The organism is Apibacter sp. ESL0432 (genome assembly GCF_019469225.1).
GTDB lineage: Bacteria > Bacteroidota > Bacteroidia > Flavobacteriales > Weeksellaceae > Apibacter.
The window spans coordinates 2,076,173-2,191,515 of record NZ_CP048266.1 but is presented as its reverse complement, the minus strand read 5'-3'; the positions used below and the strand labels follow the sequence as shown (position 1 = coordinate 2,191,515).

Annotated in this window: 100 protein-coding genes, 6 tRNA genes, 3 rRNA genes and 1 riboswitch (2 of these 110 running past the window's edge); of the genes, 55 read left to right on the top strand and 54 right to left on the bottom strand. The window is 30.8% G+C overall.

Annotated features, from left to right (window positions below; genetic code table 11):
* The 12 genes from rnr to GYM73_RS09385 form a co-directional block, all read right to left on the bottom strand.
* Positions 1-1,911: the 5' portion of a ribonuclease R gene (gene rnr / locus GYM73_RS09440; RefSeq protein WP_220233675.1), read on the bottom strand. Its footprint begins 243 nt before the window's first position; the window shows 1,911 of its 2,154 coding nt (coding positions 1-1,911); it begins with the start codon at positions 1,909-1,911; its stop codon lies off the left edge, out of view.
* A gap of 112 nt (positions 1,912-2,023) precedes the next feature.
* Complete coding sequence (locus GYM73_RS09435; RefSeq protein WP_160542906.1) at positions 2,024-2,737, bottom strand: LrgB family protein; 714 nt, start codon at positions 2,735-2,737, stop codon at positions 2,024-2,026.
* The gene (locus tag GYM73_RS09430; RefSeq protein ID WP_220233674.1) at positions 2,734-3,072 is read right to left on the bottom strand and encodes a CidA/LrgA family protein; all 339 of its coding nucleotides are present in this window, start codon (positions 3,070-3,072) and stop codon (positions 2,734-2,736) included. The genes GYM73_RS09435 and GYM73_RS09430 overlap by 4 nt, the downstream gene beginning before the upstream one ends.
* 180 nt (positions 3,073-3,252) lie before the next feature.
* Positions 3,253-4,224 carry a Gfo/Idh/MocA family protein gene (locus GYM73_RS09425; RefSeq protein ID WP_220233673.1) on the bottom strand — a complete coding sequence of 324 codons (972 nt, stop codon included), beginning with the start codon at positions 4,222-4,224 and terminating at the stop codon, positions 3,253-3,255.
* Positions 4,205-5,215 (bottom strand): hypothetical protein, encoded by a 1,011-nt coding sequence (locus tag GYM73_RS09420; protein ID WP_160542903.1) that lies wholly within the window; start codon positions 5,213-5,215, stop codon positions 4,205-4,207. The genes GYM73_RS09425 and GYM73_RS09420 overlap by 20 nt, the downstream gene beginning before the upstream one ends.
* 14 nt (positions 5,216-5,229) lie before the next feature.
* The gene (locus GYM73_RS09415) at positions 5,230-6,897 is read right to left on the bottom strand and encodes a hypothetical protein (RefSeq protein WP_160542902.1); all 1,668 of its coding nucleotides are present in this window, start codon (positions 6,895-6,897) and stop codon (positions 5,230-5,232) included.
* Between the two features lie 568 nt (positions 6,898-7,465).
* Positions 7,466-9,601 carry a S9 family peptidase gene (locus GYM73_RS09410; RefSeq protein WP_220233672.1) on the bottom strand — a complete coding sequence of 712 codons (2,136 nt, stop codon included), beginning with the start codon at positions 9,599-9,601 and terminating at the stop codon, positions 7,466-7,468.
* A gap of 86 nt (positions 9,602-9,687) precedes the next feature.
* On the bottom strand, positions 9,688-10,170 hold the full coding sequence (locus tag GYM73_RS09405; protein ID WP_220233671.1) for a thioredoxin family protein: 483 nt from the start codon (positions 10,168-10,170) through the stop codon (positions 9,688-9,690).
* A gap of 5 nt (positions 10,171-10,175) precedes the next feature.
* The gene (locus tag GYM73_RS09400) at positions 10,176-10,544 is read right to left on the bottom strand and encodes a DUF4296 domain-containing protein (protein WP_220233670.1); all 369 of its coding nucleotides are present in this window, start codon (positions 10,542-10,544) and stop codon (positions 10,176-10,178) included.
* Positions 10,541-11,266: a polyprenol monophosphomannose synthase gene (locus tag GYM73_RS09395; RefSeq protein ID WP_220233669.1), complete on the bottom strand. Its 726-nt coding sequence runs from the start codon at positions 11,264-11,266 to the stop codon at positions 10,541-10,543. The genes GYM73_RS09400 and GYM73_RS09395 overlap by 4 nt, the downstream gene beginning before the upstream one ends.
* A 73-nt stretch (positions 11,267-11,339) precedes the next feature.
* Entirely contained in the window at positions 11,340-11,615 is a 276-nt protein-coding gene (locus GYM73_RS09390; protein WP_220233668.1) for a barstar family protein, read from the bottom strand.
* Positions 11,612-12,058, bottom strand: coding sequence for a ribonuclease domain-containing protein (locus GYM73_RS09385; RefSeq protein ID WP_220233667.1), 447 nt, complete (start codon positions 12,056-12,058; stop codon positions 11,612-11,614). The genes GYM73_RS09390 and GYM73_RS09385 overlap by 4 nt, the downstream gene beginning before the upstream one ends.
* Before the next feature lie 80 nt (positions 12,059-12,138).
* Between GYM73_RS09385 and GYM73_RS09380 the strand changes: the two genes are divergently transcribed.
* Both GYM73_RS09380 and GYM73_RS09375 read left to right on the top strand, forming a co-directional pair.
* Entirely contained in the window at positions 12,139-12,933 is a 795-nt protein-coding gene (locus GYM73_RS09380) for an RNA methyltransferase (RefSeq protein WP_160567870.1), read from the top strand.
* Between the two features lie 211 nt (positions 12,934-13,144).
* On the top strand, positions 13,145-13,471 hold the full coding sequence (locus GYM73_RS09375; protein WP_160542894.1) for a YegP family protein: 327 nt from the start codon (positions 13,145-13,147) through the stop codon (positions 13,469-13,471).
* A gap of 103 nt (positions 13,472-13,574) precedes the next feature.
* Here GYM73_RS09375 and GYM73_RS09370 read toward each other — a convergent pair whose 3' ends face one another.
* Complete coding sequence (locus tag GYM73_RS09370) at positions 13,575-14,759, bottom strand: pyridoxal phosphate-dependent aminotransferase (RefSeq protein WP_220233666.1); 1,185 nt, start codon at positions 14,757-14,759, stop codon at positions 13,575-13,577.
* A 179-nt stretch (positions 14,760-14,938) separates the two neighbouring features.
* Between GYM73_RS09370 and rlmD the strand changes: the two genes are divergently transcribed.
* The 16 genes from rlmD to GYM73_RS09290 all read left to right on the top strand — a co-directional run bounded on the left by rlmD (position 14,939) and on the right by GYM73_RS09290 (position 29,566).
* A complete protein-coding gene (gene rlmD / locus GYM73_RS09365) occupies positions 14,939-16,345 on the top strand; it encodes a 23S rRNA (uracil(1939)-C(5))-methyltransferase RlmD (protein ID WP_220233665.1) in 1,407 nt (468 codons plus the stop codon).
* A 2-nt stretch (positions 16,346-16,347) separates the two neighbouring features.
* A complete protein-coding gene (locus GYM73_RS09360) occupies positions 16,348-16,830 on the top strand; it encodes a DUF6452 family protein (protein ID WP_220233664.1) in 483 nt (160 codons plus the stop codon).
* Positions 16,796-17,476, top strand: coding sequence for a DUF6048 family protein (locus GYM73_RS09355; RefSeq protein WP_160542890.1), 681 nt, complete (start codon positions 16,796-16,798; stop codon positions 17,474-17,476). Before GYM73_RS09360 ends, GYM73_RS09355 begins: the two co-directional genes overlap by 35 nt.
* Positions 17,477-17,558: 82 nt before the next feature.
* Complete coding sequence (locus GYM73_RS09350; RefSeq protein ID WP_220233663.1) at positions 17,559-18,869, top strand: UDP-glucose/GDP-mannose dehydrogenase family protein; 1,311 nt, start codon at positions 17,559-17,561, stop codon at positions 18,867-18,869.
* 15 nt (positions 18,870-18,884) lie between these two features.
* Positions 18,885-19,937 (top strand): dTDP-glucose 4,6-dehydratase, encoded by a 1,053-nt coding sequence (gene rfbB, locus GYM73_RS09345; RefSeq protein ID WP_220233662.1) that lies wholly within the window; start codon positions 18,885-18,887, stop codon positions 19,935-19,937.
* A gap of 8 nt (positions 19,938-19,945) precedes the next feature.
* Positions 19,946-20,470, top strand: a complete 525-nt coding sequence (locus GYM73_RS09340; protein ID WP_220233661.1) for a hypothetical protein — start codon at positions 19,946-19,948, stop codon at positions 20,468-20,470.
* Between the two features lie 4 nt (positions 20,471-20,474).
* Entirely contained in the window at positions 20,475-21,344 is an 870-nt protein-coding gene (rfbA, locus tag GYM73_RS09335; RefSeq protein WP_220233660.1) for a glucose-1-phosphate thymidylyltransferase RfbA, read from the top strand.
* Positions 21,345-21,357: 13 nt separating this feature from the next.
* Positions 21,358-22,218: an ABC transporter permease gene (locus GYM73_RS09330; protein WP_220233659.1), complete on the top strand. Its 861-nt coding sequence runs from the start codon at positions 21,358-21,360 to the stop codon at positions 22,216-22,218.
* A 58-nt stretch (positions 22,219-22,276) separates the two neighbouring features.
* On the top strand, positions 22,277-23,542 hold the full coding sequence (locus tag GYM73_RS09325) for an ABC transporter ATP-binding protein (RefSeq protein ID WP_220233658.1): 1,266 nt from the start codon (positions 22,277-22,279) through the stop codon (positions 23,540-23,542).
* Entirely contained in the window at positions 23,535-23,945 is a 411-nt protein-coding gene (locus GYM73_RS09320) for an FdtA/QdtA family cupin domain-containing protein (protein ID WP_220233657.1), read from the top strand. Before GYM73_RS09325 ends, GYM73_RS09320 begins: the two co-directional genes overlap by 8 nt.
* Entirely contained in the window at positions 23,942-24,427 is a 486-nt protein-coding gene (locus tag GYM73_RS09315) for an acyltransferase (protein WP_220233656.1), read from the top strand. The genes GYM73_RS09320 and GYM73_RS09315 overlap by 4 nt, the downstream gene beginning before the upstream one ends.
* Positions 24,424-25,530, top strand: coding sequence for a DegT/DnrJ/EryC1/StrS aminotransferase family protein (locus tag GYM73_RS09310; RefSeq protein WP_220233655.1), 1,107 nt, complete (start codon positions 24,424-24,426; stop codon positions 25,528-25,530). The genes GYM73_RS09315 and GYM73_RS09310 overlap by 4 nt, the downstream gene beginning before the upstream one ends.
* Before the next feature lie 14 nt (positions 25,531-25,544).
* Positions 25,545-26,519 (top strand): glycosyltransferase, encoded by a 975-nt coding sequence (locus GYM73_RS09305; RefSeq protein ID WP_220233654.1) that lies wholly within the window; start codon positions 25,545-25,547, stop codon positions 26,517-26,519.
* The gene (locus GYM73_RS09300; protein WP_220233653.1) at positions 26,512-27,321 is read left to right on the top strand and encodes a DUF5672 family protein; all 810 of its coding nucleotides are present in this window, start codon (positions 26,512-26,514) and stop codon (positions 27,319-27,321) included. Before GYM73_RS09305 ends, GYM73_RS09300 begins: the two co-directional genes overlap by 8 nt.
* 20 nt (positions 27,322-27,341) lie before the next feature.
* Positions 27,342-28,640, top strand: coding sequence for a glycosyltransferase (locus GYM73_RS09295; protein ID WP_220233652.1), 1,299 nt, complete (start codon positions 27,342-27,344; stop codon positions 28,638-28,640).
* Positions 28,637-29,566, top strand: a complete 930-nt coding sequence (locus GYM73_RS09290; protein ID WP_160542877.1) for a glycosyltransferase — start codon at positions 28,637-28,639, stop codon at positions 29,564-29,566. The genes GYM73_RS09295 and GYM73_RS09290 overlap by 4 nt, the downstream gene beginning before the upstream one ends.
* 70 nt (positions 29,567-29,636) lie before the next feature.
* On the opposite strand, the gene GYM73_RS09285 is transcribed toward GYM73_RS09290, so the two are convergent.
* The gene (locus GYM73_RS09285; protein WP_220233651.1) at positions 29,637-31,742 is read right to left on the bottom strand and encodes a leucine-rich repeat protein; all 2,106 of its coding nucleotides are present in this window, start codon (positions 31,740-31,742) and stop codon (positions 29,637-29,639) included.
* A 706-nt stretch (positions 31,743-32,448) separates the two neighbouring features.
* On the opposite strand from GYM73_RS09285, the gene GYM73_RS09280 reads away from it, so the two are divergent.
* Entirely contained in the window at positions 32,449-33,495 is a 1,047-nt protein-coding gene (locus GYM73_RS09280; RefSeq protein WP_220233650.1) for a glycosyltransferase, read from the top strand.
* 6 nt (positions 33,496-33,501) lie between these two features.
* Here the strand turns inward: GYM73_RS09280 and GYM73_RS09275 are convergent, their stop codons facing one another.
* From GYM73_RS09275 to GYM73_RS09265, 3 genes are read right to left on the bottom strand one after another with little or no spacing between them, the layout of a single operon-like run.
* Complete coding sequence (locus tag GYM73_RS09275; RefSeq protein WP_220233649.1) at positions 33,502-34,500, bottom strand: glycosyltransferase family 2 protein; 999 nt, start codon at positions 34,498-34,500, stop codon at positions 33,502-33,504.
* A gap of 9 nt (positions 34,501-34,509) precedes the next feature.
* Entirely contained in the window at positions 34,510-35,817 is a 1,308-nt protein-coding gene (locus tag GYM73_RS09270; RefSeq protein ID WP_220233648.1) for a nucleotide sugar dehydrogenase, read from the bottom strand.
* Between the two features lie 16 nt (positions 35,818-35,833).
* Positions 35,834-36,886, bottom strand: coding sequence for an NAD-dependent epimerase (locus GYM73_RS09265; RefSeq protein WP_220233647.1), 1,053 nt, complete (start codon positions 36,884-36,886; stop codon positions 35,834-35,836).
* Between the two features lie 623 nt (positions 36,887-37,509).
* Here GYM73_RS09265 and GYM73_RS09260 point away from each other — a divergent pair.
* Both GYM73_RS09260 and GYM73_RS09255 read left to right on the top strand, forming a co-directional pair.
* Positions 37,510-38,082, top strand: coding sequence for a 5'-nucleotidase (locus GYM73_RS09260; RefSeq protein ID WP_220233646.1), 573 nt, complete (start codon positions 37,510-37,512; stop codon positions 38,080-38,082).
* Positions 38,083-38,093: 11 nt separating this feature from the next.
* On the top strand, positions 38,094-39,026 hold the full coding sequence (locus GYM73_RS09255; protein WP_220233645.1) for a metallophosphoesterase: 933 nt from the start codon (positions 38,094-38,096) through the stop codon (positions 39,024-39,026).
* Here the strand turns inward: GYM73_RS09255 and GYM73_RS09250 are convergent.
* Positions 39,014-39,673 (bottom strand): YggS family pyridoxal phosphate-dependent enzyme, encoded by a 660-nt coding sequence (locus GYM73_RS09250; RefSeq protein WP_220233644.1) that lies wholly within the window; start codon positions 39,671-39,673, stop codon positions 39,014-39,016. The two genes, GYM73_RS09255 and GYM73_RS09250, sit on opposite strands and share 13 nt — an antisense overlap.
* Positions 39,674-39,823: 150 nt before the next feature.
* Positions 39,824-42,289 carry a glycoside hydrolase family 3 protein gene (locus GYM73_RS09245; RefSeq protein ID WP_255570964.1) on the bottom strand — a complete coding sequence of 822 codons (2,466 nt, stop codon included), beginning with the start codon at positions 42,287-42,289 and terminating at the stop codon, positions 39,824-39,826.
* 282 nt (positions 42,290-42,571) lie between these two features.
* Here GYM73_RS09245 and GYM73_RS09240 point away from each other — a divergent pair, with 282 nt between their 5' ends.
* Positions 42,572-42,871, top strand: coding sequence for a DUF3817 domain-containing protein (locus GYM73_RS09240; protein WP_160542867.1), 300 nt, complete (start codon positions 42,572-42,574; stop codon positions 42,869-42,871).
* Positions 42,872-43,030: 159 nt separating this feature from the next.
* Here the strand turns inward: GYM73_RS09240 and GYM73_RS09235 are convergent, their stop codons facing one another.
* Both GYM73_RS09235 and nadE read right to left on the bottom strand, forming a co-directional pair.
* A complete protein-coding gene (locus tag GYM73_RS09235) occupies positions 43,031-43,774 on the bottom strand; it encodes a YebC/PmpR family DNA-binding transcriptional regulator (RefSeq protein ID WP_105296552.1) in 744 nt (247 codons plus the stop codon).
* A 192-nt stretch (positions 43,775-43,966) separates the two neighbouring features.
* Positions 43,967-44,755: an NAD(+) synthase gene (nadE, locus tag GYM73_RS09230; RefSeq protein WP_220233642.1), complete on the bottom strand. Its 789-nt coding sequence runs from the start codon at positions 44,753-44,755 to the stop codon at positions 43,967-43,969.
* Between the two features lie 54 nt (positions 44,756-44,809).
* Between nadE and GYM73_RS09225 the strand changes: the two genes are divergently transcribed.
* The 3 genes from GYM73_RS09225 (at position 44,810) to hemB (ending at position 47,277) form a co-directional block, all read left to right on the top strand.
* On the top strand, positions 44,810-45,826 hold the full coding sequence (locus tag GYM73_RS09225; RefSeq protein ID WP_220233641.1) for a gliding motility protein GldB: 1,017 nt from the start codon (positions 44,810-44,812) through the stop codon (positions 45,824-45,826).
* A gap of 42 nt (positions 45,827-45,868) precedes the next feature.
* A complete protein-coding gene (gene gldC, locus GYM73_RS09220; protein ID WP_160542863.1) occupies positions 45,869-46,195 on the top strand; it encodes a gliding motility protein GldC in 327 nt (108 codons plus the stop codon).
* Between the two features lie 104 nt (positions 46,196-46,299).
* A complete protein-coding gene (gene hemB / locus GYM73_RS09215; RefSeq protein ID WP_160542862.1) occupies positions 46,300-47,277 on the top strand; it encodes a porphobilinogen synthase in 978 nt (325 codons plus the stop codon).
* A 168-nt stretch (positions 47,278-47,445) separates the two neighbouring features.
* Here hemB and GYM73_RS09210 read toward each other — a convergent pair whose 3' ends face one another.
* The 7 genes from GYM73_RS09210 to recJ all read right to left on the bottom strand — a co-directional run bounded on the left by GYM73_RS09210 (position 47,446) and on the right by recJ (position 54,339).
* Positions 47,446-49,620, bottom strand: a complete 2,175-nt coding sequence (locus tag GYM73_RS09210) for a SurA N-terminal domain-containing protein (protein ID WP_220233640.1) — start codon at positions 49,618-49,620, stop codon at positions 47,446-47,448.
* Positions 49,621-49,775: 155 nt separating this feature from the next.
* Positions 49,776-50,033 (bottom strand): hypothetical protein, encoded by a 258-nt coding sequence (locus tag GYM73_RS09205; RefSeq protein ID WP_160542860.1) that lies wholly within the window; start codon positions 50,031-50,033, stop codon positions 49,776-49,778.
* Complete coding sequence (locus GYM73_RS09200) at positions 50,014-50,328, bottom strand: co-chaperone YbbN (protein WP_105296559.1); 315 nt, start codon at positions 50,326-50,328, stop codon at positions 50,014-50,016. Before GYM73_RS09200 ends, GYM73_RS09205 begins: the two co-directional genes overlap by 20 nt.
* Before the next feature lie 21 nt (positions 50,329-50,349).
* Positions 50,350-50,988: a peroxiredoxin gene (locus GYM73_RS09195; protein WP_220233639.1), complete on the bottom strand. Its 639-nt coding sequence runs from the start codon at positions 50,986-50,988 to the stop codon at positions 50,350-50,352.
* A gap of 373 nt (positions 50,989-51,361) precedes the next feature.
* Positions 51,362-51,991 (bottom strand): 7-carboxy-7-deazaguanine synthase QueE, encoded by a 630-nt coding sequence (locus tag GYM73_RS09190; RefSeq protein ID WP_220233638.1) that lies wholly within the window; start codon positions 51,989-51,991, stop codon positions 51,362-51,364.
* Positions 51,992-52,041: 50 nt separating this feature from the next.
* A complete protein-coding gene (gene nadD / locus GYM73_RS09185) occupies positions 52,042-52,617 on the bottom strand; it encodes a nicotinate (nicotinamide) nucleotide adenylyltransferase (RefSeq protein WP_220233637.1) in 576 nt (191 codons plus the stop codon).
* Positions 52,618-52,626: 9 nt separating this feature from the next.
* Entirely contained in the window at positions 52,627-54,339 is a 1,713-nt protein-coding gene (recJ, locus tag GYM73_RS09180; RefSeq protein WP_160557695.1) for a single-stranded-DNA-specific exonuclease RecJ, read from the bottom strand.
* A 121-nt stretch (positions 54,340-54,460) separates the two neighbouring features.
* On the opposite strand from recJ, the gene GYM73_RS09175 reads away from it, so the two are divergent.
* The 4 genes from GYM73_RS09175 to GYM73_RS09160 all read left to right on the top strand — a co-directional run bounded on the left by GYM73_RS09175 (position 54,461) and on the right by GYM73_RS09160 (position 57,862).
* Positions 54,461-54,952, top strand: a complete 492-nt coding sequence (locus GYM73_RS09175) for a hypothetical protein (RefSeq protein ID WP_160542855.1) — start codon at positions 54,461-54,463, stop codon at positions 54,950-54,952.
* A gap of 121 nt (positions 54,953-55,073) precedes the next feature.
* Positions 55,074-56,432 carry an orotidine-5'-phosphate decarboxylase gene (pyrF, locus tag GYM73_RS09170; RefSeq protein ID WP_220233636.1) on the top strand — a complete coding sequence of 453 codons (1,359 nt, stop codon included), beginning with the start codon at positions 55,074-55,076 and terminating at the stop codon, positions 56,430-56,432.
* 17 nt (positions 56,433-56,449) lie between these two features.
* Positions 56,450-57,016, top strand: a complete 567-nt coding sequence (ruvC, locus tag GYM73_RS09165; protein ID WP_220234380.1) for a crossover junction endodeoxyribonuclease RuvC — start codon at positions 56,450-56,452, stop codon at positions 57,014-57,016.
* A 12-nt stretch (positions 57,017-57,028) separates the two neighbouring features.
* Positions 57,029-57,862, top strand: coding sequence for a hypothetical protein (locus GYM73_RS09160; protein WP_220233635.1), 834 nt, complete (start codon positions 57,029-57,031; stop codon positions 57,860-57,862).
* On the opposite strand, the gene GYM73_RS09155 is transcribed toward GYM73_RS09160, so the two are convergent.
* Positions 57,859-58,347, bottom strand: a complete 489-nt coding sequence (locus tag GYM73_RS09155; protein WP_105296568.1) for a DUF4293 family protein — start codon at positions 58,345-58,347, stop codon at positions 57,859-57,861. The genes GYM73_RS09160 and GYM73_RS09155 overlap by 4 nt on opposite strands.
* Positions 58,348-58,437: 90 nt before the next feature.
* On the opposite strand from GYM73_RS09155, the gene rho reads away from it, so the two are divergent.
* Positions 58,438-60,111: a transcription termination factor Rho gene (gene rho / locus GYM73_RS09150; protein ID WP_220233634.1), complete on the top strand. Its 1,674-nt coding sequence runs from the start codon at positions 58,438-58,440 to the stop codon at positions 60,109-60,111.
* Positions 60,112-60,263: 152 nt separating this feature from the next.
* Here rho and GYM73_RS09145 read toward each other — a convergent pair whose 3' ends face one another.
* The 3 genes from GYM73_RS09145 to GYM73_RS09135 all read right to left on the bottom strand — a co-directional run bounded on the left by GYM73_RS09145 (position 60,264) and on the right by GYM73_RS09135 (position 62,811).
* Entirely contained in the window at positions 60,264-60,836 is a 573-nt protein-coding gene (locus GYM73_RS09145) for a DUF2892 domain-containing protein (RefSeq protein WP_220233633.1), read from the bottom strand.
* 131 nt (positions 60,837-60,967) lie between these two features.
* Complete coding sequence (era, locus tag GYM73_RS09140; RefSeq protein ID WP_220233632.1) at positions 60,968-61,858, bottom strand: GTPase Era; 891 nt, start codon at positions 61,856-61,858, stop codon at positions 60,968-60,970.
* Positions 61,859-61,887: 29 nt separating this feature from the next.
* Positions 61,888-62,811: an N-acetylmuramoyl-L-alanine amidase gene (locus tag GYM73_RS09135; RefSeq protein WP_160567807.1), complete on the bottom strand. Its 924-nt coding sequence runs from the start codon at positions 62,809-62,811 to the stop codon at positions 61,888-61,890.
* A 135-nt stretch (positions 62,812-62,946) separates the two neighbouring features.
* On the opposite strand from GYM73_RS09135, the gene GYM73_RS09130 reads away from it, so the two are divergent.
* The 3 genes from GYM73_RS09130 to GYM73_RS09120 all read left to right on the top strand — a co-directional run bounded on the left by GYM73_RS09130 (position 62,947) and on the right by GYM73_RS09120 (position 63,220).
* Positions 62,947-63,031 (top strand) — tRNA-Ser (locus tag GYM73_RS09130).
* 21 nt (positions 63,032-63,052) lie between these two features.
* Positions 63,053-63,125: transfer RNA gene (locus GYM73_RS09125), tRNA-Pro, on the top strand.
* A gap of 21 nt (positions 63,126-63,146) precedes the next feature.
* Positions 63,147-63,220, top strand: a tRNA-Arg gene (locus GYM73_RS09120).
* Positions 63,221-63,574: 354 nt separating this feature from the next.
* Here the strand turns inward: GYM73_RS09120 and GYM73_RS09115 are convergent.
* Positions 63,575-64,480, bottom strand: coding sequence for a DUF5655 domain-containing protein (locus tag GYM73_RS09115; RefSeq protein WP_220233631.1), 906 nt, complete (start codon positions 64,478-64,480; stop codon positions 63,575-63,577).
* Positions 64,481-64,866: 386 nt separating this feature from the next.
* Entirely contained in the window at positions 64,867-65,967 is a 1,101-nt protein-coding gene (locus GYM73_RS09110; RefSeq protein ID WP_220233630.1) for a hypothetical protein, read from the bottom strand.
* A 381-nt stretch (positions 65,968-66,348) separates the two neighbouring features.
* On the opposite strand from GYM73_RS09110, the gene GYM73_RS09105 reads away from it, so the two are divergent.
* On the top strand, positions 66,349-67,047 hold the full coding sequence (locus tag GYM73_RS09105) for an OmpA family protein (RefSeq protein ID WP_220233629.1): 699 nt from the start codon (positions 66,349-66,351) through the stop codon (positions 67,045-67,047).
* 26 nt (positions 67,048-67,073) lie between these two features.
* Here the strand turns inward: GYM73_RS09105 and GYM73_RS09100 are convergent, their stop codons facing one another.
* Entirely contained in the window at positions 67,074-69,245 is a 2,172-nt protein-coding gene (locus GYM73_RS09100) for a helix-turn-helix domain-containing protein (protein WP_220233628.1), read from the bottom strand.
* Between the two features lie 302 nt (positions 69,246-69,547).
* Here GYM73_RS09100 and GYM73_RS09095 point away from each other — a divergent pair, with 302 nt between their 5' ends.
* From GYM73_RS09095 to hemL, 11 genes are all read left to right on the top strand, one after another.
* Complete coding sequence (locus tag GYM73_RS09095) at positions 69,548-70,879, top strand: hydroxymethylglutaryl-CoA reductase (RefSeq protein ID WP_220233627.1); 1,332 nt, start codon at positions 69,548-69,550, stop codon at positions 70,877-70,879.
* A gap of 548 nt (positions 70,880-71,427) precedes the next feature.
* Positions 71,428-72,948: ribosomal RNA gene (locus GYM73_RS09090) — 16S ribosomal RNA — on the top strand.
* Positions 72,949-73,187: 239 nt separating this feature from the next.
* Positions 73,188-73,261 (top strand) — tRNA-Ile (locus GYM73_RS09085).
* 13 nt (positions 73,262-73,274) lie between these two features.
* Positions 73,275-73,348 (top strand) — tRNA-Ala (locus GYM73_RS09080).
* Positions 73,349-73,469: 121 nt separating this feature from the next.
* Positions 73,470-76,292: ribosomal RNA gene (locus GYM73_RS09075) — 23S ribosomal RNA — on the top strand.
* A gap of 73 nt (positions 76,293-76,365) precedes the next feature.
* Positions 76,366-76,473: ribosomal RNA gene (gene rrf, locus GYM73_RS09070) — 5S ribosomal RNA — on the top strand.
* Together the 16S, 23S and 5S rRNA genes with 2 tRNA genes alongside form the textbook arrangement of a ribosomal RNA operon.
* 751 nt (positions 76,474-77,224) lie before the next feature.
* On the top strand, positions 77,225-78,727 hold the full coding sequence (locus GYM73_RS09065) for a peptide MFS transporter (protein WP_105296882.1): 1,503 nt from the start codon (positions 77,225-77,227) through the stop codon (positions 78,725-78,727).
* Positions 78,728-78,760: 33 nt separating this feature from the next.
* Positions 78,761-80,149, top strand: coding sequence for a peptide MFS transporter (locus GYM73_RS09060; RefSeq protein ID WP_220233626.1), 1,389 nt, complete (start codon positions 78,761-78,763; stop codon positions 80,147-80,149).
* A 140-nt stretch (positions 80,150-80,289) separates the two neighbouring features.
* Positions 80,290-81,195, top strand: a complete 906-nt coding sequence (locus tag GYM73_RS09055; protein ID WP_220233625.1) for a 1-aminocyclopropane-1-carboxylate deaminase/D-cysteine desulfhydrase — start codon at positions 80,290-80,292, stop codon at positions 81,193-81,195.
* Complete coding sequence (locus GYM73_RS09050; RefSeq protein ID WP_220233624.1) at positions 81,192-82,277, top strand: glucosaminidase domain-containing protein; 1,086 nt, start codon at positions 81,192-81,194, stop codon at positions 82,275-82,277. Before GYM73_RS09055 ends, GYM73_RS09050 begins: the two co-directional genes overlap by 4 nt.
* A gap of 14 nt (positions 82,278-82,291) precedes the next feature.
* Complete coding sequence (gene hemL / locus GYM73_RS09045) at positions 82,292-83,578, top strand: glutamate-1-semialdehyde 2,1-aminomutase (RefSeq protein WP_220233623.1); 1,287 nt, start codon at positions 82,292-82,294, stop codon at positions 83,576-83,578.
* A 61-nt stretch (positions 83,579-83,639) separates the two neighbouring features.
* Here hemL and GYM73_RS09040 read toward each other — a convergent pair whose 3' ends face one another.
* Together GYM73_RS09040 and GYM73_RS09035 are read right to left on the bottom strand one after the other, a co-directional pair.
* Positions 83,640-83,957, bottom strand: a complete 318-nt coding sequence (locus GYM73_RS09040) for a DUF4286 family protein (RefSeq protein WP_160556856.1) — start codon at positions 83,955-83,957, stop codon at positions 83,640-83,642.
* 12 nt (positions 83,958-83,969) lie between these two features.
* Positions 83,970-85,397 carry a TonB-dependent receptor gene (locus tag GYM73_RS09035; RefSeq protein ID WP_166004843.1) on the bottom strand — a complete coding sequence of 476 codons (1,428 nt, stop codon included), beginning with the start codon at positions 85,395-85,397 and terminating at the stop codon, positions 83,970-83,972.
* 34 nt (positions 85,398-85,431) lie between these two features.
* Here GYM73_RS09035 and GYM73_RS09030 point away from each other — a divergent pair, with 34 nt between their 5' ends.
* Together GYM73_RS09030 and pta are read left to right on the top strand one after the other, a co-directional pair.
* Complete coding sequence (locus GYM73_RS09030) at positions 85,432-86,205, top strand: MBL fold metallo-hydrolase (protein ID WP_160564756.1); 774 nt, start codon at positions 85,432-85,434, stop codon at positions 86,203-86,205.
* Between the two features lie 141 nt (positions 86,206-86,346).
* Positions 86,347-88,440 carry a phosphate acetyltransferase gene (gene pta, locus GYM73_RS09025; protein ID WP_160564754.1) on the top strand — a complete coding sequence of 698 codons (2,094 nt, stop codon included), beginning with the start codon at positions 86,347-86,349 and terminating at the stop codon, positions 88,438-88,440.
* 59 nt (positions 88,441-88,499) lie between these two features.
* Here pta and GYM73_RS09020 read toward each other — a convergent pair whose 3' ends face one another.
* Entirely contained in the window at positions 88,500-89,363 is an 864-nt protein-coding gene (locus GYM73_RS09020) for an MBL fold metallo-hydrolase (protein WP_220233622.1), read from the bottom strand.
* Positions 89,364-89,403: 40 nt separating this feature from the next.
* Positions 89,404-89,904 carry a DUF456 domain-containing protein gene (locus GYM73_RS09015; protein WP_105296872.1) on the bottom strand — a complete coding sequence of 167 codons (501 nt, stop codon included), beginning with the start codon at positions 89,902-89,904 and terminating at the stop codon, positions 89,404-89,406.
* 95 nt (positions 89,905-89,999) lie between these two features.
* Here GYM73_RS09015 and GYM73_RS09010 point away from each other — a divergent pair, with 95 nt between their 5' ends.
* Complete coding sequence (locus GYM73_RS09010; RefSeq protein ID WP_220233621.1) at positions 90,000-91,211, top strand: mechanosensitive ion channel family protein; 1,212 nt, start codon at positions 90,000-90,002, stop codon at positions 91,209-91,211.
* Here the strand turns inward: GYM73_RS09010 and GYM73_RS09005 are convergent.
* Positions 91,208-91,816: a TetR/AcrR family transcriptional regulator gene (locus GYM73_RS09005; protein WP_220233620.1), complete on the bottom strand. Its 609-nt coding sequence runs from the start codon at positions 91,814-91,816 to the stop codon at positions 91,208-91,210. The genes GYM73_RS09010 and GYM73_RS09005 overlap by 4 nt on opposite strands.
* Before the next feature lie 188 nt (positions 91,817-92,004).
* A complete protein-coding gene (locus tag GYM73_RS09000; protein ID WP_220233619.1) occupies positions 92,005-94,467 on the bottom strand; it encodes a TonB-dependent receptor in 2,463 nt (820 codons plus the stop codon).
* A gap of 161 nt (positions 94,468-94,628) precedes the next feature.
* Here GYM73_RS09000 and GYM73_RS08995 point away from each other — a divergent pair, with 161 nt between their 5' ends.
* Positions 94,629-96,623: a ComEC/Rec2 family competence protein gene (locus tag GYM73_RS08995; protein WP_220233618.1), complete on the top strand. Its 1,995-nt coding sequence runs from the start codon at positions 94,629-94,631 to the stop codon at positions 96,621-96,623.
* On the opposite strand, the gene GYM73_RS08990 is transcribed toward GYM73_RS08995, so the two are convergent.
* The 12 genes from GYM73_RS08990 to metN form a co-directional block, all read right to left on the bottom strand.
* Positions 96,610-97,107, bottom strand: coding sequence for a DUF255 domain-containing protein (locus tag GYM73_RS08990; protein ID WP_220233617.1), 498 nt, complete (start codon positions 97,105-97,107; stop codon positions 96,610-96,612). The genes GYM73_RS08995 and GYM73_RS08990 overlap by 14 nt on opposite strands.
* A gap of 89 nt (positions 97,108-97,196) precedes the next feature.
* Entirely contained in the window at positions 97,197-99,335 is a 2,139-nt protein-coding gene (locus tag GYM73_RS08985) for a TonB-dependent receptor (protein ID WP_220233616.1), read from the bottom strand.
* Positions 99,336-99,393: 58 nt separating this feature from the next.
* A riboswitch (TPP riboswitch) is annotated at positions 99,394-99,488 on the bottom strand.
* Between the two features lie 11 nt (positions 99,489-99,499).
* Positions 99,500-100,210 carry a C40 family peptidase gene (locus GYM73_RS08980; protein ID WP_160568781.1) on the bottom strand — a complete coding sequence of 237 codons (711 nt, stop codon included), beginning with the start codon at positions 100,208-100,210 and terminating at the stop codon, positions 99,500-99,502.
* A 216-nt stretch (positions 100,211-100,426) separates the two neighbouring features.
* On the bottom strand, positions 100,427-100,810 hold the full coding sequence (locus tag GYM73_RS08975; protein WP_105296864.1) for a DUF3276 family protein: 384 nt from the start codon (positions 100,808-100,810) through the stop codon (positions 100,427-100,429).
* A gap of 120 nt (positions 100,811-100,930) precedes the next feature.
* Positions 100,931-102,688, bottom strand: coding sequence for an ABC transporter ATP-binding protein (locus GYM73_RS08970; protein ID WP_220233615.1), 1,758 nt, complete (start codon positions 102,686-102,688; stop codon positions 100,931-100,933).
* A 107-nt stretch (positions 102,689-102,795) separates the two neighbouring features.
* Positions 102,796-103,803 carry an aspartate-semialdehyde dehydrogenase gene (locus GYM73_RS08965; protein ID WP_160541634.1) on the bottom strand — a complete coding sequence of 336 codons (1,008 nt, stop codon included), beginning with the start codon at positions 103,801-103,803 and terminating at the stop codon, positions 102,796-102,798.
* Positions 103,804-103,839: 36 nt separating this feature from the next.
* A complete protein-coding gene (locus GYM73_RS08960) occupies positions 103,840-104,271 on the bottom strand; it encodes a hypothetical protein (protein WP_160541635.1) in 432 nt (143 codons plus the stop codon).
* Positions 104,272-104,384: 113 nt separating this feature from the next.
* Positions 104,385-105,629, bottom strand: a complete 1,245-nt coding sequence (locus GYM73_RS08955; protein WP_220233614.1) for a type IX secretion system plug protein domain-containing protein — start codon at positions 105,627-105,629, stop codon at positions 104,385-104,387.
* A 26-nt stretch (positions 105,630-105,655) separates the two neighbouring features.
* Entirely contained in the window at positions 105,656-106,315 is a 660-nt protein-coding gene (mtgA, locus tag GYM73_RS08950; RefSeq protein ID WP_220233613.1) for a monofunctional biosynthetic peptidoglycan transglycosylase, read from the bottom strand.
* 29 nt (positions 106,316-106,344) lie between these two features.
* Positions 106,345-107,148, bottom strand: coding sequence for a methionine ABC transporter substrate-binding lipoprotein MetQ (gene metQ / locus GYM73_RS08945; protein WP_220233612.1), 804 nt, complete (start codon positions 107,146-107,148; stop codon positions 106,345-106,347).
* Between the two features lie 30 nt (positions 107,149-107,178).
* Positions 107,179-107,832, bottom strand: coding sequence for a methionine ABC transporter permease MetI (metI, locus tag GYM73_RS08940; protein WP_105296857.1), 654 nt, complete (start codon positions 107,830-107,832; stop codon positions 107,179-107,181).
* Positions 107,825-108,856, bottom strand: coding sequence for a methionine ABC transporter ATP-binding protein MetN (metN, locus tag GYM73_RS08935; protein WP_105296856.1), 1,032 nt, complete (start codon positions 108,854-108,856; stop codon positions 107,825-107,827). Before metN ends, metI begins: the two co-directional genes overlap by 8 nt.
* 263 nt (positions 108,857-109,119) lie before the next feature.
* Between metN and GYM73_RS08930 the strand changes: the two genes are divergently transcribed.
* The 4 genes from GYM73_RS08930 (at position 109,120) to GYM73_RS08915 (ending at position 113,728) form a co-directional block, all read left to right on the top strand.
* Positions 109,120-109,617, top strand: a complete 498-nt coding sequence (locus GYM73_RS08930; protein WP_220233611.1) for a MarR family winged helix-turn-helix transcriptional regulator — start codon at positions 109,120-109,122, stop codon at positions 109,615-109,617.
* A gap of 20 nt (positions 109,618-109,637) precedes the next feature.
* Positions 109,638-110,273, top strand: coding sequence for an NAD(P)H-dependent oxidoreductase (locus GYM73_RS08925; RefSeq protein ID WP_220233610.1), 636 nt, complete (start codon positions 109,638-109,640; stop codon positions 110,271-110,273).
* A 442-nt stretch (positions 110,274-110,715) separates the two neighbouring features.
* The gene (locus GYM73_RS08920) at positions 110,716-112,572 is read left to right on the top strand and encodes a hypothetical protein (protein ID WP_220233609.1); all 1,857 of its coding nucleotides are present in this window, start codon (positions 110,716-110,718) and stop codon (positions 112,570-112,572) included.
* Positions 112,565-113,728, top strand: a complete 1,164-nt coding sequence (locus GYM73_RS08915) for an HNH endonuclease (RefSeq protein WP_220233608.1) — start codon at positions 112,565-112,567, stop codon at positions 113,726-113,728. Before GYM73_RS08920 ends, GYM73_RS08915 begins: the two co-directional genes overlap by 8 nt.
* Before the next feature lie 162 nt (positions 113,729-113,890).
* On the opposite strand, the gene GYM73_RS08910 is transcribed toward GYM73_RS08915, so the two are convergent.
* Positions 113,891-113,974 (bottom strand) — tRNA-Leu (locus GYM73_RS08910).
* A 97-nt stretch (positions 113,975-114,071) separates the two neighbouring features.
* On the opposite strand from GYM73_RS08910, the gene aroQ reads away from it, so the two are divergent.
* Both aroQ and GYM73_RS08900 read left to right on the top strand, forming a co-directional pair.
* Entirely contained in the window at positions 114,072-114,500 is a 429-nt protein-coding gene (gene aroQ / locus GYM73_RS08905; protein ID WP_105296851.1) for a type II 3-dehydroquinate dehydratase, read from the top strand.
* Between the two features lie 36 nt (positions 114,501-114,536).
* Positions 114,537-115,343, top strand: partial view of an AI-2E family transporter gene (locus GYM73_RS08900; protein ID WP_160564724.1) — the 5' portion only. The gene runs 210 nt beyond the window's last position; the window shows 807 of its 1,017 coding nt (coding positions 1-807); the start codon lies at positions 114,537-114,539; its stop codon lies off the right edge, out of view.

Sequence of the window (115,343 nt, the reverse complement as noted above, 5' to 3'; positions counted from 1 at the left end):
AAAAGATTCACCTAAGTGCTTTTCCATAAATTTAACCTGCATGTATTTAATACTGTCTCTTTCAGCATCGGCGGCTAATTTTTCCATATTGCTGCAATGTTTTGCCATATTCTCGATGATTTCTTTGTTTGCAGACGGTTTTTTATCTAGAAAATCTTGTAAGAGACGATGGGCAATTACATCAGGATATCGGCGTATGGGAGAGGTAAAATGACTGTAATATTCGAAAGCTAAACCATAGTGACCTACATTTTCGGTTGAATATTTTGCTTTTGACATAGTACGGATGGTTAGCGTTTCAATCATATTTTCTTCGCCTTTCCCTTTTACGTCGGCAAGTAATTTATTGATGGATTGATAGGTTTTATTTTTATTGGTTATATTTATATCATATCCCAAAGTATTTACAAATTGTTTAAGAGAAAGTAATTTTATCGGATCCGGGTCGTCATGAATTCTATAAATAAAAGTTCGATCGGTTGGATTTCCTTTTTTAATGGTACTAACATATTCGGAAACTTTTTTATTGGCCAGAAGCATAAATTCTTCAATTAAATGATTGCTGTCTTTTCCAATTTTAAAATAAACTCCTACGGGATTTTTATTTTCATCTAAATTAAATTTTACCTCTATTTTGTCAAAAGAGATTGCTCCTTTGTTCATTCGATCTTCTCTTAGTAGCTTTGCTAAATTATTAAGGGTGTGTATTTCTTCTTCAAAATCGCCCTTTTTTCCCTCGATAATCTCTTGAGCTTCTTCATAAGTGAATCTTCTGTCTGAATGGATAACCGTTCGTCCAAACCACTGTTTTTTTACTTGTGCTTTCTCATCCAATTCAAATACGGCGGAAAAAGTATATTTATCTTCTTTAGGACGTAAGGAACAAACATTATTGCTTAAGACTTCAGGAAGCATTGGAACGACTCTATCGACTAAATACACGGAAGTTCCTCTTAAATAGGCTTCTTTATCTAATAGGGTTCCCGGTTTTACATAATGGGAAACATCTGCGATATGAATTCCAATTTCCCAGTTGCCGTTGTCTAACTTTTCGATAGAGAGTGCATCATCAAAATCCTTAGCATCAACAGGGTCAATGGTAAATGTAGTGACAGTACGCATATCTCTTCTTTTAGATATTTCATCCTCTGATATGCGTATATCAAGTTTTTCCGCTTCTTTTTCAACTTCATAAGGAAATGTATAAGGTAACCCATATTCACTTAAAATAGCATGAATTTCGGTTTCATTTTCTCCGGGATCTCCTAATACTTCAACAATAGATCCCGTAGGACTGTCTTCTTTATCTTGCCAATCGAGGAGTTGAACCACTACCAGTTGACCGTTTTTTGCACCGTTGAATTTATCTTTTGGTATAAAAAAATCAGTGTGAACGGAAGGTTTATTAACTACTGCAAATCCAAAGTTTTTGTTCGGAGAATATTCAAATTTTGCAACAAATTTTGTTTTGTAACGTTCCAGGATTTCAATAACTTCTCCTTCCGGTTTTCTGTTTTTAAATTGATGGACTATAGCTTTTACAATGTCATTTTGTAAAGCTTTTCCTGTTTTTCCTTTCGGTATAAAAATATCTTTTTCAAGACCGTCAACAATTAAATAGGCATTACCATTCTGACTGAAATCAATTTTTCCGGTAACGGATTCTTTTATGGAATTGATTTGATATTTTCCGGTTTTTATTTCTGTTAGTTGTTTTTCAGAAACCAAACTTAAAAGTCCTTGTATTACAAATTCCCTTTGTCTGGGATTTTTGTAATCCAGTATTGTGGATATTTGTTTATAATTGTATTGTTTATTCGGGTTTTTTATAAAGATGTTAAGTATATTTCTTTTTAAATTTCGTAGTTTCTCTTTATGTTTAGTAGAAATTATTCTCTTTTTCTTAGTCATAATATATTTTAAAATTTATTTAAATATTCGCCTATTTCATAAAAACTTATCAGATAAATTTATAGTAATAAGTAATTATTTATTGTTACAAAAAGTTAACCACAACGAATATTTATCCAATCGAATTTAATAGTTGGATTAAATACGGAGTTAGTATAGGAGCAAATATAGCAGTTAATACACCATTTAAAGCCATTCCAAGTGCTCCGTAAGCGCCAAATTTTTCGCCATTTTTAACAATTTCCGCCGTACCTATAGCATGAGAAGCAGAACCCACAGCTATTCCGATTGCTTTGTGATCTTTAATTCCTAATTTAGTTAGGAATCCCCATCCGAAAAGGGCACCGACAAATCCGGTAATAAAAACTATCGCAATAGTAAGAGACGGAATACCTCCCAAACCTTTAGATACCTCCATTGCAATAGGCGTTGTTACAGATTTTGGAGATAAAGAATAAGCTATAATGTCTGAAGCACCTAGAATTTTTGCTATAACAACCACGGAAATAATTCCCGCAAGACTTCCCGCTATCATAGCGATAAAAACTCGTATATAACTGCCTTTTAAATGTTTTATATACAAATAAAGCGGTAGACCCAAAGTTACCACGGATGGTCCCAGCCAAAAAGAAATTAAAGAGGTATTATTGTTATAATCTTCATACGAAGTATGTGTCACTTTTAAATAGACAATCAATAAGATTATAGAGGTTATACCCGGATGAAGTATTTTATATTTGAATTTAGTAAACAACAGATTACATAACCAAAAAACCAGTAAGGTTAACGTTATATGAAAAAGAGGAGTATCTAAAAATTCCTTCATTCTTTTTTCTTTCTAATAAGTAAACTTACAGTTAATAACACGATAAAGGTACTAAGTATAATGGATATTATAATTGCTAACCATTCCTTAGAGATTAAGTCCCATTGGGAAGCTAATCCAACCCCTAAAGGTATAAATAAAATCAGCATATTATTTAAAAAGAAAGTAGCCACTTCTTTTATATCTTCCACTTTTATGATATTCAATTGTAAAGATACAAGTAATAACAGCATGCCTATTATGCTTCCCGGTATCTTTATTTGCAGGATGAAAACTATTAATTCACCAATAAAATACAACAGTAATATAATTCCTAATTGTGAAATTAATTTCATATAGCAAAATTACTATATTAAATACAAATCAAATATTATTTTTCCTAAGATATTTAATGAAAAAAATAATTTTTAAGTAAAAATTTAGATTTTGATTTGTATTTTGATAAAATTACAATTAAATATTTTATATATTGGAAATAATTCTTCCATCACTAATTTATAAATAAGCCTATTTGTTTAGGCTAAATAGCTAGACGCTTTATCAATAAAATCAATAGTTTCAATCGAATTTTCAGCATCTAAACAAGATGAGGTTGAATTTTTTAACGAATGTACTATTTCTTTATATAACAATTTATGAAGCGGTTCTTTAGGCAAATCAATACCTTCAAAAAAGCTCTCTTTTACATTATAATGTACTAGTTGATCCAAATATTGGCCACCAATTTTTATTGTTCCTTTTTCTGCAATGATAGTAATTGATGATTCAAAATTTTTATCATAGGTAGAGATCGTGTAACACATGCTTCCCAGGGTTTTTCCCGATTTAAATTGTAAAATTCCACTATCGGGGAATTCAATTACGTTTTGAAGCGTATAATTGGCAGTTAAATTGCTTAGTAATTCAATTTTTCCCAATAAATAATGTATTATGTCTATGAAATGAGAGAATTGAGTAAACAGTATTCCTCCATCTAACTGCTTTGTTCCACGCCATGAATTTTTTTTATAATAGCGGTCATTTCTGTTCCAAAAACATTCAATATTTATAAGAAAAATTTCACCTAAATAATCATTGTCAATTAAATTTTTGACGTGGTTTATTATATGTGAAAAACGTAGTTGCAGAGAGGTAAATAATCGAACATTATTATTCTTTGCGATAGTAATTAATTCTTCAATTTGGAATTTATGAAATGTAATGGGTTTTTCCACCAACACATTTTTAGATAATTCCAGGATTTCTTTCGTTTGTTTATAATGGTAACCGTTGGGTGTTGCAACTATATACAAATCAATATCAGGGAAAATAAAATGGCATTCTGATATACTTTGAAAAATAGGGATATTTTTATTTTCCAAAACGGAATTATCCGTATCAATCAAAGCAACTACATTTAAATTTTCATTTTGTGTGATATTTTCATAGTGTATTTTTCCTATATGGCCGAATCCTATAATAGCTATTTTAAGAGTGTTTTTTTTCAAATTTATTTAAATATTTTACAAATTGGATAAGCAAAATTATAAATATTGAAAATAAAAAACCATATAAAATAAAAGAATACGTACTTCTATTTGTAATTAAAGAATTGTTATCAACTAATTGAGGTTCTGAAATTAGTGTTATTACTTGAGATTTTTGAACTTTTTCTACTTCAGTATCAGCTAATAATTGTGTTATCTTTAATGCTTTATTAAGTAAATCCTGTTCAACATTCGTTTTAGAATCTTTATTAATAGATAGAGAAGATGCGGAAATTTTGGATTTATCCCCTTTAGCTATAGATAGTAAGAGGGTATCAATTATCTTTAATTCATTTTTATATATTTTAGATTTAGTATCTATTGAATTTAAATAAGCTTCTTTAAAACGGGAAAAAAACGGATCATTTTCAAACGGACTTAAAATTTCGTTTTTAATTTCTTCAGAAGAAAGTTTATTTGTTGATGTTATATGTATAGAGTGTTTAAGATAATCAGTGTCTACAAGATATTGTCTAAACTTATTAATTAATTCAAAGTTTTTCGAAAAAATAGAATCATTTTTTACAATATTATCATTATTTTTTATGGTAGTATAAAATATATTAAGCTCTTCAGTTAGTGATTTAATAGGTTGTATTGATATATTTTTTAAACCTTTAAGTTTGCTTTCTTTATTTGCAGCTAATTTATTGTATGAGTCAATGAGTTGATATAGTGTTTTAGAACTATTAAAATTAGGTTCAACAATCATATCATAATTATAATAAATGGGTATAATGCCCTTATTTAAGTAACCTAACACACCGGAAATAATTACGACAATTAAAATAAAAAGAAAGTATTTTTTTAATAAAATAATAAACCATAAGATAGTTTTAAAAATTTTTTCGAAAATGTTAATAATTTTAGTTCCAATTTTTTTAACAATGTTTATAAGATAATTAAAAAAATCTATAATATTTACTTCGTGGTTTTGGTTTTGTTTAGTCATTTATTTTAGATAAATTAATTTTTAATATTTAATATTTGCTCAAGTATCTTTTGAGTGATCAAATACGTAGGTTTTACACCGGTTAAACCCAATCCTCCGGAGGCTAATGTACTTCCGGTTTCTAAAGGGTTATCTGAGGCATAATAAGCATATCTTAATTTTACGTTTTCACCTATATGATGACGTATTTTAGATGCCACTTGAATAGCTTTTTGATAATGTGCTCCCTCCATTTCTAAACCGATGGCTTTCCAAGATGTTTGCATAAAATAAGTCAAAACATTTTTATTTTGTAAGGAAGTACCTAATACGGTAATCATGGCTCCTTTATAAGCGTTAATATTATATCCCTCAAAATCTTTTAAGGAAAGTTGGTTATGAAAAGGGTAGTTATCTGCTGTCCCTTCAAATATATGGGCAGTTGGAATCATAATATCGCCTTTATTTCCAACTAAAATTCCGGCTTTACCTAAGATAGATATTGAGTCAACATTTAGCTTTAATTTTTCTTTCGCATTATTTATTGGCCTTAATAATTCGTCCATTATCTCAAAAGCTTGTTCTCCGAATGCATAATCAAAAACAATTAAAATGTCTTCTTTGTTTATATTTTTAATATTTTTAAAAGGGGTGTTTTTAAAATTAATCTTAGATAGATCGAAGATTTGAACGTCAATATTTGATCCGCTGGTATCTTTACTGTATATCATGCCATTTTTTTGAGCATAACTTTTTACAGAATCAACTAAATCTAAATTTTTACTTAAATCTTCATACATTTTTAATTCTTCATCAGCATGAAAAGTCTTATTTAAAGAATCAAAAGCATACAACATATTTTTCACACTATGCATATTGGAGCTTATAATGTGAATTTTTTTATTTATTAACTTATTTTTAATTAATGTTTTTTTAACATTTTCCGCCCATTTTTCACCAAATAAATGATGACCCACTCTTTCCTTCAAAATGGAGCTGAAAAATATTTCTCTTCTTCGAATTCCTAATTCGTCTTCTTTGCTTACTCTTCCTAAATTGTAAATAATCTTTATAAAACGGTCAGGATCATTTGCTTCTTGAAAGTTTTTATAAGCGGTAATTACTTCATCAAAGCTTCTGCCCAGCATGGTAGCTATATGGGCTAAAATTACCTCTCTTTCTTTTCTTTTTAAAGGTTCAGAGCTTAAGGCTGCATTTTCAACAGATATCCAAATTCTTCCCACTTTTCCGTTAAAATCATGAGTTCTTTTTCTGATTTTGTCTGCTTCATTATATAAAAACGTAAGGTGGGTTAATATATCATAAATTTCAGATCTTCCTAATAATACTTCAATGTTCATTTGGTGCTCATCCACCCGATAACAAGTTCTCCTTCTTTTTTTAGGATAAATAGGGGTAAATGATGATTTGTCTAACCCTTCATTGGAGGTTAAAAATATAAATGAACATTCTTCAATCCCTTGTGGGAGCCTGTCTAATACATAGTTGAGCCCATTAAGTTCCACTTTATCCGGATCTGCTATTGATCCATATATTTCCGGATTTAGTTTTAACAAATAGTTTCTTAATTCAAGTCCTGAAGTACCCGTTGGTTTGAAGCCGCCTCGGTTAAAAAGGTGACGCATGGTTATATACAATCTTTCAATTACGTCTGTCGATTCTCTGGCTTTATATATTGTCATATGGATAATTTTTTAAATAAAGATAATACATTCTTTTATTTAGAATATGAAATTATAGTTGTACATATCCTTTTAAGGAAATGGGCTTGTCTTAATTAGAATATAAATTAGAATAAAGTTTTTAATTAAGATGTGTTTATTGTTATAATTATATAAAAATAATTAATGTGGTAGAAAATAAAATTGAATCATATTACTTTTTTTTGATTTAAAAATTTAACAAAAACAATATATAATTAGTATAAAAGAAAAATTATTTAGAAGTATAAAATATAAATTATATAGAGTGTTAACAAAAATTAAGCCAAAGTTTATCCTAGGTGTTCTTTTTGTATATTTTTGTTTAAATTTAATATTAAATCATCCCATTATAAAAAGCCAACGATACAGTATTATGATTGATTTTTTTGTAATTAAATTTTAAAATAACTAAATAAGAATATAAAAAAAATCTTTTTAAATGAAATAAAAATATTTTATTAGCTGCTAAGAATTTTATTTGATACAATTCAAAGAAACACTAAAAATATATATATATCTACAGAAAATGTTAATATTTAAAGAATTCTTACAGATTTGATTTAATGTAATCAGTCATTTTATGATATAAATGATATCGAGTATTTCCGCCATAAATTCCATGATCTTTATCAGGATAAATAGCTGTATCAAATGGTTTTCCATTTTCAATAAGAGCATTGATCATAGCTGCAGAATTTTGAAAATGTACATTGTCATCTGCCGTTCCATGAATAATTAAAAATTTACCTTGTAAATCTTTTGCAAAGTTTATAGGTGAATTTTCGTCATATCCTGTTGGATTTTCTTGAGGAGTTTGTAAAAATCGTTCGGTATAAATAGTATCATAGAATCTCCAATTGGTTACCGGCGCAACAGCTATTCCCATTTTAAATAATCCATTAGACTTTGTCATACATAGAGAAGTTAAATAACCACCAAAGCTCCAGCCCCATATTCCAATTCTGTTAGAATCGATAAAGGATTGGGTTTGCAACCACTTTGCAGCAGCAATTTGATCTTCAAGTTCAAGTTTTCCTAGCTGTTTATATGTTGATTTTTTAAAGTTTTCCCCTCTTCCTCCGGTTCCTCTTCCATCAACGGAAACAATTATATATCCTTCTTGCGCAAGCATTTGGTGCCACCAATAATTGAATGAATCCCAAGAATTGGTTACCGTTTGAGATCCGGGGCCTCCGTATACATACATTAAAACAGGATATTTTTTATCAGGATTGAAATTTATAGGTTTAATCATGTAGGATTTTAACTTGATACCATTTTTAGTTGGAATTTCAATAAATTCTAATTTTTGAATTTCTTTCTTATTGGCATAAGATACTAAGGACGAATTATCTTCCAGAGTTTTTAATATAGATCCGTTATTGTTCCTCAATGTAAATACAGGAGGTGTATTTGCTGTACTAAATTGATCGATGAAATAAGAAAAATCAGTACTAAATGAAGCATTATGGGTTCCTATTTCATCTGTTAAAATTTTCTGTTTACCGGTTTTGATGTTAACGGAGGCAACTATCCTATTGTTAGATCCTTTTTCATTGGATTGAAAGTATAAGAGGGAATTTTTATTATCTATTCCATAAATTCGAATTACGTCCCAATTCCCTTTAGTAATAGGTTTTATTAATTGTCCTTTAGCATTATAAAGATATAAGTGATTGTAGCCGTTTTTTTCGGAGTTTAAAACAAAACTTCCATCGGCTAATAAACCTATATAAAATTTGTCAGTATCAATCCAAGTAGTGGATGTTTCCGTTACTAATAATTGAGTGTTAAGATTTGCCGGGTTTATTTTTAAAACAGTAATTTTATTTTGAAAACGATTGGAAGTTATCGCGAATAAATCTCCATTGGGTGAGAATTTACTATTTATAATATAATAATTTTCGTAATTAGATAAAGAAACCGTATTAATTTCTTTTTTATCTAAATTATATAACTTTAAGCTAACAATAGAATTGTCTTCTCCAGCTTTTGGATATTTATAAATGAAATGATCGGGATACAAAAAGTTTTCATACAATGGAATATCAACTTCTTTAACATGAGATTCATCAAAATGTATAAAGGCAATATTCTTTCCGTCGGGCGACCATTCAAAATTTCTGACATGAGCAAACTCTTCTTCATAAACCCAATCTGAAATTCCATTTATGATTTTATTCTTTTTTCCATCGTGCGTAACTTGCGTTATTTGTAATGAGGGAAATTCTTGATAATAGATATTATTTTCATAAATAAATGCTATTTTAGTACCATCAGGAGAAAAAATAGGTTCTTGTATGGGCTTTTTATTGAAAACCTCTAAAAATGTTTGGTTTTTTATGTTATATAAAGTATAAATTCCCGATTTTGAGCGTCGATATATTGGAAACGATTCATTTTCTAAAAGCAAATAATTTTCATCGTTATTAAATAAATAATCGGAATAAGTACCCGAAATGATCGTATTTATTTTATCAAAGGTTTCATAGGAATATTTTTCAATACCATTTTTAGTTAGAATAGTATATTCTTTACCATTTTTTAAAGATTTTATTCCTGAAATGGTTTTTGGATAAAATTTACCGCTCCATATTTCTTCTAATGTTATTTTTTGAGCATTAATATTTACTACGAATATGCATAATATTATAGATAATAATATACTTTTATCAAATCTCATAAAGATCATTTTTAAAATTTAGAATAATAAATAATAGCTTTTATTAGCTAACATACGCTTTTAATAACAAACGAAAGTACCTTCAATTAATTATTGAAATTGGGATCAAGGGCTTTTGGAGACCAATCATTTAAAAATTTTTCAACTTTTTTAACGTCATATCCTGAATTGTTATCTTCTAAAAAATCAGATTGCTGCGTATGAATTCTTTCACCTTTTTCATTTAAGATTACGAATGCTGGAAAACCAAAACGTTGAGGATATCCTAACTTGGCTAAAATAGGCTCATTTTTATTTTCTTTTGAATAATTTAAATGATATACAATATAATTTTCCGTTAAAATATTCTTTATAGCCTCGTTATTTTGAGTTAGAGTATTGAATCGAATACACCAGATACACCAATTTCCACCGATTTGAAGCAAAATAAATTTTTTTTCTTTTTTAGCTTCACTAATACAAGAATCAATTTTTTGTTGAGCATGATCATCAGGATTATATATTTTTTTATCTTGTGAAAATACCATTGAGACAAAAAATATACATAGAACTAAAAATTTAATTTTCATTTTTATCAAGGGTTTTCGGGTGATTCTTCTTCTTTTAATTGTTGTTGTTGCTCTTTAGTTAATTTACTTTTAAGATTATCAATAACTTTATCATATATATGCTGTAAAGCATTTACATCTGTATAGTAATATATGTAACTGTTTTGAAAAATTTCTTTAGTGGTATGATGAGCCTTAAATATAGAAACGTATGTATCAAAAGCAGTTTCTTGATTCAATGGAAGATTGGTTGGAGTTTGTTTATATAAATATATGTCACTTAAAATAGCAATCATATCCTTTTTAGAGAGGAGATGATCAGGTTTTTCAAGAGGATGTTGACAAGAAAAAAGCAATAAAGACAGACTAATAAATATATATAAATAAAGCCTCATAATTTTCCTAATAAAGACATAAATTTCATTTTAATTACTCCGAAAACAGCTTCACTGATGATGGCTCCACTCATCTTCGATTTTCCTTTAGTTCGGTCTGTAAATATAATAGGAATTTCTACAATTTTAAATTTTTTGCAATACGCTCTAAATTTCATTTCAATTTGAAAGCCATATCCTACTAATTCCACTTGATCTAGAGGTAATTCCTCTAATACTTTTCGAGTGAAACATACAAAACCGGCAGTAGAATCGTTAATGGGCAATCCGGTAATCAAACGCACATATTTAGAGGCAAAAAAAGAAAGTAGCACACGATTCATCGGCCAATTAACTACATTAACTCCCTGGCAATAACGAGAACCAACAGCTAAATCTGCTCCATTTTTACAAGCCTGGTACAGTTTAATTAAATCATTCGGATTATGTGAAAAATCAGCATCCATTTCAAAAATATAGTCATATCCCTTTTGCAATGACCATTTAAAACCATGGATATAGGCTCTTCCCAATCCATTTTTAGTACTTCGAACTTCTAAAAAAAGACGATTGGAATATGTTGGAATTAAGTCGGCAACCTTCTCTCCAGTGCCATCAGGAGAAGAATCATCTACAATCAATATATCGAAATCCTCTTCCAGGCTAAACACACATGAAATGATATCTTCAATGTTTTCAATTTCATTGTATGTAGGAATTATGACTAGTTTTTTATCGGACACAGTATATTGTTTTTAATAAAGTAAATTTATGTTTCTAGCAACACTATCAACAAAGGTAATCCAAAATTATAAGTTAGTTGGATAAAAAATAAGAAAACACGAGTTCTCTATTAGTTTCTTTTTCAGCTTCTTCAAATAAGGCAATTAATTGTTTAAACTTTTGAATTTTATCTAAATCTAAATTTTGGAAATTAATTTTAACAGGTAATTCAATAATACCGGTAAGCGTATCCCAAAGTCCGTCCAAATTATTGGCCGTATGAGAATCAAGGCCGAATTTTTTTTGAAAAACTCGGTAAAATTTTGGTAAAGAAGAAATAGAGTGGAAATCAAAAGAAACTGTTTTCATCTTTGTTGAAAAGTCTTATAATGGTCATAAGTTACAAAAATTAGTCCATCATTCGAAAAAATAACACGATCGGTACCTCTCATTCCACATTTATAATTCAAATCGGCTTCCGTCCATTTTCTTCCCTTTTTCGATGGAATCTTATTTTCTCTATTTTTAAATATATCCCCTCCAATTATTTTTCCCGGTAGTATTTGACATAAATTACCTTTTTCGGGTTTCCAACCGGCTTTACGCGCATCTAATCTTTTAATATAATAATTTGGTAAGGAATGATGTATTTTTATATAATTTATAACAATATCTTCTGAACTTAGCTGTTCTATATTAAATTGCCCAAGATTTAATTTTTTGGTTGAAAGGTTATAACTAAGGATTAAGGAAATTATTACTAAAACACTAAAGAAAAGACTATAAAAAAAGGATTGTTTTTTAATTTTCATGCTAATAAATCAAATATAAGTAATAAAATTATCTAAATAATGAATAAGTTTTTTTACTTTTGCCAAATTTCTTTTATATCATGTATATAGAAAGTAATAAAAATCCAAAAATAAAGAATTTAGTAAAATTATTAGAAAAAAGTAAAGAAAGGAAAAGTCAAAGAAAATTCATTGTTGAAGGCAAAAATGAAAATTTTTTCGCCTTAAAAAATGGTTTTGTTCCTATTGAATTTTACATACAACCACATATTTTTCAAGATTCTATAACACTGCCTTCTTCCGCTATAAAATATGAAGTATCACAATCTGTTTATGATAAGATCGCTTATAGGAAACTATCTGAAGGCATACTGGGGGTTTATGAATATAAGACCTATGAATTAGATCAAATAAAATTACCGGATCGCCCATTTATCCTGGTTATTGAATCAATTGAAAAACCGGGTAATCTTGGGGCAATATGCAGGTCAGCAGATGCGTTTGGTGTAGATATGGTTGTAGTATGTGAAGAAAAAGCAGATCTGTATAATCCCAATGTACTACGGTCATCGGTAGGAAGTTTTTTTAATATTCCTATTATATCAACAAATAATGCAAATATATATGATTTTCTTATAAAAATGGATGTGCCAATTTATGCTACTTATATGACTGAAACTTCAAAAATTATACAAAATGTTGATTTTACCCAATCAGCTGCAGTCATATTTGGAACAGAGCATTCCGGTATTTCTGATTTTTGGAAAGATAAAATAAAAGAAAATATACTAATTCCTATGAAAGGACAAATAGATTCATTAAATGTAAGCAATGCAGTTGCAATTGTTTGTTATGAAGTGGAAAGACAAAAAATCATGTTAAACAAGCACTTATGAAAATAATATTTGCAAACTTTATGTGTATTATGTCATAAAAATATATTATTCTTGTTCTTTATTAATTAGAACTTATATCTTTGTATGAAATTGTTTAGAAAAAGAGAACATTGTTACTCTATTATTTGTTGAAAAAAACAAGAATATTGTAATATAGTTGGATAAATAACACTAAAAAGCTTAATAAAGTAAGACTAAAATTTGTACAACTATGTTTGAAATTTTTAAAGACAAATCAGGTGCTTTTCGATTTAGACTGAAAGCAAAAAACGGGCAAATTATCCTGGCAAGTGAAGGATATACCCAAAAAACAAATTGTCAAAAAGGTGTTAGTTCTGTAAAAAGAAATTCCAAAAACGAAGATCGTTTTGAATTGAAACAGTCCTCTAACAAAAAATGGTTTTTTAACTTAAAAGCCGGTAACGGACAAATAGTAGGAACCAGCGAGCTTTATGACAATGAAACTAATGCTAAGAATGGTGTAAAATCAGTAATGAACAATGCCCCGACAGCAGAAACGGTTGATTTATCTAAATAGAAAAATTGACCGGAGCCTATATAAATTAGGTTTGAATATTTACTAAAAATAAAAGCTGTGAATTTTCACAGCTTTTATTTTTTATAACTAAGAAATGATTTTTTTACGATAGGGTATTTTTGATTCTTTTTAAAGCTTCAATAAGATCTTCTTCAGAAGCCGCATACGATAATCGTATGCAATTACTGTCTCCAAAACATACACCACCTACTGTAGCTACATGTGCTTTTTCTAATAATAATAAAGCAAAATCATCGGAATTTGTAATCTTACGTCCTTGAATAGTTTTTCCAAAATAAAAAGATACATCAGGAAAGAAATAAAATGCTCCGGCCGGTTTATTAACTTTAAATCCAGGAATTTCATTTAGTAAATTGTATACAAGCTCCCTTCTCTTTTTAAAACCGTCAATCATATAATTAATAACCGAAGGATCAGCTTCAATAGCTGTTATAGATGCCATTTGAGCAATACAATTTGCCCCTGAGGTCATTTGTCCTTGAATTTTATCACAAGCATCAGTAAGCCATTTTGGGCCTCCTAAATATCCAATTCTCCAACCTGTCATGGCATACGATTTGGAAACGCCGTTAATTGTTACAGTCTGATTAAAAACTTCAGGAAATTGAGCTATACTTTCGTGTTTTCCTTCATAATTTATATATTCATATATTTCATCAGAAATAATAATTATGTTAGGGTGCTTTTCCAATACCTTAGCTAAGGCATATAATTCCTCTTTAGTATAAACAGTTCCCGAAGGATTACATGGAGAGCTGAATAAAAACGCTTTGGTTTTTGGAGTTATAGCATTCTCAAGCTGTTCGGGTGTGATTTTAAAATCAGTGTCAATGGTAGTAGTTACCACAATATTTTCCCCCCCGGCAAGTTTAACCATTTCATAATAGCTTACCCAATAAGGAGCAGGAACGATTACTTCATCTCCATCATTAATGATTGAAAGCAATACATTAATAATAGACTGTTTTCCTCCGTTCGAAACAACTATTTGATCAGGTTTATATTCTAAATTATTGTCTCTTTTAAATTTATTAGCAATAGCTTTTCTTAATTCAAGATATCCGGGAACGGGGGTGTAGGATTTAACACCATCATTAATCGCTTTGATGGCAGATTCCCTTACAAATTCAGGAATTTCAAAATCAGGCTCTCCCAAAGTTAAGCTAATAACATTGATTCCTTGAGCTTTTAATTCTCGAGCTTTGTTAGACATAACAAAGGTTTGAGAATAGCTAAGACGATTAACGCGATCGGATAATAAATTCATTTTGGACTAATTAATTTTTATTGTTTTTCAAAACTCAAAAATACAGTATTTTTTTAGATTAAAATAGTTTTATAAGATAAAAATATGAAGAGTATTCAGTTCAAAATCAGTAAATATAAACTCTTTTTATAGAATACATTTTTTGTGTATTTTTGTAATCTTATTTTATATTCTGTAATTTGAGAAGAAAAAAAAATATACAAATCCCCAATTTAGAGCTTACTACTGCCGGAGCTAAAGGGGTTGCGATAGGAAAAACTGAAGAAGGAAAAACAGTATTAGTAGGATATGCCGTACCGGGGGATGTAGTTAATGCCCAGGTAATTAAGTCTAAAAAAAATTATTACGAAGCTAAAGTTTTAGATTTTATTAAATATTCTTCTGATCGATTGGATCCCGAATGTATGCATTTTGGAATATGCGGAGGTTGTAAATGGCAAAATCTTTCTTATGAAAAACAATTAGAATATAAAGAGAAAGAGGTTTACAATAATATAAAAAGAATTGGAAAAATTGATAATTTTCAAGAATTAACCATTGTCCCTTCAACGGATAAGTATTTCTACAGAAATAAAATGGAATTTTCCTTTTCTAATGCTCGATGGTTGACATCTGAGGAAATACAATCCGATATAGATATTGAAGATAAAAATGCGTTGGGTTTTCACATACCTCAACAATGGAATAAAGTATTAGACATTAAAGAATGTTTTTTACAACAAGAACCTTCAAATAAAATCAGAAATTCAATTAAAGAGTTTGCTTTAAAGCATAAGATGGAATTTTATGATTTTAAAGAACAAAGTGGATTTCTTAGAACATTAATGATTCGTTCTAACTCTAAAAATGATCTAATGGTTTTGTTACAGTTTTTTAGAGAGGATGAGCAAAATATTGGCAAAATATTGAACTATATTCGCGAAGAATTTCCTGAAGTAAAAACGATTCTTTATGCAATAAATTCTAAAGGAAATGACAGCTTATATGATTTGGATGTTAAAATATTCCATGGAAATGGTTTTTTAACGGAGGAGATAGAAGGACTAAAATTTAAAATTGGACCCAAATCATTTTTTCAAACTAATTATAAACAAGCCGTAAAATTATACGAAATAGCAAGAGATTTTGCAGATTTAAAAGGCGATGAAGTAGTGTATGATCTTTATACAGGAACAGGAACCATAGCGCAATTTATTTCTCGTAAAGCAAAAACGGTGGTCGGAGTAGAAGCGGTACCCGAGGCAATAAATGCTGCGAAAGAAAATGCTGAATATAATAATATTAAAAATTGTCGTTTTTATTGTGGTGATATGAAAGATATATTCACGGAAGAATTTATTCATGAAAACGGTCATCCGGATATTATTGTTACCGATCCGCCGAGAGAAGGAATGCATAAAAATGTAGTAGAAACTATATTACGCATAGCCCCCCAAAAAATAGTTTATGTAAGTTGTAATTCTGCAACACAAGCTAGGGATCTGGAGTTGATGAAAGAAAAATATGAGGTTGTAAAAGTTCAAGCTGTAGACATGTTTCCACAGACTTATCATGTTGAAAGCGTTGCGCTTCTTAAACTAAAATAAAAATGATTCAAAAAAAAATAAATATACTATTCGTCCTATTCTTTATAGGTTTACTTGTTTTTTCTTGTGTAGATGATGATGTTTGCGACAAAGTTACTACACCGAGATTGACTATAGAATTGGATAGTTTAGGTAGTAAATATAAGAAAACTCGATTATATGTTGACAGGAAAATGCCGGATGGTTCTGTACATTCGGAAGGTGTCTTTCTTGGAAAAGACAGTATTCAATTACCTTTAAATTCTTTATCCGACGAAACTGTTTTTTATTTATACGATACACTGCATACTCCGGATTCAAGTAAAAATATTATTACAATAAAATACCTGACTGATCAACAGTTTGTTTCAAAGGCATGTGGATTCAAGGTAATATTTAATGAGGTAACTTATGATGCAACTGCGCTTACAACTATAAAATCCATAACAGGTCAAACTAATCAAATTTATAATGAATCCTCTACGAATTTACGTATTGCTTATTAGTGTATTTCTGGGTATATATGCTCATTCCCAAACAAAAAGCAACGATTCTATTCCGGTAAAAAATCCAAAGCATCAACTATTTATAGGAGTGGATTTATTAAATCCGGTTGCTGGTTTTTTTGCAGATAAAAAAAATTATAGTAGTTTTATCGCTTATAAAATTAAAAATAGGTGGTTGGCTGTTGCCGAAGTAGGGTATGAAAAAAATATTTATAATAAAAATAACTGGAATATTGATGCAAAAGGAGTTTTTGGAGAAATAGGAATAAATTATATTTTAACTAACAACTATGAAAAATCAGGCGAAGGGTTTTATATAGGAGGAAGATTTGGTTATTCCCCCTTCAAGCAAAATGTAAAAAAATATCCTCTTAAGGGAATGAATCCCGAAGGACAAATACAAATAATTGGAGAAGGTTCTTTACCGGAAGCAAATGTAAGTTCCGGCTGGTTAGAAGCAGTTGCAGGAGCTAAAGTTCAAATTGGAAACTCACCGTTTTATATTGATTTCATGGTTCGTCCTAAATTTCTATTGTTTTCCAGCAAACAGAAAAATGTAGACAATTTAGTTATTCCCGGGTATGGAAAAGATAAGGGATCGGCAAATATATCTCTTTTCTGGGGGATATCTTATAAATTATTTTAATCCTATTGAAAACCTATAGTATTACTAATAGATAAAATAATTAATAAAATATAAATTATATTTTTGTAAAATATTTAAATATATGAATATTACAATTGTTGGTACAGGATATGTAGGACTGGTTTCAGGAACCTGCCTTGCAGATTTGGGACATAGTGTACATTGTGTTGATATAAATGAAGAAAAAGTTACCTTGATGAAAAATGGGCAAGTACCCATTTATGAGCCACAATTAGAAGAAGTATTTCTGAGAAATATAAAAGGAGGTCGTTTGTTTTTCACCACAGATTTGAGTGAAGCAATGCGAGTTTCAAATGTAATATTTTTAGCCTTGCCAACTCCTCCGGGAGAAGATGGCTCAGCGGATCTGTCTTACGTACTGGAAGTTGCCGGTCAAATAGGAAATTTAATGACTGAATATACCTTAATTGTAAATAAAAGTACGGTTCCGGTAGGTACAGCAGAAAAAGTCAAAAACCTGATAAAATCAAAAACACAAGTACCTTTTGATGTTGTTTCAAATCCGGAATTTTTACGAGAAGGATATGCTGTGGAAGATTTTATGAACCCTGAAAGAGTAATTGTGGGAGCCGGTTCACAGAAAGCATTTGAAATAATGGATAAAATTTATTTGTCTTTAACTAATGCCGGTGCTAAAATGATAAAGATGGATGAAAAATCTTCTGAGTTAACAAAATATGCTTCCAATTCTTTCTTAGCCACCAAAATCACCTTTATGAATGAAGTAGCTAATTACTGCGAAAAAGTAGGAGCAGATGTTGATAAAGTAAGATTAGGTATGGGGTCGGATGAAAGAATCGGTAATCGATTTTTATTTCCGGGTGTAGGATATGGAGGAAGTTGTTTTCCCAAAGATGTAAAAGCTTTAATTAAAAGCGGAAAAGAAGTTGGATATACTTTTGAAATTTTGGAATCTGTAGAAGAGGTAAACCAAAAACAAAAAACCATATTAGTACCCGAAGTCGAAAAATATTTAGGAGATTTAAAAAATAAACAAATAGCAATTTGGGGGTTAGCTTTCAAAGAAAATACGGATGATATTCGGGAAGCTTCCTCACTTGAAATAATTGATATGCTTCTGGAAAAAGGAGCAAAAGTTAAAGCATACGATTCGATTGCCGTCAATAATGTAAAAAAAATATTAGGCAATAAAATAGAATATGCCAACAATATGTATGATTGTGTAGAAGGTGCAGATGCATTAATTATTGTAACAGAATGGGGCGAATTTAGAAATCCTCATTTTGATATTTTAGAAAAAAAGATGAATAAAAAAGCTATTTTTGATGGAAGAAACCTTTATAATCTAGATGAATTACAAATTCATGGCTTTTATTATAAAAGTATTGGTAGGAAATTAATAAATGGATAGATAATTTTTAAATAAATGAAAAAATTAATAATTACAGGAGGTGCCGGATTTATCGGATCTCATGTAGTCAGAAGGTTTGTAAATCAGTATCCGGAATATAAAATTTTAAATTTAGATGCATTAACTTATGCCGGTAATTTAGAAAATTTAAAAGATATTGAAAATAAGCCTAATTACCAATTTTTAAAAGCCGATATAACTAACGAAGAACAAATAAAAGAAATATTTTCTGAATTTCAACCGGATGGAGTAATACACTTAGCCGCTGAATCTCATGTAGACAGATCCATAACCACACCTTTAGAATTTGTAAAATCTAATGTTATAGGAACGGTTATTCTTTTAGATGCTGCAAAAAAAGTATGGAATAAAAATTATGAGGGTAAAAGATTTCATCATGTATCCACCGATGAAGTATATGGTACATTAGGTGAAACCGGTTTTTTTACTGAAGAAACAAAATACAATCCTCATTCCCCTTATTCGGCTTCAAAAGCCTCATCTGATCATTTTGTAAGAGCATATACAGATACCTATGATTTACCGGTGGTAATTACCAATTGTTCTAATAATTATGGTCCCAATCATTTTCCTGAAAAGTTTATCCCGTTGTTAATTCATAATATCTTAAATAATAACCCTTTACCTGTATATGGTGATGGAAATTATACCCGTGACTGGTTGTATGTAATTGACCATGCCGTAGCTATTGATCTGGTTTTTCATAAGGGAAAAAACAAAGAAAATTATAATATAGGAGGATTTAATGAATGGAAAAACATTGATTTAGTTCACTTATTATGTAAATTGATGGATAAGAAATTAGGAAGAAAAGAAGGAGAAAGTGCCAAATTAATAACTTTTGTTAAAGATCGTCCCGGACATGATTTACGCTATGCTATTGATGCTACTAAAATAAACAAAGAGCTAGGATGGAAACCTTCCGTAAATTTTGAGGAAGGATTAACTAAGACTATTGATTGGTATATGGATAATCAAGATTGGTTAAGCCACGTAACCAGCGGCTCATACCGAAAATATTATGATGAACAGTATGATTTAACGTAATACCTATCATGAGTAAAATAAGTGTATTTATTTTTTCGTTGTTACTTATAATAACTTCTTGTACACAAAGTAAGGAAAGTAAAAAACAAACAACGAATACCTATCAAAAAGAAGGATTATCTATTAATTTACCTTTACATTGGAAAGTTAAAAACGATTATTTCAAAGAAGGTGTTAGATATCTTGAATTAGACAAATACACAAATTACAAAGTAGAAAGTACCATAGCGATTAGCATTTTTAATAAAAAATTATCTGCCGACTCTATAATAAGTGATCAAATCAATCAACTTCAATTTTTTTATCAAAAAGTAAATTTTAAAGTTACAAGCAAAAATAAATCAATCCATCATGGTAAGTTCAATTGGATAACTACCTATTACGAAGCCGATGATACCAGAGACAAAGTATACGGTGAAGTAGGGGTTATGCACTATGAAGATAAAACAATTACTTTACAAATAGTTGAAGATAAAAATAATAAAGATAGGTCGGATTATAATGTTATGTTTAATACATTTATAATAAAATAATTATATGAAAGGAATTATATTAGCTGGAGGATCCGGAACACGGTTATACCCACTTACCATTGCAGTAAGTAAACAACTTATGCCTGTTTATGATAAGCCTATGATCTATTATCCATTATCGGTTTTAATGGATGCAGAAATTAAAGATATATTAATTATTACCACACCTCATGATCAAGAGGCATTCAAAAAATTGTTAGGAGACGGTTCAGATTTCGGATGTAACCTAACTTACGAAATCCAAGATACGCCGAATGGGTTAGCTCAAGCTTTTGTTATAGGTGAAAAATTTATAGGAGATGATTCGGTGGCATTAATATTAGGAGATAATATTTTTTATGGATCAGGCTTAAGCCAATTATTGAGATCCAAGACCAATCCAAAAGGAGCTATAGTTTTTGCTTACCATGTAAATGATCCTGAAAGATATGGGGTAGTTGAATTTAATGAAGATATGAAAGCTATTTCCATTGAAGAAAAGCCATTAAATCCAAAATCAAACTATGCAGTACCGGGATTATATTTTTACGATAATAAAGTAGTAGAAATAGCAAAACAATTAACGCCGTCAGCTAGAGGAGAGTATGAAATTACAGATGTAAACAAAGTATATTTAGAAAACGAAGAGTTGGAAGTTGGAGTAATGGACAGAGGTACAGCTTGGCTGGATACCGGAACTTTTGATTCTCTTCATGATGCTACAGAATATATACGTGTAATTGAAAAAAGACAAGGTATAAAAATTGGATGTATTGAAGAAACTGCTTATAAGAGAGGATTTATTACTATTGAAAAATTATATGAGATTGCTAATAAATATGGAAAAAGCGGATATGGAGAATATCTTAAAAATATTACCTATTATAAACGTTAGTACTTATTATTAAATGGAAGAAACTCAAAAATGGACTGAAAATATAAGTGCAAAGCATTCTTTATTAGATTTTAAGCTTAAAGAAATTTGGGATTATAGAGACTTATTAGTCCTTATGGTAAGGAGAAATTTTGTTGCTAACTATAAGCAAACCATTCTAGGCCCCCTATGGTTTTTTATAAATCCAATTATAACTTCTTTAATGTTTACTGTTGTTTTTGGAGGGATTGCCGGTATAAAAACAGATGGAATACCTGGAATTTTATTTTATTTATCGGGTTTAACTCTTTGGAATTATTTTCAAGATTGCTTATCGGGAACTTCATCAGTATTTAGAGATAATGCAAGTATATTTGGAAAAGTATATTTTCCTCGCTTAATCATGCCTTTGTCAATAGTTATCGGTAATTTATTGAAATTTTTAATTCAGTTTATTTTATTTCTGATATTTTTGTTTTATTACATACTTAAAGGAGTTCATCTTCAAATAAATATATATGTAATTTTACTTCCTATTTTACTTGTTCTTATGGCAGGTATAGGACTAGGAATAGGTATGATTATTAGTTCCATGACAACTAAATACAGAGATTTATCTTATTTGTTGTCATTTGGAGTGTCATTACTTATGTATGCTACTCCAATCATTTATCCTATATCCATGATTTATAACAAACTTCCCGAAAATTTTCATTGGTTAGCTATGATTAACCCTATTTCACCGATCATAGAAGCCTTTAAATACGGCTTTTTAGGAGAAGGAGTTTTGAGTTGGGGAGGCTTATTATATAGTACTCTATTTGCTTTTTTTAGCATATTTTTTGGTATCATAATTTTTAACAAAGTGGAAAGAAGCTTTATGGATACTGTATGATATGTAAATTATTATATTATCAAAAAATTTATAAAAAATATATTCATTACTTTTCAATATGAATTTAGCAATAAAAATAGAAAATATTTCAAAACTATATAGATTAGGTCAGGTAGGTACCGGAACTTTACAGCAAGATTTAAAAAGATGGTGGTGGAAAACGATGGGAAAGGGAGATCCCTTTGCTAAAATAGGGGAAACGAATGATAGAACGACAAAAGGTTCTTCAGATTATGTATGGGCATTGAAAGAGGTTAGTTTCGATGTTAAACAGGGTGAGGTCTTAGGTATTATAGGGAGAAATGGTGCAGGAAAATCAACCTTGTTAAAAATACTATCTAAAACTACATCTCCTACATCAGGATGTATTAAAATTAATGGTAGAATAGCATCTTTATTGGAAGTGGGAACCGGTTTCCATCCGGAATTAACAGGCAGAGAAAATATTTTTTTAAATGGGGCTATTTTAGGAATGACTAAAAGAGAAATACGATCCAAATTTGATGAAATCGTAAATTTTTCAGGTGTTGAAAGGTATATAGATACTCCCGTGAAAAGGTACTCTTCAGGAATGTATGTTCGTTTAGCATTTGCAGTCGCAGCACATTTAGAACCTGATATTCTTATAGTTGATGAAGTATTAGCTGTAGGAGATGCAGAGTTTCAGAAAAAATGTTTGGGTAAAATGAAAGATGTTAGTATTAATGATGGAAGAACCGTTTTATTTGTAAGTCATAATATGGCTGCCATCAGAACTCTCTGTAATCAAGGGGTTGTAATGCAACATGGGGGTGTGTCTTATATCGGGGGAGCATTAGAATCTGTAGAATACTATCAAAAATTAACTAATATTTCATCCTTTCTAGAACATAAAGGAGATATTGAAACAGCTCCGGGTAATGAAAATATTAAAATACTTAAATTTAATACTCAACCGATAAATGGAAGTTATCTAACAATTTCTTCAGGAGTACAATTTGAATTAGTATTTTATAATAATAAAGTTGGAATAAATTTAGATGCTACATTTGAATTACGTAATTCAGATGAAATAACTATTTTTCATACAGGAGAATTAATAACAAAAAATAAAGATTCAAAAAGAGGTATTTATAAGGTTACAGGTCAAATAGAACCTAATTTTTTAAATGCAGGAGTTTATAAATTTAATTTGATTTTTGGAGAAGATCAGAGATATCCATTATACATACAAAACGAAGTAATTCAATTTGAAATAATAAACGAATCTTTAGGATTTAACAGTAATTTACTTCCAGGTGTATTACGACCGGATCTTAATTTTTCAAATAAATTTTATGGATAGAACGAATAAACCAAAGATTATTGAATTACCAAAAATAGGGTCTTCTATATTAGGATATATTACGGTTGCTGAAGAAAATCGTAATATTCCATTTGATATAAAAAGGGTTTATTGGACTTATTTTACTCCACAGGATGTACATAGAGGAGGTCATGCTCACAAAGATCTTGAACAGGTGATATTTGCGCTTTCCGGGACTATTGAGTTTAACATAGAAGATATATATGGCAATAAATCAACGTTTATCTTAGATTCTCCCGAAAAAGGATTATATATACCCAGTAAAATTTGGAGAGATATAAAATTTTCACATAACGCAGTCTTACTATGTCTAGCTTCTGAATTGTATATTGAACAAGATTACATAAGAGATTATGACGAATTTAAAAAATTAACGAAATGATTAAAATTCATCCAACATCGGATGTACAAACTCACAATATCGGGGATAATACTTTCATTTGGCAGTTTTGTGTAATTTTAAAAAACGCAATCATCGGTAATAATTGTAATATCAACTTTAATGTTTTTATAGAAAACGATGTTACAATTGGAAATAATGTAACCATAAAATCCGGTGTTCAGATTTGGGACGGTGTCACTATAGAAGATGATGTTTTTATTGGTCCCAATGTTACCTTTACTAATGATTTAATACCCCGTTCAAAGCAATATCCTAGTGAATTCCAAAAAACAATTATAAAAAAAGGAGCATCTATAGGAGCAAATTCAACTATAATTGCAGGACATAGTATTGGAGAATATAGCTTAATTGGAGCAGGAAGTGTAATAACGAAAGATATTCCCCCCTATACGGTTTGGTATGGCAATCCCGCAGTTCAACAAGGCACAATATCAAAAGAAGGTAAGATTCAAAAATTATGATAAAATTTTTAGACTTGAAAAAAATCAATCTTCAATTTCAAAAAGAAATCGAAGATGAAATTATAAAAGTATATAGGTCAGGATGGTATCTTTTAGGAGAAAAAGCTAAAGAATTTGAAATTAATTTGGCAAAATATATTGGTGTAAAAGAAGCGATTGGAGTAGCCAATGGATTGGATTCTTTACGATTAATAATTAAAGGATATAAAGAATTAGGAGTAATAAATGAAGGGGATGAAGTAATCGTTCCTGCCAATACATACATAGCTTCGGTTTTAGCTGTTTCAGAAAATGGATTGATCCCAATTTTTGTAGAACCTGATGAACGAACCTTTAACATAGATATATCAAAAATTGAAGAAAAGATAACCTCTAAGACTAAAGCAATCATGATTGTCCACTTATATGGACAAGCCGTGTTTTCCAATGAATTAAAATTATTGGCACAAAATTATAATTTAAAAATTATTGAAGATAATGCTCAAGCAATTGGAGCCGAATGGAAAGGAATTAAAACCGGAAACTTAGGAGATGCTTCGGGTTTTAGTTTTTATCCGGGGAAAAATTTGGGAGCTTTAGGAGATGCGGGAGCAGTATGTACCAATGATACTGAATTAGCGCAAACTGTAAGAACTTTGGCTAATTACGGGTCACAGAAAAAATATGTAAATAAGTATCAAGGATTAAATAGTAGGTTAGATGAAATACAAGCCACAGTTCTTAACCTAAAATTGAAATATAATGATCAAGAAAATCAGAAAAGGAGAGAGGTTGCTAATTATTATTTAAACCATATTAAAAATCCTAAGATTGAATTACCTAAAATTGAAAATTGTCTTCAAAACCATGAGCATGTTTGGCATATATTTGTAATTAAATGCAAACAAAGAGATGAATTACAAGAATATTTATCAAAAAATAATATTCAAACTTTAATTCATTATCCTATACCACCTCATAAACAGGAAGCATATTCAAACTATAATCATTTACAATTACCAATAACAGAAAAATTAAGTAATGAAATTTTAAGCATTCCCATTTCACCTGTTTTAATTCAAGATGAAATAAAAAAAGTAGTTGATCAAATAAATCAATTTTAAATTATAAACTTGTTGTGGATAAAGAATTACCATTAGTTAGTATAGTAGCTATCAATTATAATAATAGCAAGCATCTAGTAGAAACATTAGATAGTATTGATCAGCAAACGTATAAGAACATTGAATTAATAATTGTTGATGATTGTTCCACAGATGATAGTGTAAAAAAAATAGATCAGTGGTTGCTCACTTATAATAAACCATTTCAATTTATAAAGCATACCGAAAATAAGGGAATTTGTAAAACTATAAATGACGGATATAAAGTGGCCAAAGGGAAATATATTTCATCGATAGCAACGGATGATCTCATGTTACCTAAAAAAACTGAAATCCAAGTACAATTATTAGAGAATACAGATGATCGTGTAGGAATGGTATTTTCTGATGCTTTTCTTATAGATGAAAATTCAAGTCCTATAGAGAGCAAATTTATTGAAAAATATAAATCTAATGTATTTCATATAAATTCCGAAAATATTTATGAAGATTTATTAAAAGGGAATTTTATACCGGCTATGTCCATAATGATAAAAAGTAAAATTTTTTCGGAAATTGGATATTTTGATGAAAGCTTGAATTATGAAGACTATGATATGTGGTTGAGAATAGCTGAAATATATAAAGTACATTATTCGGATTACATTTCCGCTAAGTATAGGATACATAACAGTAGTTTTACACAAGTTTTATCAAGAGATAAATGGGTGGTTGATGATATTAAAATATATAATAAACATAAAAATAAGTCGCCAATAGCCCAACGTGCTTTTAATTATTTAATAAAGGATTCTTTTATAAAGGATAATAAAAACCTATATAAATATTTAAAAAGTATGAAAATAAATAAAAGGATCACAATTATGTGCAAAATATGGGGTATAAATGCTTTATCACATAAAAATAAAATAAAACTATATGAAAAATCTCTTAATTTGATTTCCTTTTATTATAAATTACAAGCAATTTTAAGCAATAAAAATGGATAAATTAGCAACTATAATTATTCCAGTTTACAAAAAAGAGTTATCTAATCTTGAAAAAATATCTTTTAAACAAGTTTTAAAAATTTTAGGGAAAAGATATTCTATCTGTCTTATTTGTCCTGAAAATTTGTCATTAAATTCGTATTATACAATAGCACAAAACTACGAGACTATTAACCTACAACATAAAAGATTTCCTTTATTTTTTTTTGAAAATATAAAATCATACAATAAATTAATGCTCAGTGTAGATTTTTATGAAAAATTTTTAAATTATAAATACTTGCTAATATACCAATTAGATTGTTATGTATTTAAAGACAAGTTGGAATATTGGTGTAATCAAAACTATGATTATATTGGAGCACCTTGGTTTACCTATTCAATATATAATTTAACAAAATTTAAAAAATTAAAATTTTTTGCCAAACAGTATTTTAATTCTATTTTAAAGAAGAAGGTTACTGAAAATTCATTATATTATAAAGTTGGAAATGGTGGGCTTTCATTGCGTAAAACAGAAAAGTTTTACCAAATTTTATTGAATTACGATCAAAATATTATAGATCAATATACAAGTAATGACTCAACTTCTCTTTTTAATGAAGATGTATTTTGGAGTTATGAAGTAAATAAAGGATTTATAAAAAAGTTGAAAATACCAAATTATAAAAAAGCAGTACAATTTTCTATAGATCCATGCCCCAATATTGCAATGAAATTTATTTATCCCGGACTGCCTTTTGGCTGTCACGCGTGGCAGAAAAATAGTATATTCTGGAAAAATTATATTAAAGATAAATAGCCTTATTTCATAATTGAATAATGAAAAAAATTCTAATTCTTACCCCTATTATTCCTTATCCGCTATCTGAAGGTGGAATAGTAGCTCAATATGCAATTGCAGATTATTTAAGAAAAAAAATGAAGCTCATTTTTATATTTATCTTAAAAAAGCAAAATCATATAATAGCGGTTGAAGAATTAAAAAAACAATGGCCGGAAGTAGATATCTACACTATTAATTGTATTCCTAAAAAAATTAAAAAACCGTTAATTAAAAATTTTTTTAATAAAATTATAACTTTCTTATATAAATTATCAAACCTTCTTTCAACTAAAGATAATATACTTATTACGAAGAATATTTTTCAAGAAGATTTACAAAATTGTGTAAATTTTATCAGACCCTTAAATAAAGATTATATTGAAAAAATAAGTGAAATTTCTAAAAAAGAAAAATTAGATATCATACAAGTTGAACATTTTGGATTCATGAATTTAATTTTTACGCTGCCAAAAGGCATTCCAACGGTTTTTGTACATCATGAGCTTCAGTTTGCTAGATTAAATACTTCAAGACAAATCATTAATTCAGAAAAACTCAATGATTACAACTACAACAACTACGTTTATAATCTTTTAAAATGTATGGAAAAAGCAATATTGGAGAAGTATTCAGCAGTTATAACATTTAGCGATATTGATAAGAAAAAGTTGGAACAATTATTATCATTGGATAATATATATAATTCTCCATTTCCTATTTTAGAGAGTGCTTTTTGTAAATATGCTAAAGAAGAATTTACTATTGAAAAATTGATTTTTGTTGGTTCAGATGTACATTCTCCTAATTTTGATGGACTAAGGTGGTTTATTAATGAATTATATGAAGAAGTATATCGTGAAACTCATTTAAAATTAGAAGTTATTGGAAATTGGTCAATTGAAAATCAAAAATTATTTGAATCTTATGAAAATATTAAATTTTTGGGTTTTGTAGAGAACTTGCAATCATATTCTCGTAATAGTATTCAAATAGTTCCTATAAGAACAGGTAGCGGTATAAGAACTAAAATACTATATTCAATGGCGCAATTTACTCCTGTTGTCACAACTATAATAGGAATAGAAGGAATTGATGCAAAAGATACGGAAGAGGTTATGATTGCAAAAAATGGAAAAGAATTTATTGAGAAAATTAAATATTTATTTGACCATAAAGAAAAAGCCTATCAAATAGCTGAAAAAGCACAAAATTTTGTTAAAGCTAATTATACACAAGAAGTATTAGGAAATCGTCGTTTGGAAATTTATCAAAATTTAATTGATAAAAAAATATGAAAAATGTTTATGCTATAATCGTTATTTATAATGGAATGAAAAAGAATTGGATACAAAAATGTTTTGATTCCATTTTCAATTCTTCTATAAAAATAAATATAATAGCAATTGATAATGTTTCTACAGATGAAAGTGTTCAGTTTATTAAGAAAAATTATCCATCCGTTGAGCTTATCGAAAATCAATCAAATGATGGTTTTGGGAAAGCTAATAATATAGGAATTAAAAGAGCATTTGAAAAGGGGGCAGACTATTTTTTTTTATTAAATCAAGATGCATGGATACAGGAAAGAACTGTTGAAGTGTTATTAAAAAATAGTATAGATCATCCGGACTATGGAATTTTAAGTCCTATACATATGAATGGGGAAGGAAATTTAATTGATCAAGGGTTCTACAATTGTGTAAATCCTTACAAAAGTAGGTATCTTTATTCTGTATTAAGTACACATAAAGTAAGTGAAGAATTAATTTGTGATTTTGATTTTGTTCCAGCTGCCTGTTGGCTTCTTTCCAAAAAAATTATAGAAAAAATTGGGGGGTTTAATCCAACTTTTTATCATTATGGAGAAGATGATAATTATGTCCACAGAATACATTATTTTTCATTGAAAGTGGGGGTAGTTCCTTCTGTTAAAGTTTATCATGATAGGGAAGAAAGACCTCCTCATGTATATTTTGATGCATTACTAACAAAATATAAAAGAAAAGTTTTATTAGATATTTCAAATCCACTTTTAAAAGGAAATAGAAAATTAGTTGAATACAGATTACTTTTAGCAGACTTATTTAAAGCCCTTCTTTTCTTTGATAAGAAATCAATCAAACTAATATTTGATAAGTTTAAAGTTGTATTAAAAATAAAAAAGAAAGAGATATTAAAAAATAAAAAAGTTTCAGAAAAAGAAGGAATGAATTTTTTGTAGTAATTTTACATTTCTATAGTATAAAGCTAAAAAAAATCGGGTTATTAACCCGATTTTTTTGTCCTAATAATTAATTTTTTATAATTTTTTTAGTTATTACTGTTTGATTTGAAATAACGTTAACAATATAAATACCGGAAGGCTGAGTTTGTATGTCCACATAAATTTCGTTTATTCCATTGAATTTTTTAGAATAAATAATACCTCCGTTTATATTAGAAATTTCAATAGACCCTTCGGATATATTTCCTAAATTAATACTAAATAAGCCATTGTTTGGATTGGGATATACATTAATCTGAGGTTCTGTAGTTAAATAATTATTAAAAGCAAAGTTTGCTTTTTTACCACAAGCAACCAAATCTGCATTCTTAATAAAATCTTTCCACTGATCAGCTTCTGCATAGGCACAAGTATTAGCAATTAATTGAGTAGCTATTGTGTTGACACCTTTAAATACATTTTTTCCTAATGCAGGAGGGGTTGGATTATTGCTAAATATTTTTTCTAAAGTAGAATTTTCTATAAAAGCAGAATTGCCTATATAATTAACAGTTGAAGGAATTACAATCTCTTTCATTTTAGCATAAATAAATGCATTATCTTCTATGATTTCCAATAATGGGGGTAAAGTTACATTACCTCTAAATTGTGAAAACGTCAAGCTGGATATTTTTTTTAGGTGTTGAGGTAAAACAACATTACCTGTAAAAAAAGTAAACGATCCGGTGTTGGAACCTGGATTAGAAGAAAAAGTATTTAATTGACAATTTTTAGAAAAATCTAAAGTTTTATTCTCAGTTAAATTTAAATTTTCAAAAGCTCTATCTTTAATTTCTGTTAATATAATTGATTTACAAAAATCAAGTTTATCTATATTAGCGTATAAGAAAGCTCTATGATCGATAACCCTTAAAGCTACAGGTAAGCAAACACTTCCGTTAAATTTAGAAAACATATAGCTATAAATTCTAGTTAAATTTATAGGTAAAATAACATGTCCTGTATAATTTGAAAATGTGCCTGAGGCAGAATTTACATGCGGTGGGAATGACTTTAATTTAATATTCTTAAGAAAATTTATGGTTTTATCCGTTGTAATTTGTAGACCTTCAAAAGCTCGGTCTTTAATAGTACTTAAATTAGGAGTACTGGAAAAATCAAGTTTATCAATTTTAGCAAATAAGAAAGCCCTTTGCTCAATAGTTTCTAAGGCAGAAGGTAAAATAACGCTACCCGTAAATTGAGAAAACATAAGATTTGAAATTTCTTTAAGATTATTCGGTAAAATTACGTTTCCAACAAACCCTGTAAATGGTCCTGAAGCAGCACTACCATAAGGAAGAAAAGAATTTAATTTTAAATTTTTAGAAAAATCTAAAGTATTGTTGGTTTTAGTTAAAGTAAGTCTTTCGAATGCAGAGTAATTAATAGTATTTAAATTAGGAGTACTGGAAAAATCAAGTTTATCAATTTTAGAGTATATAAAAGCTTTGTGCTCTATAGTTTCCAGAGCTGCAGGTAAAGTAATGCTACCGGAAAATTGAGCAAACATTAGATTTGATATTTTTTTAAGATTATTTGGTAAAATTACGTTTCCTACAAATCCAGTAAAAGGACCTGCAACAGAACTACCATATGGCAAAAAAGAATTTAATTTTAAATTTTTAGAAAAATCTAAAGTATTATTGGTTGTTGTTAAGGTTAGCCCTTCAAATGCAGAATAATCAATCGTATGTAAATTAGGAGTATTAGAAAAATCTAGTTTATCGATTTTAGCAGCTAAAAAAGCCTTATGTTCAATAGTTTCTAATGCAGAAGGTAAAGTAATACTTCCTGAATATGAAATGAAAGTGTTGGAAGGTATTACTTTAAGAGTTGCAGGTAATGATATATGGCCTTTGAAATTAGAAAAAGCCCTTTTTGGTAGATTGTTGTCTGATAATTTTACTTTAGTTAAATCCAAATTATTAAGAGCAGACATTTCCCGTATCGTTTTAATGTCTTCATTACTTATTGAACCTGTTAACTTAAGGTGAGTTATTTTACTTTTATCAGAAGTAACTAATTGGGATAAGGTTCCGGGTGATTTAATATCTAACTCTTTATAAACTTGTGCATGGCAAACTGCTCCTATTAAGAAAATAGAAAGCATAAAAAAAATAAATTTTTTCATAATAATTAATTTTATTAAAATGTATTTGAATACTTTTTTATTTGATTATGATATTATAATCATAAGAGGATATCCATTATTAAATTGTTAATGGGTGTAAAAAGATATTGATTTGTATATAGCATAATATTTCATTTGTGTTAGTTTTAGTTAAATAAATCAGTAAATTATTAATGTGCACATATAATAATTACATTAGTATATGAAACAAAGTTAATAAAAATATTTATACTTTAATCGAAAAAATAAATATAAATTTATATTTAAAACGTAAACAAATTGTTTATAGGTGTACACTTATAATAATTAAAATACTTGTAATCAATAATTTAAAAGTTTGGATAAAAATATTAGCAATGAAAATATTAATTAATAAATATAAAATAAAATGAAGCATAAGAAGCTAATAATAATTAGTTGTATTTAAATTTAGAGTTTTTATTTATTAGCTAAAGAAGATAAAACTTAACTTAAAAAAATTAAAAATGCAATAAATACAATTCATATTTTGAACTAAATGAACTTTGAGAAGAGATAGTTACTAAAACGATTATTTATACTAAGATAATAAAAACAGAAACTTGAATTTTTTCTAATTTTGTATGATTAAATACTAATAATTTTTTATAATCCTTTAAATAATTATAACAAAGAATTTAGAATATTTGTTTCAATATTCATCGAAATAAATTAATTTTAATTACTCATGTGCCAACCTTTAGTATCTATAATAATTCCCACTTACAATGTTGAAAAATATATTGAGCAAGCAATAGATAGTATATTAAATCAAACCTATTCAAATTTGGAAATACTTGTTATTGATGATTGTTCTACAGACAATACAGTACAAATGGTGAAGAGTAAATATTCTAAAAATCAAAAAATTAGATTATATGAAAAGTCACAAAATTTAGGTCCAGCAAATTCTCGAAATATTGGAATTAAACAAGCAAAAGGAAAATATATAGCTTTGTTAGATGGAGATGATTATTACTTGCAAGATAAAATAGAAAAGCAGGTTCGGGTACTGGAAAGAAATCAAGATTTAGCTCTTTGTTCTACTTTTTTGAAATGCATTGGATTAAAAAACAATGTGATAAAATTTAAAATTAATCACTCAGATATAAAAGATCAACAATTGCTAGGCTGTCCCATTGCTCATGCAGCTGTTATGTTCAGGGCAACTTTTTTAAAAGAAAATAATTTATTTTATAATGAAAATTTAAGATTTTCAGAAGATTATGAATTATTTATAAGGATGATTGAAAAGGGAGGCAAATTTTTAACAATTCCTGAAGCCCTCTATGTATATAGAATTACAGGAAACCAAGCATCCTTTATAAAATCAGATAATAAGATTTTAAAAAATGAAAAGCAATGGGAAATATCTAAAAACTTACATTATCAAGTCTTAAGCAAATTAATTGATGAAAGTTCAGAATTGTATGATAAAAAATTTGTAGACGCTTTATTAATCCATCAAGTGATAAGAAATTATGATGATCTGAAGCTATTTATAGATTGGGCAAAAAAATTAATTGAATATAATGAAAGTATAGAATGTCCATTTAGTTCAAAATTTTTAGAAAACACATATAAAAAAAGTGTACTAGGATATTTTCTTGCTCAAAAGAGATTATCCTGGAATATTTTATACCAATATATATCAGTTTATCCGTATTGTGCTAAATTGGATCTAACCTATCAAATTAAATATATTATAAAATGTCTTTTATTTCTAAAACATTAAAAAAAATTATTTTCGTTCAAATCTCCATTTAAATAATTTATATCCAATATTGACCGGTAAGTTTTGAAAAAGATTTTTCTTTTTTTGATTTAATGAATAAAAAGAAGAAAAGTAATCAAAAAAAGATAATGAAGGAGCTTTTTTTAATCTTTTATAATTCAGTTTCCAATAAGCAATATCCTTTTTCATACATTTCCATTGCATGGTAAGGGTAATTTCTTTAAATGAGATAATATGCTTTAGCATATATTTTTTCCTTATTGGACTAGCTTCTTTAAAAGCTCTTGTAAAATATTCAACTATAGTTTGATGATTTTCAAAATTTCTTTTAGTTTTATTAAAAATAATAGATTCATTGTGAAGATAATAAAAATAGGTTGATTTATGTAAAAAACATATACTGTCTAGCTTCAATGCCGTATGAAAAGACCATAACTCGTCCTGAGAAAATAAATCTTTTACAAAATAAATTTTATGTTTTCTAAAAAAGTCAACTTCAATAAGTTTATTACAAGCACTTACTGGCCAAGAACCATTACAAAAATATTCAAAGATACTATCGTTTCCTTTAAGGGCAGTAAGGGAGTGATTAAAAGGAAATATTTTATATTGTGTTTTTTTGAATGTATTAATTGCGGATATTTCACCCACAGCAACAGTAGACTGCGTTTTATTAATCAATGTTACTAATTCTTCAATACACTCGGGAACAATTTCATCATCACCATCCAAAAAAAATAAATATTTACCCCTTGCATGATCTATACCTGTATTTCTAACTATGGAAAGACCTTGATTGGTTTCGTGTTCTATAATTCTTATTTTTTCAGGGTGTTGAGACTGAATCTTTTTAATAACATTTAAACTATTATCTTTTCCTTTATCATCCACCAATAGTATTTCTATATTAGGATAGGTTTGATTCAATACAGAATTAATGCTGCGACCAATATATTTTTCACAATTGTAAACGGGAATAGAGACAGTAACTAATGGATATGGCATATAAATTAATTATAATCGAGCATCAACAATTTTTTTGTCTAGAAAAGATTTGCAATCGTAAATTACAGCATTATCTTTACAATATTTCTTAATATTCATTTCTTTAAATTCTTGATGTGGTACGGCAAGAATTACTGTGTCGAATTTCATGGAATTCGGAATTTCATTAAATATATCTAAACCATATTCATGCTTAACCTCTTTAGTGTTTGCTAAAGGATCGCAAATAGTTATATTTAAATCATATTCATCCAAACATTTAACTATATTAACCACTTTAGTATTTCTAACATCCGGACAATTTTCTTTAAATGTAATGCCTAAAATTAAAATGTCTGAATTGTTTATAATAATATCCTTTTTAATCATTAACTTAATTACTTCGGAAGCGATATAATAAGGCATCGAATCATTTAATCTTCTTCCGGCGAGAATAATCTCGGAATGATATCCTAATTCCATGGCTTTTTGGGCCAAATAATAAGGGTCAACGCCAATGCAATGCCCACCTACCAGGCCGGGTTTAAACGGTAAAAAATTCCATTTAGTTCCGGCAGCCTCTAGAACTTCCGTCGTATCAACACCTAATAAATTAAAAATTTTTGCTAATTCATTAACAAAAGCAATATTAATATCCCGTTGTGAATTTTCAATTACTTTTGCTGATTCGGCAACTTTAATACAGCTTGTCTGATAGGTACCTGCGGTTATAATGGAAGAATATAAATTATTTACGAATTCTGCAACCTGAGGAGTAGACCCGGAGGTCACTTTTTTTATATTTGTGAGGGTATTAATTTTATCACCGGGATTGATTCTTTCAGGAGAATATCCTGCAAAAAAATCACGATTATATGTTAGTCCTGAAATTTTTTCAATAATAGGTACACATTCTTCTTCCGTGCATCCCGGATAAGTCGTAGATTCATAAATAACAACATCACCTTTTTTAATTACTTTCCCTACAGTGGTACTAGCAGAATGTAAAGGGGTTAAATCAGGTCTGTTGGATGAATCTACAGGAGTAGGTACGGTCACGATGTAAATCGTTGAATTTTTTATGTCATCCAAATTCGAAGTAGGATAAAATCCGTTTTGGTTTTCTAAATCTTTTGCGGATTTAACTATAACATTTGAAATTTGTTCAGAAGATACCTCTCGAGTAATATCTTTAGATTCAATTAATTGTTTTATTCTTTCGGTTGAAATGTCAAATCCTGTTACCTTATATTTTTTTGCAAATTCCAAAGCTAAAGGAAGTCCGACATATCCGAGACCTATTATACTTATTTTAATATTTTGAGGGGAAAAAAGCATTGTGTCGATTTTTAATTTAAATTGAATAAAAATTTCTATACCATTCAATGAAATTTTTAATTCCCTCGTTTACGGATACTTGAGGTTTATAATTAAAATTTTCAATTAAATCAGTAACATCAGCATAGGTAGCAGGAACATCTCCGGGCTGAATAGGCAGTAAATTTATTATTGCTTTTTTACCCAATTCTTCTTCTATAGTTTTAACAAAAGACATAAGTTCCACAGGCTTACTATTTCCTATATTATAGATTTTATAAGGAGCAGATGAAGACGAAGGGTCCGGATTAAGAGGGTCCCAGTTAGAGTTGCCTATTGGCGGATTGTCATTAACCTTTATAATTCCTTGCACAATATCTGAAATATAGGTAAAATCACGTTGCATTTTTCCATAATTATAGACATCAATAGGTTTATTTTCTAAAATGGATTTAGTAAAGATAAATAAGGCCATATCGGGTCTACCCCACGGACCGTAAACGGTAAAAAAACGCAATCCGGTGGTTGGGATTTTAAATAAATGACTATAGGTATGTGCCATCAGTTCATTGCATTTTTTACTTGAGGCATATAAACTTACCGGATGATCAACATTATCTTTAGTTGAAAAAGGCTGTTTTTCATTCAGACCATATACGCTGGAACTACTGGCATAAGTTAAATGCTTGATAGAAAAATTCCTGCAACATTCTAATATAGTAAGGAATCCGGTTATATTTGAATCAATATAGGCTTGAGGATTGACTAAAGAATATCTAACCCCGGCTTGAGCAGCAAGATTAATTACTTTATCGAATTTTTCTTCTTTAAATAAATTTTCTAAATTATTTTTATCTTCAAGACCTAGTTTGATGAATGAAAGATTGGAATATTTGGAACTCTTAATCAGTTTATTATATTCAATATTGGATTTATCAAATCCACAATTTTTTAATCTTCCATATTTAATAGAGACGTCATAATAATCATTGATAATATCGAGACCAATTATCTCATCATCTCTGTTTATTAAAGACATTACTAAGTGATAACCGATAAATCCGGCAATTCCTGTAACAAGGATTTTCATTCAGATTTTTTTTATAACAAAATACAAATTTAAAAATTTTTATTTTGATAGTTTGAGTGACTCATTAACTTTGAGTGGATAGTATTGAAAAAATGAATAAGATATACCTTACAACAGATCATGCTCTCAAGTAATTCAGTACTAAAAAAAATTTTTAAACTCATGGAATTCTTAAAATAAAGGGATATACATATTTGGTATATAGTAGTTTAATGCTTAAGATTGTTTGTCACTGATGATAAGTTTATAGTAATGCATATGCAGTTGACGAAATAAATGCAAAAGATTAAAGTTTAAGATCCTTTTTACAACGAAGAAAATTTGATAGAAAAGATGCAAAAAAAGATAGCTTGGAAGTGGAATTAGAAATAAAATTTTACTGAATTCATTGCAGGTTAAATAAAATTTATCTAACTTTCAATTAGTTCGATGAAAAGGTTATGAAAGCAATAAGACATATATTCTTATTAAGTTTTATATTACTAATACTGATACATTGTAAAACAAATAAGGTAAAAGAGGTGTACCAAATACATCTTAATAAAAAAATTACTGATTCAATTAAATCGGATTCACAAATTATCAATTTCATTTATCCATATAAAAAACAATTAGATTCAATAATGAATCAACCCATTAGTTATGCCAATGTAGACTTCACCAAAGCAGGATACTCCAGCAACGAAGGAAATCTATTAGCAGACTTAGTATTGGAATATGCTAAAAAGTATGCTAAAACAAACAATAAACCTGAACCCGATTTTTGTTTGTTAAATAGCGGAGGAATCAGAACTATAATCCCTAAAGGAGTTGTTACTGTTGAAAACATATTTGAAGTATCGCCCTTTGAAAATGAGATGGTCCTTTTACAATTGGATGGATCTCGAATGAAAGAAATGTTTGATTATTTAAGAATTGAAAAAAAAGGGCATCCGTTGGCAGGAATAAAATTAGTATATAAGAAAGATAAATTGATTTCTGCACAAATTGAAGGTAAAAATTTTGATCCAACAAAAAAATATTGGGTTGTTACCATAGATTATCTAATGAATGGCGGAGATAGAATGAATTTTTTCATGAAATCGGATGCCCAAGAAATCACTCATTTAAAATTACGAGATATTCTATTAGAACAGGTAAAAAATTACAAAATATTGCCGGACATTAAAGATCAAAGATTAGTCTTTGAAGATTAAAAAAAATTCAAATGAAAAGAAGAGATTTTATCAAAACAGCTGCTTTAGCAGGAGGAGCTTTAAGTTTTCCCTCCCTATCATTTGCTTCCCGTGTTTTACATTCAGACAAAAAAATAACCATAGTACATACCAATGATCAACATAGTAGAATAGACCCTTTTCCGTCGACTTATACCAAAAATCCCAATCAAGGAGGTTTTGCCAGAAGAGCTACTTTAATAGATGCTATACGAAAACAAGAATCACAGGTATTATTATTAGATTCGGGTGATGTTTTTCAAGGAACTCCTTATTTCAATTTTTTCGGAGGTGAACTGGAGTTTAAATTAATGTCAACCATGGGATATGAAGCTTCAACTATGGGAAATCATGAATTTGATAATGGATTGGAGGGATTTAAAAAACAACTGCCACATGCTAAATTTGACTTTCTTTGTTCCAACTATGATTTTAGCAATACGCTGTTGGAAGGATTAACCAAAGATTATAAAATCATAAAAAAGGGAGGCATTAAAATAGGATTATTTGGGTTAGGCGTTGAATTAGCCGGATTGGTAGAAAAAAAGAATTATTTAGAAACTAAATATCTGGATCCTATAGAAATTGCACAAGATCGAGCAAGAATGTTAAAAAAAGAAAAAAAGTGCGATCTAGTAATTTGCCTTTCCCACATAGGATATAAATATCCTAATTTTCCCGATAAAATTTGCGATGTAAAATTGTGTCAGCAAACGTCGAATATAGACTTAATACTTGGAGGCCATACTCATACCTTTTTTAAAGAACCGGAAAAATATCTAAACAAAGAAGGCAAAGTAGTATTGCTCAATCAAGTGGGATGGGCCGGTTTATTATTAGGCAGAATTGATTTTCTCTTTACCCAAGACAATACGTTAAAAGAAATAGCTTATCAAACAATTCCCGTAAAAAATTACACCGTATAATTTCGTTTTCCAAATAATTTAGATCCAATTCTAACCATATTACTTCCGCACTTTATGGCAATTAGATAATCATCTGACATGCCCATGGATAAAATCGATAGACCATATTCATTTTGATGGGTTATATAAAAATCGTGAAGGGAAGAAAATTCATTTTCAATTTGAGAAGTATTATCAGTAAATGAAGCCATACCCATAAGACCAAGAATAGTAACATGTGGAAACATTCCATCCTTTTTAAGCTTAAGTATTTCAAGAGCCGAATCGAAAGTTAATCCATATTTAGATTCTTCTTGAGCTATTTTTATTTGTAATAAAACAGAAATCGGACGATTATTTTTTACCGCCTCTTTTTCAATAGTATCAAGCAATTCCAAACGATCAACAGAATGTATCAAATAAACAAAAGGAGCAATATATTTTACTTTATTCTTTTGTAAATGCCCAATTTGATGCCAGCGAATATTTTTAGGCAATTGATTATATTTTTCAACTAATTCTTGAACTTTATTCTCACCGAAATCGATCTGTCCACATTGATACATTTCTTCAATTTCCTTTGCAGGATGAGTTTTTGAAACGGCTATTAATTGAACATTAGAAGGTAGAGTTTCTAAAGTTATTTGTAATGAATCTGCTATAGACATGGATTGAAAATATATTTTTACGAAGGTTAAAAGTACTAATAAATTTTTTGATAAAATAATGGGAGAAACATAGTATATAAAAAAGAGCGGAAAATATTTTATTTTCCGCTCTGTTAAATTAATATGACTTTAAAAATGATGGATTATGATTTATCTATTAGATTTTAAATCTTGAAAATTAAGATCATTATTTAACACATTGTTTACTTTTTCAACAATTAACTTATTTGGTAATGAAAAATTAGATACTTGCTTAGTGTTGGTAAGAGATGAGTTAAACTCAATTTTATAGATTCCAGCATCGGCAATCCATGCGGAAGCCAAAGGATTAAAAGAAGCTAAGTCTTTGGGTTGAAGTTCGAAAAATACCACTTGAGTTTCTCCCGGTTTCAATACTCTGGTCTTAACAAATCCCTTTAATTCTTTTGATGGTTTATCTATATTCCCTTTAGGAGTTGAAAGATATAATTGAACAACTTCTTTACCTGCAACACTTCCTGTATTTTTAACTTTAAGAGAGATCAAAAGTTTTTGATTAAATTCAGCGGAACTCAATACAGGTTCAGAATAGTCGAACTTTGTATAAGAAAGGCCGTACCCAAATTCATAAGATGGAATAACATTAAAAGTGTTAAAATATCTGTATCCCACATATATGCCTTCCTTATAAGATACGTCAGTTGGTTTTTCTGCCGGAACTCCGTCAAAATTAGAAGAAGAAGAAACATCTGTATATTTAACAGGTAGGGTTTGAGTTAATTTTCCGGATGGATTCACAGCTCCTGAAAGTACATCGGTTATAGCATAACCACCTTCCTGTCCGGGAAGACTTGCCCAAACTATAGCATCTACTTTATCTTTCCAACTGGAAGTTTCAATAGCGCTTCCTGAATTTATAATCACAACCACTTTTTTATTTTGTTGATGAAATGCTTTTGATACTTCAGAAATTAAATTTTGTTCTTTTTCGGAAAGATCAAAATCATCAGGAATTTTTCTGTCTCCGGATTCACCCGCTTCCCTTCCAATAGTAATGATTGCAATATCATTTTCTTTAGCACTGTTTTGGATCGCTTTTTCCTTAATGGTCGGCTGAGTTAAAGTTGGTAAGATAGCGAGTAATTTTTTCTTTAATTCCTCAGTTTTAGCTAATTCCTCCTTAACAAATTGAGAATAGGTTTGATTTAAATTTTTATCAATCACATAACCGTTATCTTCCAATCCTTTAGGTAAAGAAATTACATAGGCTTTATTTACATTTCCACTTCCTGTTCCTCCTGCTATAATATTATATGAACCACTTCCAAATAAGGCTATTTTACTTCCTTTATTTAAAGGTAAAGCCCCTTGTTCATTTTTTAATAAAACCATACCTTCTGAAGCTGCTTTTCTGCTTAAAAGTGCATGGGATTTCAAATCCGGATTATTAGTTGGTACATAACCGGCTACCCGTGGAGATTTATAGATCATTTCCAATACATTTCTCAAGCAATTATTTACATCTTCTATAGAAAGACGTTTAGTTTCAATGTATTTTTTAAGGGTTTCAAATTGTACTTGTGTACCCGGCATTAATAAATCATTTCCTGCATGTAATTGCTTTGCAAATATATCTTCCTCATAAGAATCTTTACTTATTCCATCATGGCTGGTATCACTTATAGCTGATACATCGGCATATCCGCCAAACCAGTCTGTAATTACTGCTCCTTTGAAGCCCCATTCATGACGTAAAATGGTAGTTAATAAGTCATAACTTGCCGAAGTGTAAGTCCCGTTAATTTTATTGTAAGAAGACATAATGGTTGCCGGATTAGATTCTTTAACAGCAATTTCAAATCCGCGTAGGTAAATTTCTCGTAATGCTCTTTGAGATAGATGAACATCTAAGTCCATTCGATTATTTTCACTATTGTTTGCGGCAAAATGTTTTAAAGAAACACCCACACCGTTTTTTTGAATTCCTTGTGTGATCGCTGAAGCGAATTTACCGGCTATTAAAGGATCTTCTGAGAAATACTCGAAATTACGCCCACACAAAGGGTTGCGAATGATGTTTAATGCCGGAGCCAATTGAATATCCGAGCCATATTTTAAGGCTTCATCTCCAATAGCATTTCCAACTTCTTTTGCTAATTCTGTATCCCAAGTGGTCGAAATAAGGGCCCCTACAGGAAACCCTGTGGCATAATAAGTTCTTGTTTCTCCTTTTCTTTTATAAGAAATGCGGACACCTGCAGGACCATCGGTAAATATTACTGCAGGAACGCCCCATTTGTCAATGGGTGTAGTTGAACCTGCTGATCCGGGAATAAGATAGCTTGGTATTGTGACTCCTTTAGGGTCTATAGCTTCAAACCCTTTCAACATTTCAAATCCAACCATTCCTGTACCCAAGAGTAAATGTATTTTATCATCAACAGATAAACGAGAAATTAAATCATTAATTCTTTCATAATCCGACAGTCGAGTATCTTCATAAGGTTGTAGTTTTCCATCTTTGTTCCAATCAGAAAATCTTTGATTATTTACAACGATTTGAGGATAGGTTTGCGCCTTACTGAGGTTAAATGTGCAAAAACCGGCTAATGCATATAATACAAATCTTTTTTTCATCATATTATTTTTTTTTCTCATAAGGTACAAATTATTTATTATATATTAACATAGACATGATATAAATTAGGTGTTAAGTGTCTTGCTATTGCTATATAATATTCAATAATTGATATACAATAAGATATATATTCTGATTTTATATAATAAAAAAAGATGAAATTGAACTAAAGATGTATTCACATACAGTGGTATCTAAATAAAAAGATAATACGAACCATTTATGTAAATGCGAAAATTATCTTGATAATTGATTATTTTTGTACAAGTAAAGGTAAGCAAATGAATAAAAAAAAGGTAGAAAAATATTTTAATTTAGCTTGTTATGCTGAATGCATAAGTTGTTTCTTACTTTTTTTAGTAGCCATGCCCTTAAAATATTTTTTTCATTATACCTTATTTATGATTCCGACGGGTATGATACACGGTTTATTTTTTACCGCATATATTATATTGGCAATTTTAGTTAGAAAGCATTATAAATGGGATGATGAAGATTTTGTATTTGTATTAATGTCAGCCTTTTTCCCGTTCGCAACGCTATGGGTCGAAAAAAAATTAGCTAAGATCAATCGAACATAAATTAACCAATTTTAGATTTTCGGTTGTAGAAATCAACTAATAATTTAAAACTGTTTAAATTATTATCAATGATTTAAAAGGAATACGATAGATATAAAAAAAATAAAAAGCTTCTTATAAGCATAAGAAACTTTCTATTTTTTATATATGTAAAAAATTCTAATTTACAGCGTTTTGCAATTCTTCAGTAATTTCCATATTATGAAATACTTGTTGAACATCATCATCGTCTTCAAATTTTTCAAGCATTTTCAAAATAGTTTGTGCCTGTTCTAACGGAAGAGCTTTTGTATTGTTTGGCAACCTTTGTAATTCCGCACTCTTAGGCTCTATACCCAATTCTTCAAATTTATGATTTATAGAACCAAAATCTTCAAAAGAAGAGGTAATAATCACTTCATTTTCATCTTCTTCAATTTCTTCGGCTCCTGCGTCAATCATTTCCAATTCAAAACTGTCCCAATCCATAGTCAGATTTGACTTATCTAAAGTAAAAATCCCCTTTCGATCAAAAATAAATGTAAGTTCTCCATTTTTGCCCAGATTTCCTTCAAATTTGTTAAATATAGCACGAACATTGGCTACAGTTCGGGTAGGATTATTAGTAGTACATTCTAAAAAAATGGCAATTCCTCCCGGTCCATATCCTTCATAGGTTATTTCATCGTATTGTTCTGCATCTGCCCCTGAAGCCTTTTTAATCGCTCTTTCTACATTGTCTTTAGGCATGTTTACACCTTTCGCATTAAGTAAACAACGACGAAGTGCAGGGTTAGATTCAGGGTTAGGACCACCGGCTTTTACAGCAATTGCAATTTCTTTACCAATACGGCTGAACTGTTTTGCCATTTTGTCCCATCTGGCTAATTTTGAAGCTTTTCTATATTCAAATGCGCGTCCCATAATCAAGTTTAATTTCTAAAACAAAAATAATAATTGAATGAGTTATAGAAAAATAAATTATTAATTTTTAAATCTTTTTTACATGTTTAACTATTTGATGGTTTGTTCTTTTTTTACAACTAATATATAGATGAACTAAGAACAATTAATAATTATAGTAACCGTGAAGTTAAACAGTATTCTTAACAAAGGTTAATCAAGTAATTCTTTAGGAATTTTACAAACCGGAATAGGATTAATTTTATGTTGAGCAAGTCTGTTTAATCGATCATAAATTTCGAAAACTTCACGTTCTCTTCCTGTAAAATCAGAAGCCTTATGATTTTCATGAACATTCATTGCCCATTCAAGTTCCGGATAGGAAGCTCCAATTTGGTCTTCATCAGATCGGTCATCAGTCCAAAGACCATCGGTAGGTTTCGCTTTCTGAATAGATTCGGAAACATGTAATTCTTTGGCTATTTCAAAAACCTGGCTTTTTAAAAGGTTGGCAATAGGGCTGATATCAACTCCTCCATCTCCATATTTAGTAAAAAAGCCGATACCAAAATCCTCTATTTTATTACCTGTTCCACAAACCAAGAAATTGTTGAGTCCTGCATAATAATATAAGGCAGTCATACGAAGACGAGACCGAGTATTAGCTAAAGATAAATTGTTTTTTTCATGAGATTCATCCGCTTCTAAATCAGATTTTAAAGCCTCAAAAGTGTTGGTTAAATTTATAGTTTTTCCGGTAACATTTGTATAGTGTTCAGTAAGATATTTTATATGTTCTCTGGCTCGAGTAACTTGGTCTTCCGGTTGATGAATAGGCATCTCTAAAACTAAAACGGGTTTACCTGTTTCAGCAGCTAATGTAGAAACTACAGCGGAATCTATTCCTCCGGATACTCCTACAACAAATCCTTTTGCTCTACTATTTTTGAGATAATCGTTTAACCAATTAACAATATAGGAAATTACTCTGGTTGTTTTCATAATATTGTATCTTTGCGCGTAATATTATATATTTAAAAATCAAGTGTAAAGATAATGAAGATTATTAAATATCTTACAGTATTGTTATTAGTAATAAGCTGCACTCATAAAAACAATAAAGAAGATTTGAATAAGAGGTGGAAAGTAGAGATTAGCGAGATACAAGAACCTATTGAAATTCATGATTTAGCAAAAGATTTTTACAATTTAGATATTTCAATTCCGGATTTCAGAAAAAAATATCCTTTTTATTTAAGTCAGAATACCCCGGATTCCCGATTTGAAAAAGATCGAAGGGATAGTACAGAACTCAATATTTATTCTGAAATAAAGAAAAAAGTTTCTAACGATAGAATTAAAGCTGAATTAGAGAATCTTTTTCAGCATATCAAGTATTATTATCCGGAATTTAAATCTCCCGCAGTATATTTATATTCATCATTTACCTCAGATTATTTGAATCCGATTACATATATTCCACAAAATAATTATTTACTTATTGCTACAGATTGCTTTTTAGGTTTTGATAATAAATACTATAATATGATGAATATAGATAAATATATCCAGAGAACAATGAGCATGGAATATTTTTCATCAAAAACGGCAAAAGAAATAATTAAAGGAATGGCAATAGTTCCGCGAGAGACGAACAGCCAATCTTTTGTTTCACAAATGATTTATCAAGGCAAAATTTTAGTTTTGGAAGATGCCTTTTTGCCGGAAGTAAAAGATTGTTATAAAATAGGATATACCCAAGACCAGATAAATTGGGCGAAAACTAACGAATATGAAATATGGAATTTCTTTATTGAAAGTAATTATGTGTTTAGTGACGATATTTCTTTATCTGATCGGTTTTTATCGTTAGCGCCTTTTTCTAAATTTTATACGGAGGTAGACTCTCAAAGTCCGGGGAGAATAGGTTGTTGGACCGGATGGCAAATTTGTAGAAAGTACTTACTTGAAAATTCTCAAGTAAGCCTACAAGACTTTATTAAAAATCCTAACCACGAGCAAATATTTGCCAAGTCCAAATATAAGCCCCATCCTGAGGTAGATACACACTAATATTTAAAGATACAAAACAAAGTAATATTTTAATAGGAGCTAATGAAAGAAACTGAAATAAATTTTAATGTACAATTAGATGAAAACCATATACCCGAAAAAATTGTATGGGCAGCCCCGGACGGAGGAGTAATTGGAGCAGAAAGTAAAGCTATTTTATTATCCGTTTGGGATGATAAAGTTAAAGAAGCTTTAAGGATTGATTTATGGACCAAAGAAATGCCTGTTGATGATATGAAGCGGTTTTTTCATCAAGTATTGCATTCTTTAGGAGATTCTTATCAGAGAGCCACAGATGAGGAAGAAATAGCAGAAGAAATAAGAAAATTTGCAGAATATTTTGCAGATAGGAGTGGTATAAAAATGTAATATTATTTTTAAACTGAATAAGATTTTATTTATCTTATTGGTTTTTACCAAATTCTTTTAAATTATACCTTTTAAGGTCAACTATTAACACGAAATAACAAAAAATGATACTATATAATAGAAATAGAAGATTAAGATCAACTCAAGCCGTAAGAGATTTAGTAAGAGAAACGATTTTAACTACCGATGATTTTATCATGCCGATATTTATTGCAGAAGGAGAAAATATAAAAGAAGAAATTTCTTCTATGCCGGGGATATATCGACAATCATTGGATTTAACAATTAAAGAGGTTAAAGAATTATGGTCTTTAGGAGTTAAAGCGGTGAATATTTATGTAAAAATCAATGAAAATTTAAAAGATAATACAGGCAAAGAAGCATGGAATAAAAACGGCTTAATGCAAAAATCAATCAAAGCTATTAAAGATGCTGTACCCGAAATGGTAATTATGCCGGACGTCGCTCTTGATCCTTATTCAATTTACGGACATGACGGAATTGTTGAAAACGGTAAAATTGTAAATGATGCAACCGTGGATGCTTTGGTAAAAATGAGTTTAAGCCATGCAGAAGCAGGAGCAGATTTTATTGCTCCAAGCGATATGATGGATGGAAGAGTTGCAGCAATTAGAGAAGCATTAGAAGAAAATGGATTTGATGAAGTAGGTATTATGAGTTATGCAGCGAAATATGCCAGTTCGTATTACGGTCCTTTTAGAGATGCTCTGGACAGTGCTCCCGGATTTGGAGATAAAAAAACCTACCAAATGGATTACGGTAACAGTAAAGAAGCCATCAATGAAGCATTGAAAGATATTGAAGAAGGCGCAGATATTGTTATGGTAAAGCCGGGTCTTCCTTATTTAGATATAGTCTCTAAATTAAATGAAATAGTAGATGTGCCTATTTCGGTATTTCAGGTTAGTGGTGAATATGCCATGATTAAAGCGGCTGCAAAAAATGGATGGTTAGATAATGATAAAATTATTATTGAAAGCTTAACATGTATAAAAAGAGCAGGTGCCGGTCTTATTTCTACCTATTTTGCTAAAGAAGCTGCTAAACTATTGAATCGATAAATTGTAAGTAATAAATATTTTATAAGAAGCCTCTTTTATTTCGATAAGAGAGGTTTTTTATTTACAATAATAAAATAATTAATTCGAAAATTGTTTGAGGAAGTATCACTAAAAACAAAAAAGCATACTTAGTTATAAGTATGCTTTTTTTAATATTTATTGTCTAAATTATTTTTGTTGTTGATTTAACAAGATACCTCTATAATCGGTAATATCTGACTCTTGAACTAATGATCTTAAAAGTAAAGAAGGCATTTGTTGAGCATATTGACTCATTAAAGAGGTTTTAAGCTGTTTTTTGTCTCCAACTTGTCCTTTAGTAATCGATTTAGTTACAATTACATAAACTCCGCTTTTTCCTTCAATAGCTTTTGAGGTAACTCCTTGTTTTAACCCAAATGCAGCACCCCCCACCTTAGGCTCAAATTCTCCGTTCACTGATGGATTATCAAAACTTATTGAAGCATTGCTTTTTGTAGTTTTAAATTCAGTTGCTAAGTTGTCAAGTGATTTGTTTCCTGAATTTACTTTTTCAGCAATTATCTTACCCAGCTTTTCATTCCTTACCTCAGTTTCAATTTCATCTCTAACTAAAGAAGGATCTGCCAACCCTTTACTAAATAAAGATGAAACTCTGGCTACAATATAACTTTGGTCACCGGTAGTGAATACTTCAGTATCACCAAGTTTTCTTTTAGAATCAAAAGCCCAAGCAATAATATCAGAATCTTTATCTGTGTGTAATCCGTTCAACATAGAACCAAAACGTACTATGCCTCGTTGTTGTTGAGGTTTATAGTTAGATTTTTTAGCGAAATCAATAAATTCTCTAGATGACTTTCCTTGAATGGATTGTATGAAATTGGTTGATTGTTTACGGGCAGTCTCGATAGTTTCCTCAGAAGGTTTAATTTCTTTCGCAAGATCTGCTAATTTATAAACAATTTCATCCGGTTTCCTTTGAGATATCATTAATACCAAATATCCTTGAGGAGTTTCAATAACTTCTGCTTTATTTGTAGGAGAATTTTCTAAAAAACGTTGTAATTTTTTATAAGGAGCAGGAAAATCTTGAGCTGTTGTTAACTTCATTTCACCATTATTTGAGGAAGCCGTCGGATCGTCTGAATATTGAGAAGCTAATTTTGTAAAATCATTAGGATTTGCATTTAATTTTGCAGCTAGTTCATCCGCTTGTTTTTTTGCCTGGTCCTTGTTTCTGGCAGTTTTAGGCTGTATTTGCTGAGCTCCGGTGTAACTTATTAATATATTTTTAGCAGTTACAGAATCCGTATTTTTTTTAGCTATTAATTTAGATAATACATAGTAACCATTATCTTTATAAGCATTAGAAATTTGTCCGATAGAAGCATTTTTTACCCAATTTTGAATATTTTGAGGCAATTGCTTTTCGCTTCTGTATTGAGAGATAAAAGGTTTATCTGCAATTTGCGCGGTATTTAATTCGCTGATATATAGTGAATCATTTTTAACCGAACCAAATGCTTGAATAGTATCCCCTTCAATAATGGATTGAGATAATAAAGCATTTAAAGAATGTAATGTGTGATTTTCATCGGAAGGAGTAGGTTTTGCAGAGAAATATACAAAATCTAGCGTTCTGTTTTCATCAATTTTAAATAAAGATTTATGTTTTTCAATATAAGCTTTTAAATCTTCATCTGTGACCTTAACAGGGTTTGATTTCTGATATGTATTATAATCGATTTTAACGTATTCAATATCTGCAATATTGGATTGATTTTGTGCTAAAAGTTCAATTTCCTTGTTATTGGTTAACATTCCGGAACCGTAAGTCCCTAAATATTGTTTACCCATTGCTTGATAACCAAAATTCTTTTTTAAAGTCATCATAGTTTGGAAATATTCTCTGTATTGCGGAGAGGCATTTTGGCTTTCTTCCATTTTTTGAAATTCATCCTGAATCAATTTGGTATTAATATTTCCGCTTTTATCTTTGAATTGAGGATTGTTAAACAAAGGAGAGGATTTGGCCATATTCCAAATCATTTTATCAGTTAAAATTAATCCTGAGGCATTAAATTTTTGCTCAATTAATTTTTGTTCAATTAACGAATTCCAAACTTGTCCTTCAAGTAAATTTTCCGGATATTGCCCTTGGTACTGAGAAGAAAGAAGACTAAGTTGACTATAATATTCCTGGCGTGAGATCGCTTCTTTGTTTACTTTTCCCAAAACATTGGGATCTTTCTTGCCAATTCTGCTCCAATCAATTCCACCTAATAAAAATAATAATAATGCTACAGCAACAAAACCTATTAATAACCCGTTTCTTTTTCTTATTTGTCCAAGAATAGCCATTTATTCGTAATTTAATTTATTTTAATTTACGAAATTACGGTTTCGACATGAAATATGAAAATAATATTTACCTTAATAGTCATTTTTAAAAATAAAAAAAAACCTTACAAGATTTTTCTTGCAAGGCTTTTAAAAATTAAATTTAAAAGTATAGACTATTTATCTATTGATCCGAGGACACGTTTCATAAATGCATTTAAAGCATTTTTTTCATCCATACCCTCTCTCATTAGCTTATTAACTTCAATAGCTCCGTACATATTAGAGAGCACTTCTCCTAAAACATCTAATTCTTCATCTTTCAAACCCGGAGCTTCCGTTAAGTTCTCTAAGGTTTCAATCGTTTCATTGATATAATCTTCATCATTATTTTCAATGAATTGAGTTAAATGTTTAATTATGGGTAACTTCATTTACTAATTCTTGTAAAGGTTCTATTTTATTTGTTTGTATTTGATTAACCAGCTTTCCGTCTTTAAAAGAAGCAAAAGTCGGCAAGTTGGTCACATTTGCTAATTTTCTAGATTCAGGAAATTTTTCCGCATCAACAATTAAAAAAGGAATGGTGCTGTTTTCTTCGCCAATTTTTTTAAATTTCGGCTTCATAATTTTACAGTTTCCACACCATGAAGCGGCATACTGAACGAGAACGATCGGAGATTCTTTGATAATTTCACTTAAATTATCTTCTTGTAATTCTTGTACCATTTTTTGTATTTTAAATTATAATTAATGAGAAGATAAATAATCCGATACTCCTTTACGATTGGCATTCATCGCATCTTTTCCTTCTTCCCAGTTAGCAGGGCATACTTCACCGAATTTTTGAACATGAGTATAGGCATCTATAAGACGTAAATATTCTTGAACATTTCTTCCTAATGGCATGTCATTAATACTTTCATGGAAAACTTTTCCCTCTTCATCGATTAAAAAGGTTGCTCTGTATACAACATTGGATCCTTTCAATATCACAGTTTCATAATCTTCATCATATTCGGAAGATTCAATATCTAAAATTCCTAAAATATTAGAAAGATTACGTGTTGTATCTGCTAAGATTGGATAAGTAACCCCTTCTATACCGCCATTGTCTTTAGGTGTATTTAACCAGGCAAAATGTACTTCGTTAGTATCACATGAAGCCCCTATAACTATAGTATTTCTTTTTTCAAATTCAGGTAGTGCTTGTTGAAAAGCATGAAGTTCCGTAGGACAAACGAAAGTAAAATCTTTAGGATACCAAAATAATAAAACTTTTTTATTTTTTTTAGTTGCCTCCTCAAAAATATTGATCTTTAAATCATCCCCCATGTGATCCATGGCATCTATTGAAATGTTTGGAAATTTTTTACCTACTATTGACATAATTTTATTGTTTTGTTTATCAAAATATTATTTCATTTTTTACATTTCAAAATTAGTCAATAAAACAAAGTCCCTAAGTTGTGTAAGCATAATTCTTTTTTATTGAAGAATAAAAAAAAACTATATACGTAAAAAAAATTCACGATAACTTCCCGAATTTTTTATTAAGATAGTAAAAAAAAATAATTTATCCTATTAAATGATATAAACACAAAAGGATGAATTAATTAAAAGATATTGAAATCTGATAGTAATCGGTTATAAAGACATGATTCTGCTAATTCTAATAAAGATTAAAGGCATTAAAAACTAAAAAATGTGGTGCAGAAGGGTTTTTTAATGATATAGGATTAGACTTTATCTACAGCTGTTATTAAGGAATGTTTAAATATTTATGAGTTTGTAAAGAAACATGCCATTTAGGGTTTTTCATCACATAATCAATGATTTTTGGAGTAACTTTATTCCTATTACTCCATTCAGGTTGTAAATATAAAATGGCATTATCATTTACTTTAGAAGCCTGTTCTTCAGCAAAAATAAAGTCATGATTATTATAAACAATTACTTTTAATTCATTTGCTTTTGCATACACACTTTCGAGAGGAAGGGCTGTTTTTTTAGGAGACAGACAGATCCAATCAATATGTCCCGATAGAGGATAAGCTCCCGAAGTTTCGATATGTATTCGGCAACCCAAATTTTTTAATCTGGATGTTAAGGGCTCTAAATTCCACATTAAAGGTTCCCCTCCGGTTAAAACAATGGTTTTCGATTGGGAAGCAGCCGTTTCGGCAATTTTATCTACCGAACTAACCGGATGAATAGAAGGATTCCAACTTTCTTTTACATCGCACCAATGACATCCTACATCACAACCGCCTATTCTTATAAAATATGCAGCCGTACCGGTATATCTACCTTCTCCTTGAATGGTGTAAAAATGCTCCATAATAGGTAATGATAGACCGGATTCTAAATCCATAGTTATACTATCTTCCATTTACTTATAATTTTTTAGCAAAAACAACTTGCAAAATTACAAAAAAGTAATTATTTATAAAGATTGCTTCCATCAATATAATTGAAGACTTCCGGAGGAAGCATGGGACGAACATTTTTATGTTCTTTAATCATGGAGCGTATTAAGGTAGAAGAAATTTCAATGATAGGAGCGGAAATTTTATGAATATTAGGATGAACTAAAGTTTGTTCCTTCTGAATACTGTTAATTCGAGGATAAACAAATAATGAATGATATTTTAAAATTTGTTCATAATTTTTCCATTTATGAAATGAATTCAAATTATCTTCTCCCATTAGTAAAACAAAATCATAGGATGGATATTTTTCTTTAAGTACAACCAACGTATCAATGGTATAGGAAGGTTTGGGTAAAGCAAATTCAACTGAAGAAGATCTGAAATGAGGGTATTTTTCAATGGCAAGGTTTACCATTTCCAATCTGTGATGATCTTTTAACAGAGTAGATTTATTTTTGAAAGGGTTTTGCGGAGTTACAACAAACCAGATTTGTGTAAGGTCTGAATTTTCAATGATATAATTTGCAATGATTAAATGTCCTATGTGAATAGGATTAAATGATCCGAAAAATAAACCAACTTTCATTCAACAAAGTTACAAATCCTCATAAAATTTAACATCTTTAATTTGCAGTTGATAAAAAGTTTTGCCTTGCCAATAATTTTCATATAAAGTGAAAACCATATCAAAAGGGTATTTTTCAAATTTAGGCAAAAGATGCCCCATTTTAAAGGCGATAGCTTCAAATGAATTTTTAATGGAATCTTGGAAAACAATAATTTTTAAATGGGAACGATCTTTACCCATAAGCGTATAATCGCCTCCAAAATAAACATTTCTGGCTAAAAATACCGGGCGCAAATTAGACGGGCCAAATGGAGCAAAATAACTGATAAGTTTGAAAAAACGTTTATTTATTACGGATAGAGATATTTCTTCGTCTATTTCAATAGTAGGCGTTCTTTGGCTTTCCTTAATCGTTTCTTTAACAACAGATTCAAATTTTTCTTTAAAGGGTAAAAAATTCTCTTTTTTTATTGAGAGCCCTGCAGCATACATATGACCTCCAAATTGTTCCAAATACTCAGAGGTTTTTTCCAAAGTTTTATAAATATCAAAACCGGTAACACTTCGAGCAGAAGCAACCAGGTCTTTATTTTTTCCTTCTGTAAAGACTAAAGTAGGCCTGTAATATTCTTCAATTAATCGGGAAGCTACAATTCCAATGACCCCTTTGTGCCATTTGCGATTAAAAACAATGGTGGAATAAGTACTGGTTTGACCTGTTTTTATAATTTCTTGAATGGCTTCGGAAGTGATATTGGCATCAAGCTCTCGACGTTCGTTATTAAGCTCATTAATTTGAGTATAGATCTTTCGAGCTTCAATATCATTAGTTGTAATAAGTAGCTTTACAGCATTGCTTGCATGACTGATTCTTCCTGCAGCATTTATTTTAGGAGCTATTCCAAATACAATATTATTAATTGAAAAAGCTTCACGAGTTTCTTTGGGTAAAAAAACCTTTAAACCTACTCTGGGTTTTTCCAACAATTGTTTCAAACCAAATGCAGCTAAAATTCGATTTTCACCGGTTATCGGTACAATATCGGCAGCGATACTGATAGCTACTAAGTCTAAGTAGGGAAATATATCTTCCTGTGGAATTTGTTTTTGGGAGGACAAAGCTTGAATAAGCTTAAAGCCAACCCCACATCCGCTTAAAAATTTATAGGGATACTTGCAATCTGATCTTTGCGGGTCTAAAATAGCAACCGCTTCCGGAAGAACTTCATCCGGCAAATGATGATCGCATACGATAAAATCAATGTTTTTATCTTTTGCATAAGAAATCTTATCTTTTTCTTTAATTCCGCAATCTAATGCAATTATTAAGGAAAAACCATTAGCAGCGGCAAAATCGATGCCCTGGTAAGAGATTCCATACCCTTCCTCATATCTATCCGGTATATAATAATCGATATGCTTATAAAAAGAATTTAGAAAAAGATACATCATTGCCACAGAAGTAGTACCATCCACATCGTAATCTCCATAAATAAGTATTTTTTCATTAGTATTTATGGCTTTTTCGATTCTTTCTACAGCAATGTTCATGTCCTTTAGAAGAAAAGGGTCATGAAGTTGATCAAGCGAAGGTTTAAAAAAAGTTTTAGTTTCATCAAATGTAGAAACACCTCGTTTTAAAAGAAGGCTGGTAATTTCCACAGGGAATCCCAGTTCTTCAGCTAGTTTTTGGGCTTTATTTGGATCAGGTTGAGGTAAAATTAACCAACGATTTCGCATAGTTTACAAATGTATATAATTTTAGTAAATATGAGTACTTTGATTTTATCTTTTATAATTATAGAAGATTGGCTAAAAAAAGATTGAATGTTTTTATATATTTGATTAAAAATAAAATATAATGGAAAAATTAAGAATTTTATTCTTTTATGTATGGCTGTTTAGCTTATACTCTTGTAATCCGGGACCCGGAAAATTTAATGACAATTTAATGGAAAATTTGAATAGAGCAGACAGGGAATATACCACCTTTTATGCTATGGTTGAACAGCACCCTGATACCGGTGACTTTGTTTCCGTCACCAAAAAAGGAAAAGTTGCTTCTGAAGAATTAGAAAAATTGATTAACAAAATTAACGGTTATGAAGTACCCAAAGATGGGGAAGATTTAAAAAACTTATGTGAAGAGTATATCCATAATATGATTACGTCGATAAAAGGATTTACTTCAAAAGAAAAATTAACAAAAGATCAATTTGAAAAAGCTCTGGAAGACATGGATGTAAATGAAGTTAAATTAAATGAAATTGACGGTAAAATTGTAGAAGCCCAAAAATCATTTGCCAACAAAAGGGGGTTTGAGTTAAAAGATTCATCATCAAATAAAAGATAAATATGGATAAATTTTATTATTGTTACCAAAGTGTTAAATAGTTAAGGAATTTAATTTCTCTTAGTTTTTTACAAACACTTAAATTTATTAATTTATTACCTTTGCTTAAATCAAAAGAAAGATGATTAACAAAGAAAAATTTTTACTCAAATCTTATGAACTGGGAATAATAAAATTTGGTGAATTCACTTTAAAAAGTGGGATTCTTTCTCCTTTTTACGTTGATTTACGACCATTAGCCTCCAGTCCGGAATTACTAAGCGAATTGTCACAACTTTTATTGGCTATGCTAAAAGATTGTAGGCACGAACTTATTTGCGGTGTTCCCTATGCAGCTTTACCTATGGCTACGGCGATGTCTTTAGAATCTAAAGTGCCATTAATTATAAAAAGAAAAGAGAGTAAAAATTACGGGACGAAAAAAATGTTGGAAGGGATCTTTAAAGAAGGACAACGTTGCGTACTCGTGGAAGATGTAATAACAAGTGGGAAAAGTTTGCTTGAAACGATAGAAGAGGTAGAAAAAGAAGGACTAAAAGTAAAAGATATTGTTGTAGTGTTAGATAGGCAACAAGGGGGTAAAGAATTATTGGAAAGCAAAGGATATCATGTTCACACTTTATTCAGTATTGAAAATGTAATTGATATTCTGTACAATCATGAATTTTTAAATCAATCACAAGTTGTTAAAATTAAAGACTTTCTTAAAGAAAAACCAACGGTACAATTAAGTGCTCCTCGATTAACCTTTGAGGAAAAATTAAAATTACAGAATCATTCGGTTTCTAAGAAGCTGATCGAAATTGCATTATCAAAAAAAACCAATTTAATAGCTTCCTTAGATACCCATAAATCTGCAGAAATTTTAAAATTAGCCCATCAAATAGGGGATTCCATTGTGGCTGTTAAATTGCATTCAGACATAATTTCAGACTTTACTGAAAATTTTATACACGAATTGAAAGAGATTGCTGCAGCTAAAAACTTTTTATTATTCGAGGATAGAAAATTTGGAGATATAGGTAATACACAACATATGCAGTTTACCGGAGGAATTTATAAAATTTCAGAATGGGCAGATTTAATAACCTCTCATGTTATAGCCGGAGAAGAAAGTTTACAAGTATTTGGTGAAAAAACCGGAGTAGTGACTATTGCAGAAATGTCGTCAAAAGGAACTTTAACAGATGAAAACTATAAGTCGAAAGCTATCGAAATTTCAAGTAAAGTATTTAATGTAATAGGATGTGTTGCCCAATCCAAACTACCTTCTGCTTTATTGTTATTCACTCCGGGGGTGAATTTAACTGAATCAGGAGATTCCAAAGGTCAGCAATTCAATACCCCTGAAAAAGTATTCTCCGACTATCATACAGATTTTATTATTGTCGGCAGAGGCATTTACGGAGCTAAGAATCCGAAAGAAGCTGCCAAGAAATATAAAGAAGAAGGCTGGAAAGCATATTTAAAGAATTGTTAAGATTACATTATTAAAACATTTTGACGGAAAGAATTATAATAGGAATCGATCCCGGAACGAATGTTATGGGATTTGGGATTATTAGTGTAGTGGGTAATAAAATGAAGCTTTTGTGCATTGATGAGCTAATTCTTAAAAAGGTTGAATCCCATGCATTAAAGCTTAAAAAAATATTTGAAAAAACCTTGTCGCTGATTGATACCTATCATCCGGATGAATTGGCAATCGAAGAACCCTTTTACGCTAAAAATGTTCAGTCTATGTTAAAATTAGGCAGAGCGCAAGGTGTGGCTATGGCTGCCGGCTTACTTAGAGAAATTCCTATTACAGAATATTTTCCGAAAAAAGTTAAAATGTCAATAACAGGAAACGGTAATGCATCCAAAGAACAAGTTGCAGGAATGTTAAAAACTTTATTGAATTTAAAAGATTTTCCTACTCAATATTTGGATGCTTCCGATGGACTGGCTCTGGCAGTATGCCACTTTTTAAACAGTAGAGTTCCCTCATCGGCAAATACTTCAAAATCATATTCGGGGTGGGATTCCTTTGTGAAAAATAATCCAAAAAGAGTGGGCAGTTGATAAGGCCATGAAATGAAAAAATCGATTGAAAGATTTTTAATTAAAACTCAATTGTGGGTTTCTTTCATGATTTCATTATTATGTCTATTTTTTGGAAGTTTAAATCACACCGTAAATTACAACAGAATTGCAATAATTTTTTTTTCTGCCTTAGCTGCTTATAATTTTATTTGCTTTCAAAATACTTGGTCGCGAAATATCTTAAAAAAACTTTCTTTTCATATTTCATTCATCAGTTTAATACTTGTGGCTTTTATAGTATGTAAGGAAAAAGATTTACTACAATTTTTTCATATTGCATTTATTGGAAGTATTGTAATCATGTATAATTCGGATTTTATAAAGATTCCATTTAGAAACATTCCTTTATTAAAAATTTTTATTATATCATTTGCATGGGCCTATGCGATTCTATATATAGGAAATACGGGTAATCGTAATACTCTCTCAGAATTTTTAATTCTGTATTTTTTTATCATAGGTATAACCCTGCCTTTTGATATTTGCGACATGAAAAAAGATGTTATTTGTACAATACCCAACTATTTAGGAATACGAAAAAGCAAAGGTATTGCTTGTATATGTTTATTTCTATCTGCACTAGTTTTTGCTTTGACTTTTTATAAGCAAGGCGATTTAATCTATGTGACAGCATGGGAAGTGGTGTGTATAATCAGTATGGGTATGGTAGTATTTATGGGAAAAACACATCAATTTTTTTACACCCGTTTTTGGATGGAAGCTTGTTCTGCTTTACCCATAATTATTATATGGTTGCAAAAAATAAGAGTCGTTTTATTTTATAAAACGACTCTTGCACTCATTAAAAGTTGTTATGAGTTTTAACGGAATCTGTCTACAGATTTTATGAGCTTTTCATCCTTATTGATGTACTTATTTGCCATGGCAAGCAGAATAATCAGCAGGACCGGGACGAGTAGCTCAACACCTTTCTCAGGAAGTATAGTACTTCCTCCAGATGAATTTAGCAAATCATAAACCATAAAACCGATCAACAATACGTTTATAATTATATTTATATAATTAATTTTTTTTTGAACATTTCTGCTTTTAAAGCAGAATAGGGAAATAAAAGCTAACAATCCGATGAGGAACAAAAGGAACATATCTGTTAAATCATTAGGAATGAAATCGGTTATATAACCGACAGCAAATCCTAGTATACCGGCTAATGATAGATAAATACTTTGAATTCTTTGGATCAAAATTTCGCTTTTTTGAACAGCAAATGTATAAAAAATTAGCGTTTTAATAAAATATTTTGTAATATTGCTGAATAATCTACTAAAGATTAGTGCATTATTTTTCATAAAGTTACCACTTTATTCTTTTATAAAATAATCAAAATCAATATTTTACGTAATTTTCGAGTAATTTTAAAATCATACTAAACATAACTTATGTTTGAGGAACAAAAGCTTAAAGCAATGAAAGTGGCTGATTTGCAGTCTATTGCTAATGAATTAAAAATTAAAAGTTCAGGATTAAAAAAATCAGAATTAATTGAATTAATTTTAGCTCATCAAAACAAACAAACACACCACAATGAGTCGGAAAAACTCTCCGATGAAGAGCCTATAATAACGGAAAAAAGACAAAGAAAAAGAATACCTGCTAAACAACAGCAGAGAGATACTTTATTTTCTAAAGAGGAAGTGGTTGACAATAAAAGTTCCCAAGATGATGACTCACTAATAGATGATGACGTTCAAAAAGAAGTTTCGGAAAATGATGAAGATTTTAAAATTGATATCCCGGTTTACAGAAAGCCGCAAGTTATATTAAGAAAAAGTGCAGACAGCACTCATTTTCAAAAAACTACAGTTTCTAAGGATGATAAAAAGCTTTTTGATGAAGAGCCTAAAACCAATTATCAAAGCCCGAAGAAAAACAATGCTAAGGAATATGCTAATAGACCACATACCAATGGTAATAAATATCGTTCCTCCGATTATGAGTTTGAGGGTATTATAAAAACAGAAGGTGTTTTAGAGATCACTCAGGACGGATATGGTTTTTTGCGTTCTTCTGACTTTAATTACCTTTCATCTCCCGATGATGTATATGTTTCTCCTTCCCAAATTAAGCTTTTCGGACTTAAGACCGGAGATACTGTTACCGGAGAAGTTCGTCCACCGAAAGAAGGTGAAAAATTTTTCCCTTTAGTTAAGATTATCGAAATAAACGGAAGAGATCCTTTATTTGTTAGAGATCGAGTATCATTCGAGCATTTAACTCCCTTATTTCCTGAAGAAAAATTTAAATTAGCAGGTAAAGGAGCTACTTTGTCAACTCGTGTGGTAGATTTATTCTCACCTATTGGAAAAGGACAAAGAGGGATGATCGTTGCTCAGCCTAAAACAGGTAAAACAATTTTACTGAAAGATATTGCCAATGTAATTTCCATAAATCATCCGGAAGTTTACATGATTGTATTATTGATTGACGAGCGTCCGGAAGAGGTAACCGACATGCAAAGAAGCGTCAAAGGAGAAGTAATTGCTTCAACTTTTGATGAATCAGCCGAAAAGCATGTAAAAGTTGCCAATATTGTTCTGTCTAAAGCACAAAGAATGGTGGAATGTGGACACGATGTAGTAATATTGTTAGATTCCATTACCCGTTTGGCTCGTGCTTATAATACGGTTTCTCCGGCATCCGGTAAAGTACTTTCCGGAGGGGTAGATGCCAATGCACTTCATAAACCGAAACGTTTCTTTGGAGCAGCTAGAAATATTGAAGGAGGAGGTTCTCTTACCATTATTGCAACGGCATTAATAGATACCGGATCTAAAATGGATGAGGTAATTTTTGAGGAATTTAAAGGTACCGGTAATATGGAGCTTCAACTGGATCGAAAAATTGCCAATAAACGTATTTATCCGGCTATTGATTTGGTTTCGTCTTCTACCCGTCGTGACGATTTATTATTAGATCCGGTTTCTCAACAAAGAATGTGGATATTAAGGAATCATTTGGCAGATATGAATCCATTGGAAGCTATGGAGTTCTTAAAAATGAGATTAGACCGATCTCTTTCCAATGAAGAATTCTTATTAACGATGAATCAATAAAATAGATAATAAAAATATATAGTATAGATAAAAAGGCTGTTAAATTAACAGCCTTTTTTATTGATAAAAATCTAAAACTAGGATATTTATATTTGAAATTTGAAAAAGTTTTTTTAAATGAAATGTGTGATACAAATATAAGCTAAAATTAATTATTTCATGAATTTGGAACGACTTCTCATTTGAGGGTTGATCATATTGCTTCTCGAAACATTTACTCTTTTCATTTGTTCTTTCATCATTTTAATTTGATCTCCCAACATGTTGGAAGTATCTAATTTTTTAGCTTCAGTTAAAAAACGTTCTGCCTCATTTTTATTACCTCTCATCATAGCTCCTGCCGCCAAATTTAGTGTAGCCAATGCGCGATCGTGTTTAAAGCTTAAACCGTAATCCAAAGCAGTTTTCATATACGATTCGGCCTTAGCAGCATTGCCTTGAGCCTCAGTAATCCCCATAAGATAGTTATAATATCCGTATTGTTTTCTTACTAATTGACTTTTCACATTAGTAATTTTGTCCAACCAGGAACGAGCACCTACAAGATCTTGTTTTCTCAATTTCCAAAAAGCCAATAAAATATATTCGTTTCTGAAAAATAATAAAATAGGCACGACAGAAAGAATAACCAATAGAATTCCTAATCCTATTTGACGATTAAACATCAGATAAATGCCCAATCCGATTATGAGGGCTGCAATAACAAGTTTTATATATTTATTCATGGTAAAGTCTTCAAATTTCGACAAAGGTAACAATAAGTGTTGAAAAAATAAGGATTAATAAAAATGTGAAAAGTACTTTTAATGAAAATAGCACAAAAAAATAAGTTAACCTGTCAACCAGTTATTTAATCTTATTTATTTGTATATCCGAAATTTTTTAAATCCCGATCATTAGATCTCCAATCTTTTTTTACTTTGACATAAAGGTTGAGGAAAATCTTTTTATTAAAAAATTTTTCTAAGTCTAGCCGAGCTTCCGTCCCTACTTTTTGAATTTTTTGTCCTTTATGACCGATAAGAATGCCTTTTTGTGTGTTTCTTTCTACATAAATAGTCGATTCAATACGAATAATATGATCTTCTTCTTTAAAGCTTTCGGTAACGACTTCTACAGAATAAGGAATCTCTTTTTGATAATTAAGCAATATTTTTTCCCGAATAGTCTCGTTCACAAAAAAACGTTCCGATAAGGTAGTAAATTGTTCTTTATCATAATAAGGAGGCATTTCCGGCAATAAACTTTTAATTTTTGGAAGAATTAATTCTGTATTGAGAGAATGTAAGGCAGATATAGGAAGAATTTCTGCATTTGGTAATTGGTTATGCCAAAATGCAACGCTTTCTGATATAGTTGAAGCATCTTTAGCTTTATCAACTTTATTTAGTAATACAATAACAGGTATTTTTACCGAATTTAATTTTTTAACTAAAAATTCAGAAGGATTTTTTTCTTCGCCAAATTCTGTGATAAATAAAATCAAATCAGCATCTTCAAAAGACTCTTTTACAAAATCATTCATTTTTTCCTGCAATTCATAAGCAGGATTTTGTATGATTCCGGGGGTATCGGAAAATATAATTTGTGTATTTTCATCATTCCAAATTCCATATACTCGATGACGAGTAGTTTGTACTTTTGGAGTTACGATGGATAGCTTTTCTCCTATTAATTGATTTATCAAAGTGGATTTTCCTACATTGGGTTTACCTACAATGCTGACAAATCCTGAGTGGTGTGACATGAAATTAATTTTTTGATAAAATTATAAAGTTATTTAGTATTGGAACGATATTTTTTATTCAGGGCTTGTAAAATAGCCCAAGTTTCAGCATCTACATTGCCATCAGCCTTTTCAGGTCTGAAATGCCATTGAAATGCACGGATAGTTAGAAATGTATTTTTGTCCCATTCTCCGGTTAAATCTATTTTATAACCGTATTTTTTAAGTGCTTTCTGAAATTCCAATGGAGAACTGTAAGGGTAGGTATCCGGAATATATTGAGTCAAATAATACTCTTTGTCATACTCCTCATACCAAGCTCCAATTCCATACTGAGTATATAACTCTTTCCAAGGAAACATAGGCCCGGGATCTTGTTTTCTTAACGGGGCTATATCACTGTGCCCCACAACATTCACAGGGTCAATCTCGTAACGATTAATAATGTTCTTGGATAAAGTCGCAACTTTCTTAATCTGATATTTTGGAAAATAAGTAAATATTAATGAATCTTTTATTTTAGTGTATCCTTTATTTACTATTTCAATACCTATGGAGGTATCATTTAAATTTTCTGTTCCGTTCCATGAGCTCACTCCCGCATGCCAGGCTCTTTTGTCCTCACTAACTAAGATATCAATGGTATCGTTCGGCTGATCGGTGATTAAATAATGAGCGCTTACTTGCCCTTTTTTAGCCAATATCTTAACAGAGGTTGGATAATCTGAAACAGTATAGTGCAAAACCAAAAATTTAATTCTTTCATTAAATGCTACGGAAGGGAAATTTTTTTGAGAAATAACATATTCCGGAAGGTTGGCTTCGGTTATGATGTGATATTTAGGATTAGCATGGGTTATATATACAGTATCTCTAATAACCTTGCTATCAACGATAATCTTTTTTTGTGATCCACAGCTTACTAAGAAGAAGAGTGTACAACACAAAATGTTGAATTTTATTATTTGTATCATTTATTTTATTATATAATAACAAAGTTAAAAAACAGTAAAATAATTATAAGTCAAAAATTTTAAAAAAATACTTGCATAAGTAAAATCTTACACTTACTTTTGCACTCCAAATTAGTTGGAATTCGGACTAAATTTGGAGAGTTGCCGGAGTGGTTAACGGAGCAGTTTGCTAAACTGTCGACAGGAAACTGTCGCGTGGGTTCGAATCCCACACTCTCCGCATTAACACACAAGGTATATTCGGGGTGTAGCGCAGGTGGTAGCGCATCTGGTTTGGGACCAGAGGGTCGCAGGTTCGAGTCCTGTCACCCCGACATTATTAAAATCCGAAAGGAGGTCGCGTAGCTCAGCTGGATAGAGCATCTGCCTTCTAAGCAGACGGTCAAAGGTTCGAATCCTTTCGCGATCACAATCTTCAAGAGTAGTTTATTACTCTAAAAATATTTTTAAACTTCTATAAATTTTAATTATAGAAGTTTTTTTATTTCTTATAAAATAATAGTTCATTATTTATGTTCTTAAAATGGTTGAAATAGATAATTGTTATAAAAGATTTTATTAAAAATAAATCTAATGAAATCGTTGTAAATAAAGAATTTGAAAAATATTGCTACCTATAATATTCTGAATAATGAAAAGAATTACTTTTTTAGTTTGTATATCGTATTTATTTTTCATATAAATATTATTAAATAATTATGTAGAGCAGGTTAGATAATATAATAGAAAAATGATATAATTAGAAAAATAGATATTTTATAATCTATAAAGCCTGTTTTATTAAACTCATAATATATTCTAAATTATGCGTATCATCAACAATAAGTTCATAATCTCCATTTCCCCAATGTCCAACTTTAGATACATCTCTCGTCAATTTTTTAGGGTCATCCAATTCTCCACTTTTCTTATTTATAAAAATTTTCAACCCTTTTTTTAATAGTACAATATCTGCAATATTTTTATCTTTTTTGAAAGCAATATATAGTTTTTTAGGCTCTGTTTCAATATTAGCAGGAAGGTTTAAAATCGCATTTTTATACATTTCGTATAATTCTTTAACCTCTTCGGATTTGTGATCCAAATGATCCTCTTCTGTAAATACTTTTATAGCGTTTGTTACTTTTGATATTTTAGAGTTTCTGTCACTTTGTATCTGTTTAATACTAGGAGCTGATTTCGATTTTTTTATCGGATTTATTATAAGACTATTATTTTCATAACGTTTAATTTCCCATAATTCTATTGCTAAATCCTTAAAATTGGAAGACTGTTTCTGAAATTCGGTAAAGAAAGGGGAAACAAAAATTATTCGGCTCTGCGACCAATCCACCTCATTCCTTTTAATGGAATGCTTTTGGGTTTCATTATATTCGACAATAAAATCGGCTTTATACTCAAGCATCAGATTAAGATAAGAAACGCCCTGGTCTATAATACTGTAATTCCTTTCTCTTTTATACTCAATGATAACAAAGGCTTTACTTTCCATGTCAAAAGCAAGGGTATCAATCCGGCTATTTTTAATCGTAAATTCCGATTTAATATACTTTAATCCTGTTAAGATTTCCATATTATTTTCAAATAATAATTGAATTTCCTTTTCCAGTTTAAAAGGCTTTTCTTTTAGTTCAGACAATTGGTTTTTATTTTGAGAAAGTACGAACATAAAAATTAGTTTTAATAGTTAAGGGATAGATAATTACATATGTTTCCGAAATACGATAAGGTATTTTTTGCTTTTTTTATTCCCATATTTATATATTGTTGGAGTACAAAACCTTTTATAGTCGGGCTTGCCTTCTTCCGTTTTAAGACAGCCTATTTATTCCATTGAAATTCATCTTTGATAATTGGTTTGAAGACATTTTCTTTTAAATCGAATAAATATTTTAGAAATAATTTTAAAGAATATTGTTCCTCATCATCAAGCTCTGTCTCGCATCCGTCGTCCTTATGAAATATTACAATATTAAAGAACTTTTCAAACAAGTAATGTAATTTAAATAAATTAAAAATTTTCATATAATTTGTAGTTTAAATGTAATTAATTGATCAAGCAGTGACAAAACTAAGTTTCAACCATAAAATATAGTAATAAATTTGTATAGAGAAAGTTAAAGCAACAATAAGCCATTTTATTTTTGTGTTGTTAACAGCATTACCAACTATTATATAAAGTGGAAATAATGTACAACTGTATCTTGGAATAGAACCAAAAGTCCCGGTTGAAATAGGAAGTAATAGATTCAATAAAATTAGTAGAGTAAAACTTAATTGATTTTTTTTAACATTTAAAAAATAAACAAACAAAAATAAAGATAGTATCGCTAAAGGAATTCTAAAAATAATGAAGTCATGAGGAATTCCGCCAGTTCTTCCCCAAGCCTTCTGTACTGTTGAAAAAGCAAAAAAATCTCCGGTCATATAATATTGATATAAGCAGTAGCATAGAAATACTAATACAGGAGGAATGAAAAATAATGACTTAATAACAAGTTCTTTATTAATTGAAAAATTAAATCTAAAATATCCGGAAATGATTCCTTTATTTTCTAAAAAAAATAAAAAAAGGATAAATACCGATAACATTCCATTAGCTCTAACAAGAACAAGCAAAGAAGATAGAATCGAGAAGATAAAATATTTTTTCTTATAAATACTAATAAATGAAAATATTAATAAAAGTAAAAAAGTACTTTCAGTTAAAAAAGCTGAAAAGTAGTAACTAAATGGGAGAAATAAAAAAAGTATAGTTATAAATAATGATTTTTTAGTATTATTAAAATAAATGTTACAAAACAAGTAAATTCCTAGAAAAGCAGCTAAAGAAGATACAAGAGACCAAAAAAATGCAGCTGTGTTAAAACTTAAAGAAAATACCTTCATTAAAACAGAAATAATTCCGGGATATAGCGGAAAAAAAGCCCAAATATGATCTTTTTCAGCTAAAATCTCCGGTGATGAATGTGGGTATCCATTTATTATTAAAGAATAGTATTTATGGGAGTCCCATCTAAAAAAAATATCACCAATAAAAGTGTTAAAACTAGAATAATCTATAGCGTTTTTTAAAATTAAGACAGCTGTAAAAATATATACTATTTTAATGGTAATTGCAAACAAGAAAATGTATATTATATTTTTATATTTCATTATTAAACTATTGCAAATGGTCAAATATAATATAAAAAAAAATTAATGAATATATTTTAAAAATAAAAAAAAATAATTTAATAGATATAATAAAAAAATAAAATTAATCCACATTATCTTAATTGAAAATTAATTTAAAAAAAAGAAAAAAAAATAAGATAATGATATGGTTAGTTTAATTATAAAACATTTTTTTTAAATGATTAGTATTCGACAAATACAAGTTCTTTTAATTCAAATTTATTTAATATCTTAAAAATAAAATATATGATAAGGTATAAATAATTATTTATTAAAATTTTCCTAAATGAAATATTAATGTAAATTTACCTTCTTAATAAATAAAACTGTGAGTTAATTTTTTTACATTAAATTATTAATATGAATAAAAATTTATATAAATCTCTTGTAAACTTTTTAGGAGCTTTAACAATTGTTTGTACTATAGCAAGTTGTGAATGTGACAGAGATAAAAAAGAAGAACTAATAAAACAACAGGCAGAAAAAGAAAAATTAGAAAAAGAACAATCGGTTGAAGTAGATAAAATTGGTACAGTCATTCAAGGTACTTTAGATCCTGCAACAGGAAATTTTATATATGAAACCGGGGATATATTTACCATAAAACTTCCGAACGGAGAAGAAATTTTCGAAGTAGGAAACAATTCAACCGAGGCCAAATTGTTTAATTTTCTAAAAGATTCAACTCTAAATGTAAGTGAAGATAAAACCAAAGGCTGGATTACATTAGATCGAGTATATTTTGATACAGGTAAAACCACTTTAACTACAGAATCAGGAAAACAAATAAAAAATTTAGCTCAAATTTTAAAAGCATTTCCTAAAGCTAAAGTTAAAATTGGAGGATATACCGATACTACCGGATCAGAAGAAATTAATAAAAAAGTTTCAGAAGATAGAGCAAAAATCGTTCAAGAAGAATTAATCAAATCAGGAGTACAAACAGAAAGAATATCATCTGAAGGATATGGATCTCAGCATCCGGTTTGTGAAGCTAATGATACACCTGAATGTAAAGCACAAAACAGAAGAGTAGATATACGCGTACTTGAAAAATAGAATTCAATTACTCACAGTATTTTTATTTATATCCCCAAGTCGCTTCGTACAAATTTAATTTCGTCGTAAGAAACGTCATCTCCCAATGACTCCTTAATAAGCTTTAATTCTTTAGTATTTAACTCAGCTAATTTTTTTTCAATCAAAACATACTTTTCCTCAGAGATAAAATCATATACAGATACTTTATTTTTAGAAATCAATTTAGCCACATGATTGCTAATAGTAGAAACCGTCAAATTTCTAACTTTGGCTACTTCTGTAAGATTTTTTCCATCTTGCAAAAGCTGTAAAGTTAAATCAACCGTGTCTTCTTTTTTATTGGCTTTTGAAAAAGTTTCGGAATCAGAAGTAAAAACATATTCTTTATATGTAATCCGTTGATCAATAAGATTCGTGGAAAGTATATATTTTATTTTCACTTTACTATCATTTTCAAATTCACAAATGAATTTTAGATATTGAGAAATTCTTGATTTATTTTTATAATCAAGATAATGAGTTTGCAAAGGTTTCCAAACTCTAAGAAAAAGCTCATCAGCAAAATATTCCACAGCATCTTTAGCCCTAATTTCAATAGTTCGCCATATTTCCTCTTTATTGGTAATTGTTGATGAATTAAAACGAGAAAGAATATTTCGTTGAAATTTTTGATTGATTAACAAAAGAGAATGTAAGCACTCATCAATAGAAGTAATTAAATCCAAAACCTGTTGTTTTTCAGGAATAGATTTTTCAATAGTCATTTTGCGCCAATCCTGAATCCTATGAGTTAAAGAAAGAACCGATAAAGATTTAAAAAGAGTTTCAAGTCCAAAATTATATTTCTCTTCATTAAGAGTATTTTCTAACTCACGTACATTCCACATTTGATTTTGAAATTCATTTATCTTAGAATCCTGAATAATATTATGATTTCTTATAATAGATTTTAAAATAATACCTTCCAAAGTTCGGCACCTGCTTAAGGCAACATAAACCTGACCGGAAGCAAAAGATTTTCCTGCATCAACAATAACTTTATCAAAAGTTAGCCCTTGACTTTTATGGATGGTTACAGCCCAAGCAAGTCGAATGGGAAATTGAGAAAACGATCCCAAAACTTCTTCCGTAATCTTGCCCGTTTCAGGATCAATACTATATTTTATATTTTTCCAAACTTCATGTTCCAATAAAAAGGATTCTTTTTGATTTTCAAATCGAACATAAATTTCAAAATCCTCAATTCTTTCAATAATACCGATTTTTCCGTTGAAATACCTTCTGTTGCCGGAGCTGTCATTTCGAATGAACATGATTTGAGTGCCCTCTTTTAATACCAATTCCATATCAGTGGGATATGAGGTTTCAGGAAATACACCATCTACAATAGCCTCAAAAAACTTAATAGGTTTATTGAGTTTTCTTAATTCATTCTCATTAATGGAAGTAGCAATAGAATTATGAGTTGTCAAAGTTATATAACCGGGTTCCTTCGGAATAAAATCAGGATCATATCTTTCATGAAGTAATTCAAAATCAATAGAATCAAAATCCTGGTATCGAATAGCATTCAATAAATTTATAAAAACAGGATCATCTTGCCTGTATACTTTTTTGAATTCAATACATACCGGAGGATTATTTTGCAAAACTAATGCATCAAAGAAAAAAAGGCTTTTATAATAATTCTTTAAAAGATTCAATTGTTCTTCTTTTATTACAGGAGGTAATTGATACATGTCTCCAATCATAAGTATTTGTACACCTCCAAAAGGAGCAGCATTTTTTCTTGTGTATTGCAAAGACCAGTTAATAGCATCAAGAATATCCGAACGCAACATGGAAACTTCATCGATAATTAATAATTCAACCTCCGAAAATAATTTTCTCTTATCTTTATTATACCTAAAATGTTGATGAAGTTCTAATTTAGTGATAGCAATATTCCGATCAATCCATCCGTCATTAACAGGAATAAAACTTGTAAGAGGAAACCCGAATAAAGAATGTATAGTAACCCCTCCCGCATTAATAGCTGCTACTCCCGTGGGAGCAACGATAATAGTGTTTTTTCTAGTAGAATTTTTCAATTCCTTTAAAAAAGTGGTTTTACCCGTACCCGCCTTTCCGGTTATAAAAATGTTTTTGTTAGTATAGTTGGCTAAATCAAAAGCTAATTTCTGTTCAATATTGACTGCAGTGGATGGGTTTTCCATTTACTTTTAGGTTTTAATACAAATATATACTAAAAGTTTAAAAAAATAAATATAAAAAAGTAAACAAAATAGAGGATTTTAATTCTAAAATTAAAAAATAATTTAAAAAGAGTAAAATGTATAAAAAAATATTCAAAAAAATATAATTTGATTACTTATACTATATATAAAAGATTGTTCATCTAAGAATGTTACTAAACTATAGCATTAAAAAAAACAAAATGTCATGAACAATAAATGTAAATAATTACGATATATAATTATATATTTTACTTTTGTTAAAGACTTAATCAAGTAATAAGATGAAAAGTAAAATTATTGAAGGGTTTTCAAAACTAAACAAAGAACAAAAAATTAACTGGCTAAACCAACAATACGGAGGAGGTTCAGGAGATTTAAAAAATATATTAGAACAGTATTGGAATCATAACGCTGATTTGCAAAAACTACATGATGAATTTACAGAAAACACTATAAGCAATTTTTACCTTCCCTATGGTATAGCCCCCAATTTTTTAATAAATGATGAAATATATGCCTTGCCCATGGCTATAGAAGAAAGCTCAGTAGTAGCGGCTGCTTCCAAATCGGCTAAATTTTGGTTAGATAAAGGAGGATTTAAAACGAAACTTTTAGGAAACACTAAATTAGGACATATACACTTCATATATAAAGGAGAAGGGAGTAAATTATTACAATGGTTTAACACCCATTTAAAAGAAGAACTCATTAAACAATCGAAGGATCTCACTAAGAATATGCAGATGAGAGGAGGAGGAATTGTGAATATAGAGTTAATAGATAAATCCAAAGAGATTGAAAACTACTATCAGATAAAAGGTTCTTTTAATACACAAGATAGTATGGGAGCAAACTTTATAAATTCATGCCTTGAACAATTTTCAAAAACATTTAAAACTGAATTTCAAAAATCCAATATATTTAATGAAGAAGAAAAGAACAGCCTGCAGATTATTATGTCTATACTTTCCAATTATACCCCCGATTGTATGGCGAGAGCGGAAGTAAGCTGTAAAATAAAAGACTTAAAGGACGACAGCGGAATGCCTCCGGAGGAATTTGCCTGGAAGTTTAAACAAGCAGTTGAAATAGCAGAAGTAGAACCTTATAGAGCAGCTACTCACAATAAAGGAATTATGAATGGAGTTGATTCTGTAGTAATAGCCACAGGAAATGATTTTAGAGCAGTTGAGGCATGTGCACATACCTTTGCCTCACATAAAGGAAAATACACCAGTTTAACTCATTGTGATATTAAAAACGATCAATTTCGTTTTTGGCTTGATCTGCCTATATCCTTAGGAATAGTTGGAGGCTTAACGAAGCTTCATCCATTAGTGATAGCATCCTTACAAATATTAAATAATCCCTCAGCAGAAAAACTTATGCAAATTGTAGCAGTTGCTGGACTTGCTCAAAATTTTGCTGCAATACGATCATTAATTACAACAGGAATTCAAAAAGGACATATGAAAATGCATCTTACCAATATAATAAATCAATTAGGAGCAACGGAAAAAGAAAAGAAGGAGATACTCAATATATTTAAAGAAAAAACAATATCACATCATTTAGTAGCTGCAGAACTGGAAAGACTCCGTAAAGAACAATAATGTTAAATAAAAGATACATTAAAAAGTATTAATTAATAGTAAAGCGTACTATCTACCTATATATATAAAAAAAGTACTTGAATAAAAACATTAGAGGAAAGGAATTCAAAACTATCAATTAGAGAATACAACCTATAAAGATGATAAACTAGAAAAGAATAAGAACAAGCCAAAAAGCTCCAATACGAATGATATGAAGAAAAGCAGGAGTGAAGAGAAAAAAAGAATTAAAAAAAATTAAAAAATTTTTTGAGGCTTAAATAGTTGATATTCAGTAGATTGATGGTTGCTTAGCAAAAAAGATTAAAAAAAGATTAAAAAAAAACTTGCGGGGAAAGAAAAAGTAGCTATCTTTGCACCCGCAAGTCAGGAACAACGAAAGAGAAAAACAGAAGATGAGGGACCTGAGTAGCGCAAAAGATCGTTGAAATAAAAAGTTTTTTAAACAAAGCTTACGAAAGATAAAAAGTAGCAAAACACAACCTGGAAGAAAAGAGATTCTTTTGAGTTAGGGAAAAAGCCTTGAAATTGATAATAACAAAGAAATTACAATGGAGAGTTTGATCCTGGCTCAGGATGAACGCTAGCGGGAGGCCTAACACATGCAAGCCGAGGGGTATTTTGGAGCTTGCTTCAAGAGAGACCGGCGTACGGGTGCGTAACGCGTATGCAACTTACCTGTATCACTGGGATAGCCCGGGGAAACCCGGATTAATACCGGATAACATATCAGTCAGCATTGGCAGATATTAAAAGATTAATCGGATACAGATAGGCATGCGTAGGATTAGTTAGTTGGTAAGGTAACGGCTTACCAAGACGATGATCCTTAGGGGGCCTGAGAGGGTGAACCCCCACACTGGAACTGAGACACGGACCAGACTCCTACGGGAGGCAGCAGTGAGGAATATTGGACAATGGGTGAGAGCCTGATCCAGCCATCCCGCGTGAAGGACGACAGCCCTATGGGTTTTAAACTTCTTTTGTATGGGAATAAACCACATTACGTGTAATGTTCTGAAGGTACCATACGAATAAGCATCGGCTAACTCCGTGCCAGCAGCCGCGGTAATACGGAGGATGCGAGCGTTATCCGGATTTATTGGGTTTAAAGGGTCCGTAGGCGGGTTGATAAGTCAGCGGTGAAAACCTGCAGCTTAACTGTAGAACTGCCGTTGATACTGTTAATCTTGAATAGTATTGAAGTAGCTGGAATGTGTAGTGTAGCGGTGAAATGCATAGATATTACACAGAACCCCGATTGCGAAGGCAGGTTACTAAATACCGATTGACGCTGATGGACGAAAGCGTGGGGAGCGAACAGGATTAGATACCCTGGTAGTCCACGCCGTAAACGATGGATACTCGTTGTTGGGGGTTAAACCTCAGTGACTAAGCGAAAGTAATAAGTATCCCACCTGGGGAGTACGACCGCAAGGTTGAAACTCAAAGGAATTGACGGGGGCCCGCACAAGCGGTGGAGCATGTGGTTTAATTCGATGATACGCGAGGAACCTTACCAGGGCTTAAATGGGAATTGACGTACTTAGAAATAAGTATTTCTACGGACAATTTTCAAGGTGCTGCATGGTTGTCGTCAGCTCGTGCCGTGAGGTGTCAGGTTAAGTCCTATAACGAGCGCAACCCTTATCATTAGTTGCCAGCGATTAAAGTCGGGAACTCTAATGAGACTGCCGGTGCAAACCGCGAGGAAGGTGGGGATGACGTCAAATCATCACGGCCCTTACGCCCTGGGCCACACACGTGCTACAATGGCCGGTACAGAGGGCAGCTACTGGGCAACCAGATGCGAATCTCAAAAGCCGGTCTCAGTTCGGATTGGAGTCTGCAACTCGACTCTATGAAGCTGGAATCGCTAGTAATCGCAGATCAGCCATGCTGCGGTGAATACGTTCCCGGGCCTTGTACACACCGCCCGTCAAGCCATGGAAGCTGGGGGTACCTGAAGTCGGTGACCGTAAAAGGAGCTGCCTAGGGTAAAACTAGTGACTGGGGCTAAGTCGTAACAAGGTAGCCGTACCGGAAGGTGCGGCTGGAACATCTCTTTTTTAGAGCAAAAAGTCAAAACAAGGAATAAAAACCCCAAAAGAAGCTGACAACTTCCAGGTGTTTCCTACTTAAAAAAAGAAAAGAGGGAAAAATAATGAAGAAAGGTAAGAAAAAAATACAAGTAAGTAAAAAGTTGAAAAAACACAAGATATATAACACCCCTGAAAAGCCCCTGTAAGGAAAAGGTAAGACATAAGAAGAAGAGTAAAAGGAGCAACGAGGAAAATAAAAATCAATCAGTCTCATAGCTCAGCCGGTTAGAGCGCTACACTGATAATGTAGAGGTCGGCAGTTCGAGTCTGCCTGAGACTACAAAGGGAAACAAGGGGAATTAGCTCAGCTGGCTAGAGCGCCTGCCTTGCACGCAGGAGGTCAAGGGTTCGACTCCCTTATTCTCCACAAGGTTCTAAAAACGAAAGAAAGAAGTAGTAAAAAGAACCAGTGTTATATACGGATCATTGACATTATTGGGATTTTATATAAAAAAATAAACCGAGCGGCCAATATAATTGGCTAAGGAAAAGAAATCGTTAAGGGCGTATGGCGGATGCCTAGGCTTCAAGAGGCGAAGAAAGACGTGGTAAGCTGCGAAAAGCTGCGGGGATTGGCACACACGAAGTGATCCGCAGATGTCTGAATGGGGCAACCCACTATACAAGAGTATAGTATTCCCGCAAGGGAAGGCAAACCTTCCGAACTGAAACATCTAAGTAGGAAGAGGAAAAGAAATCAACCGAGATTCCGAGAGTAGTGGCGAGCGAAATCGGAAGAGCCCAAAAGTATGTAATTAGATAGCAGAATGTTTTGGAAAGAACAACCGAAGAAGGTGAAAGTCCTGTAAGTAAAATCTGATTATGTATGAAAAAGAGTAGGGCGGGACACGTGAAATCCTGTCTGAACATGGGGGGACCATCCTCCAAGGCTAAATACTCCTTGAAGACCGATAGCGAACAAGTACCGTGAGGGAAAGGTGAAAAGTATTTCGAAAAGAAAGATGAAAGAGACCCTGAAACCATACGCCTACAAGCGGTCGGAGCATCGTAAGATGTGACGGCGTGCCTTTTGCATAATGAGCCTACGAGTTAATTTCACTAGCGAGGTTAAGTAGTTCAGCTACGGAGCCGCAGCGAAAGCGAGTCTGAATAGGGCGTTTAGTTAGTGGGATTAGACGCGAAACCTTGTGATCTATCCATGGGCAGGTTGAAGCTTTGGTAACACAAAGTGGAGGACCGAACCGGTTGACGTTGAAAAGTCTTCGGATGACCTGTGGATAGGGGTGAAAGGCTAATCAAACTGGGAGATAGCTCGTACTCCCCGAAATGCATTTAGGTGCAGCGTTAAGAAAGAGTATACTAGAGGTAGAGCTACTGATTGGATGCGGGGGTTTCACCGCCTACCAAATCCTGACAAACTCCGAATGCTATTATATGTTTCTTAGCAGTGAGGGCATGGGTGCTAAGGTCCATGTCCGAGAGGGAAAGAACCCAGAGCAACAGCTAAGGTCCCGAAATGTATACTAAGTTGAACAAACGAGGTCAGACTGCCCAGACAGCTAGGATGTTGGCTTGGAAGCAGCCATTCATTTAAAGAGTGCGTAACAGCTCACTAGTCGAGCGGTTTGGCATGGATAATACTCGGGCATAAGTATACTACCGAAGCTATGCGAAATGAAAATTTCGGTAGGGGAGCATTCTATATGCGCAGAATCAGTAAGGTGACTTATTGTGGAGCGTATAGAAAAGAAAATGTAGGCATAAGTAACGATAATGAAGGTGAGAAACCTTCACGCCGTAAATCCAAGGTTTCCTCAGCTATGCTAATCAGCTGAGGGTAAGTCGGGACCTAAGGTGAATCCGAGAGGAGTAATCGATGGGAAATCGGTTAATATTCCGATACCGGCTGTAAATTCGATGGAGTGACAGAGTAATGACACTACCGCGTACTGACGGAATAGTACGTTAAAGCATGTAGGTAAATCAGCAATAGTAAAATGCGTTGCTGATGCCGAAAGTGAAAGTACCAGGAAGCTACGGTGGAATGGATAGTGTAGGTAAGAGCTCTCAAGAAAAACTTCTAAGGCAAGTTTACAGCGCCCGTACCAAAACCGACACAGGTGGATGAGGAGAGTATCCTAAGGCGCTCGAGTGAATCATGGTTAAGGAACTAGGCAAAATAGACCTGTAACTTCGGGAGAAAGGTCGCTCCCCGTAAAAAGGGAGCCGCAGTGAAAAGGCCCAGGCGACTGTTTATCAAAAACACAGGACTCTGCAAAATCGCAAGATGACGTATAGGGTCTGACACCTGCCCGGTGCTGGAAGGTTAAGGAAGGAGGTTAGCGTAAGCGAAGCCTTTGACTGAAGCCCCAGTAAACGGCGGCCGTAACTATAACGGTCCTAAGGTAGCGAAATTCCTTGTCGGGTAAGTTCCGACCTGCACGAATGGTGTAACGATCTGGGCACTGTCTCAACCATGAGCTCGGTGAAATTGTAGTATCGGTGAAGATGCCGATTACCCGCAATGGGACGAAAAGACCCTGTGAACCTTTACTATAGCTTCGTATTGACTTCGGGTAAATGATGTGTAGGATAGGTGGGAAACTGAGAATCGGCTTCGCCAGGAGTCGAGGAGTTGACGTTGAAATACCACCCTTTATTTATCTGGAGCCTAACTTCTGAATTGAAGGACATTGCGTGGTGGGTAGTTTGACTGGGGTGGTCGCCTCCAAAAGAGTAACGGAGGCTTTCAAAGGTACCCTCAGCACGCTTGGCAACCGTGCGCAGAGTGTAATGGCATAAGGGTGCTTGACTGCAAGACCGACAAGTCGAGCAGGTGCGAAAGCAGGACATAGTGATCCGGTGGTTCCGTATGGAAGGGCCATCGCTCATAGGATAAAAGGTACTCCGGGGATAACAGGCTAGTCTCCCCCAAGAGCTCACATCGACGGGGAGGTTCGGCACCTCGATGTCGGCTCGTCACATCCTGGGGCTGGAGAAGGTCCCAAGGGTTGGGCTGTTCGCCCATTAAAGTGGCACGCGAGCTGGGTTCAGAACGTCGTGAGACAGTTCGGTCTCTATCTATTGCGGGCGTAGAATTTTGCGTGGAGTTGACTCTAGTACGAGAGGACCGAGTTGAACAAACCTCTGGTGTATCAGTTGTGCCGCCAGGTTCACCGCTGAGTAGCTAAGTTTGGAAGAGATAAGCACTGAAAGCATATAAGTGCGAAACTCGCCACAAGATAAGAATTCGATATAGGGTCGTGGGAGAATACCACGTTGATAGGCTACAGGTGTAAAGGCAGTGATGTCATAGCCGAGTAGTACTAATTACCCGGAGATTTCGTCCAAAATAAAAAAATAAAAGTTAATACAATTGGCCGTAAGAGTTTAAAAATTTATATAAAATCCCATTAAGATATTTAGGGTGGTTATAGCGGTAGGGCTCACCTGTTCCCATTTCGAACACAGAAGTTAAGCCTACTTGCGCTGATGGTACTGCAAACGCGGGAGAGTAGGTAGCCGCCGGTTTTTTAAAAAAGAAAGCTTTGTATAGGATTATACAAGGCTTTTTTTGTTTTGTTTTGGAGTGGTTTATTTGGTTGGTGGAATTTTAAAGTTATAGACTTTTAATTTAGCTAAACTCATAAGCTAACTCGCATAATTTTATATCAGACCTTTTCTGTCTATAATGATATTTACTATACATATTCATCGACATTATTAAAAACAATCTCAATCCCGATAAGGACTTTCTTATTTAAAAATAGTAAATCTAAATAGTTTTTGAAATCATATAATTTGAAGAAATAGGTTTTATTGATTTTATTTCTTTTATAACTCTTTTTTAATAGGTTTTTTAGCTAAGAGAATTCAAATTTCATAATATAATAACTACTAAAAAGTAATTATATGATGAAATAAAAAAATTAATAATAAATTAAACTAATTAGAAAATTATTTTACATGATAGTTTGTAGTAAATATTTATACCAATTAGTTTAAAAAATCCATAAAAATATATGCCTTTATATTTATTGTTAGTAATAATAGCTTAAAATTATTTCATTATTAAGTAAAAAAAAAATTAGATAATAAAATAAATATGCTTTATTTTTTATTCATAAATTATATTATTTTTGAGATTATTGCTTATACTTCTATTTGATTTTAGGAATTTTTAGTATTTTTGATAGTAAAAAATCAATTAAAAAAATTAAATAATTGATTTTTAAGCATTTATGAATTTAAAACGATTAATACTACTAACAGTGATAATAATATGAATGACAATATCCAAAAAAATAAAGAACTTACTCTAGAAGAAATTCATAATTTTCGCGGAAAATATCCAAAACAGCTAATATATCTATTTTTGATTGAAATGTGGGAACGTTTCTGCTTCTATGGTATGAGAGGAGTTCTTACAATTTTTATGGTGGGTCAATTAGGAGTTACTGATAAAGATTCTAACCTTAAATATGGAGCTATACAAGCATTTATTTACGCTTTTACTTTTATTGGGGGGATTTTGGCAGATAAAATATTAGGATTTAAAAAATCTCTTTTCATTGGAGGTTTAACCATGGTTTTAGGTAATTTAATTATCGCTTATTCTCCACATGATTTTTTTTATTTTGGAATAACATTATCAATAATTGGAACAGGATTTTTTAAGCCTAACATTTCCACTATGGTTGGAGATTTATACAGTGAAAAAGATCCACGAAGAGATGCAGGATTTGGATTGTTTTATTCAGGTATAAATTTAGGAGCCTTATTTGGTGGTGTTTTATGTGTTTATTTGGGAAAATATCATTCCTGGAATTTATGCTTTTTAGCCGCAGCTATAGTAATGCTAATAGGTATTTTAATCTTCCTAGCAACCAAAAAATATTTAGGTCCTATTGGTGACTCACCATTGATAGATATGAAACCTTCAACCAGGAGAACACGTGAGATGTTTGTGTACTTAGGAGTATTGTTATGCGTACCTATTATTTATGCCATGATACATAATACTCGATATACCGATTATTTTATGTATACCATTGGTCCGTTGGCAATAGCTTTGTTTATTATAGAACTTATTAAAATAAAAAGCGCACAAATAAGAAAAAAACTTGTTGCAGCGATGATTTTAATTATTTTTTCAATACTATTTTTTGCATTTTTTGAACAAAGTGGAGGAGCTCTGGCTATTTTTGCCGAAGGAAACCTAAGTCATAAATTACTGTTTTTTAATATTGATCCTAATATTGTAAATAATAGCTCCAATGCTTTATTTGTAATAATCTTAAGTCCTTTATTTGGATTATTATGGCTATGGTTGGCAAAAATAAAATTAGAACCCAATACGGTAATAAAATTTGGATTGGGATTTTTATTTCTTTCCGGCTCTTTTTATATTTTATATAGTACAAGATATTTTGCCGATTCCAACGGAATGACATCTTTAAATATCTTTACAATAGCCTATTTGGTTATGACGTTCGCAGAACTTTGTTTATCTCCGGTAGGCTTATCTATAGTTACCAAATTATCTCCCAAAAATTTGTCAGGAATGATGATGGGAATGTGGTTCTTAGCCAGTTCTTATGCACAATATGTAGCAGGTCTTTTAGGGGCAGAAATGTCTTCTCCGGATGAAAATGCATCTTTAGTAACTAAATTATATTCATATACTACAGGATTCGGACAATTGGCCAATTATGCATTAATTACCGGTATTGCTTTAATTCTATTTTCTCCTTTGATAAGGAAATTAATGCAAGAAGTTAAATAATAATAATAAGTAAAACTAAGTATAAATTATATTATGACAGAAACTCAAGTTAAAAAAGGGCATCCTAAAGGGTTATACCTACTGTTTTTAACAGAAATGTGGGAACGATTTTCGTATTATGGGATGAGAGGAATTTTAATACTATATCTTACAAAATCTTATTTAGAAGGAGGTTTAGGTATAGATGCTCAAACAGCCAGCTTAATATATGGTTTCTTTACGGGGTTTGTTTATTTTACTCCATTAATTGGAGGTTGGTTGGCAGATAAATATTTAGGACAAAGACATTCCATTACAATAGGGGGAATTATAATGATGTGTGGGCAACTGGCATTGTTTTCATTAAATACCCAAAGTGGACTGTATGTAGGGTTATTCCTTCTAATTATAGGAAATGGATTTTTTAAACCCAATATATCAACTTTGGTAGGTGGTTTATATGCAGATGGCGATCCTAAAAGAGACTCAGCATTCTCTATTTTTTATATGGGCATAAATTTAGGAGCATTGATTGCTCCCATTATTGTAGGAATATTGACCGATGATATTTTCTCTACAAGAGATGCCGCAGGAAAAATAATATCATATGGGTACAAATATGGTTTCCTCGCAGCTGCAGTCGGAATGTTTTTTGGGCAAATTACCTATAATACGTTGGCGAAAAAATATTTAGGAGATCTTGGGTTAAAACCTCAAGGAAAAGTCACCAAAAACAATACAAACAATGAGGTTGATCCAAACGTTCCACTAACTAAAAATGAAAAACAAAGAGTTGCTGTAATATTTATTTATTTCTTTTTTGCCATTTTCTTTTTTGCAGGATTTGAGCAAGCCGGTTCATCTTTATCATTGTATACAGATAAATTTATCGACAGAAATGTAAATTTGCCTTTTATTGGAGAATACAATATACCCACTTCTTTATTTCAATCGGTAAATCCATTTTTTATTGTAGTTTTAGCTCCGATCTTTGCGTATTTTTGGAATAGTAAATTAGGACAAAAACTAACAACTCCGTTAAAAATGGGATTAGGAATGATAATTTTAGGGGTTGGATTTTTCTTTATGTTAGGAGCAGTTGCAGAACGAGGGGGCGATATAGCCGATGTTACCATTAAAGCGAGTATATGGTGGTTAATTTTAACGTATCTTGTTCATACCATAGGGGAATTATGTTTGTCGCCTGTCGGACTTTCCGTAGTAACAAAATTGGCACCTCCTAAATTAGCATCTCTATTAATGGGAGTATGGCTAATGGCATCCTTTATTGCAAATATAGTAGGAGGCTTTTTAGCTTCTACAGTCGAAACCTTAGGAGCAGGTAAAATATTTTTATATATTTCATTATTTGTAATCATTTGTGGAGTATTAATGATCGCATTAAATAAAGTACTAGTAAAAATGATGCATGGAGTAAGATAAGATTAAAAATAATTAAAAAGTTATATCACTAAAGCATATTCTTTATTTAAATTAGTATAAATGAATATGCTTTAGTTGTTTATGGAATGTTTATTAAATCATTAGATATATTCATATAAAAATAAATTCATGAAAATAAAATGAATGTACCTATACAAACTTTTCAATTTCCGGGCTTACAAACAGATCAAGTTCTTCATATAAAGAGAGAAGATCTGATTCATCCCGTCATTTCAGGAAATAAATTTTGGAAATTAAAATATAATATTCAAAAAGCTAAAGAATTAGGAAAGAAAATATTGGTAACTTTCGGCGGAGCAATGTCTAACCATATTGTAGCCTGTGCGGCAGCAGCTAATGAGAATGGTTTCCAATCTATAGGTATAATTCGAGGAGAAGAAATTGTTGATAAATGGAAAGATAATTTAACACTAACAGAAGCTTCCGCTTATGGCATGGAATTTATTTTTGTACCCAGGCATGAATATAGATTAAAAGAACAGTCGAGTTATATACAAAATATACTTAATACCATTCCTAATCATTATTTAGTACCTGAGGGCGGAACAAATTCATTGGCTGTAAAAGGAGCAGCAGAAATACTATCAGAAAAAACCTCTTCTTATGACATAATTACTTCTGCAATGGGTACCGGAGGAACTGTTTCGGGATTATCTGTAGGAGCATTTCCTCACCAACAAGTAATCGGATTTCCGGTATTAAAAAACGCTCATTTTTTAGTTAAAGAATTATTAAAACATACTAGCAAAGAAAATTTTATAGTAAATTTGAAGTACCACTTTGGAGGATACGCTAAAATTACGAATGAATTAATCGATTTTATTAACGAATTTTATTATCTCAATCATATTCCCCTTGATCCCATATATACAGGAAAAATGATGTTCGGATTAAGAGACATGATAAAAAAGGGGCAAATCCATAAGGACAAAAAAATTTTAGCAATACACACAGGAGGTTTACAAGGGATTAAAGAAATGAATAAGTACTTAAAAAAGAAAAATAAACCTATAATTGTAACATGAAAAAATTTGGAATATTTCTAATAGCGATAGTTTTAGGAAATTTCATTCTGGCTCAAGAATCTGTAAAAAAAGATGAATTATACATTCAAACCTATGCTAAAATTGCGGTAGAAGAAATGGAAATGTATCAAATTCCTGCAAGTATTACCTTAGCACAAGGAATTTTAGAAACAGGTAACGGGCAGAGTATTTTAGCACAGGTAGGAAATAATCATTTTGGCATTAAATGTAAAAATGATTGGACCGGAGGGAGAATGTATCATGATGATGATGCCAGAGGAGAATGTTTTAGAAAATATACCTCTGCAAAAGAATCTTACAGAGACCATTCTTTATTTTTAGCAGAAAGACCCTATTATAAAAAACTGTTTCAATTAGATAGAAAAGATTATAAAGCATGGGCACATGGTTTAAGAAAAGCAGGGTATGCTACTAATCCTAAGTACGCATATATGTTAATCAATTTAATTGAAAGATATAAATTGTACCAATTTGATTCTTTAACCTCTGATAATGTAGATAAAAAGTTAGCAGAGTTATATCCGGATACATATAAATCCAATAATAGTATTGAAAAGGTAGATGAATCATCAATTTTGTTGGCAGATGCTAATACAAAAACAGTAAAAATTGATATTCCCAAAAAAACAACTCCGGTTAAAATAACGGCTAAAAAAGTAGAAAATGTAAAGAAAATTGCTGCCGTTAAGACCAATAATTTTGAATTCCCTAGCTCTAGAGTTAGAATTCATCCCAATGGGAAAGTAAGATATATTATATTAAGGAAAGGAGATACGTTGGAAGATATTTCAAAAGCCTATCACATTTCTTTAAATCAATTAAAATCTTATAATGATTTACTCTTTCAAGATAGTTTAGTAATTAACCAAAAAATCTTTTTAGATCCAAAAAAGAAAAAAGGTATCAACAAAGAACATATTGTAAAGGAAGGAGAGAAGATGTACGATATAGCCCAAGAAAATGGTATTTCCTTAATTGAATTATACAAAAGAAATTTGATGTTTCCGGGAGATGAGCCTAAACAAGGAGATAGAATTTTACTAAAAGGGAGAAAAAGTTAAAATAGAGTTGTTAGATGTTTTTTAAAAGAAGTAAGGCTTTATTTCAAGAGGCACAACAATACATACCCGGAGGGGTAAATTCGCCCGTTAGAGCATTTAAATCTGTCGGAGGAGTTCCGGTTTTTATGAAATCGGCAAAAGGTGCATATCTTACAGATGAAGACGGAAACACATATATAGATTATATAAACTCTTGGGGTCCCATGATTCTAGGTCATAATCATCCCCAAGTAGTAGAAGCAGTAAAAGAGCAAATGCAAAATGGGTTTTCATTTGGGACTCCTACGGAATTAGAAACAGAAATTGCTAAATTGATTACCTCTTCTGTTCCTTCTATTGATAAAATAAGAATGGTTAATTCAGGTACGGAAGCCTGTATGTCTGCGATTCGATTAGCAAGAGGTTTTACATCAAAAAATAAATTTATTAAGTTTGAAGGGTGCTATCATGGACATTCCGACTCCTTTCTTATAAAAGCCGGAAGTGGTGCTGTTACCTTTGGAAATCCTAATAGTCCGGGGGTAACGGAAGGAACGGCAAAGGATACTTTGTTGGCTAAATATAACGATATCGAATCTGTAAAATCTGTTTTCGAAAAGAATAAGGGCGAAATTGCAGCAGTTATACTAGAACCTATAGCAGGTAATATGGGATGTATACCTCCTAAAGGAGATTTTCTTGTTAAGTTAAAGCAACTATGTGAAGAAAATCAGTCATTACTGATTTTTGACGAAGTCATGACAGGTTTTCGAGCAAAGATGGGTGGAGCTCAAGAGTTTTTTAACATTCAGGCAGATATAGTAACTTATGGTAAAATTATTGGAGGTGGAATGCCCGTCGGAGCATTTGCCGCTCGAAAGGAAATAATGGATTGTTTATCTCCGGTTGGTAAGGTTTACCAAGCGGGTACTTTATCCGGAAATCCAATTGCTATGAGGGCCGGATATACAACCTTATCCATACTGAAAGATGATTTAGATATTTTCCATAGAATTACACAAGCTACAAAAATCCTATCCGATGAATTAAGAACTATTTTTAAAAACGCCGGTATACCCGTGTGTATTAATCAATGTTCATCGATGATGACCGTATTTTTTGGTATATCAGAAGTTTCAAACTTTGATGATGCAACAAAAGCTGATCATGAAATGTTTAACAAATATTTTCATTATCTACTAAACCACGGAATATATTTGCCGCCTTCAGGTTATGAAACATGGTTTATTTCTGATTGTATAAAAGATATTGAAATTGAAAAAACATTAGATTATACAAAAAAATTTATATCCTCTCTTTGATTGGAAAATAATAAATTACTTAGTATAGTATATTTTCTTTTTATATAGAAGAAATGTCAAATTAAAATTCGAAACTTTCAAGTAGCTCTAATTCAGTTTTAAAAGGCAAGACTCGAGTTCCAAACTTATGAAATAATAATTGAGCAAATCGATCGGAATGGTTTTTATAAAAGTCTTCTAAATCTTTTTTGTTAGCGGCATAATATTGGAGGGAATAGGTACATCCTGATTCATCCGGATGAGAAATAACTTTTGAAAATATAACCTTAGTAAATATTTGAATTTCATACATTTCAGGGATTAAGGTATTTTTAACCCAATCGATCCATTCCTTTTCTAAAGGATATTCAACGTGAAAACTTTCTGAATATATAATCATTTCATTAAAATATTAATTAATAGCATAATCCACTGAGTACCCGAACATACCCTTTTCTTTAATCATATCGGCAACTTCATTGGGCATATTAATTTCCCAACCGTTTTTACCGGAAGCAATCTGAGTAAGAATTTGCTTTCCATAAATTCTGAGATAGGATTCATTATAATCTTTAATATCTACAATCCTCTTATTTTTTTTGAAATATTTGTATAAATCTTTAAGGCTTTCATTAACTTTTAAATTTTCAGAATTGAGAAACTCTCCTGTTTCTTGATCAACATATGGATAAAGATAAATTCGCATATGCTGCTTAAACAGCTTTCCAAAAGCTTCCATAATACCACCGCTTAAGTGGTTATAATATCCTTCTTTAAAAATGTCCAATAAATTATTAACGCCCATTGAAATACCGATTCGTTCCGTAGTAAATCTGCTGAAATAATCTACTAAACGATAATATTCGGAAAAATTAGAAATTAAAACAGTATATCCTAATTTTCCTAAAACATCCGCCCGATCTAGAAAATCTTGTTCATTGATCTCTCCGGAAGCAAGCAGGTTGGATAAAGTAATCTCAAATAGTACCTTAGTATTTTCTTTAGTAACCTTTTTTTCATTCATAAACATTTTTAATCCTTGATTACACATATCAATGTTTACATGGGTAACCGGACGGAAACTTCCTCTTAATGCGAAAATATTTTTATTATATAATTCATCCGCGGGAAGAACATTTTTTCCGTTAGGCTCAAAAACAGCTGCATCTGCCATTCCGTTTTTAACTAACTGTAAGCTCATTAAACGATTGTCCACAGCAGCATAATCCGGTCCGCTGAAATTAATCATATCAATTTCTATTTGATCGGTGCTGAGTTCATCATAAAGAGATGAAATTATTTTTTTGGGATTATCGCTGTAAAAAAAAGAACCATAAATTAAATTTACTCCTAAAATACCTAAGGTTTCCTGTTGTAATTTAGTGTCGTTTTCATGGAAACGAACATGTAAAATAATTTCATTATACGGTTCTAATTCGTGTAATTGAAATCGGATTCCAACCCAACCATGTCCTTTAAAAGTTTTATTAAAATTGATGGTAGTAACTGTGTTGGCATATGAAAAAAATTTTCTGCCTGAACAATTGCTTCTATCGATTCGTTTCTCAATTAATTCAATTTCATGGTCAAGCATTTTATGCAATCGTGCTTGAGAAACATATCTATTATCCGGTTCTTTTCCATAAATAGAATCACTTACTTCTTTATCATAGGCAGAAATTGCTTTGGCAATAGTTTTAGAAGCTGCGCCCGCTCTAAAAAAATAGCGTACGGTTTCCTGACCTGCTCCTATTTCAGAAAAAGTCCCATAAATATCTTTATTTAAATTAATCTGAAGAGCTTTTTGCCTAGGGGTTAGTACTTGTTTATGAGAGAGCATATTTTCAACTTTTGTTCGTAAATTTACAAAAATTATGGTACTACAAAAAAGTAATATAACATTCTTAGGGACAGGAACTTCTCAAGGAATTCCGGTTATAGGTTCAAATGATCCGGTATGTAAGTCTCAAGATGAAAAAGATAAAAGATTACGAACTTCTGCATTGGTTCAATATAAAGGTTTGGATTTATTAATTGACTGCGGTCCTGATTTCAGACAGCAAATGTTGCGAGAAAATAAATCCAATGTAGATGCCGTATTAATAACGCATGAACACACAGACCATATTGGAGGATTAGATGATTTGCGTCCCATCAATTTTTTAAAAGGACAAGATATTCCTATTTTTGGAAAGGAAAGGGTATTAGAAGATATAAAAAGAAGATTTTCTTATGCTTTTGCAGAAGTAAAATATCCGGGTGCTCCCGGTTTTGAATTACATTCAGTGAATGGTGATATCTCTTTTCAAAATGTTTCTATTCAACCCATACATATTTTACACGGTAAGTTGCCCATTTTAGGATATAAAATAGGGGGATTATCATATATCACTGATGCTTCCTCTATTTCTGAAGAAGAAATAGAAAAAATTAAATTTTCAGAAGTATTAGTTATCAATGCTTTAAGAAAGGAAGCTCATGCTTCCCATTTTACTTTGTTTGAGGCATTGGAAATCATTGAGAAAGTTAAACCTAAAAAGGCTTATTTAACACACATCAGCTATCAACTAGGGTTTCATGAAGAGGTAGAAAAAACATTGCCTAATCATGTTTTTTTAGCTTATGACGGATTGAAAGTTGAATTTTAATAAGAATGCATATTTTTTTACTAAAAATCATATTTTATAATAAATAAAAAGCATTATTTAGATATATTTTAATTTATAAATTTAATTAAATGTATATTCCTCAATTTTGTACTTTTGCAATACTTACAATTATAATATTAAATGAACAATAGATCAGTATATGTAGCGGCTACATGTCCTTATAGCGGAAAATCTTTGATTAGCTTGGGGATATTGCAAATGGTAATGAGAAGAACACCGAATATTGGTTATTTTCGTCCTATTATTGATGATTTAGATGATGGGATAAAAGATAACCATATTGAAACTATGATTTCTTATTTTAATCTTAATCAGAGTTATGAAGATGCATACGCTTTTACTAAAAGTGAAATTATTGATCTTCAAAATAGTGGCAGATTAAATGAGGCATACGATAGTATTATTCAAAAGTATAAAGCATTAGAAGATAGATTTGACTTTGTACTAATCGATGGTACTGATATATCAGCAGGTAGTACTTCGTTAGAATATGATTTGAATGTTATCATTGCTAAATCTTTAAATATTCCGGTCGTTCTTGTTGTAAAAGATTCATTTAAAAATTCACACGATTTAGCTAAAAATATAAGTCTGGAATTAAACAATTTTTTAAAGAAAGATAATAAAGTTATTGCAGTAATTGTTAATAAATGTGATAAAGATATAGAAGAAGTTATTACTAAAAGTAAGAAACGCATTGGTGATTCCGTTTTATTATCTATAATTCCTAACGATAAACCTTTAAGCTTTCCTACACTAAAAGAAGTTGCAGATGTTTTAGGAGCTAAAGTACTTCATGGAAGTGAAAATTTAAATCGATCTATTACTAAATTTATGATTGGAGGTATGTTACTATCTCAATTCATTAACTATGTTGAAGAAGATTGCGTTGTAATACTTCCCGGTGATCGATCCGATTTAATCGTTGGAACTTTACTTTCCAACTTATCTAATTTTAAAAGAATTTCAGGAATAATACTAACTGCCGGAATAGGTCCTGATGCTTCAATCATGAAAATGATTGACGGATCGAGTGTAAACATGCCTATTATGCTTGTTGATATAGGAACATTTGAAGCAGCAACAGCTATTGACAATATAAAATCAACAATTTATCCTGAAAACACGGCAAAAATTAAACGTAATATTGACCTGTTTGAACAATATGTGGATGTGCCGGAGCTTGATAAGAGAATTTCTTCATTTAAAATTGAAGGAATTACCCCTAGAATGTTCCAGTATAATTTGTTGAAAGAAGCTAAAGCAGCCCACAAACATATAGTTTTACCGGAAGGTGGAGATGAGAGAATTTTACGCGCCGCTTCCATGTTAGCGGATGATGAAATTGTAAAGATCACAATTTTAGGTAAACCGGATGAAATTATACAAAAAGTTAACCAACTGGGACTAAGTTGGAATACGGATTTGATTTCTGTTTTAGATAATACGGAAAATGATAAGCTTAATGATTATGTTGATACCCTATATGAACTTAGAAAAGATAAAGGTATGGAACATGCTCAGGCTAAAGATTTAATGTTGGATGCCTCCTATTTTGGGACAATGATGGTGTATAAAGGAGATGCAGATGGAATGGTTTCGGGAGCTCAAAATACTACAGCTCACACAATACGTCCTGCATTACAATTTGTTAAAACTAAACCGGGAATTAAAACCGTTTCTTCCGTATTTTTCATGCTCTTGCAAGATAGGGTACTAGTTTACGGTGATTGTGCTATTGTTCCTAATCCTACTTACGAACAGTTGGCAGATATAGCAATTTCTGCTGCAGGAACTGCAAAAGAATTTGGAATTGAGCCGAAAATAGCCATGCTTTCTTATTCATCCGGATATTCAGGAGCGGGAGTAGATGTGGATAAAGTTAGAAAAGCAACAGAGCTGGTAAAATCTTTGCGTCCTGACTTATTAATTGAAGGACCGATTCAATATGATGCAGCGGTGGTTCCAAGTGTTGGTAGCAGTAAAATGCCGGGGTCTTTAGTTGCAGGAAAGGCAAATGTATTGATTTTCCCGGATTTAAATACCGGTAATAATACATATAAAGCGGTGCAAAGGGAATCCGGAGGACTAGCGCTGGGGCCTGTACTTCAAGGATTGAGAAAACCAATCAATGACTTAAGTAGAGGCGCAAAAATAGAAGATATTTACAATACTGTTGTAATTACGGCTATCCAAGCAGCCAACGACAATTAAAAAAATAGTATTTAAAGAAGTAAAAAAACTCTATCATTGATTACGATTGATAGAGTTTTTTATTTTCCAAAAATATCCAGAAAGCTAAACGTTTGATCAAGCCTGATTCCTTTTTCTGTTTTTTTAACTGTACACAGTTCATGAACAGCATCATGTTCAAAAAAGAAAAAATAATTTTGAGATTCGGCAAGATTTAAAATTTGTTCCTTTTCGGGTATAGTGAGTAGGGGGCGAGTATCATATCCCGCAATATAAGGAATTGGGATATGTCCGGTAGTAGGTAACAAATCAGCAGCATAAATTATTGTTTTTCCCTCATAAATTATTACGGGTAACATTTGCTTATCTGTATGTCCATTAACAAAATATATATCAAAGCCTAAGGGGGAATCTTTCAAAAAATTATCTTTAGGAATGGATATAAATTGTAATTGACCACTTTCTTTAATGGGAAGAATGTTTTCTTTTAAAAAAGAAGCTTTTTCTCTTAAATTAGGTTGGACGGCCCAATTCCAATGATCTTCATTACTCCAATAAATAGCATTTTTGAATGTTGGTTTATAACCTGATTTGCTTTTATTCCATTTAATAGCTCCCCCGCAATGATCTAAATGTAAATGAGTAAGAAAAACATCAGTAATATCATCACAGGTAAAGCCATATCGAGCTAAGGATTTTTCTAAAGAAAAATCGCCCCATAAATAATAATATCCAAAAAATTTTTTATTTTGTTTGTTTCCAATACCCGTATCAATTAATATTAGTCTTTTGCCATCTTCAATAAGAAGACATCTCATAGCTAAATCGACCAAATTATTAGAATCTGCAGGATGTGTTTTTTGCCAGATAGATTTAGGTACAATGCCGAACATAGCGCCTCCATCGAGTTTAAAATTTCCGGTTTCAATCGGATATAATTTCATAAAGTATTGTATTTGATACTTTAAATATAAAGTTTATTTATCAATTAACGCTAAAATAAGTAAAGGTAAGATGGATAATAAAAATGGTCATCATGATTCCGCATATAATTATATTAACGCCCATACAAAGAAAATAACTCAATAAAGCACCCAAAGAGGCTTTTAAGGCCCCTCTTTTATTCATAAAATCATAAATCAATTCTCCAACAAAGGCTCCTAAAAAAGGTCCGTACAGAAAACCATAGGGTACGATAAAACCTATCAATGTTCCTATAGTAGCTCCGATAGCGCCGTATTTGGAACCACCGAATTTTTTAACGGTAAGAATAGGCATAAAATAGTTAATGACCATTCCTAGTATGGTTAAAATCGCACAAAAAGAAATCCACCACCAACTTAAATTTTCGCCAAGAGGGCATAACTTATAAACTAATAAACCTATAAATGCTATAGGTGTTCCCGGTAATGCAGGTAAAACAGAGCCTATAATTCCAATAAGTATGAGAATAAATATTAAAATTATCCAAATTAAATCAGGCATAAAATATGATACATTAAAAGTAACTATAAAGATACTTAATAAATTATAAACTTTTCTCTTTATCTCTAATAAATTGATATAAACTTAGCGGATTAATGAATGAGGCAAACACATTAAGGCAAAAAAACCAAAATACGATAATCGATCAGTTGGATCGCTATATTTCGAATCATTTTCCCGATGAAGTGGTTTTAATCACTCAAATTGCAAGTAAAGTTTTAATAATACTGGTTATTTTTTTGATTTTAGATTTTTTACAGCGTAAAGTATTATTAAAAATTGTATTGAAAATTGTTCCGAATACAAAAAATATATGGATGAATACCTTTATTGAAAAAAATGTATTTACCAGTTTCTTTCGTCTCTTGCCTTTGGGGATATGCTATTTATTAGTGCCCGTTATTTTTTACCCTCATCCTCAGAGTTTCCATATTTTAGATTTAGCATTCAGTATATTTTTAATAACGTTTATTGCTAAATTTCTAATTAGTGTTATCAATTCTTATGCTCAAGTAAAAAATAGAGACAGAAGCTATGTTACCGTTGGATTAAATACGTTTTTGGAACTTCTTAAAATGTTAATAATAGTATTATCCAGCTTTATAATTATCTCAATTGTATTTGATTTAACAAGTTCTAATATTTTTACCTTTATAGGGGCTACCATGGCTGTTATAATTCTGGTATTCAAAGATCCTATATTAGGATTTGTGGCAGGAATTAATATTTCAAACTCCAAACAATTAAAATCGGGCGACTACATTTCTATCTCCAAATATAATTTAGAAGGAAGCATAGTGGACATTAATTTAATTACCACTAAAATTTTAAATAAAGACAAAACCGTGTCTACCATACCCACTTATGATTTAATATCCACAGAAGTTAGAAACTATGACCCCATGAAAACTTCACATACTCGAAGAATAAAAAGGTCAATTGTTTTCAATAGCCAATCCATTGAGTTTTTAGGAAAAAAAGAGTTTGAAGAGCTGAAAAATAGTAGCCTTCTCAAAGAATATTTTACCACTATTACATTGGATGAAGGCGTAAGTCATACGAATATGGGAATATTTAGAAAGTATGTACAAGTTTATCTTAAAAAAAACTCGCGCATATCTCAAAAAGATACAATTTTGATACGGCTGTTAGATCCGACGATTTATGGAATTCCTTTAGAGGTTTATTGTTTTACCGATACTTCGGATTTGAATGAATATGAAGAAGTTCAAGCAGAGGTCTTTGAGCATATCATTTCCATTTCATCTTTTTTCGGACTTAAAACTGTATCGGTAATTCCTTCTTAATTTTTAGAAATATATTTTTCAAGTTCTTTACAACCTTTTTTGGTAGCAATTGAACGTATTAATAACTCTATAAAATATTTTTTCACAACGTTATCATTTACGTTAACTTCTGAAAGTTTATCATCAATAGCTATAATCTTTTCAATCAGGTAAAAATATTCAACCGTTAATTTTTTATTGATTTTAGATCTGTATAATCTTTCCTCAATACCTAAAATAATATTTGTTTTAATTAACGTTTTTAAAGAATCGTTTTGTAAAGAAATCATTTCGGTATATATATCCGGATAAAAACTCTTTAGTTGAAATAAGGTTTGGTTTTCTTTAAAAAAAATAAAATGGCTGCTGTCTTCAAGAATAATAAATTTTTGTTGAATGATATTAGGGCAATTTTTAATTTTATTTTCAAGTTCTTGAATAGCAGCGGTGATGCATTTACTGAATGTATTTTTTATTAAATCTTCTTTGCTGGAAAAATGTTCATAGATAGTTTTTTTGGACATACATAAATCTTTACTGATCATGTCCATGGTGACCACTTTAACTCCTATTTGAGTAAACAGTTCAATTGATTTATTAATAATTTGATCTTTAATTACATCCATATTGTTAATGCTACTCAAACAAATATAATAAAAATAGAGTAAAATAATTACTATTTTACTCTACTATTTATTGTAATTATCAAGTAATTACAAAAGTATTTTAGAATTTAATCACGTATGAATTTGATCCGAATAATCTAACATAAGATCTTATGAGTATGTAGGATTATTTATCGTTAACTTATCAATTAAAAATTGTAGGTAACACCGAAATTCCAAGTTCTTCCGTTTCCAAAATAGACTTGATTCGCGGTATCAATTCCTTTAAATTTCACGTTTTCTGCTCCTTTATCGCCGGATTTTATATTGGTTTTAGAATAGGTCATAAATACATCATTTAACGCATTGTTGACATTGGCTCTAAAACGTAATGAGGCTTTGTCGAAATATAAAGTATATGAAGCTCCCATATCCAACGTAAAATAATCGGGGAGCTCAATTAAATCGATTTTTGTATTTGGAGCCGCCCGGGTTACATCAAAATCTGAATATAATTTTTCATATCTGTTTAAGTCAGCATCAAAAGTGAAATTTTTAAATGCTTTATACACTAAACCAACTCCATAACTGAATTGGGGAGCGTTTGAAGTTTTTACATCATCCAATAAAATATCCTTTTCACTTAAGATATTGGACAGATTATTGGAATCGTACGTTGTAGAATGCGCATTACCATTATATTTCCAATTGCCTAAAGATAAATGCCCTTTAAAATGTAATTTTCTGATAGGCTTGGCAAGAAATTCCACTTCTATACCCTGATGGAGTTCATCGATGCCTGATCGATTTTCTATTTGATTGATGCTTTCGTTTGAAATAGTTTCAACTCTGTTATTCCAACTGGTTCTGTATAAATTTATACTTAAATCCAAAAAGTTATAGTGAAGTTCATATCCGATTTCAAAACCAATGATTTCTTCATTATCAGCTAGCGGATTCACATCATTTTTCCAATTTAAAAATAAATTATTCTGAAAAGGCTGTCTGGAATAATATCCGGCATTTCCGAAAATATTGTGATTTTCATTAATTTTAAAATTTACTCCTCCTTTGATATTGTAACCGGTATTATTTAGCGTTTTAGATTTTTGATGGTTTGGAGTGTAATTAAATCGATCTTTTCTGGAATTATATTGTTCGGAAATTACTCCTTGTATAAAGGCGCTCATAAATGGATTAACATATTCAAATTGTCCGAATGCTCCAATATATTGAATGGTTTCATCGTAATCAAAACTCAATCTTTGCCCCCTACTTACATTTCTAAATAAGGAACTCCAAGGATTAATATTATAGTTTTTAGTTGCAGTATGGGTACCGTTTACATTGGTTGAAATATTGTCAGTAATTCCGGATAATCCTAAAAAGTTATTGGCTTGTTGAAAATGAGTACCCGTATAAGCTCTCCCATCAATTCCGACATTAAATTCAAAATGTTTTTTAAATTTATGATTAAAGTTGGATACCAGCCCGTACCATTGATGATTGTTTACCGAAGATCGTATGATGAAATTATCACTACCCGTTCCTATTCCATCGGTATTATGTGTAGAATTGTAATCGAAAATTGCATCCCAACTGATGGTTCCATTTTCCTGATTTCTGCTTCCGGGTATGGTGTTGGGATTTTGCGGAGTCGAAATGTTTTGAGTTTCAATGTATTTAGAGCCATATCCTCCGGTTCCTCCACCTCTTCCTAAAGAGCCGTAGAACACGGTAGACAAAGTACTTTTTTCATTGATTTTCCAATCCCAATTTAAATTGGCAACTGATTTATGGTAATAATTGGTTCGTAATAAAAGTTCTTTTCCGTGTAACCACCCTTGATTTACATTATATCGGTAACCATATCTTTTAAAATCAGATATTTTTGTATAATAATTTTGATCATGATTTTGAGGTGCTCCAAAAATTATAAAATTGAAATTATGCTTTTCATTGGGTTGAAAGCCAATTGATAAAAAGTAATTTTGACCATAACCTTTAGTTCCTCTGTTGTACCCGTCGCCTCTCCACGTTGAGGTTGAAAAAGATACTCCCCATTTTCCCTGTAAACCGCTGTTGTATTCATAGGTAGTTCTCCAAAAACCGTCATTGCCCGTTAAAAATCGAGCCGTTGAACCGGCTTTTTTGTCAGTGGCTTTAGTTACAATATTTATGGTGCCGCCAACGGAAGATATAGCAAGTTTAGAAGACCCAAGACCTCTTTGTACTTGGATGGTGTTGGCAATGTCTATTAATCCTGTCCAATTAGTCCAATACACGCTTCCGCTTTCCATACCATTAACAGGCTGACCATTTATCAAAACAGCAGTATTGGATTGATTAAATCCTCTTGTAATCATTTTTGAATCCCCATATCCGGTGGCATCATTAACATAAATGGAAGGTGCATTTTTCATAAGTGCAGGAAATTCCTGATTTCCTCCTTTGTCCCTGATTTCTTGTTTTTTAATAATAGAGACAGCAATAGGGGTTTCTCTTTCTTTTACAACATCAATAACTCCTTTTCCAATGACTACAACATCGTCAATTTCTTTTTCTGAAATTTGAGTTGAATCCGGAGATATGTTTTGTGCAAAACCAATAGCCGTAGGAGCCATAATGCTTAAAAAGCAAAATAGATCTAATGCTTTATACTTTAGATTCATAAATATTAATTTAATTAGTTTGTTTTTGTATTCTTTTACAGTAGTAAATATAATAGTATTAAATAAAATACTAAAATCTATATTGAAAAAAAATGTAATAAATTGTAGAATTTTATATACTTTCAACTTTAAATTTTTTATTTTTAGCTAAATAAACTTCTATGAATTTTTCAAAAAATCCTTATGTATATTATTTTTTGGCTTTGATAATGGGGATTTTTTTATGTGATCTCATTTTCATTCCGATACCTTATGTATTAATTTTATTGGGGTTACTTTTAGTGCTCTTAGGATTTATTGTAAATAAAGCTGATTACAAAAGCATATTTTCAATTTTAACTTTAGTAAGCTGGAGTTTACTTGGAATGGTTGTGGTTGAATTAAATAACAGTTTATTAGATGATCATTATATAAATTATAAGGAAAATGGAAAATCTCAAGTGCTAACAGTTATATTAAAAGAGCAAAACAATTCAACTAAAACTTTTCGAAAATATACTGCAGAGGTTACAAATATTATATATAAAAACAAACAGTTTGCAACCAACGGATCTATTATGCTCTTTGTTGATAAACAAAAATATAATTCTGTTTTAACTCTAGGCAATGAATATATTTTGAAACTTACAATTACTGATCCGACAGGAGCTTTGAATCCCCATCAATTTGATTATTCGAATTATCTAAAAAGAAATTATATTTTGCAGACGGGCAGAGTAGATGAAATTATTTCAGAATCGCCGCATACAACACTAATTTATTCGATTAAAAATTTTAATCAGTATTTAGTTAAAAAAATTGAAAGTTCAACATTAGGAGAAGATTCAAAAGAATTTTTAAAAGCATATTTATTGGGTGATCGGTCGGAAATGAAAAAAGAATCTATTGATGTTTATTCTAAATCCGGAATTATGCATTTAATAGCCATATCAGGAATGCATATTGCTCTGTTATTTGGTATTATTTTCAACCTATTAACCCTAATGATGAAAAGTGGAAACAGAAAAACCATCATTATCATTTCATTACTGTTTGTATGGTTTTTTGGCTGTTTGGTCGGACTTACCTCTTCTGTTTTCCGATCATGTTTAATGATAACGATTTATTATTGTTTTGAATTGTTGAAACGTACCGGTTCTATCTATCACAGTATGGCCTTATCTGCTTTTATTATTCTTTTATGCGATCCGAATGAAATATATTCCGTGGGTTTTCAATTAAGTTATATAGCCGTATTTTTTATTGTCTGGTTGTCCCCCATCTTGATTTATCATATGAAAAGTAAGAATAAAAAAATTAATAAATGGATCGTAAATCCATTAGCGGTTACTTTAGCTGCACAGATAGGAACGCTTCCTTTTGTATTATTTTATTTTCATCAATTTTCATTGTTATCGATTCCTATCAATATTTTGATAATACCTTATACATTTATAATTACTTATTCATCAATAGTAGAGTTATTTTTGGTTTTTTTACCGTGGGAGTATCAGGAATATTTTTCATTTATTTATGATTTTTTAGTTAAGCTTTTGGTAGATTCTACCTATTATGTATCATCGGTTGAACCACTAATGCTAAAAAATATTCCATTGAGTTTATGGGAATTGTTTTTGATCTCATTTTCTCTGATTTTTTTAAAAAATTATCTTTCAGGATTAAAATTGAACCATCTAATTCCGCCTTTATTGTGCATAATTCTCGTTCAGTTGAGTATTTTATATAATAATTATCATTTATCCGGAAAGAAAAATTTTATAGTATTCAATCATAAAAATTCTTTACTGGGATTCAGGGATGGAAAAAAATTGCTAGTCGTAGGAGATTCAACTGAAAATTGGGAACTAGTAAAGCGATATATTATAGATCCTTACAGCATAGGAGAAAGAATCAATGAGATACAAATAATACCTTCTAAGAAAGATAAAATTTATAAATGGGAAGGTAAAAAAATTCAAATATTAAATAAACCTTCAAAAAATTGTAAGGATTCCGTTGATTATCTGATTGTAAATAATCCATTAATTGAATGTGAAATAGTTTCAGACGGTACAATTATAATTACAGGAAACAATAATAAGCATAGGCGTTACAACAATAATTCTTCAAAATGTTGGTATACCTCAAGGCAAGGAGCTTTTATTAGTTGTCTTTGACTAAATTTTGGTCTAATTGAGATTTTACATTTTTTATAGTATTCAAAAACTCTTCGGGCTGCATAAATCCTGAAATTACAGAAACTGTTTCTCCTCTTTCATTTATTAATACCATGGAAGGATATCTTAAATTTCCCCCTAATGCATAATAAGCCCAAGATTGTATTCCGGCTTGTCCGTTGGTAATGTAATCGAACGTATTTCCTTTAAAAGTTATGGATTCTTTAGATTCTGCATTAAATTTCACCGGGATAAAATTCTCATTAATATAAGAGGCTACTTCTTGATTTTGGAATGTATACTTATCTAAAAATTTACAAGGACCGCACCAGTCAGTAAAAATATCTACAAACAACAACCTATTATCTCCATGCACTTGAAGACTGTCACCTTCTGATAAATTTTTCCACTGGATTAATTTTTTATCTTGAGCAGATAAGTTTATAATCGATAAGGCAAAAAATAAAATAAACAGATTTTTCATATTAAATCTTTAATACAAAAATATATATTTAAATAGAATCAGTCAACTAAAATAAACTTTTTATCCGAGGTTTTCACAAAAGCATTTAGTTAGAATTTGAAGCTGATGCCTGTTAAAAAATTAAATCCGGCTTGAGGATAATAAAAAGGAGTATTATCATAATAATATCCGTTGTTTTCATATTTAGTATTGAAAATATTATTTAAGGCAAGTTTCAAATTAAAAGATTTCATTGAAAAAAGTGATGGAGAAAATTCAAATATCATGTCAGAAATAAAATAACTGTCCAATTTTCCATTTTTAGGCTTTTCATTGGTAAGATATTGACTGCTAACGTATTGGTTCATCCATTTGCAATTTAAATTTTTTATTGGCTTCCATTCTGCTATAACATTTCCAATATACGCGGGAGAGAAAGCGATCGTGGTATTTCCTAGTTTTTTTATATCTGAATCAGTTTCCTTTTTAAAATTTATATTTTTATTAATGCTTAAGGTTGAATTAGCAGAAAGTGAAAATTGAGTTGAAAATTGATAGGCTGCCGAAAGTTCAAATCCGGTTCGATAACTTTTACCGCTGTTTTCTCGTATAAAACTTCCTACATCATTTATTTTACCGCTTAATACTAATTGGTTAATATAATACATTCCGTACCAGTTTGCAGAATATGAAAATTCACGGAAATTTTGTTGGATTCCTAGCTCCACATTATGAAGAAGTTCTGCTTTTACATTTTTGTTTTCCAATATGTCGTTTCGGCTGGGTTCTCGTTGAGCTAATCCATAGGTTACATAGATAGAACCTTTATCAATTTTATACGATGTTCCTATTTTGGGATTAATAAAATTATAGTTTTTATCAAATTTTATAGGTCCACCATTCTTATAAACACTTTCTCCACCCGGGAGGTCATGACCTTTATATTGTATGGATCGATATTGAATATCTCCAAATAAGTCCAAGTTGGGTGTAAGAGTTACTATTGCTTTAAAAAAGCCTGAAAACTCGTCTTTATTGGCTTTATTTCTGTAATATTCATGATCTTTCAGACCATTTGAAAAATATTGAGCCCAAATAACATTTCCGTAATGATATCCTTTATATGTATTTGCACCCATTCCAATTTCAAGATTCCAATTATTAATCGTTCCGGTTACACGATTTAATATTCCGTAAAAATTATTATCCAGCCATTGTCTTCGAATCAAATCTGAACGCGAAATGGTTTCATTGCCTATTATAAGATCCTTTAATTTATAATTGGATAATTTGGAATCTTGTTTATACTCTTCATAATATCCTTTACCACGAGTATAAAAAAGCGTGGAATTTAATACCCAAGAATTAGTAAACCTTTGTTTAAAATATAAATGATAATGATCTTGATTATAATTATCGGTTTCATTACTATAATATCGGATAATATTTCCATCTTGATCATAAATGGCTCCGCATGAATTAAAAGTTCTTCTTTTCTTCATCATTTCTTCATTAACACCATTCCAAGCTTGATAGGTTTTTTCTTGTCCGCCAAATGTCATTAACCCGATAGATGTCTTATTTTTTTCGTACAGACCATGGACATAATAAGAGAAAAGATCAGAAAACGCACGGTCTATATATCCATCAGACTTTATAAAAGATACTTTGGCATCTAAAGAAAGCGTTTCGTTAAAAAATTTGCCCGTACCAAGTCCAAAAGTGTGCTTATGAGTTTTAAACGAACCTACAGATTGATCTGATTGGAAATAAGAAGTTTTAGACGGTGTTTGAGTTTTAGCATTAATACTAGCACCGAAAGATCCCGTTCCTTCCGTTGACGTACCTATACCCCTTTGTATGGTAAGGTTAGATAATGAAGAGGCAATATCAGGCATATTTACCCAAAAAGGACCTTGAGATTCTGCATTGTTGATAGGGACTCCATTTAAAGTAACATTTATTCGTGTCTGGTCACTGCCTCTTATTCTTAAACCGGTATAACCCACCCCCGCTCCGGCATCTGAAGTAGAAACTATCGAAAGATTATTTTTTAACAAGTAGGGGATATCTTGACCTAAATTTTTGCCTTCAAGTTGTTTTGAGGTAATACGTTCTTTAGTAATGGGAGCATTGCCTGAAACAATAATTTCTTTCAATTCAATTAAAGAATCTTTCTTAATCTGTCCTTGTAGGCTTAAACTAAAAAGAGCGATAACTAATAAATAAAACCAATCCCTTTTTTTCATAATAAATAAATTTCAGGGATATGTTACAGGACTAAAAAAAATAAGATTTCAATAATTTGAAATCTTTATCTAAGATTTCCCTTGACAACATTACTTGTCCAGGTTCTTAGGGTATAATCTCAGCCGTTATATACAGCACCCCTTCGTAGTGTTAAAATTAATTTTTATACAGAAGCTTTAGCTAGGCTAGTATCATTTTGAGCTTCTTCATGTATTTTTTGAATATCTATATCAGAATCTAAAATTCTTTTACCTGTTCTAAATTTCGCGCTCCAATAAGCAGTATCCAGAGAAGAAATAGTAACCCCTTTGGATGAAGACGCGTGAATAAAAAATATTTCCCCGGTTGGACTTACGCTTTCAACAATACCTACATGAGAAATTCTGCTTTTAGGAGTATGGGCAAAGAAAATAAGATCTCCTTTTTTTAGATTATGTTTAGAAACGAAAGTTCCTCTATGGGATTGTTCAATTGATGTTCGAGGCAAAGAAATGTTTAATGCAGCAAAAACATGCTGAACAAAAGAAGAGCAATCTATACCCCTTCTTGTTGTTCCTCCGTATTTATAAGGAGTTCCTAAATAAGTTCTGGCTTCACTAAGCAAATTATAAGCTCTAGTTGAAAATCTGCTTTCGGCATAAATATTGCTGTTTTCTAGTAAAGCAGCATCTTTTCTTAATGTTGTAGAATAATTTTCATCACTAACCGATGCCGTACTGTAAAGTTTAACAGTTTTAGGATGATAAACCAGCATTTCGTTAGTGGTAGGATATTTATAGGTATCGTTATTACTTGCTACGTAATTAGATACACACGAGGTAGCAGAAGTTGAAATTACTATAATTACAGAGAGTATTTTTATTAAAGACTTCATATATTCAAAGATGATACAACTAATTTATGTTGATCAAAAATAAGAATCATATAGATATTTATACGATCAATTTAACTTTTTTTATATATATTTAACACAATGTTTAGAATATGTTAAATAAAAGTTAATGAAATAGGTACAATAAAAAACAGATATTTTCAAGATAAATATCTGCTTTTTTATATGGTATAAATTTAGATTTTTAAAAAATGCTATCTAAATGTCATCGAATTCAACGTTAGTATAATTTGAAATATTTGCTGAATTTGCATTGTCTTTATTTTCTTCGGATTGAAGATGAAAATCGTCTCTATGTCTTTCGGAAATAACTTTTTCTCCGGTTTCTTTAATAATGAAAGCGGTAGTTTCTTCAAAGATGTCTTTGAAATTTTTAAAATCTTCTTTATATAAATAGATTTTAAATTTCTTGAAACCTAAAGCGCCTTCTTCGGAAATATTCTTTTTGCTCTCAGTAATTGTTAGATAATAATCACCTGCTTTAGTTTCTCTTACATCGAAAAAATAAGTTCTTTTTCCTGCTCTTAATACTTTAGAGAAAATTTCATTTTCTTTCTTCTCTACATTTTCAAAATCATTCATCATATATGTGTTTTGTTTTTTATTGCCTTAAATAATATCTTTTAAGGGATAATAAAATTTAATTTTTTTTGTTTAAACAGAGCAAAAATATAAAAAATACTCTTAATATTACAATTGTTTTTATGATAGTTTTTGCGTAATTTGTTTTTTATATAATTCAGAATAAAAACCTTGATTTAAAATAAGATCTGCATGAGTTCCAATCTCATTTATTTGCCCTTGATCCAGTACAATGATTTTATCTGAATGTTTAGCGGATGAAACGCGGTGAGTAATAATTACTGTTGTTTTAATATCAATGTCATTTTCAATATTAGATAATATTTTTTCTTCTGTTTCAGTATCGACAGCAGATAAACTGTCATCAAATAAAAATATGGTAGGATATTTAATCAATGCTCTTGAAATCGATATACGCTGTTTTTGACCTCCCGATAGGGTTACCCCTCGTTCACCTACTTCCGTTTGATATTTATCTTTAAATTCCATAATATTGGAATGAATTTCTGCTTTTTTAGCATATTTTTCAACTTGTTCCAATGTCGCATTTTCAACCCCGTAAGAAATGTTGTTAAAAATGGTATCCGAAAAAAGAAAACTTTCCTGAGGTACGTACCCGATTTTATCTCGTATAACATTTAAATTATGTTGGGACAAAGGTTCATCATCTATATAAATTGCTCCTGAATCCGGCTCAATAAGACGTTCCAATAACAGAGCAATAGTTGTTTTTCCCGATCCGGTCTTTCCCATAAACACAATCGTTTCTCCGGGTTGTATTTCAAAAGATACACGGTTAAGAGCTTGTATTCCTGTATTCGGATAAGTGTAAGAAACATTTTCAAATCTGATTTTACCTTTTATAGGATATACATTAAAGTTGGTATTTTTAATCTCTTCTTTAACGTTCAAGAAATCATTTATTCTTTCCATGGAGGCTTCAGCTCTTCGAACCATAGATATAACCCATCCTAAAGCTGTAAATGGCCAAATTAAAACATTAAGGTAAAGAAAAAAATCTGTAATAGTCCCGACGTTTATTTTACCGTCTATATATCTTTGGCCCCCAATATAGAGTATAAATAAGTTGCTTAATCCGATGATTAAAACCATTAAAGGAGAAAAAATGGCCTCTGTGGTTGAAAGCGAAAGAGATTCATTTCTATATTGATTGGATTGGTTTATATACTTTGATAATATGTAATCTTCTTTAGTAAATGATTTGATAACTCTTATCCCGGAAAAAGAGTCTTGAACAAATGAAGAAAGTTCCGATTGTTTGCCTTGTACAATTTTAGTTTTCTTATTAATAATAGTACTTTGGTTGTATATAAAATAAGAAAGGAAGGGTAAGGGAAGGATTGCATAAAAAGTCATCACCGGATCAGAAGCCAGCATATATCCGAGAATCAGTATAAGCATTATAAATAAGTTGGCGCTATACATTATTCCTGGTCCTAAATATTGACGGACATTTACCACATCTTCGCTGATGCGATTCATGAGGTCTCCAATTTTAGATTTTTTATAAAAACTGAAAGAAAGTGTTTGATAATGTTTATATATATTATTTTTAAGTTCAAATTCGATTCTTCTGGAAGCAACGATTATGGTTTGCCTCATATAAAACTTCATGATTCCGGAAGTGATTGGAGCCAGCACGATAATTCCTCCATAAAGAAGAAGCTGCTTCATTAATTGCTTTTTATCTAGCAAATCTGAATGGGTAAGAGATTGAGCAATAATGTTGATGGCCTTTCCAATAAATTTTACAGGGTAAATAGTTAAAAAATTGGAAAGTATTATAAATATAACTCCATACAGAAGGAGTTTTTTGTGTTTTAAAAAATATGGATTTAAAGTTTTTAAGGCACTCATAAAAGCAAAGTTACAAAACTTGTAGTTTTTATTTCGTATAAACTAAAAAAGTGTATCTGATTGGATTCAATCGGATACACTTTGTCATCTATGATATAGATTGCGATTTATCTTTTTTTATGTTTAATCAAATATTCTGCAATTTGAACAGCATTTAAAGCAGCACCTTTACGTATTTGATCACTTACACTCCAGAAAGCAATACCTTTAGGATTGGTAAGGTCTTTTCTGATTCTTCCTACAAAAACTTCATCTCTTCCTGATAAGAATAAAGGCATAGGATATTTTTTTTCTGAAGGATTATCTTCAACAATTATCCCATTAAAATTTTCAAAAGCGTTTCTAACTTGTTCAACGGTTAATTCGTCCTCAGTTTCCACCCATATGCTTTCAGAATGTGCCCGCATAACAGGGACACGAACGCAGGTTGCAGATACCTGTATATCGGAATGCATAATTTTACGAGTTTCATTATACATTTTCATTTCTTCTTTAGTATATCCATTTTCTGTAAACACATCAATATGGGGGATTAAATTAAAAGCCAATTGATGAGCAAATTTTTCAACTAAGACCTCCTCACCGGCAGTTGATTGTTTTGCTTGTTCAATCAATTCTTTCATTGCAGAAGCACCCGCTCCGGATGCTGATTGATAAGAAGAAACATGTACCCTTTTTATATGTGATAATTGTTCAATTGGTTTTAAAGATACCACCATTTGAATGGTTGTACAATTGGGATTTGCAATAATATTTTTTGGAGTATTCAATGCATCTTCCGCATTTACTTCCGGTACTACTAAGGGTACATCATCATCCATTCTAAACGCAGATGAATTATCAATCATGATCGCACCATATTTAGTGATGGTTTCCGCAAAATTCAACGAAGTACCTCCTCCTGCAGAAACTAAAGCAATATCTACCCCTTTAAAATCGTCATTATGTTGAAGTTCCTTGACTGTATATTCCTTGTCCTTGAATTTATAAACTTGTCCTGCACTTCTCTTAGATCCGAAAAGTACTAATTCAGTTAAAGGAAAATTTCTTTGGTCTAAAACTTTGAGAAGCTCTTGCCCAACAGCTCCGCTTACTCCAACAATTGCAATTTTCATAAATATATACTTTAATGATTTTTAATTATTTATCTTTTAGGGTAATAAACTGTTCCAAAATGCTCTAGGAATCATTCCAAGTACTAAAGCAAGTGAGACGACAGACATAAGAAGTGTCCAAACTGAAATTTTAGGTGCTTTTTTAATTTTTGCATTTACAATTGTAATTAAAACTCCAACCAAAACCATAGAGAAAGGATGTTCTATATAATTTCTTCGTATTGCAGCAATTCCCATAATATCTTTCATACTGGCATTTTGAAAGATAGGAGAGCTGAAAAATAATAGTATTCCAAGAAGTATCTGTGTATGTGTGAATATCAAAGTTATAAGAGAGATTCTTTTCACCTGACCACTGACAGGTCTTTCCTGTAAATAATAAATAAACGATACAACAGTAAGTAATAAAACAAAAACGAGGGTAATCATACCTACATAATGGTGTATGTTTTTAAAAAGGATATACATAAATTTGATTCTATTTCATTTTAATATGTAACAAAAATAGTAAACCTATTGAAATATAAGGGTATTTTAATCATTTTTATTGAAATTTTAAATACCGCATAACTAGATAAGAATTATAATCTGTTGGCTCTAATTTCTCCGTAGCCTATAAGTGCATCATAAGTGCCACCAAAAGGAGTATAATATAACAAACCTTGATATAGGTTTTCTGTTTGCCAAAATGAACCGGGAATTTCTGAAATGCTAAAATGGTTGTTTTTTTTGTCAACGGTTGCAATAGTGTAATTATAATACCCTTGTTTTAATAGCATTGTTTTTACGTATAAACCTTGATTTTCATCGTAAATCATCCGATTAGAATCGGAAAGTTCATAATTATTGAATAATCCTACAACATATAAATCTTTATTTTCTAAAGGCTGTTTAAGTTCCAAAGAAAAAGTTACCGGAGTATAATCGCCTTCTGTTCGGGCATCCCTTTCCTGGTTAAGATCAAATCTCCTGAAATAATAAGCACCGTTGACATCAGGATTATATGCATAGTCAAGCGGAAACGGAGCAATGGAATATAAATAGGTAAGATAAAGCGGATTATTTTCTTCCGATTTAAATACTCCGTAACCAGGAATGGAAATATTTTTGGTATCGAAAGTATAAAATTCATTACCGCCTTCAAAAGAATTGGTCAGTTGTCCGAACGTGAAAGAATTACCGTTTACAAACTGTGGTTCAATATTATAGATCGCAGTTAGCCAATTGTTATTTTGAAGTAAACATAAAGAAAGTTGTCGGGTGGAGATTGAATTAATCCCCGAGACGACAGCTTGTGCTTTTACTCGCTGTGTTATGTTCGGGTTTTTAGATGTAGAATACCTCTCATATCCGACATTAATATGAGCAAAATCGTCGTAAAACGCAATTCTCTTACTGAATAAAGGTTTGTGGTTATCAGTAAAAACAGTTAGGAGATAATTTCCGGATACCTTAGGTTGCATGTCTTTATTTGGGAATTCTAAAGTATAATGAGTGTAATTTTGTCTCGTATTAAAGGAAGGTTGATAATCGTATATTTGAGGTAAGGTATATCCGTCGATATATTCTGATTCAAAAAGATGGTCTTCATTCCAATTTCTGTCGTAATGCTTAATGGTATAGTAAATTTTTTCGTAGCCTTTATCTAACAGATCAAAAGTAAGCACAAACATACCTTTGTTCATGGAGATAAAAGGAGTTTCATCATTCGTATCGGGATTGAATAATTGTATACCATTGACGGATGAGCTGTACACTTTTTCTAAAGCCTGCTGAGAAAAACAGAGCTGAGAAAGTAAGCAGAAGAAGAGAATCTTTTTGAGCATTTTTAGTTTTTTTTAAGTTATGTATACTACAGAAAATTTACAGAGCCTTGTAAATTAGACATTTGTCGCATGATCCATAGTTTTCTTTTTTGAATGAACTTTCCATTAATTTTTTTTCCATATTCTCGGGGATTGGGTAAAAGAGCAGCTAAAGTTGCAGCCTCGCTTTTTGTGAGCTGAGAAGCCGATTTGTGAAAATAATGTTGAGAAGCGGCTTCTATACCATAAATTCCATTACCGAATTCTATTACATTTAAATAGACTTCCAATATTCTTTTTTTACCCCAAATCCACTCAATGAGGCAAGTGAAATATACTTCCAGGCCCTTTCTAACATAATTTCTACCCTCCCATAAAAAAACATTTTTCGCGGTTTGTTGTGAAATGGTGCTTCCTCCTCTTTTGGGAGATCCTTGTTTTTCAATTATTTTTTGAATCTCTTTAAAATCAAATCCGCCGTGTTTAAAATAATTTTGATCTTCACTGGAAATTACCGCAAGTTTTATGGAATTATTCATACTTTCTATCGGAATCCATTTTTTTTCAATGGTTGAACCATTCACAAAAAATCTTTTTAACATAAGTTCTGTGTATGGAACAGGCAACCATTTGTATATAAAAACCATTACAATAGAAAGTACCCATAAACCAATAAAAATCCATTTAATCCATCTAAAAATCTTCATTAAAATTTGATTGATTAAAAACGGATGAATTACCAGCCTTTAACAGCTCCTCCCTTAAATTCTCGATCGGTAGTTTCTGCAACTTCATCCGATTGATAAGCTTTAACAAATGTTTTTACATTTTCAGCATCTTTATTATCTTCTCTTGAAACGATTACATTCATATAAGGGGAATCTTTGTCTTCAACAAAAAGACCATCTTTTAATGTAAAACCGTCTTTGGCTGCAAATGTATTATTGATAATGGCAACAGCTACTTTATCATCATTTAGAATTTCAGTTAAAATAGCAGGATCCATATCGACTATCTTTAAATTTTTAGGATTTTCAATTATATCAGAAGCGCTTGAAATAAGGCTTTTAGGATCTTTTAATTTGATTAATCCTTCTTTTTGAAGAAGCAGTAATGCTCTTCCTCTGTTGGTGGCATCATTTGGAATTCCTATGGTACTTCCGGGTTGTAATTGATCAAGAGATTTTATTTTTTTAGAATATCCGGCCAATGGATAAATAAAAGTATTTCCTACTATGGCAAGTTTATATCCTCTTTGTTTGATGATATTATCCAAAAATGGTTTATGTTGAATAATATTAATATCAATATCCCCATCATTAAGTGCCGTATTCGGTAAAATATAATCATTGAATTCTACCAATTCAACATCTAAGCCGTATTTTTCTTTAGCAACCTTTTGAACGGTTTGGGCAACCACAAACTCCGGCCCCGATTCAACTCCAACCTTAATATAATTAGGATTATTTGCCCGGTCATTCTTGCAAGAACTTAGAAAAAAAACAGAAGCAAGTAAGGTAAATACTATTAGTTTTCTCATTATCATATTATTTTAGACTTTTTTTAATTTTTAACGATGATCCACTTTTTTTGAAAGATAATCTCCGACAAATTGGATCGCAAAAACAAGTAAAACTAATAATAATAAAACAAAATTCATAATTTCCATATTCTTATTTACGTATCCTTCTTGATATCCAATTTTTCCCAATCCTCCGGCTCCAACAGTTCCTCCCATTGCCGAATAACCGACTAAAGTAATTAATGAAATGGTAGCGCAATTAATTAATGAAGGCAAAGCTTCGGGTAACAATACTTTTTTAATAATTTGAAAAGGAGTTGCTCCCATAGCTTTAGAAGCTTCAACTAAACCGTTAGGTACTTCCAGCAGGCTGTTTTCAACCATTCTGGCGATAAACGGGGCAATTCCCAAACTTAGAGGAACTAAGGCTGCAGGTACTCCTATGGAAGTTCCTACAATCATCCGCGTAAAAGGAATCATCCAAACAATTAAAATAATAAAAGGAATGGCGCGGAATATATTTACTAGGGTGGAAACCGTTTGATTGAAAACAAGGCTTTCTTTAAATTGGCCTTTGCGGGTAATAAATAGAAGGATTCCGACAGGCAATCCTATCAAATAACCGAAAAAGCCGGAGACAAAAGTCATGACTATGGTTTCCCAAGTTCCTTTTGCTAAGAGATCAATAATTGAATTAGACATATCCTAATAAAGTTACTTTAATGTTTTTACTTTTTAAATACTCAATGGCAGCCATTTCTTTAGAAATCGTACCGATAATTTCCGTTAGCATGACCCCGAATTTAACGCCCCCCGCATAATCCATTTGAGCACTTATAATATTGTTGTTAATATCAAATAATCTGGAAATTTCGGATAATACCGGTTCATCTACCGTATTACCAGATATCTGTAGTTTTAGTAAAGGATGTTTTCCTTCTTCCGGCATATGGGTAATGCGTTTTTGATAATCTACCGGTATCTCTAAATGTAAGGATGAAGATATAAAACGCTGAGCTAATTCCGTTTTAGGATTTGAAAAAATTTCAGAAACACTTCCTTGTTCAATTAGTTTTCCACCGTTCATGACAGCTATATCATCACAAATTTGTTTTACCACATCCATTTCATGGGTAATCAATAAAATAGTGATTCCCAATTCCTTATTTAAATCTTTGAGTAGAGATAAAATGGAGCGAGTAGTGGAGGGGTCTAAAGCACTGGTTGCTTCGTCGGATAATAAAACTTTAGGGTTGTTGGCCAACGTTCTGGCAATAGCAACTCTCTGTTTTTGTCCTCCGGAAAGGTTCGCCGGATAACTGTCTAATTTATCCGTAAGTCCTACCAGTTCAACCAATTCATAAACTCTATTTTTAATTTTAGTCTTGGGAGTATGATTTAATTCCAAAGGAAAAGCAATGTTATCAAATACAGTTCGCGAGGAAAGCAGATTGAAATGCTGAAAAATCATTCCTATATTTCTACGGGCAGAGGTTAATTTGGAAGGAGATAACTCCATCAAATTTTGACCATCAATCCAAACCTCTCCTGAATTAGGCCTTTCCAGTAAATTAACACATCTTATCAGTGTACTTTTTCCTGCACCGGATTCGCCAATAACACCAACTATTTTTCCTTCGGAAACCGACAGAGAAATATTGGAAAGGGCTATGTTTTTTTTGCCTTTATGTTCGAATGTTTTAGTAATATTTTTTAACTCAATCATTTAATTGATTAAATTTTTTAAGTCTTTATACGATTAGGATTTGTGCAAAGGTACAAATAGTATATAGAAACTCATATTAATTTACAACATTTACTGCTTGGAGAACATTTTAAATCATCCGAACCATTATAAGTTTATAATAAATTAGTTTATTTGGAGGTGTAAATTTTATAAAAATGAAATAGTATATAATTAAACCAAGTAAGAACTTTTGAAAATAAATTTATTAATAAAATAAACTAAAAAACTTGCATATTAATTGTGTGCAATTTAATTTTACTCAATCTAAAAACGGTATGGAAAGTTTACAATTAAAAGATCAATTATGTTTTCCCATCTATGCGTTGTCCCGACTGATTACAACGCTTTATAGGCCACATTTAGAAAAATTAGGGGTAACTTATCCTCAGTATTTAGTGATGTTAGTTTTATGGGAAAATGAAGAAATATGCGTGAGAGATATAGGAGAAATGTTGTGGTTAGATAGCGGAACCTTAACTCCTCTGCTTAAAAGAATGGAGGAAAACGGACTTATAAAGAGATGTCGGTCTACTAGAGATGAAAGGCATATGTTGATTCATCTTTCAGATCAAGGAAGGAAAATGAAAGATGAAGCATGGATAATTCCTCATACCCTTAAGGCAGAATTGGAAATGGAGGAAAATGAATTATCAGAACTTCAGAAAGAATTTTATAAGTTATTATCTATTGTTACGACAAAATGTAAGAATAAATGCAAGAATAAATCAGAATCAAAATAATATTATTTAAAATTAATTATATGGAATTAATAGACTCACTTAAATGGAGGTATGCAACAAAAAAATTCGATGCCTCAAAAAAAGTTGAACAATCGTTGGTAGATCAAATCATTGAAGCAGCTTGGCTAGCTCCCACTTCTTCCGGATTACAACCGTTTAAGGTTATTGAAATTACTAATCAGAAATTAAAGCAAAAGATGGTTTCCCTGTCTAAGGACCAAAAACAAGTGGAAGATTGTTCACATATTTTAGTTTTTGCTGCTTGGGATAATTATACAGAAGAAAGAATCGATACCATTTACGGACATATAACAAGAGAACGCAATCAGCCATCTGATGCTTATCAAAGCTATACCGATCGTATTAAAGGAGTATATCTGAATTCAGCCGCTGAAAATAATTTTGAACATGCATCACGTCAAGCGTACATAGCTTTTGGATTATCGATTGCTGCTGCTGCAGAATTAAAAGTTGATACTACTCCGATGGAGGGATTCGATAATCAGGCTATAGATGAACTTTTACAATTACGCGAACTGGGTTTAAGAAGTGTTGTCATGCTTCCTTTGGGTTACCGAGATGAAGAGAATGATTGGTTAGTTAATTATCCAAAAGTTAGACACCCTAAAAAAGATTTTTTAATTAAAATAGTTTAGAGAAGAACCTATTTTACACAAAATTTTAATCATTAAAAACAATAAGAGGCTTTATTATTAAAGTTCTCTTATTTTTTTTGCATGAGTTTGAAAATCAAAAAATTGCAAATAAGCAGTTAAAAAGTAATAAAATAGCCATCGGAAACTAATTAGGGGTAAGAGGGTATGCCCGGAGGATAAGTTATACCTATTGTTTCCGAGGTATACTCTTGCTGTTACTAAGTATTGAATGTATAGGTACTTAACGGATACACAATTTACGATATATGTATATAATCCCAAAAAAATAATCGGAACTTTAAGCAAAACTGTTTATAGATCCAAAAGAGTTTTAAGGTATTTAGAATGTAAAATATATAGTAGACAAAAAAAAAAAGATTAAAAAAATTTATTTCAATCAAGACAGATTTTTAACTTTATTATCTGAAAAAACTAATATATTATGATTTCTGAAATACATATCCCTAAAGGGACCTTGCCTTATATTTTCGGCTCAGATCATGAGGCGTTAACACTAAATTTGGTTAACGAGGCGATGGATATAGATTTAAATTATATTGAAAATAAAAATTCATCCGGTTCAAAAAGAGAGTCTAAGTACATTTCAAATTTTTGGGGAGAAAATATTCAATCGGTATCCGCTATTGTAGGAAATAATGGTGCGGGTAAATCTACTTTGCTAAAAGCCATAAGAGATGGTAACTGCCAATTTATAGGAACTGATGGGGAAGAAATACCCCATAATTCTAAATTAATATTCTATTATAATTCAATTCTTGGATATGATGATACTCCGAATACCAGATCAAAAACCAAAAATGTTCTAACACTTTCAAAGTTTTCGATATTACAAAACGATAGAGAGTATGCTGACTCGGAATTTTCAAGGTTCTTGAAAATTCATAATAATGCAATGTTAGAAAGAATTTTTAGGTTAATTAAAAACAAAAAAATATATGCCAAATTATTGGAACTGGGACTGCCTACGATAAATAATATAAAAATAAAAATAAATCATTCCAATAAAGATTATTATAATATACCGGATACATTTAAGCCTTTTTTTCAATATTTTAAAGACGATAGTGAAAGAAAACAAAAAGATGTAGAAAGAATATTTGAGAGCAAAGATAATTCTATTAATAATGAAAAAGAGTTTTATGAAAAAAGTCTTTATGAAAGAAAGTCAATTGAGAAACATTTATTTAAAGAAAATATTATAGAGGCTGTAATAAAGAGAGTACATTTAATTTTTGAAGAAACGGGTAACATATATATACGAGAAGGTTTTATAAGAGGAGGTAAAACAGTGGAATATTTAAAAACTAAAAATATATGTGGACTTGAAGAAGCTTTTTATTGGTTTTTAGATAATGCCTATATCAAAGTTAATAATATAGAATTTCAATTACCTGTACAAGAAATAAAAAAATTAATTGAAGTTTTGTTATCAAAAATTGAAAAATCAAATGAATTTGATTTTCTTCGAAATTATCCCAATTATCACAATTACGTTTTCAATGCTAATAATTTTAATACATTAGAAATTATAGATGCATATCAGGATTTTACAAAAGAATTTAAAAAACATTTTAAAGTTACTGATGAGCCTTTATTTAATTTTTCTACAGATAGAGAGTTAAGCAGTGGTGAAAAATTGATGTATGAACAATTTTCAATTTTCAATGAACAAGTTTCTCGTATTGAAAAAAAGAGGGACAAATTGAATAATACAGATGAATATTTAATTTTACTGGATGAAGCTGATGTATGCTTTCACCCTTTGTGGAAGAAGAAATACATTAACATGCTTTTAGAGATTCTACCATTAATTTTTGTTAATAAAAAGCTTCAAATCATTTTCACCACCCATGACCCTCTAACTCTTTCAGATATACCTCATCAAAATATTCTTTTTTTGGGAAAAGGTGAAAATTATACAAAAGTATTAACAAACAAAAGAAAAACTTTTGGCGCTAATATTTCAAATTTATTGGCAGATTCCTTTTTTTTAGAAGATGGATTAGTGGGAGATTTTGCTAAAAAGAAAATTGAAGAAGTGATCCATGTTTTGAATAAGATGATTGAAAATAAAAACAATAATCAACACATTGACATTTCACAAGAAGAACAACAAAGGATTAGAAAATTAATCCGTATGGTTGACGAACATATAATCCAAAGTAAGCTCATTAAAATGTATAATGAGGCTTTTGGGCCTTCCATAGATAATGAAATACAAGAATTGGAAGAAAGACTAAATTATCTTAAAAATCTTAAAAACAAAACTCATGATTAGTATACGAGAATGCATTTCAGAATCTGATCTGTTAACTGCCAGAGAACAACACACTGAATTTATTTCTGAAGAAGTTAAAAAAAGAATTAAATTTTATATAAATTTATTTAAAACAATACAATTAATCCATCAAGGAAAAATTGGAGAGGATGATATTGAAAATAATATAAAAAAAGATAAGCTGCATCATTCACAATATGATTCTTTTATTAAAGTAATCTTTAAAGACAATAAAAGTGTTGATAAAAAATATAAAAAATTAAAAAATAAATCTTTATTCCGTGAGGAACTTAAAGATTTCAAAAAGGTTTTAAAGATACTTAATGATTTACATACTAATTGTCGTTGTATTTTAGGTTTGGATTTAAGTTCAGATGAAGAAGACATCGTTCTATATAAAAAATATGAAGAAAAATATAGGAATTATAAAATCTTGCTAAATAAGATTTTTGATTATGAAAACTGGTTTCAGAAAATTACACCGGAAAAAGAATGGGGCCCCTATCAATTGACAAAAAAACTAGGAATACAAGTATGTTGCTATTGCAATCGCCAATATACGTTTACTTTATCTAAAGGGGTAAAAAAAATAACCAGGCCCGAACTTGATCATTTCTTGCCCAAAAGTAAACATCCTTTATTAGCACTAAATTTTTTTAATTTGATTCCTTCATGTAGTGTATGCAATAGAGATTGCAAAGGAACTGTTGATTTTTCTTATGAAAAATATTTGTCACCCTATGAATCCAATCCTAAGCACCAATTAATAAAATATGATTACAAACCGGAAACCTATTTGGGTGCTATTGGCAAAACTGATGAAATAAAGGTTTTCACTAAGATAAATGAGGAAAATGAAGATCAACGTTTACAAGAAAAAGTAAAGGGAAATATCAAAGTTTTTGAATATAATAAAATAGCAAATGAACACAGAGATATTGTACAAGAGATTATAAAGAAAAGATTTTTATTTAATGATAAATATATAGAAACTTTACAGCAAGCATTTCCCGATATTCATCTGACCTTAGAAGAGGCCTATCAATTAGCTTACGGCAACTTTTATGATGAAAAAGAATTTACTAAAAGACCCTTAGCTAAATTAACCAAAGATATCGCTGTTGCAACGGGTGCCATAAAAAATAAAATTAGCTAATTTTTACAAAAATTCGATAAAAATCAATGAGATCGAAAAAATAGTAAAAACCAGGCGTTAAAGCTCGGGTTTGCAAAAATGGTTTAGGCGAAAGTTAAAGATATCAATATAATATATAAAAAATCGCAACTTGTTTATTTATAAACAGTTGCGATTTACATGTACCCAGGGCGGGAATCGAACCCGCACGATATTGCTACCACTGGATTTTGAGTCCAGCGCGTCTACCAATTCCGCCACCTGGGCATTTTTTTCAGGTGTGCAAATATACTTAAATATTCTTTTTCGCCAAAATTTATGTTTTTATTTCATTCATTCTTCCTTATATTCGTAAAAAAAGATTATGAAAATATTAATTATAAACGGTCCTAATTTAAACCTGCTTGGACAAAGAGAAACAGATATTTACGGTCATTATTCTTTTGAAGATTATTTTAAACATTTGCAAAAAAAATTTATTGATGTGGAATTAGAATACTATCAAACCAACCATGAGGGCTCGATTATTGATAAGATTCATGAAAAAGGTTTTAAATGTGAAGGTATTGTAATTAATCCGGGAGCATATACTCATTATTCCTATGCAATACACGATGCTATAAAATCAGTAACCGCACCGGCTATTGAAGTTCATATTTCCGATATTGAAAAAAGAGAAGAATTTAGAAAAATTTCAGTCATTAAAGATGCTTGTGTACATCAGATTAAAGGCAAAGGATTACCCGGTTATGAAGAAGCTATTGAATATTTAATAAAAATGAAACAACCTTAACTAGCGAGTATAAATAATAAGTAATTGATAGTATAAATGAATGAAAAAATAAGTGGAAAAGTAATACATCAGATATTGTTTTTGATTATAATAATATCTCTTTTTATCCTTATTATAAGCCAATTGGCTATATTTCTTCCCAGCTTTTTAGGAGCAATTACATTATATGCCTTATCCAAAGATTTTTTCTTATATCTGACAGAAAAAAAGGGATTGAAAAAATGGATATCAATTAGTATAGTTTTTCTTCTTGCCTTATTGATCATTTCGATTCCGGTTTATTTTATTATTGAATTGACCTATTCTCAGGTACATACGGCTATAACTTATTTTGATAAAATAAATAATTCTCTGGTCAGTATTGTAAATGATTTACAAACAAAATACGGACTAAATATACTTAGCAAAGACAATATCATTCAAGCGACTACCTGGGTAGGCAGGGTCGTGCCTAAAATATTAAATTCAACGGTAAATTCTGTAGTTGTTTTTTTCTTTTCTTTTGTTTTATTCTATTTTATGATTATGAATATCAGGAAAATTGAAAGCACCTTTTTAAAGTGGTCTCCCTTAAAAAAACAAAATACCGAAAGGCTAGGGCAAAGGTTGAAAAAAATGATTCAATCCAATGCCATCGGCATCCCATTAGTTGCTGTTGTTCAAGGAATGGTAGGAGCTGTCGGCTATGCCATTGTAGGATTGGATAATTTATGGTTTTGGTTTGCGGTTACAACATTTACATCCATGTTGCCTATAGTAGGTTCTGCATTGGCCTATGTTCCGGTTGCCATTTTATTGTTCACCTCCGGAGAAACCTGGCAATCTATATTTATTTTATTGTAC

What these genes read in the sequence shown, in the direction of transcription:
- GYM73_RS09315 (WP_220233656.1), top strand. Translation starts at nt 23,942, where the DNA reads ATGATTAAAATTCATCCAACATCGGATGTACAAACTCACAATATCGGG.
- GYM73_RS09055 (WP_220233625.1), top strand. Translation starts at nt 80,290, where the DNA reads ATGAATGTACCTATACAAACTTTTCAATTTCCGGGCTTACAAACAGAT.
- GYM73_RS09095 (WP_220233627.1), top strand. Translation starts at nt 69,548, where the DNA reads ATGAAAAGTAAAATTATTGAAGGGTTTTCAAAACTAAACAAAGAACAA.
- GYM73_RS08925 (WP_220233610.1), top strand. Translation starts at nt 109,638, where the DNA reads ATGGAATTAATAGACTCACTTAAATGGAGGTATGCAACAAAAAAATTC.
- GYM73_RS08995 (WP_220233618.1), top strand. Translation starts at nt 94,629, where the DNA reads ATGAATTTTTCAAAAAATCCTTATGTATATTATTTTTTGGCTTTGATA.
- GYM73_RS09400 (WP_220233670.1), bottom strand. Translation starts at nt 10,544, where the DNA reads ATGAGGCTTTATTTATATATATTTATTAGTCTGTCTTTATTGCTTTTT.
- GYM73_RS09190 (WP_220233638.1), bottom strand. Translation starts at nt 51,991, where the DNA reads ATGGAAGATAGTATAACTATGGATTTAGAATCCGGTCTATCATTACCT.
- hemL (WP_220233623.1), top strand. Translation starts at nt 82,292, where the DNA reads ATGTTTTTTAAAAGAAGTAAGGCTTTATTTCAAGAGGCACAACAATAC.
- GYM73_RS09210 (WP_220233640.1), bottom strand. Translation starts at nt 49,620, where the DNA reads ATGGCTATTCTTGGACAAATAAGAAAAAGAAACGGGTTATTAATAGGT.
- GYM73_RS09065 (WP_105296882.1), top strand. Translation starts at nt 77,225, where the DNA reads ATGAATGACAATATCCAAAAAAATAAAGAACTTACTCTAGAAGAAATT.
- GYM73_RS08990 (WP_220233617.1), bottom strand. Translation starts at nt 97,107, where the DNA reads ATGAAAAATCTGTTTATTTTATTTTTTGCCTTATCGATTATAAACTTA.
- recJ (WP_160557695.1), bottom strand. Translation starts at nt 54,339, where the DNA reads ATGCGAAATCGTTGGTTAATTTTACCTCAACCTGATCCAAATAAAGCC.
- GYM73_RS09285 (WP_220233651.1), bottom strand. Translation starts at nt 31,742, where the DNA reads ATGAAAAAATTTATTTTTTTTATGCTTTCTATTTTCTTAATAGGAGCA.
- GYM73_RS09405 (WP_220233671.1), bottom strand. Translation starts at nt 10,170, where the DNA reads ATGAAAATTAAATTTTTAGTTCTATGTATATTTTTTGTCTCAATGGTA.
- GYM73_RS09300 (WP_220233653.1), top strand. Translation starts at nt 26,512, where the DNA reads ATGGATAAATTAGCAACTATAATTATTCCAGTTTACAAAAAAGAGTTA.
- GYM73_RS09415 (WP_160542902.1), bottom strand. Translation starts at nt 6,897, where the DNA reads ATGACAATATATAAAGCCAGAGAATCGACAGACGTAATTGAAAGATTG.
- GYM73_RS09260 (WP_220233646.1), top strand. Translation starts at nt 37,510, where the DNA reads ATGAATCAACCCATTAGTTATGCCAATGTAGACTTCACCAAAGCAGGA.
- GYM73_RS09040 (WP_160556856.1), bottom strand. Translation starts at nt 83,957, where the DNA reads ATGATTATATATTCAGAAAGTTTTCACGTTGAATATCCTTTAGAAAAG.
- GYM73_RS09175 (WP_160542855.1), top strand. Translation starts at nt 54,461, where the DNA reads ATGGAAAAATTAAGAATTTTATTCTTTTATGTATGGCTGTTTAGCTTA.
- metI (WP_105296857.1), bottom strand. Translation starts at nt 107,832, where the DNA reads ATGTCTAATTCAATTATTGATCTCTTAGCAAAAGGAACTTGGGAAACC.
- GYM73_RS09250 (WP_220233644.1), bottom strand. Translation starts at nt 39,673, where the DNA reads ATGTCTATAGCAGATTCATTACAAATAACTTTAGAAACTCTACCTTCT.
- GYM73_RS09280 (WP_220233650.1), top strand. Translation starts at nt 32,449, where the DNA reads ATGTGCCAACCTTTAGTATCTATAATAATTCCCACTTACAATGTTGAA.
- GYM73_RS08985 (WP_220233616.1), bottom strand. Translation starts at nt 99,335, where the DNA reads ATGAAAAAAAGGGATTGGTTTTATTTATTAGTTATCGCTCTTTTTAGT.
- pyrF (WP_220233636.1), top strand. Translation starts at nt 55,074, where the DNA reads ATGATTAACAAAGAAAAATTTTTACTCAAATCTTATGAACTGGGAATA.
- GYM73_RS09430 (WP_220233674.1), bottom strand. Translation starts at nt 3,072, where the DNA reads ATGAAATTAATTTCACAATTAGGAATTATATTACTGTTGTATTTTATT.
- GYM73_RS09205 (WP_160542860.1), bottom strand. Translation starts at nt 50,033, where the DNA reads ATGAAGTTACCCATAATTAAACATTTAACTCAATTCATTGAAAATAAT.
- GYM73_RS09435 (WP_160542906.1), bottom strand. Translation starts at nt 2,737, where the DNA reads ATGAAGGAATTTTTAGATACTCCTCTTTTTCATATAACGTTAACCTTA.
- GYM73_RS09155 (WP_105296568.1), bottom strand. Translation starts at nt 58,347, where the DNA reads ATGAAAAATAATGCACTAATCTTTAGTAGATTATTCAGCAATATTACA.
- GYM73_RS09060 (WP_220233626.1), top strand. Translation starts at nt 78,761, where the DNA reads ATGACAGAAACTCAAGTTAAAAAAGGGCATCCTAAAGGGTTATACCTA.
- GYM73_RS09385 (WP_220233667.1), bottom strand. Translation starts at nt 12,058, where the DNA reads ATGAAAATTAAAAAACAATCCTTTTTTTATAGTCTTTTCTTTAGTGTT.
- GYM73_RS09105 (WP_220233629.1), top strand. Translation starts at nt 66,349, where the DNA reads ATGAATAAAAATTTATATAAATCTCTTGTAAACTTTTTAGGAGCTTTA.
- GYM73_RS09325 (WP_220233658.1), top strand. Translation starts at nt 22,277, where the DNA reads ATGAATTTAGCAATAAAAATAGAAAATATTTCAAAACTATATAGATTA.
- GYM73_RS09375 (WP_160542894.1), top strand. Translation starts at nt 13,145, where the DNA reads ATGTTTGAAATTTTTAAAGACAAATCAGGTGCTTTTCGATTTAGACTG.
- GYM73_RS09225 (WP_220233641.1), top strand. Translation starts at nt 44,810, where the DNA reads ATGAAGATTATTAAATATCTTACAGTATTGTTATTAGTAATAAGCTGC.
- GYM73_RS09340 (WP_220233661.1), top strand. Translation starts at nt 19,946, where the DNA reads ATGAGTAAAATAAGTGTATTTATTTTTTCGTTGTTACTTATAATAACT.
- GYM73_RS09255 (WP_220233645.1), top strand. Translation starts at nt 38,094, where the DNA reads ATGAAAAGAAGAGATTTTATCAAAACAGCTGCTTTAGCAGGAGGAGCT.
- GYM73_RS09010 (WP_220233621.1), top strand. Translation starts at nt 90,000, where the DNA reads ATGAATGAGGCAAACACATTAAGGCAAAAAAACCAAAATACGATAATC.
- GYM73_RS09100 (WP_220233628.1), bottom strand. Translation starts at nt 69,245, where the DNA reads ATGGAAAACCCATCCACTGCAGTCAATATTGAACAGAAATTAGCTTTT.
- GYM73_RS09200 (WP_105296559.1), bottom strand. Translation starts at nt 50,328, where the DNA reads ATGGTACAAGAATTACAAGAAGATAATTTAAGTGAAATTATCAAAGAA.
- GYM73_RS09050 (WP_220233624.1), top strand. Translation starts at nt 81,192, where the DNA reads ATGAAAAAATTTGGAATATTTCTAATAGCGATAGTTTTAGGAAATTTC.
- GYM73_RS08970 (WP_220233615.1), bottom strand. Translation starts at nt 102,688, where the DNA reads ATGAGTGCCTTAAAAACTTTAAATCCATATTTTTTAAAACACAAAAAA.
- GYM73_RS09390 (WP_220233668.1), bottom strand. Translation starts at nt 11,615, where the DNA reads ATGAAAACAGTTTCTTTTGATTTCCACTCTATTTCTTCTTTACCAAAA.
- GYM73_RS09115 (WP_220233631.1), bottom strand. Translation starts at nt 64,480, where the DNA reads ATGTTCGTACTTTCTCAAAATAAAAACCAATTGTCTGAACTAAAAGAA.
- GYM73_RS09410 (WP_220233672.1), bottom strand. Translation starts at nt 9,601, where the DNA reads ATGAGATTTGATAAAAGTATATTATTATCTATAATATTATGCATATTC.
- GYM73_RS09330 (WP_220233659.1), top strand. Translation starts at nt 21,358, where the DNA reads ATGGAAGAAACTCAAAAATGGACTGAAAATATAAGTGCAAAGCATTCT.
- GYM73_RS09265 (WP_220233647.1), bottom strand. Translation starts at nt 36,886, where the DNA reads ATGAAAATCCTTGTTACAGGAATTGCCGGATTTATCGGTTATCACTTA.
- hemB (WP_160542862.1), top strand. Translation starts at nt 46,300, where the DNA reads ATGATACTATATAATAGAAATAGAAGATTAAGATCAACTCAAGCCGTA.
- GYM73_RS08975 (WP_105296864.1), bottom strand. Translation starts at nt 100,810, where the DNA reads ATGAATGATTTTGAAAATGTAGAGAAGAAAGAAAATGAAATTTTCTCT.
- GYM73_RS09245 (WP_255570964.1), bottom strand. Translation starts at nt 42,289, where the DNA reads ATGAAAAAAAGATTTGTATTATATGCATTAGCCGGTTTTTGCACATTT.
- GYM73_RS09320 (WP_220233657.1), top strand. Translation starts at nt 23,535, where the DNA reads ATGGATAGAACGAATAAACCAAAGATTATTGAATTACCAAAAATAGGG.
- GYM73_RS08955 (WP_220233614.1), bottom strand. Translation starts at nt 105,629, where the DNA reads ATGCTCAAAAAGATTCTCTTCTTCTGCTTACTTTCTCAGCTCTGTTTT.
- pta (WP_160564754.1), top strand. Translation starts at nt 86,347, where the DNA reads ATGAACAATAGATCAGTATATGTAGCGGCTACATGTCCTTATAGCGGA.
- GYM73_RS09370 (WP_220233666.1), bottom strand. Translation starts at nt 14,759, where the DNA reads ATGAATTTATTATCCGATCGCGTTAATCGTCTTAGCTATTCTCAAACC.
- rfbB (WP_220233662.1), top strand. Translation starts at nt 18,885, where the DNA reads ATGAAAAAATTAATAATTACAGGAGGTGCCGGATTTATCGGATCTCAT.
- metN (WP_105296856.1), bottom strand. Translation starts at nt 108,856, where the DNA reads ATGATTGAGTTAAAAAATATTACTAAAACATTCGAACATAAAGGCAAA.
- era (WP_220233632.1), bottom strand. Translation starts at nt 61,858, where the DNA reads ATGTCACACCACTCAGGATTTGTCAGCATTGTAGGTAAACCCAATGTA.
- GYM73_RS08965 (WP_160541634.1), bottom strand. Translation starts at nt 103,803, where the DNA reads ATGAAAATTGCAATTGTTGGAGTAAGCGGAGCTGTTGGGCAAGAGCTT.
- GYM73_RS09020 (WP_220233622.1), bottom strand. Translation starts at nt 89,363, where the DNA reads ATGAAATTATATCCGATTGAAACCGGAAATTTTAAACTCGATGGAGGC.
- nadD (WP_220233637.1), bottom strand. Translation starts at nt 52,617, where the DNA reads ATGAAAGTTGGTTTATTTTTCGGATCATTTAATCCTATTCACATAGGA.
- GYM73_RS09160 (WP_220233635.1), top strand. Translation starts at nt 57,029, where the DNA reads ATGAAAAAATCGATTGAAAGATTTTTAATTAAAACTCAATTGTGGGTT.
- GYM73_RS09110 (WP_220233630.1), bottom strand. Translation starts at nt 65,967, where the DNA reads ATGAAATATAAAAATATAATATACATTTTCTTGTTTGCAATTACCATT.
- GYM73_RS08915 (WP_220233608.1), top strand. Translation starts at nt 112,565, where the DNA reads ATGATTAGTATACGAGAATGCATTTCAGAATCTGATCTGTTAACTGCC.
- nadE (WP_220233642.1), bottom strand. Translation starts at nt 44,755, where the DNA reads ATGAAAACAACCAGAGTAATTTCCTATATTGTTAATTGGTTAAACGAT.
- GYM73_RS09235 (WP_105296552.1), bottom strand. Translation starts at nt 43,774, where the DNA reads ATGGGACGCGCATTTGAATATAGAAAAGCTTCAAAATTAGCCAGATGG.
- gldC (WP_160542863.1), top strand. Translation starts at nt 45,869, where the DNA reads ATGAAAGAAACTGAAATAAATTTTAATGTACAATTAGATGAAAACCAT.
- GYM73_RS09195 (WP_220233639.1), bottom strand. Translation starts at nt 50,988, where the DNA reads ATGTCAATAGTAGGTAAAAAATTTCCAAACATTTCAATAGATGCCATG.
- GYM73_RS09355 (WP_160542890.1), top strand. Translation starts at nt 16,796, where the DNA reads ATGAATCCTCTACGAATTTACGTATTGCTTATTAGTGTATTTCTGGGT.
- GYM73_RS09295 (WP_220233652.1), top strand. Translation starts at nt 27,342, where the DNA reads ATGAAAAAAATTCTAATTCTTACCCCTATTATTCCTTATCCGCTATCT.
- GYM73_RS09035 (WP_166004843.1), bottom strand. Translation starts at nt 85,397, where the DNA reads ATGCTCTCTCATAAACAAGTACTAACCCCTAGGCAAAAAGCTCTTCAG.
- GYM73_RS09145 (WP_220233633.1), bottom strand. Translation starts at nt 60,836, where the DNA reads ATGAATAAATATATAAAACTTGTTATTGCAGCCCTCATAATCGGATTG.
- aroQ (WP_105296851.1), top strand. Translation starts at nt 114,072, where the DNA reads ATGAAAATATTAATTATAAACGGTCCTAATTTAAACCTGCTTGGACAA.
- mtgA (WP_220233613.1), bottom strand. Translation starts at nt 106,315, where the DNA reads ATGAAGATTTTTAGATGGATTAAATGGATTTTTATTGGTTTATGGGTA.
- GYM73_RS08960 (WP_160541635.1), bottom strand. Translation starts at nt 104,271, where the DNA reads ATGTATATCCTTTTTAAAAACATACACCATTATGTAGGTATGATTACC.
- GYM73_RS08920 (WP_220233609.1), top strand. Translation starts at nt 110,716, where the DNA reads ATGATTTCTGAAATACATATCCCTAAAGGGACCTTGCCTTATATTTTC.
- GYM73_RS09360 (WP_220233664.1), top strand. Translation starts at nt 16,348, where the DNA reads ATGATTCAAAAAAAAATAAATATACTATTCGTCCTATTCTTTATAGGT.
- metQ (WP_220233612.1), bottom strand. Translation starts at nt 107,148, where the DNA reads ATGAGAAAACTAATAGTATTTACCTTACTTGCTTCTGTTTTTTTTCTA.
- GYM73_RS09380 (WP_160567870.1), top strand. Translation starts at nt 12,139, where the DNA reads ATGTATATAGAAAGTAATAAAAATCCAAAAATAAAGAATTTAGTAAAA.
- GYM73_RS09270 (WP_220233648.1), bottom strand. Translation starts at nt 35,817, where the DNA reads ATGCTTTTTTCCCCTCAAAATATTAAAATAAGTATAATAGGTCTCGGA.
- GYM73_RS09000 (WP_220233619.1), bottom strand. Translation starts at nt 94,467, where the DNA reads ATGAATCTAAAGTATAAAGCATTAGATCTATTTTGCTTTTTAAGCATT.
- GYM73_RS09135 (WP_160567807.1), bottom strand. Translation starts at nt 62,811, where the DNA reads ATGATACAAATAATAAAATTCAACATTTTGTGTTGTACACTCTTCTTC.
- rfbA (WP_220233660.1), top strand. Translation starts at nt 20,475, where the DNA reads ATGAAAGGAATTATATTAGCTGGAGGATCCGGAACACGGTTATACCCA.
- rho (WP_220233634.1), top strand. Translation starts at nt 58,438, where the DNA reads ATGTTTGAGGAACAAAAGCTTAAAGCAATGAAAGTGGCTGATTTGCAG.
- GYM73_RS09350 (WP_220233663.1), top strand. Translation starts at nt 17,559, where the DNA reads ATGAATATTACAATTGTTGGTACAGGATATGTAGGACTGGTTTCAGGA.
- GYM73_RS09290 (WP_160542877.1), top strand. Translation starts at nt 28,637, where the DNA reads ATGAAAAATGTTTATGCTATAATCGTTATTTATAATGGAATGAAAAAG.
- GYM73_RS09420 (WP_160542903.1), bottom strand. Translation starts at nt 5,215, where the DNA reads ATGACTAAACAAAACCAAAACCACGAAGTAAATATTATAGATTTTTTT.
- GYM73_RS09310 (WP_220233655.1), top strand. Translation starts at nt 24,424, where the DNA reads ATGATAAAATTTTTAGACTTGAAAAAAATCAATCTTCAATTTCAAAAA.
- GYM73_RS09030 (WP_160564756.1), top strand. Translation starts at nt 85,432, where the DNA reads ATGGTACTACAAAAAAGTAATATAACATTCTTAGGGACAGGAACTTCT.
- GYM73_RS09240 (WP_160542867.1), top strand. Translation starts at nt 42,572, where the DNA reads ATGAATAAAAAAAAGGTAGAAAAATATTTTAATTTAGCTTGTTATGCT.
- GYM73_RS09275 (WP_220233649.1), bottom strand. Translation starts at nt 34,500, where the DNA reads ATGCCATATCCATTAGTTACTGTCTCTATTCCCGTTTACAATTGTGAA.
- GYM73_RS08980 (WP_160568781.1), bottom strand. Translation starts at nt 100,210, where the DNA reads ATGAAGTCTTTAATAAAAATACTCTCTGTAATTATAGTAATTTCAACT.
- GYM73_RS09005 (WP_220233620.1), bottom strand. Translation starts at nt 91,816, where the DNA reads ATGGATGTAATTAAAGATCAAATTATTAATAAATCAATTGAACTGTTT.
- GYM73_RS09015 (WP_105296872.1), bottom strand. Translation starts at nt 89,904, where the DNA reads ATGCCTGATTTAATTTGGATAATTTTAATATTTATTCTCATACTTATT.